The 115,343-nt window shown below is 73.1% G+C and carries 74 protein-coding genes and 3 pseudogenes (2 of these 77 only partly in view); 35 read left to right on the plus strand and 42 right to left on the minus strand.

Features of this window, described 5'->3' with window-relative positions:
* The 3 genes from ACZ4Z1_RS08455 to ACZ4Z1_RS08465 all read left to right on the plus strand — a co-directional run.
* Positions 1–4,339, plus strand: partial view of an SDR family NAD(P)-dependent oxidoreductase gene (locus tag ACZ4Z1_RS08455; RefSeq protein ID WP_468485801.1) — the end only. It extends 15,785 nt beyond the left edge of the window; 4,339 of the gene's 20,124 nt are visible here — the last part of the coding sequence; the start codon falls outside the window, past its left edge; the stop codon is at positions 4,337–4,339.
* Positions 4,340–4,434: 95 nt separating this feature from the next.
* Positions 4,435–5,148, plus strand: coding sequence for a non-oxidative hydroxyarylic acid decarboxylases subunit B (locus ACZ4Z1_RS08460; protein ID WP_468485802.1), 714 nt, complete (start codon positions 4,435–4,437; stop codon positions 5,146–5,148).
* Between the two features lie 96 nt (positions 5,149–5,244).
* Positions 5,245–6,714, plus strand: a complete 1,470-nt coding sequence (locus tag ACZ4Z1_RS08465) for a UbiD family decarboxylase (protein WP_468485803.1) — start codon at positions 5,245–5,247, stop codon at positions 6,712–6,714.
* A 13-nt stretch (positions 6,715–6,727) separates the two neighbouring features.
* Here ACZ4Z1_RS08465 and ACZ4Z1_RS08470 read toward each other — a convergent pair whose 3' ends face one another.
* Entirely contained in the window at positions 6,728–10,009 is a 3,282-nt protein-coding gene (locus tag ACZ4Z1_RS08470) for an amino acid adenylation domain-containing protein (protein ID WP_468485804.1), read from the minus strand.
* 864 nt (positions 10,010–10,873) lie between these two features.
* Positions 10,874–11,182, minus strand: a pseudogene (locus ACZ4Z1_RS08475) (RraA family protein); the annotation flags it as partial.
* A gap of 297 nt (positions 11,183–11,479) precedes the next feature.
* On the opposite strand from ACZ4Z1_RS08475, the pseudogene ACZ4Z1_RS08480 reads away from it, so the two are divergent.
* Positions 11,480–12,016, plus strand: a pseudogene (locus tag ACZ4Z1_RS08480) (NAD(P)-dependent oxidoreductase); the annotation flags it as partial.
* Between the two features lie 180 nt (positions 12,017–12,196).
* On the opposite strand, the gene ACZ4Z1_RS08485 reads toward ACZ4Z1_RS08480, so the two are convergent.
* Both ACZ4Z1_RS08485 and ACZ4Z1_RS08490 read right to left on the minus strand, forming a co-directional pair.
* Positions 12,197–12,655, minus strand: a complete 459-nt coding sequence (locus ACZ4Z1_RS08485; protein WP_468485805.1) for a peptidoglycan-binding domain-containing protein — start codon at positions 12,653–12,655, stop codon at positions 12,197–12,199.
* A gap of 609 nt (positions 12,656–13,264) precedes the next feature.
* Entirely contained in the window at positions 13,265–13,777 is a 513-nt protein-coding gene (locus ACZ4Z1_RS08490) for a MarR family winged helix-turn-helix transcriptional regulator (protein ID WP_468485886.1), read from the minus strand.
* A 110-nt stretch (positions 13,778–13,887) separates the two neighbouring features.
* On the opposite strand from ACZ4Z1_RS08490, the gene ACZ4Z1_RS08495 reads away from it, so the two are divergent.
* Together ACZ4Z1_RS08495 and ACZ4Z1_RS08500 are read left to right on the plus strand one after the other, a co-directional pair.
* A complete protein-coding gene (locus ACZ4Z1_RS08495; protein ID WP_468485806.1) occupies positions 13,888–15,408 on the plus strand; it encodes an MFS transporter in 1,521 nt (506 codons plus the stop codon).
* 328 nt (positions 15,409–15,736) lie between these two features.
* Positions 15,737–16,501 carry an IS5 family transposase gene (locus ACZ4Z1_RS08500; RefSeq protein WP_468485887.1) on the plus strand — a complete coding sequence of 255 codons (765 nt, stop codon included), beginning with the start codon at positions 15,737–15,739 and terminating at the stop codon, positions 16,499–16,501.
* Between the two features lie 27 nt (positions 16,502–16,528).
* Here the strand turns inward: ACZ4Z1_RS08500 and ACZ4Z1_RS08505 are convergent, their stop codons facing one another.
* Positions 16,529–17,614 carry an FAD-dependent oxidoreductase gene (locus tag ACZ4Z1_RS08505; RefSeq protein WP_468485807.1) on the minus strand — a complete coding sequence of 362 codons (1,086 nt, stop codon included), beginning with the start codon at positions 17,612–17,614 and terminating at the stop codon, positions 16,529–16,531.
* Positions 17,615–17,697: 83 nt separating this feature from the next.
* Positions 17,698–18,138, minus strand: coding sequence for a MarR family winged helix-turn-helix transcriptional regulator (locus ACZ4Z1_RS08510; RefSeq protein ID WP_468485808.1), 441 nt, complete (start codon positions 18,136–18,138; stop codon positions 17,698–17,700).
* Positions 18,139–19,058: 920 nt separating this feature from the next.
* Here ACZ4Z1_RS08510 and ACZ4Z1_RS08515 point away from each other — a divergent pair.
* Positions 19,059–19,958: an aminoglycoside phosphotransferase family protein gene (locus ACZ4Z1_RS08515; RefSeq protein ID WP_468485809.1), complete on the plus strand. Its 900-nt coding sequence runs from the start codon at positions 19,059–19,061 to the stop codon at positions 19,956–19,958.
* Between the two features lie 342 nt (positions 19,959–20,300).
* On the opposite strand, the gene ACZ4Z1_RS08520 is transcribed toward ACZ4Z1_RS08515, so the two are convergent.
* A complete protein-coding gene (locus tag ACZ4Z1_RS08520) occupies positions 20,301–21,848 on the minus strand; it encodes an MFS transporter (protein WP_468485810.1) in 1,548 nt (515 codons plus the stop codon).
* A 144-nt stretch (positions 21,849–21,992) separates the two neighbouring features.
* On the opposite strand from ACZ4Z1_RS08520, the gene ACZ4Z1_RS08525 reads away from it, so the two are divergent.
* The gene (locus tag ACZ4Z1_RS08525) at positions 21,993–22,868 is read left to right on the plus strand and encodes a helix-turn-helix transcriptional regulator (RefSeq protein WP_468485811.1); all 876 of its coding nucleotides are present in this window, start codon (positions 21,993–21,995) and stop codon (positions 22,866–22,868) included.
* A 72-nt stretch (positions 22,869–22,940) separates the two neighbouring features.
* Here the strand turns inward: ACZ4Z1_RS08525 and ACZ4Z1_RS08530 are convergent, their stop codons facing one another.
* The 4 genes from ACZ4Z1_RS08530 to ACZ4Z1_RS08545 form a co-directional block, all read right to left on the minus strand.
* Positions 22,941–24,140: a thiopeptide maturation pyridine synthase gene (locus tag ACZ4Z1_RS08530; RefSeq protein WP_468485812.1), complete on the minus strand. Its 1,200-nt coding sequence runs from the start codon at positions 24,138–24,140 to the stop codon at positions 22,941–22,943.
* Entirely contained in the window at positions 24,137–25,177 is a 1,041-nt protein-coding gene (locus ACZ4Z1_RS08535) for a thiopeptide-type bacteriocin biosynthesis protein (RefSeq protein ID WP_468485813.1), read from the minus strand. The genes ACZ4Z1_RS08530 and ACZ4Z1_RS08535 overlap by 4 nt, the downstream gene beginning before the upstream one ends.
* Positions 25,178–25,370: 193 nt before the next feature.
* A complete protein-coding gene (locus ACZ4Z1_RS08540; RefSeq protein ID WP_468485814.1) occupies positions 25,371–26,447 on the minus strand; it encodes a glutamate--cysteine ligase in 1,077 nt (358 codons plus the stop codon).
* A gap of 281 nt (positions 26,448–26,728) precedes the next feature.
* A complete protein-coding gene (locus ACZ4Z1_RS08545) occupies positions 26,729–26,971 on the minus strand; it encodes a class I SAM-dependent methyltransferase (protein WP_468485815.1) in 243 nt (80 codons plus the stop codon).
* Between the two features lie 190 nt (positions 26,972–27,161).
* Between ACZ4Z1_RS08545 and ACZ4Z1_RS08550 the strand changes: the two genes are divergently transcribed.
* Entirely contained in the window at positions 27,162–27,977 is an 816-nt protein-coding gene (locus tag ACZ4Z1_RS08550; RefSeq protein WP_468485816.1) for an alpha/beta fold hydrolase, read from the plus strand.
* A 90-nt stretch (positions 27,978–28,067) separates the two neighbouring features.
* Here the strand turns inward: ACZ4Z1_RS08550 and ACZ4Z1_RS08555 are convergent, their stop codons facing one another.
* Positions 28,068–29,627: an AMP-binding protein gene (locus tag ACZ4Z1_RS08555; protein WP_468485817.1), complete on the minus strand. Its 1,560-nt coding sequence runs from the start codon at positions 29,625–29,627 to the stop codon at positions 28,068–28,070.
* A gap of 156 nt (positions 29,628–29,783) precedes the next feature.
* Positions 29,784–30,395, minus strand: coding sequence for a TetR family transcriptional regulator (locus tag ACZ4Z1_RS08560; protein WP_468485888.1), 612 nt, complete (start codon positions 30,393–30,395; stop codon positions 29,784–29,786).
* Positions 30,396–30,555: 160 nt separating this feature from the next.
* On the opposite strand from ACZ4Z1_RS08560, the gene ACZ4Z1_RS08565 reads away from it, so the two are divergent.
* Positions 30,556–32,811, plus strand: coding sequence for an MMPL family transporter (locus ACZ4Z1_RS08565; RefSeq protein WP_468485818.1), 2,256 nt, complete (start codon positions 30,556–30,558; stop codon positions 32,809–32,811).
* A 102-nt stretch (positions 32,812–32,913) separates the two neighbouring features.
* On the opposite strand, the gene ACZ4Z1_RS08570 is transcribed toward ACZ4Z1_RS08565, so the two are convergent.
* The 7 genes from ACZ4Z1_RS08570 to ACZ4Z1_RS08600 all read right to left on the minus strand — a co-directional run bounded on the left by ACZ4Z1_RS08570 (position 32,914) and on the right by ACZ4Z1_RS08600 (position 40,354).
* Positions 32,914–33,603, minus strand: a complete 690-nt coding sequence (locus tag ACZ4Z1_RS08570) for a DUF305 domain-containing protein (protein ID WP_468485819.1) — start codon at positions 33,601–33,603, stop codon at positions 32,914–32,916.
* A gap of 291 nt (positions 33,604–33,894) precedes the next feature.
* Positions 33,895–34,569, minus strand: coding sequence for a CBS domain-containing protein (locus ACZ4Z1_RS08575; RefSeq protein ID WP_468485820.1), 675 nt, complete (start codon positions 34,567–34,569; stop codon positions 33,895–33,897).
* Positions 34,570–34,750: 181 nt separating this feature from the next.
* On the minus strand, positions 34,751–35,149 hold the full coding sequence (locus ACZ4Z1_RS08580; RefSeq protein WP_468485889.1) for a cyclic nucleotide-binding domain-containing protein: 399 nt from the start codon (positions 35,147–35,149) through the stop codon (positions 34,751–34,753).
* Between the two features lie 234 nt (positions 35,150–35,383).
* Positions 35,384–36,910, minus strand: coding sequence for an ABC transporter ATP-binding protein (locus ACZ4Z1_RS08585; protein WP_468485821.1), 1,527 nt, complete (start codon positions 36,908–36,910; stop codon positions 35,384–35,386).
* Positions 36,911–36,957: 47 nt separating this feature from the next.
* Positions 36,958–37,809, minus strand: a complete 852-nt coding sequence (locus ACZ4Z1_RS08590) for an ABC transporter permease (RefSeq protein WP_468485822.1) — start codon at positions 37,807–37,809, stop codon at positions 36,958–36,960.
* On the minus strand, positions 37,806–38,696 hold the full coding sequence (locus ACZ4Z1_RS08595; RefSeq protein WP_468485890.1) for an ABC transporter permease: 891 nt from the start codon (positions 38,694–38,696) through the stop codon (positions 37,806–37,808). The genes ACZ4Z1_RS08590 and ACZ4Z1_RS08595 overlap by 4 nt, the downstream gene beginning before the upstream one ends.
* 116 nt (positions 38,697–38,812) lie before the next feature.
* A complete protein-coding gene (locus ACZ4Z1_RS08600; protein WP_468485891.1) occupies positions 38,813–40,354 on the minus strand; it encodes an ABC transporter substrate-binding protein in 1,542 nt (513 codons plus the stop codon).
* Positions 40,355–40,688: 334 nt separating this feature from the next.
* On the opposite strand from ACZ4Z1_RS08600, the gene ACZ4Z1_RS08605 reads away from it, so the two are divergent.
* From ACZ4Z1_RS08605 to ACZ4Z1_RS08625, 5 genes are all read left to right on the plus strand, one after another.
* Positions 40,689–41,684 (plus strand): TauD/TfdA family dioxygenase, encoded by a 996-nt coding sequence (locus ACZ4Z1_RS08605; protein WP_468485823.1) that lies wholly within the window; start codon positions 40,689–40,691, stop codon positions 41,682–41,684.
* Positions 41,685–41,710: 26 nt separating this feature from the next.
* The gene (locus ACZ4Z1_RS08610) at positions 41,711–42,736 is read left to right on the plus strand and encodes an ornithine cyclodeaminase family protein (RefSeq protein ID WP_468485824.1); all 1,026 of its coding nucleotides are present in this window, start codon (positions 41,711–41,713) and stop codon (positions 42,734–42,736) included.
* On the plus strand, positions 42,727–44,109 hold the full coding sequence (locus ACZ4Z1_RS08615) for a type III PLP-dependent enzyme domain-containing protein (RefSeq protein WP_468485825.1): 1,383 nt from the start codon (positions 42,727–42,729) through the stop codon (positions 44,107–44,109). Before ACZ4Z1_RS08610 ends, ACZ4Z1_RS08615 begins: the two co-directional genes overlap by 10 nt.
* Positions 44,110–44,174: 65 nt before the next feature.
* A complete protein-coding gene (locus tag ACZ4Z1_RS08620; RefSeq protein WP_468485826.1) occupies positions 44,175–45,203 on the plus strand; it encodes a cysteine synthase family protein in 1,029 nt (342 codons plus the stop codon).
* Between the two features lie 8 nt (positions 45,204–45,211).
* Complete coding sequence (locus ACZ4Z1_RS08625) at positions 45,212–46,657, plus strand: MATE family efflux transporter (RefSeq protein ID WP_468485892.1); 1,446 nt, start codon at positions 45,212–45,214, stop codon at positions 46,655–46,657.
* Between the two features lie 47 nt (positions 46,658–46,704).
* Here ACZ4Z1_RS08625 and ACZ4Z1_RS08630 read toward each other — a convergent pair whose 3' ends face one another.
* The 8 genes from ACZ4Z1_RS08630 to ACZ4Z1_RS08665 form a co-directional block, all read right to left on the minus strand.
* On the minus strand, positions 46,705–48,216 hold the full coding sequence (locus tag ACZ4Z1_RS08630; RefSeq protein ID WP_468485827.1) for an ABC transporter substrate-binding protein: 1,512 nt from the start codon (positions 48,214–48,216) through the stop codon (positions 46,705–46,707).
* A 7-nt stretch (positions 48,217–48,223) separates the two neighbouring features.
* Positions 48,224–50,263, minus strand: coding sequence for an ATP-binding protein (locus tag ACZ4Z1_RS08635; protein WP_468485828.1), 2,040 nt, complete (start codon positions 50,261–50,263; stop codon positions 48,224–48,226).
* A gap of 165 nt (positions 50,264–50,428) precedes the next feature.
* The gene (locus ACZ4Z1_RS08640) at positions 50,429–51,601 is read right to left on the minus strand and encodes an FAD-dependent oxidoreductase (RefSeq protein ID WP_468485829.1); all 1,173 of its coding nucleotides are present in this window, start codon (positions 51,599–51,601) and stop codon (positions 50,429–50,431) included.
* Positions 51,598–52,944 carry a class I adenylate-forming enzyme family protein gene (locus tag ACZ4Z1_RS08645; RefSeq protein WP_468485830.1) on the minus strand — a complete coding sequence of 449 codons (1,347 nt, stop codon included), beginning with the start codon at positions 52,942–52,944 and terminating at the stop codon, positions 51,598–51,600. The genes ACZ4Z1_RS08640 and ACZ4Z1_RS08645 overlap by 4 nt, the downstream gene beginning before the upstream one ends.
* A gap of 60 nt (positions 52,945–53,004) precedes the next feature.
* Complete coding sequence (locus ACZ4Z1_RS08650; RefSeq protein WP_468485831.1) at positions 53,005–54,468, minus strand: 3-deoxy-7-phosphoheptulonate synthase; 1,464 nt, start codon at positions 54,466–54,468, stop codon at positions 53,005–53,007.
* Between the two features lie 2 nt (positions 54,469–54,470).
* Positions 54,471–55,634, minus strand: a complete 1,164-nt coding sequence (locus tag ACZ4Z1_RS08655; RefSeq protein ID WP_468485832.1) for a 3-deoxy-7-phosphoheptulonate synthase — start codon at positions 55,632–55,634, stop codon at positions 54,471–54,473.
* 59 nt (positions 55,635–55,693) lie between these two features.
* Positions 55,694–57,712, minus strand: a complete 2,019-nt coding sequence (locus tag ACZ4Z1_RS08660; RefSeq protein ID WP_468485833.1) for a multicopper oxidase family protein — start codon at positions 57,710–57,712, stop codon at positions 55,694–55,696.
* A 178-nt stretch (positions 57,713–57,890) separates the two neighbouring features.
* Positions 57,891–60,845 carry a helix-turn-helix transcriptional regulator gene (locus ACZ4Z1_RS08665; protein ID WP_468485834.1) on the minus strand — a complete coding sequence of 985 codons (2,955 nt, stop codon included), beginning with the start codon at positions 60,843–60,845 and terminating at the stop codon, positions 57,891–57,893.
* 131 nt (positions 60,846–60,976) lie between these two features.
* Here ACZ4Z1_RS08665 and ACZ4Z1_RS08670 point away from each other — a divergent pair, with 131 nt between their 5' ends.
* On the plus strand, positions 60,977–62,089 hold the full coding sequence (locus ACZ4Z1_RS08670; RefSeq protein ID WP_468485835.1) for an alpha/beta hydrolase: 1,113 nt from the start codon (positions 60,977–60,979) through the stop codon (positions 62,087–62,089).
* A 17-nt stretch (positions 62,090–62,106) separates the two neighbouring features.
* Here the strand turns inward: ACZ4Z1_RS08670 and ACZ4Z1_RS08675 are convergent, their stop codons facing one another.
* On the minus strand, positions 62,107–64,548 hold the full coding sequence (locus ACZ4Z1_RS08675) for a GMC oxidoreductase (RefSeq protein ID WP_468485836.1): 2,442 nt from the start codon (positions 64,546–64,548) through the stop codon (positions 62,107–62,109).
* A 457-nt stretch (positions 64,549–65,005) separates the two neighbouring features.
* Between ACZ4Z1_RS08675 and ACZ4Z1_RS08680 the strand changes: the two genes are divergently transcribed.
* From ACZ4Z1_RS08680 to qcrB, 5 genes are all read left to right on the plus strand, one after another.
* Positions 65,006–65,356: a sigma-70 domain-containing protein gene (locus tag ACZ4Z1_RS08680; protein ID WP_468485837.1), complete on the plus strand. Its 351-nt coding sequence runs from the start codon at positions 65,006–65,008 to the stop codon at positions 65,354–65,356.
* A 166-nt stretch (positions 65,357–65,522) separates the two neighbouring features.
* Entirely contained in the window at positions 65,523–65,939 is a 417-nt protein-coding gene (locus ACZ4Z1_RS08685) for a CBS domain-containing protein (RefSeq protein ID WP_468485838.1), read from the plus strand.
* A 206-nt stretch (positions 65,940–66,145) separates the two neighbouring features.
* Positions 66,146–66,625 carry a VOC family protein gene (locus ACZ4Z1_RS08690; RefSeq protein ID WP_468485839.1) on the plus strand — a complete coding sequence of 160 codons (480 nt, stop codon included), beginning with the start codon at positions 66,146–66,148 and terminating at the stop codon, positions 66,623–66,625.
* A gap of 133 nt (positions 66,626–66,758) precedes the next feature.
* Entirely contained in the window at positions 66,759–67,139 is a 381-nt protein-coding gene (locus ACZ4Z1_RS08695; RefSeq protein WP_468485840.1) for a DUF6479 family protein, read from the plus strand.
* 12 nt (positions 67,140–67,151) lie between these two features.
* Positions 67,152–68,819 (plus strand): cytochrome bc1 complex cytochrome b subunit, encoded by a 1,668-nt coding sequence (gene qcrB / locus ACZ4Z1_RS08700; RefSeq protein WP_468485841.1) that lies wholly within the window; start codon positions 67,152–67,154, stop codon positions 68,817–68,819.
* A 4-nt stretch (positions 68,820–68,823) separates the two neighbouring features.
* Here qcrB and ctaF read toward each other — a convergent pair whose 3' ends face one another.
* The 4 genes from ctaF to ACZ4Z1_RS08720 form a co-directional block, all read right to left on the minus strand.
* On the minus strand, positions 68,824–69,210 hold the full coding sequence (gene ctaF / locus ACZ4Z1_RS08705) for an aa3-type cytochrome oxidase subunit IV (protein ID WP_468485842.1): 387 nt from the start codon (positions 69,208–69,210) through the stop codon (positions 68,824–68,826).
* Positions 69,207–70,919 (minus strand): aa3-type cytochrome oxidase subunit I, encoded by a 1,713-nt coding sequence (gene ctaD, locus ACZ4Z1_RS08710; protein ID WP_468485843.1) that lies wholly within the window; start codon positions 70,917–70,919, stop codon positions 69,207–69,209. Before ctaD ends, ctaF begins: the two co-directional genes overlap by 4 nt.
* Positions 70,920–71,191: 272 nt before the next feature.
* Entirely contained in the window at positions 71,192–71,542 is a 351-nt protein-coding gene (locus ACZ4Z1_RS08715) for a hypothetical protein (protein WP_468485844.1), read from the minus strand.
* Positions 71,543–71,613: 71 nt separating this feature from the next.
* The gene (locus ACZ4Z1_RS08720) at positions 71,614–71,973 is read right to left on the minus strand and encodes a hypothetical protein (protein ID WP_468485845.1); all 360 of its coding nucleotides are present in this window, start codon (positions 71,971–71,973) and stop codon (positions 71,614–71,616) included.
* A 167-nt stretch (positions 71,974–72,140) separates the two neighbouring features.
* Between ACZ4Z1_RS08720 and ACZ4Z1_RS08725 the strand changes: the two genes are divergently transcribed.
* A complete protein-coding gene (locus ACZ4Z1_RS08725) occupies positions 72,141–73,496 on the plus strand; it encodes a cytochrome P450 (protein WP_468485846.1) in 1,356 nt (451 codons plus the stop codon).
* An 85-nt stretch (positions 73,497–73,581) separates the two neighbouring features.
* Here the strand turns inward: ACZ4Z1_RS08725 and ACZ4Z1_RS08730 are convergent, their stop codons facing one another.
* Both ACZ4Z1_RS08730 and ACZ4Z1_RS08735 read right to left on the minus strand, forming a co-directional pair.
* Positions 73,582–73,911: a DUF6233 domain-containing protein gene (locus ACZ4Z1_RS08730; protein ID WP_468485847.1), complete on the minus strand. Its 330-nt coding sequence runs from the start codon at positions 73,909–73,911 to the stop codon at positions 73,582–73,584.
* A gap of 71 nt (positions 73,912–73,982) precedes the next feature.
* Positions 73,983–74,888, minus strand: a complete 906-nt coding sequence (locus ACZ4Z1_RS08735; protein WP_468485848.1) for a hypothetical protein — start codon at positions 74,886–74,888, stop codon at positions 73,983–73,985.
* Positions 74,889–75,305: 417 nt separating this feature from the next.
* Here ACZ4Z1_RS08735 and ACZ4Z1_RS08740 point away from each other — a divergent pair, with 417 nt between their 5' ends.
* A complete protein-coding gene (locus ACZ4Z1_RS08740; protein ID WP_468485849.1) occupies positions 75,306–75,674 on the plus strand; it encodes an ArsR/SmtB family transcription factor in 369 nt (122 codons plus the stop codon).
* Between the two features lie 14 nt (positions 75,675–75,688).
* Here the strand turns inward: ACZ4Z1_RS08740 and ACZ4Z1_RS08745 are convergent, their stop codons facing one another.
* Both ACZ4Z1_RS08745 and ACZ4Z1_RS08750 read right to left on the minus strand, forming a co-directional pair.
* The gene (locus ACZ4Z1_RS08745; RefSeq protein ID WP_468485850.1) at positions 75,689–77,107 is read right to left on the minus strand and encodes an FAD-dependent oxidoreductase; all 1,419 of its coding nucleotides are present in this window, start codon (positions 77,105–77,107) and stop codon (positions 75,689–75,691) included.
* 173 nt (positions 77,108–77,280) lie between these two features.
* Positions 77,281–78,057 carry a TetR/AcrR family transcriptional regulator gene (locus ACZ4Z1_RS08750; RefSeq protein WP_468485851.1) on the minus strand — a complete coding sequence of 259 codons (777 nt, stop codon included), beginning with the start codon at positions 78,055–78,057 and terminating at the stop codon, positions 77,281–77,283.
* Between the two features lie 415 nt (positions 78,058–78,472).
* On the opposite strand from ACZ4Z1_RS08750, the gene ACZ4Z1_RS08755 reads away from it, so the two are divergent.
* From ACZ4Z1_RS08755 to ACZ4Z1_RS08765, 3 genes are all read left to right on the plus strand, one after another.
* Positions 78,473–78,739 carry a hypothetical protein gene (locus ACZ4Z1_RS08755; RefSeq protein ID WP_468485852.1) on the plus strand — a complete coding sequence of 89 codons (267 nt, stop codon included), beginning with the start codon at positions 78,473–78,475 and terminating at the stop codon, positions 78,737–78,739.
* A gap of 867 nt (positions 78,740–79,606) precedes the next feature.
* Positions 79,607–79,798: a hypothetical protein gene (locus ACZ4Z1_RS08760; protein ID WP_468485853.1), complete on the plus strand. Its 192-nt coding sequence runs from the start codon at positions 79,607–79,609 to the stop codon at positions 79,796–79,798.
* A gap of 13 nt (positions 79,799–79,811) precedes the next feature.
* Entirely contained in the window at positions 79,812–80,300 is a 489-nt protein-coding gene (locus ACZ4Z1_RS08765; protein WP_468485854.1) for a hypothetical protein, read from the plus strand.
* A gap of 395 nt (positions 80,301–80,695) precedes the next feature.
* On the opposite strand, the gene ACZ4Z1_RS08770 is transcribed toward ACZ4Z1_RS08765, so the two are convergent.
* The 3 genes and pseudogenes from ACZ4Z1_RS08770 to ACZ4Z1_RS08780 form a co-directional block, all read right to left on the minus strand.
* Positions 80,696–81,298, minus strand: a complete 603-nt coding sequence (locus ACZ4Z1_RS08770; RefSeq protein ID WP_468485855.1) for a hypothetical protein — start codon at positions 81,296–81,298, stop codon at positions 80,696–80,698.
* Positions 81,299–81,791: 493 nt separating this feature from the next.
* Positions 81,792–82,475 carry a hypothetical protein gene (locus ACZ4Z1_RS08775; RefSeq protein ID WP_468485856.1) on the minus strand — a complete coding sequence of 228 codons (684 nt, stop codon included), beginning with the start codon at positions 82,473–82,475 and terminating at the stop codon, positions 81,792–81,794.
* A 235-nt stretch (positions 82,476–82,710) separates the two neighbouring features.
* Positions 82,711–83,784, minus strand: a pseudogene (locus ACZ4Z1_RS08780) (NAD-dependent epimerase/dehydratase family protein).
* 273 nt (positions 83,785–84,057) lie between these two features.
* Between ACZ4Z1_RS08780 and ACZ4Z1_RS08785 the strand changes: the two are divergent.
* Both ACZ4Z1_RS08785 and ACZ4Z1_RS08790 read left to right on the plus strand, forming a co-directional pair.
* Positions 84,058–84,432, plus strand: coding sequence for a hypothetical protein (locus tag ACZ4Z1_RS08785; protein ID WP_468485857.1), 375 nt, complete (start codon positions 84,058–84,060; stop codon positions 84,430–84,432).
* Between the two features lie 93 nt (positions 84,433–84,525).
* Positions 84,526–84,648, plus strand: a complete 123-nt coding sequence (locus ACZ4Z1_RS08790) for a hypothetical protein (protein WP_468485858.1) — start codon at positions 84,526–84,528, stop codon at positions 84,646–84,648.
* Between the two features lie 213 nt (positions 84,649–84,861).
* On the opposite strand, the gene ACZ4Z1_RS08795 is transcribed toward ACZ4Z1_RS08790, so the two are convergent.
* Both ACZ4Z1_RS08795 and ACZ4Z1_RS08800 read right to left on the minus strand, forming a co-directional pair.
* Positions 84,862–86,685: an ABC transporter ATP-binding protein gene (locus ACZ4Z1_RS08795; RefSeq protein ID WP_468485859.1), complete on the minus strand. Its 1,824-nt coding sequence runs from the start codon at positions 86,683–86,685 to the stop codon at positions 84,862–84,864.
* Positions 86,663–88,474 carry an ABC transporter ATP-binding protein gene (locus tag ACZ4Z1_RS08800; protein ID WP_468485860.1) on the minus strand — a complete coding sequence of 604 codons (1,812 nt, stop codon included), beginning with the start codon at positions 88,472–88,474 and terminating at the stop codon, positions 86,663–86,665. Before ACZ4Z1_RS08800 ends, ACZ4Z1_RS08795 begins: the two co-directional genes overlap by 23 nt.
* 389 nt (positions 88,475–88,863) lie before the next feature.
* Here ACZ4Z1_RS08800 and ACZ4Z1_RS08805 point away from each other — a divergent pair, with 389 nt between their 5' ends.
* The 7 genes from ACZ4Z1_RS08805 to ACZ4Z1_RS08835 form a co-directional block, all read left to right on the plus strand.
* Positions 88,864–89,898, plus strand: a complete 1,035-nt coding sequence (locus ACZ4Z1_RS08805) for a GDP-mannose 4,6-dehydratase (protein ID WP_468485861.1) — start codon at positions 88,864–88,866, stop codon at positions 89,896–89,898.
* Positions 89,899–90,111: 213 nt separating this feature from the next.
* Positions 90,112–90,879, plus strand: coding sequence for a thioesterase II family protein (locus tag ACZ4Z1_RS08810; RefSeq protein ID WP_406519008.1), 768 nt, complete (start codon positions 90,112–90,114; stop codon positions 90,877–90,879).
* Positions 90,880–91,012: 133 nt separating this feature from the next.
* A complete protein-coding gene (locus tag ACZ4Z1_RS08815; protein ID WP_468485862.1) occupies positions 91,013–93,895 on the plus strand; it encodes an AAA family ATPase in 2,883 nt (960 codons plus the stop codon).
* A 14-nt stretch (positions 93,896–93,909) separates the two neighbouring features.
* Complete coding sequence (locus tag ACZ4Z1_RS08820) at positions 93,910–96,708, plus strand: AAA family ATPase (protein ID WP_468485863.1); 2,799 nt, start codon at positions 93,910–93,912, stop codon at positions 96,706–96,708.
* A 28-nt stretch (positions 96,709–96,736) separates the two neighbouring features.
* Positions 96,737–99,508: an ATP-binding protein gene (locus ACZ4Z1_RS08825; RefSeq protein ID WP_468485864.1), complete on the plus strand. Its 2,772-nt coding sequence runs from the start codon at positions 96,737–96,739 to the stop codon at positions 99,506–99,508.
* A gap of 431 nt (positions 99,509–99,939) precedes the next feature.
* Positions 99,940–100,569 (plus strand): LuxR C-terminal-related transcriptional regulator, encoded by a 630-nt coding sequence (locus ACZ4Z1_RS08830; RefSeq protein WP_468485893.1) that lies wholly within the window; start codon positions 99,940–99,942, stop codon positions 100,567–100,569.
* A gap of 357 nt (positions 100,570–100,926) precedes the next feature.
* Positions 100,927–115,343 carry part of the coding region annotated (locus ACZ4Z1_RS08835; RefSeq protein WP_468485865.1) for a type I polyketide synthase on the plus strand (this coding region is incomplete at its 3' end). 6,416 nt of the annotated region lie beyond the right edge of the window, so 14,417 of the 20,833 annotated nt are shown.

Below are 115,343 nucleotides of genomic sequence, written 5' to 3' on the forward strand. Positions count from 1 at the left end.
CATCGGGGCGGCGCTGGTGGCGATGGGCATCACCCACGGGCCGTCGCTGCGCGCGGTCCGCGAGGCATACGTGGGCGACGGCGTCGTCCTCGCCGAGCTGCACGTACCCGCCGCCGACCGGACCGCCACGCCGTACGTCCTGCACCCGGCGCTGACGGACTCGGCCGTCCAGGCGTCGATCGCGCTGCAACTGGCCGGGGGAGAGGCGTCCCGCGAGACGGTGGTGCCGTTCGCACTGGAGCAACTCGAACTGTTCGCGCCCTGCGCGGATTCCATGTGGGCCGTCGTCCGTGTCGCCGACGACGGCGCCGCGAGCGCCCTCAGCAAGCTCGACATCGACCTCCTCGACACCGATGGAGCGGTGTGCGTCCGGATGACCGGCTACACCTCGCGCCGGGTGAAGGAGCCGGTACCGTCCCTGTTCGCCCCCGTGTGGGAACCGCTGCCGGGCACGGTGACGGACGGCGGCGAGGAGACGGCCGTCCCGTCCCGCGCCGACCGGGTCCTGGTCGTCGGCGGCACGGCCGCCCAGCGCGCCGCGGTCGCCGTCCGGCACCCGCGCGCCACGGCCTGGCCCCTGGCCCCGACCGCGCCGCTCGACGAGGTCACCTCCTTCCTCGCGGACGCCGGTCCCGTCGACCACCTCCTGTGGCTCGCGCCCGGCACCGCACCCGGAACCACCGACGCGGCCGCCTTCGTGGCCGCGCAGGAGGACGGCGTCGTCGCGGCCTTCCGCATGATCAAGGCCCTGCTCCGTACGGACCACGACGCCCGCCCGCTCGGCATCACCCTCGTCACCCGGCGCAGCCTGGCCACCCACGCGCACGAGGACATCCGCCCGGCCCACGCGGGCCTGCACGGCCTGTTCGGCTCGCTCGGCCGCGAGTACACGAACTGGACGGTCCGGCGCCTCGACCTCGACACGGACGCCGACATCCCGGAGGAGACGGACGCCTGGCTCGCCGGCCTCGCGGCGCTCCCGGCCCACTCCGGAGGCGACACCTGGGCGCGGCGCGCGGGCCAGTGGCTCGTCCGGCGCTGGGCCCCGTGCGACGCCGGACCCACGGCGGACACCCCGTACCGCGAAGGCGGCGTGTACGTCGTGATCGGCGGCGCCGGCGGTGTCGGCACCGCGTGGACCCAGCACCTGGTCGAACGGTACGGCGCGCACGTCATCTGGATCGGACGCAGCCCGCACGACGCGTCGGTGGACGCCAAGCTGCGTGCCGTCCACGGCCGCGGCGACGTGCGGTACATCACCGCCGACGCCGCCGACCCCGCGGCACTGCGCCGTGCCCACGCCGAGATCAAGGCCCGCCACCCGCACATCCACGGCGTCGCGCAGGCGGCCCTCGTCCTGCGCGACCAGAGCTTCGCCAAGATGGACGAGACCGCCCTGCGCACAAGCCTGGCCGCCAAGGTCGGCGTGAGCGCGGCCATGGCCGAGGTATTCGACGGCGAACCCCTGGACTTCGCGGTCTTCTTCTCCTCGGTCCAGTCCTTCACGACCGCCGCGGGGCAGGGCAACTACGCGGCCGGCTGCACCTTCGCCGACGCCTTCGCCCACCAGCTGTCCCGGCACTGGACCTGCCCGGTCAAGGTGATGAACTGGGGCTGGTGGGGAAGCCTGGGCAGCGCCTCGTCCGATGATCACCGGCGGCGGATGACCGGCTGGGGCTTCGCCTCGATCGAACCGCCGGAGGCCATGGCCGCGCTCGGCACCCTCCTCGGCGGCCCGCAGCCGCAGATCAGCTTCACCAAGCTGACCCGGCTCGACGCCCTGGAAGCCGTCGACCCCGCCACCCGCACCACCGTGTACGGGCGTTCCTCGGCGGCCCGCGTGACGGTCGGCGCGGCGGACGACCTGTCGGGTGACGCCGCGAACCTGCGCACGGTCGCCGACTGGCGGCGTGCCGAACGCGACCCGCTGCTCGCCCGGATGCTCCGCGGCCACCTCGAAGCCCTCGGCGCCGTCGGCCCGGACTCCCCGGCCCCCGGCGAGGTCACCCGCGACGACGCCCGCCGGACCGGCCGGCAGGCCGGCATCCTCGACCGTTACACGACCTGGCTCGCACACGCCCTGCGCGTGCTGCCCGGCTCCGTCCCGCCGCTCGACACGCTCCTCCGCGAGTGGGACGACCGCCGCGCCACCTGGTCGGCCGACCCCGACAAGAAGGCCGAACTGGAGCTGGTCGACGCCACCCTGCGGGCCCTGCCCGACATCCTGACCGGCCGGACCCGGCCCACCGACATCCTCTTTCCGCGCGGCTCCGTCGAACTGGTCGAGGGCTGCTACCGCGACAACCGGGTGGCCGACACGTACAACCGTGCGCTGGCCGGCGCCGCCGTCGGCATCGTCGCCCAGCGGCTGCGCCAGGACCCGGACGCGCGCCTGCGCATCCTGGAGATCGGCGCCGGCACCGGCGGTACGAGCGTCGGACTGTTCGCCGCGCTGCGCCCGTACCGGGACCGCATCGAGACGTACACCTACACCGACCTCTCCAAGGCGTTCCTGAACCACGCACGGGCCTCGTACGGGGCCGACGCACCGTACCTGTCCACCAGGCGCTTCGACGCCGAACAGCCGCTCGCCGGGCAGGGCATCGAGGCCGGCAGCTACGACCTGGTCATCGCCGCCAACGTGCTGCACGCCACCCGCGACACCCGCAACACCCTGCGCAACGCCAAGGCCGCCCTGCGCGACGGCGGCTGGCTCCTGCTGAACGAACTGGTGGCGTTCGACATCTTCAGCCACCTCACCTTCGGCCTGCTGGAAGGCTGGTGGCTGTTCGAGGACGCGCCGCTGCGCATCCCCGGCTCACCCGCGCTCTCGCCCGAGAGCTGGCGCGACGTACTGCACAGCGAGGGCTTCCCGGAGGTCGTCTTCGTCCTGCCGCAGGCCCGGGAGCTGGGGCAGCAGATCATCGCGGCGGAGAGCGACGGGATCGTACGGCAACGGGTCGACGGTGCCGTCCGCCGGCCGGTGGCGCCGGTGACGCCGGCGGCGGAGACGGTCCGTACGGCGGACAGGGCCGAGGCCGCACCCGAGCCGGTCCGTACGGAGCCGGAACGCCCGGAACCGGTCCGTACGGAAACCCTCCGCACGGAGCCGGAACGCCCCGCGGCACCGGCGCCCACCACTCTCACCGAAGCCGACCGCACCGAGACCCTGACCGCCTACCTCCGCGACAAGGCCGCCGAAATCCTCGGGGTGCCCGCGGAGCGGATCGATGCCGCCCAGCCCCTCAGCACGTATGGCATGGACTCGATCCTCGTCCTGCAACTGACCAACGCGCTCCGCGAGGACCTCGGCGAGGTCTCCTCCACGCTGCTGTTCGACGCCGAGTCCGTGGACCAGTTGTGCGCCCACTTCCGCACCGCCTCGGCGGGCCGGGTGGACGCGCTGGTCGCCCGGCTGCGGCCGGAAGCGGCGGCCGACGACACCGCCACCGTGCCCGTGTCCGCTCCCGCCGGGCCGCCCGCTCCCGTCCAGGAAGCGGCCCCCGCCGCGCACTCCGTCAGCGCCCTCTTCCAGGCGGCGTCGCGCAACGGCAACCTGAAGCAGGGCAGTGAGCTGCTGACCATGGCGGCCCGGCTCCGGCCGCGGTTCACCGCCGCCGGAGCCGGTCACGAACCGGAGATCCTGCGGCTGGCGGACGGCGCGGAACAGCCCGCACTGGTGTGCCTGCCGTCCCTCATCGCGCCCACGGGCCCGTACCAGTACGTGAAGTTCGCCGCCGCGCTCCGCGGGCGGCGCGAGGTGTGGACCGCCGAGCAGCCCGGCTACGGGACCGGCGATCCGCTGCCGCAGAGCCTGGACGCGGCGGCCACGGCGCAGGCCGACGCGCTGCTCCGGCGGTTCGCGGGACGGCCGTTCGCCCTCGCCGCGTACTCCTCCGGCGCCTGGCCGGCCCACGAGGTCGTACGGCGCCTGGAGGCGGCGGGCGCCCCGCCGGCCGCACTGGTGCTGCTCGACTCGCCCGGCTCGACCGGCGGGGCGGACCTGACCGGCGAGTCCCTGTGCCACCGGATGGCCGGGATCTCGCGCCTGCTCCTCGACCGGTTCCCCCAACTGCCGCTGGACGACGACCAGCTCACCGCGATGGCCTGGTACGCGGAGCTGCTGGACGGCTGGCAGCCGGCACCGGTGACCACACCGACCCTCTTCGTGGCAGCGCGCACCCCCGTGGACCAGCTCCTCGGAGACGGCCGCCGGCCCGCCTGGCAGCTGGAGCACGCCCGCGTGGAGGTGGCGGGTGACCACTTCTCGATGCTCGACGAGCACGCGGAGACGACCGCACTCGCCGTCCACCGGTGGCTCACCGAAAACCTGCGATGACACCGCACGGCACGCCGGGACGGTCCTGTCGGCCACAGGGCCGTCCCCGGCACCCGCACGACACAGCAGTACCCGTACACGGACGAGAGGCGGACATGGCGAACATGATCGGTGGCGGCAGCGCCGCACCGGCGCGACTGGTGGTCGGCATCACGGGGGCGACGGGCGCCGTGCTCGGCGTACGGCTGCTGGAGCAGCTGCGCGCGCACGGCGGTGTGGAGACCCACCTGGTGATCAGCCGGTGGGCGCGCAGCACCATCGAGTGGGAGACCTCGATGAGCGTGCGCGAGGTCAGCGCGCTCGCCGACGTCACCCACAGCCCCGAGGACCAGGGCGCGGCGATCTCCTCCGGCTCGTTCCGCGTGGACGGCATGGTGATCGCCCCGTGCAGCATGAAGACGCTGGCAGCGATCCGCATGGGCTACGCCGACGGACTGATCGCCCGCGCCGCCGACGTCACCCTCAAGGAGCGCCGCAAGCTGGTGCTGGTGCCCAGGGAAGCGCCGCTGAGCGAGATCCACCTGGACAACATGCTCACGCTGGCCCGGATGGGCGCGGTGATGCTGCCGCCGGTGCCCGCCTTCTACCAGCACCCGGCCACGGTCGACGACATCGTGGGGCACACCGTCACCCGCGTGCTCGACCAGTTCGGCATCGACACGCCCAAGGCGTACCGCTGGAACGGGATGCACGCGGCCCGGCAGCACGCCCGCGACGAACGGGCGGGCGACGCCCGGAACCCCGACGCGCAGGCCCACGTCCCGGAAGAGCACCACACGGCCCCGGTGGCCGCCCCCGGCCTCTCCTGACCACTCCCGCCTCCCCGTCCCCCTTCCCCACCGTCCCCGTCCCCTTTCCCCACCGTCCCCGCTTCTCTGCCACCGACAAAGGAAGACCACCCGCCCATGAAGCACCTCACCAGCCTCCGCGACTACCTCGACGCCCTGGCCGAACTCGACGACCTGCGCGTGATCGACGACGAGGTGGACCCCGAACTGGAGATCGGCGCGATCGCCCGGTACGCCACCGAGCACCGGGCCCCGGCCCAGCTCCTCACCCGCATCCGCGGCTGCCGGCCCGGGTTCCGGGTCCTCGCCGCGCCCGCCGCCCTGAGCAGCCGGCCGCAAGCGCCCTACGCGCGGCTCGCGCTGGCTCTGGGCCTGGACCCGGACACACCGCCGCGGGAGCTGATGGACGGCCTGGTCGCCGCGCAGGCGGCACCGCCCGTACCGCCCGTCACACTGGACTCGGGGCCGTGCCAGGACAACGTCCTGCTCGGTGCCGACATCGACCTGACCCGGCTGCCGTTCCCGCTGCTCCACCAGGGCGACGGCGGCCGGTACGCCAACACCGTCGGCACGTTCGTGCTGCGCAGCCCGGACCGGAAGTGGACCAACTGGGGCATCGCGCGCGCCATGCTGCACGACGCGCGCCGCATCGTCGCCTTCACCGGCTCGCCGCAGCACATCGGCGTCATCGACGACATGTGGCGGGCGCGCGGCGAACGCACCCCCTTCGCGCTGGTCCTGGGCGCCGAGCCCGCCGTCCCGCTGGTGTCGACCATGTCGCTGCCCGAGCACGTCGACGAAGCGGCCTACCTGGGCGCCTACTTCGGCGCACCGATCGAGGTCGTACGCTGCAAGACCGTCGACCTCGAAGTGCCCGCCACCGCCGAGATCGTCATCGAGGGCTACATCGACCACGACGACCTGCTGCCGGAGGGGCCGATGGGTGAGTTCGCGGGCTACGTCCCGGAGGGGAGCTGGTCACTGCCCGCCTACCACGTCACCGCGGTCACCCACCGCGACGATCCCGTCATGCCGGTGGTGTGCGCGGGCAAGCCGGTGGACGAGGACCACACCCTGATCGGCCTGACCCACTCGGCCCGCTGGACCCACTACCTGCGCGAGGCCGGCATCCCGGTGGCCGCCGCCTGGATGATCCCGGAGACCGCCGTGCACGTGCTGGCCGTCACCGTCGACCGGGACTGGCGCGAGCGCACGGGGTTCACGTCGTCGCAGGAGCTGTGCCGGGCGGTCGGCGAGGCCGTGGACGCCTTTCCGCACGGTGGCTGGTGGGTCACCCGGATCATGGTCCTGGACAGCGACATCGACCCGACCGACGTCCGCGACGTGCTGTGGGGCTTCGCGACCCGCTCGCACCCCACGGACGGCATCCACGTGCTGCCCGACACCGCGATCATGCACCTGATGGTCTGCTACCACGAGAAGGAACGTGCCACCGGTACCGGGCCGACCGTCGTCTTCGACTGCGTCCGCGAGGACGAGCTGCGCAGCACGGCTTTCGCGGACAACTACCCGGCCGACGTACAGCGCCGTACCTTCGAACTCCTGGCGGGCGCCCGGCCGCTGTGACACCGGGCCCGGCTCAGCCGCCGTCGCCGGGGAGCGGCGGCGGCAGGAAGCCGCTGGAGCGGAAGAAGGCGAGGTAGCGGTCGAGGAGGGCGGCGTCGGTGGGCGGGCAGCGCAGGCCGCTGTCCCGCAGGCCGCGGTCGGTGTTCGCACGTGCGAGTCGCGGGAAGACGCCGTCGAGATACATCTCCTTCACGCTGATGTCGGACTTGTTGCTGCGGTCCACACAGAGCGAGACGAACGGCGTCGTGGGGCTGCTGGGGTGCCGCGCCACGTGTCGTACCAGTTCCTGCACCCAGGCGTCGTAAGGCAGTTCGCGGATGCCGTAGCCCGCCGCCCGCATCCGGGCCAGCATGTCGGCGAGGCGGGCCGGGCGGGGGTTGGTGAGGTGGTAGGTGCGACCGTCGGCCGGCTCGCGGGTCGCCAGGTGCACCACGGCGGCGGCCAGGTGGTCGACCGGCACGAAGTCCAGCGGCAGCGGCACGTCGGGCGCCACGCCCGTCTCCGCGATGACGCGGAACAGCGAACTGATGGCCGTCTCGGTGTTGCAGATGCCGGTCTGCTCTTCGCCGGTGACCTCGTACGGCCGGTGCACCGCCACCGGCAGCCCCGCCTCCGACGCCTCCTTCAGCATCCGCTCCGCCACCCACTTGCTCTCCGCGTACCCCATGGTCAGGTGGTCGGCGTGGCCCAGCGGCGTGTCCTCGGCCACCTGCCGCACCCCGGCCGTGCCGAAACCCGCCAGCACCGCGATGGTGGACAGGAAGTGCAGCGGGACCCGCCGCCCGGCGGCCAGCCGCACCAGTTCCCGGGTGCCGTGGACGTTGGCCGGGCGCAGGGCGGCGTACGGATAGAGGAAGTTGACGTGCGCCCCGGCATGCAGGATCAGATCGGCCGTCTCGCCGAGCCGCCCGAACCGCTCCTCGGTCAGGCCCAGGAGCGGGGCGGTCAGATCGGCCGGGAAGCAGGTCAGGCGCTGCTCGTACGGGGTGGTGTCGAGGCCGTACCGGGCCGCGTTGGAGCACACCCGGCGCCGCGCGTGCGCCGCGTCCCTGGCCCGTACGGGGCACAGCAGCTCGGCGCCGGTGACCCGGGCGAGCCGGTCGAGCAGAAAGGCGCCCACGAAGCCGGTGGCCCCGGTGACCAGGACGCGCTCGGGCGCACGCCATCGGGGGACACGGCCGCGTACCGGCGGCAGCCGCAGCCCGAGGCGGGCCTCGCGCAGGAAGTACGCCTCCGACGCGGGCGCCGAGCCGGTCCGGTGCCCGGCGCGGCCGTCCCGCAGCGCCCGGTCCACCGCCACCGCGTACGCGCCGAGCGTCGGCGTCCGCAGCAGGCTGCGGACGAGGAAGGTGCCGTGTGCCGCGTCCATGCCCAGCGCGGTCATCGTCCTGGTGGTCACCTCGGCGGTGAGCAGCGAGTCACCGCCGAGGTCGAAGAAGTCGTCGTCGGGTGCCGGGCGGACACGCAGGATCTGCTCCCAGACGTCGGCGAGCACGCTCAGCAGACCGCAACCGTCCCCCGCGGTGCCGCCCCCGGCGCCCGGACCCGCCTCGCCCACACGCTGTTCCCCGTTTGCGTTCGCGTCGGCGTTCCCGGTCGCATCCGTTTGCCCGGAGCACTCGGCCGCGTACGGACCGGTGCCGTCCCGCCGCGGCCCGGCGCGTACCGCGTCGTGCGGGCGGGCCCCGTCGCGGGCCGCGGGCAGCGCCGCCCGGGCGAGCAGCGCGCGCCGGTCGATCTTGCCCGCGCCGGTGACCGGGAAGCGGTCCAGGACCTGGATACGCGCCGGTACGGCGGGCGCGGGCAGCCAGGACGCCAGGTACGCGCGCACCTGCTCGACCGGGACCCGTTCGCCGGGGCGGACCGGCGTCACGAAGGCCACCGGCCGGGCACGCGCCTCCTCCCCGTCGACCTCGACGGCGGCCTCGGCGATGGCTTCGTGCGCCCGCAGCCGGGCCTCGATCTCGTCCAGCTCCACGCGAAAGCCCCGCAGTTTGACCTGCCGGTCGTGGCGGCCCCGGTACTCCAGGGTGCCGTCCGGCCGCCATCGGGCGCGGTCGCCCGTACGGTACAGGCGCCCGCCGGTCCGGGGACCGAAAGGGTCGTCGAGGAAGCGCTCGGCGGTCAGGGCCGGGTCGTTGAGGTAGCCGATGGCGAGGCCGTCGCCTCCGACGAGCAGCTCACCCTCCTCGCCGGGACCGGCGGGCGTACCGTCGTCGCGGAGCACGTAGCAGGTCGAGTTGGGAAAGGGCCGCCCGATGGGCACGGTGGCCGCGCCGGCGGGCAGGTCCCGCACGACGAACGCGCTGGAGACGACGCTGTTCTCGGTCGGCCCGTAGAAGTTGACGAGGGTGGTCCCGGGGCAGGCGGACAGCACGCGGCGGCACAGCCGGGGATCGAGCGCCTCGCCGCCCGCCGAGACGAACCGCAGGCTCCGCAGCGCCTCCGGCCGGGTGCGGGCCACGTGGTGCAGCACCCCCGCGGTCAGGAAGGCCACCGCCACCTCCTCCTCGCGCAGCAGCCGCTCCAGCGCGTCCACGGACAGCAGTTGCTCCCGCTCCGCGACGACGAGGCAGGCCCCGGACAGCAGCGCCGTCCAGATCTCGATCGTCGAGGCGTCGGAGGAGCAGCTGTACGCGTGCAGCACCCGCTCGCCGGGCACCGGAGGCGACAGCCAGGCGCCGGAGGCGGCCAGACGCACGACGCCGCGGTGCGGGATCGCCACCGGCTTCGGGCGGCCGGTCGAGCCGGAGGTGAACATGATGTAGGCGCAGTCCTCCGGGGCGACGGCCACGCCCGGGGCTCCGGACGTGGCCGTCGCCCCGGAGCCCTGGGAGAGCGTGGCGAGGTCTCCGTCGACACAGGCACGCAGCCTGCGCACCCGGCACGTACTGCCGGGCAGCGCGACGGCGACCCGCACCTCGGCCTCCTCGGCCATGGCACGCAGCCGCGCGGGCGGGTACGCGTCGTCCAACGGCACGTACACCGCACCGCACTTGAGAACGGCGAGGAACGCCGCCAGCGCCTCGGGACACCGGCCGCCCAGCACCCCTACGGCGCTCCCGGGGCGGACCCCCGCGGTCAGCAGCCGCCGGGCGAGGGCGTCGGAGTGCCGGCTCAGCTCCCCGTAGGTCAGGGTGCGGTCGCCGTGCCGGACGGCGGGCGCCCCGGGCGCGGCCAGCGCCCGCTCCTCGAACAGCTCGTGCAGGCAGCGGTCGCGCGGGTACGGCGTCGCCGTGTCGTTCCACGTCGCGTGCCGGCCCGGCCGGCCGGGCGCCTGGGAGGGTCGCAGCATGGTCAATACCTCGGAAACGGTCGAAGTGCCCGGGAGGCCGGGGCGGAAGAGGGGCCGGGCGGACGGTTCCGGACGGAACCGGGCGGCCCGGGTCGGCTGAACGCGATGACGAAGGAGGCGGAGCCGGCGGCGCGCCACCGCTCGGGCCGCGTCCGGACGGTCACGTCGGCGGGGCGCCCGTCCAGGGAGCGGCCGGCCCGGCTCCGTGCTCCGCGTCCGGACCCGTGTGCCCGGTGCGCGCACAGCACGACGGGACCGGGCCGGACGCCCGTGTCGCGGTGTCCTCCATGGCACCCGGAAAAGCGGGTGCACTAGGCAATTACCCAGCAATCCGGCGTCGGTGTTCACTCGTGCGGATGATGCGGAACGTTTGGGTGAGCAAACGCGAGCCGCATCGTGAGCGGTGTACCACCGCCCGTACCGTTGTGCGCCCCGCAGTACGGGGGACGTGGTACCGACAACGGGTTTGCGGACGGGGTCGAATGCGCGGAAAGCGCGGCGAGCGTGTTCCTGTACGGGAGACGGTCCGGTGGCGCGCCACGCGGGTCCCTGGGAGCTGATCGGTGGTCAGGTGCCGTCGCTCACCCGGCGCGCGCCGGTCGGCCATCGTGTACGGAACGGGAATCGGGCGGGACGCCGGCGCCCGCCTTCCGTGCGTGTGCCGGATGCGTCGGAAGGGCTGGACGGGCTGGATGTGCTGGACGCATCGGACGTGTTGGACGTGCAGGATGTGCTGTAAGGGTCCGATGCGCCGGATGCCGGATGCCGGATGTGCCGGAGCGTGGAATCGGATCCGGGCCGGGCCGGCCCGACGACGGCACGTGAGGACGCCGCGGCCTGCCGGGGGTCCGGCCGGCCGGGCGCTCAGCCCGTGAAGCCCTGGTCGCTCAGGATCTTGTCGATACGCGCGCGGTGGGCCGCTTCCCAGTCGTCGAAGGTTTCGGCAGCCTCTTCGGCCAGCTTCTTCTCGGCGTCGGCGAGCACCTGCTCGCGGCGGTCCGCGGGGGTGACCAGGACGCCCTCCTCGTCGGCCACCACGACGTCGCCGCTGCGCACGGTCACGCCGCCGCACCGCACCGGACCGTTGAGCGGCGCGACGGCCGTCTTGGTCCCCGGAACGGGGATGACGCCGCGCGCGAAGACCGGGAAGCCGGCCTCCCGTACCTCGGCGAGGGTGGTCGTCGGGATGCCGCTGAAAGCTGAGATGTCGTTCATGGACCCCTTCTCCGGGTCCGGAGCCCGGTTCCGTCGGTCACGGCCGGGCCCCGCGACGCACGCCACGCACGGCGGACGGACCGCACCGGGCAGCCGAGGCCATACGGCACTGCTCAGCCGCTCGGCTGCCGTTCACAGGTGCTCCCGCCCACCGTAAGGTGATCATTTTGCCGTGTGCTCCCCGGGGGACGCCACCACGAACCGCACCTACGGAGATGACTGCCATGCACCTGCGCTGTGCCGTGCTCGACGACTTCCGACCTGCACGGCCGGCGTCTCGGCCTGCTCGGGCTCGGCAAGATCGGCAGCCAGGTCGCCCGGATCGGTACGGCCTTCGGCATGGACGTGGTGGCCGGGAGCCGGCACCTCACGAAGGAACGGACCGACGAAATCGGTGTCGGCCTCGCGGCGAACAAGGAGGAACTCCTCGCCACCAGTGACTTCGTCTCGGTCCACCTGGCGCTGGGCGACCGCACGCGGGGCCTGCTCGGCGCGCCCGAACTCGCCCTGCTCAAGCCGACCGCATACCTGGTGAACACCTCCCGGGCGGCCATCGTCGACCAGCAGGCTCTGCTCGATGCGCTGCACGAGGGCCGGTTCGCCGGCGCGGGCGTCGACGTCTTCGACATCGAGCCGCTGCCCGCCGGCCACCCGATGCGCACGGCACCCCGGCTGCTGGCCACACCCCACCTCGGCTATGTGTCCTGGGACAACTACCGCACGTACTACGGCCAGGCGGTCGAGGACATCCAGGCGTACCTGGCGGGCTCACCGGTACGGCTGCTCGGCTGACGGGGCCGACGCGGCTGCCGAGGCTGCGACGGCACCGTAGCGTTGGGACGGAGCCGTAGCGTCGGCACGGAGCCGTCCGGCGCCGGCCCGCCCCCCCACACACACAGCCGATCGAGCGGCGCGCCCGGATGGCGCGCCGCTCGACGGCGTCAGATGCCGGTCACCTCAGGAGGCCGGTCCCTAGAGGGAGTTGGCGAACCGCTTGAACGCGGCCTTGGTCTTCGTCCCGGGGTCTCCGTCGATCTTCCCGGTGTAACCCCAGCTGTCCTTCAGCAGGCGCTGGAGCGCCTTCACCGTCTCGGTGCCGGGCTTTCCGTCGATCTTCCCGGTGTACTTCCAGTACTTCTTCAGGCAGCGCTGGAACGCCTTCCAGCTTTCGGTGCCCAGCGTCCCGTCGATCTTGCCGGTGTACTTCCAGTGCTTCTTCAGCCAGCCCTGGACCTTCTTGGCCTGCGCGGCGCTCAGGCCCATGTTGTTCACCGCGAGCGGCGCGACAGCCTCGGCCGACACGGCCGTCACCGCCGGCTGCGCGGCCGGCGTGGCGGCGAAGCCGGTGCCCGCCCCCGCCAGGCCGCCGGCGGCGATGCCGACGGCAGCGGTGACACTGACGAGCGTCCTCTTCACAGCGTTCGGTCGCATGTCTTCTCCCCCTTCGGGTCATGGGAGCGCCGTCCGACACGGCCGGCGCGTACGTCGTCGGACGCATCGGCGCACCCCCTCATGGCCGTACGGCGCTCAGGCGGCTCTGGCGGTGGTGCTCCCCGTTCGCCTCAGCGCGGTACGGGGAAGAAGCTATCCGTCGGGGCGGCGGCTCTCGTCAGCCCACGAGTTGAGATCGGCGCAACCAGGAGGTGACATCGGCTCTCCACCGACCGCGGTAACGGCGACAGATGTACAACCCCCGCAGTACTGCCCATCCGGCCGCGAAGCGGCCACCGCGACACTGGGCGCGTTCCCTGACGCCATCACCCACTCCACGCGAGACAGATGCCGAGGATGCCGATGCCGCGTTCCGCCTTCTGGGCTGATCGGGGGCCGTGTCCGGCGAGGTGCTCCGGGCATGACGACCGGAAGGAGCCCGGAGTGCGGCAGGGGGTGGGAGCTGGAGGAGTGCCTCTTGGGTCTGCGCGTGTGCGCGGCGACCGGGGGCACGCTGATGGCGCTGGCGGCGGAGGCCGCAGTGAGCCGGGTCCGCCACCGGGCCCGGATGCGCACTGCGGCCTGTCGTCGGGGCCGGCACCGCGCCGGTCAGGGAGTCCGGCCACCAGGGGCGCGGGGGGAGCGCGGTGTCGCCGTGTCCTGTTCCGTGAGGTAGGCGTCCATGGTGGTGTTCAGGTCGGCCATGAACGCTTCGAACTGTTCCAGGAGCTGGGGCGGGTGGTGCGACATCGTGGTGTCGAGGCGGTGGGCGAGCGGGCCGAAGAACTCGTCGGCCCGTTCCTGGATGTGCCCGCCGCTGCGCAGGGTGACGATGCGCCGGTCGGAGTGTTCGCGGGCGCGGGTGATGTGCCCCGCCGCTTCGAGACGGTTCAGGAGTGCGGTGGTGGCTCCCGTCGACAGGGAGATCCTCTCGCTGAGCCGCGCCGGTGACAGGGGGGTGCCGCGCTCCTCGGCGGCGGCGATCTCCAGTACCGCGGTCGCGTCGGTGGAGTGCAGGCCCAGCCAGGCGGCGAAGCGCCGGCCGAATTCGGCGTAGTGGCCGCCGTAGATCCTCAGCGATTCCATCAGCCGCTCACGCTGCTCCGCGATGCCGTCGCGCATGGCTTCCTCCACGCCGGCCCTCCACTCCTGTCTCCTGCCGTGCGATTCACACGGGCAGCCCGCTTTGACAACCTACCGTCACCAATTTACCTTCACGGTGGAATTACTTCATGATGGAGGTACCTGGCGTGCGTGACCCGTTGCCCACCCCTGACGAGACGACCGGGCCCTATCGGTGGCGGTGGCTGATCCTGGCGGTGATGATCGTCGCGGAGATCATGGATCTCCTGGACGCCTCGATCGTCAACGTCGCCGGACCGGACCTGGAGAAGTCCCTCGGTGCCGGTTCCGTCGGACTGCAGTGGGTGATCGGCGGCTATGCCCTCACCCTGGGCGCCGGTCTGGTCCTGGGCGGCCGGCTCGGCGACCGTTACGGGCGGCGCCGGATGTTCCTGACCGGCCTGGCGGCCTTCACCACGAGCTCGCTGCTGTGCGCGATCGCGCCGGACATCGAGTCGCTGATCGCTTTCCGCCTGCTGCAGGGCGCAGCCGGGGCCATGCTGCTGCCCCAGGGTTTGGGCCTGCTGCGGGAGAACTTCTCCGGCCCCGAGCTCACCAAGGCCTTCGCGATCTTCGGACCCGTCCTCGGCCTGGGCGGCATCATCGGCCCGGTCCTGGGCGGCTTCCTCATCGAGGGCGACTCCTTCGGCCTGGGCTGGCGGTCGGTGTTCCTGGTCAACCTGCCCATCGGCGTCGCGGCGCTGATCGTCGCCGCGAAGTGCGTGCCCAAGAAGGCGGGCGACCGCACGGTACGGGTCGACATGGCCGGCGCGGCCCTGGTGGTGGTGTCCTGCGCCCTGCTGGTGCTGCCGCTGAACCAGGGGCAGGAGGACGGCTGGCCGCTGTGGACGTGGCTGTGCATGGCCGCCTCGGTGATCGGTTTCGCTCTGTTCGCCGTACAGCAGCGCCGAACGGCCGCCGCGGGCCGGGAACCGCTGGTGACCCCGGGTCTGCTGCGCAAGCCGGCCTTCACCGTCGGGCTCGGCGGCATCGCCCTGTTCTTCGGCGGGCTGATCGGCACGCAGCTCGTGCTGACCCTGTTCCTCCAGATCGGCCGGCACTTCACCGCCGGTGAGGCAGGACTCGGCAACCTGCCGCTCGCGGTGGGCACCGCGATCGGCGGCGCTGTCAGCGGCGCGTTCCTCGCGGACAAGATCGGCCGCAAGGTGTTGCAGATCGGACCGCTGGTCCAGTTGGCCGGCGCGGCCGTGCTGTGGTTCGAGCTCGACGGCCTCGATGCCGTCTCGTTCTCCATCTGGGACATCGCTCCCGGCGTGGCGGTGGCGGGCGTCGGCGCCGGCATGGTGATCGCCGCCCTGTTCAGCGTCATCCTGGCCGCGGTCGACGACGACGAGATCGGTTCCGCCTCCGGCGTCCTGTCAGCGGTCCAGGCGGTCGGCGGCTCCATCGGCGTCGCGATCTTCGGCTCGGTGTTCTTCGCCCAGGCCGACACCGGTGACTTCAGCGGTGGTTTCCACCGCGCGCTGATCATCCAGACGTGTCTGCTGGTGGCCTTCCTCGCCATCACCTTCCTGCTGCCCAGGAAGGGCCGCCCCGAGGACGAGCAGCACGGCATCATCCCCGAGGCCGCTGCCGGCGACTCCGTCACCGAGCGGCACCTCACCGCGTGAAAGCCCGCCGGTGTGAACGCACCGCGAACCGGGCCGTCACCCGGTGCGAGGAGACTGAGGAACAGAAGGGGAGCGTCATGACACACCGGAACGTGCTGATCGCGGGCGCCGGCGCAGCCGGTCCGGCCCGGCCTACGGGCTCAGGCGCCACGGCATGCCGGCCACGACCGTCGAGCGGTCTGCCCGCCCTGCGCGAGGGCGGGCAGACCGCGGACGTGCGAAGTGCCGGGCGGAACGTCGCCCGCCGAATGGGCCTGGAGCGCACCCTGCGGGCTCACGCCACCCACTGAGAGCTCCTGACAGAAGTTGCTGATCATGTGACGTTCACATCGAGCCGTTGCTGCCCGAGCCGGGTCCGAAGCTGGTGAAGGGCAGGCCGCGGATCCCGGACCGGCAGGCACTGTGCGGAATCCTGTTCGTACTGCACACCGGCATTCAATGGGAATACCTGCCCCAGGAGCCGGACTTCGGCTCGGGCATGACCTGCTGGCGGCGCCTGGCAGCCTGGAACGAGGCCGGTGTGTGGAACGAACCGCACGTGGTGCTGCTGAAGAAGCTGCGGTCGGCGAAGAAGCTGGACCGGTCACGGGCGGTGATCGACTCCTCGTATGTGCGGGCCGCTCGGCGCGGCGGCAAAAGCGGGCCCAGCCCGGTCGACCGCGCACGGCCGGGCAGCAAACACCACGTCATCACCGACGCTCAGGGCGTCCCGCTCCCGGAGTCGCTGACCGGCGGAAACCGCAACGACGTCACACAGTTGCTGCCGCTGTCGGAGAAGATCCCGGCCGTGGCCGGCGTCACCGGCCGCCCCGGACGTCGGCCAGACGTACTCCTCGCCGACCGCGGCTACGACCACGTCAAGTACCGCCGCCTGGGGCGACAGCGCGGGATCCGGCCGGTCATCGCCGAACGAGGTCAGGAACACGGCAGCGGCCTGGGCGTCTTCCGCTACGTGGTCGAGCGCACGATCGCCTGGCTGCACGGCTTCCGTCGACTGCGGATCCGCTGGGAACGACGCGACGACATGCACGAAGCCTTCCTCGGCCTCGCCACCTGCCTGATCACCCACCACCACGTCCAACGCCTGCGGTAAAGCCTCGGACTTATCTGGTTGCTGTGGTCAGGAGGGTGTGAATTCGGGGTAGTAGGCTGCGGCGGCGGTCGCGGTGTCGATGTTCCGTGGGAAAAGCGCGGCTTCGTAGGCGCGGATGGCCGCGTCGATGTCCTTGGGCTGTTCGGCGATGGCGTTGCCGAGCTGGCCTGCGTCGAAGAGCGCCCAGTTCGCTCCTTCGCCGTCCGGCGGTGCCAGGTGCGCGGCGTCTCCGATGAGTGTGACCCCAGGTATATGTTCCCAGCGGTGCCCGATCGGTAGCCCGTACAAGGGGCGGAAAATCGGCGGGATGTCGCTGTCCGCGACCAGGGCGACGAGTTCCGGCGCCCACCCCTCGAACATCGCCGCGACGGTGCGGGCGGCCGCAGGGCCGTCTTTGAAGTTGATACCGTCGAACCAGTCGAGCGGCTGGTCGAACATGGCGTAGGAGTGCAGGGTGTCCGCGCGCTCGCGCTGCACGCCGAGACCGATGCGGGTGGTTTCGTCGTAGGCGGTCATCGACCCGCCGCCGACCAGCGCCAGGGTGGCAGGGTGCCGGGTGTCGCTCTCATACAGGTACGTCTCGACCATCGAGCGTCCGGCATAGGCGGGCGTGGCATCGGAGAGCAGCGGCCGGACCTTCGACCAGGCACCGTCGGCACCGACGAGGATGTCGGTGACAATCGTCGATCCGTTGGCGAAGGTCACTTCGTGACGGCCGTCGGCGAGGGTCCGCACGCTCCGGGTCCTGTGGCCCCAGACGACCCTGCCGGCAGGCAGGGATTCCAGCAGCAACTGTCGCAGCTCGCCACGCTGCACCTCGGGGCGGCCTCCGGCGGGGTCATCGGGCTGGTCCGCCAGGATGGTGCCGTCAGGCGCCACGTCGCGGGATGCCTGGCGGCCTTCGAGGACAAGGGATCGGAAGCCGTCCATCAGACCGGTGGCACGGATCCCGTGCTGTCCGTTGTAGTCGTGGATGTCGAGCATGCCGCCTTGGCCCCGGGCCTGAGCAGACGCCTCCGCCTCGTACACCGTGGACGCGATTCCATGAACCGCCAGGGTTCGTGCCAGTGCCAGTCCCGCGAGACCGGCACCGATGATCGTGATCTGAGTCATACAGGGGTTCCTTGCTGTTGGTGAATGAACCGGCGGTCCTGCCCGCGAGGCTCCCGGCCGCCGTGCGGAGCAGTAGAGCCGGGTCAGGGAGAGCGGGGTGGCTCGATCCGGGAGGCGAGCTGTTCCAGGTATTCATGGAGTCGCGCCTGCTCTGCGGCGCCCAGCGGCGCGAGGATCGACTCCTCGACACGGTCCATGGCCTCTTCGAAACCCTGGATCAGTTCGGAGCCCGCTGGAGTGACATGCACCCGACGGCTGCGCGTGTCATCCTCCTGCATCTGGCGCTCTACGAGTCCGCGCCGCTCGAGTCCGGCCAGGAGCCGCGAGACGCTCGGCGCACTGGTGCGCATGGCCCGCGCGACGTCACGCTGAATGGCATCCGGATTCTTCGACAGGTACGCCAACACGGCACTCTGCTCGTGCGTGAGGCCGCGTTCCCGTATCCAGTCATCAGCGATGCGCCGCTGCCCCCACACAACCCACCGCATCAGCTCCAACGTGCTCTCACGCTTCGATCCACCCATAGTTAACACGCTAACTGTTGCCAGGCTAACAATCAAGCCTCCTTGGGCTGTGCCCCACTGCATGGACACACACGCTGGCGCCGGGCCTCCTCGCGCAGAACCTGTCCGCGGTCGCTCCGGCGATCAAGCGAACGCACAGGTTGTAAGAGGGCATTCACTTCGTCGATGCGGCGAACCGTCAAGGCCGCCTTTCCCGGCAATGCTTTCGGCGGCCAGGGGCCGATCGCCGATCTGGAGATCCTGCGCGCCCACCCTGTCCTGCATCCTGCACGAGGAGACCCGCCCTCACGCCGGGTACCTGTCCGGGGATGAGGTCACGCAGCTGTCCGGCACAGGGGAGAGGGCGGAGGTCACCTTCCGCAACGGGCCGGAGCGTGAGTTCGCCCTCGTCGCCGCCGACGGCGCCCGCCCCCACACCCGCGGCCCCGCCTTCGGCGACACGTCCGACACCCGGCCCGTGGGCCTGTCGACCGCGTGCGCGGGAAATCAAGCGCACCTCCCCGCACTGCCGGGGCATCTTCACCCGTGTACGAGATGAAGCGCCTCGGCCGCCACGTCGCCGAGCCCGTGCCCGCCGACCGCCCCCGGCCCCTGCCTCACTCTCCTGACCGAGCGTCACTCCGGCTACGGAGGGCTGCTTGTGGCTTTGCCGTAGCTCCGGGAGAACGGGGCCGGGACCCCCGTGGGTTCGCGAACACTGAAGGTGGTTCATCGGGAACCTGAGGGTCCGGTGCCGCCAATTTCAGGGATAGCCCCCTGGGCTCACGGGGAACACGCCGGGTCGGCTCGGACAGGCGTGCGTGTGGAACGCGGAGCAGAGGACGGCCAGTCGGGAAAACCGGTCGACAGACGAGTGCACGAGGCACTGTGATGGCTCCGACTGCCCGCCGCATGGAGCGGGCCCACCGCAGGAGTTGCTCTTGGAAGCCGGGAGAGCCGCGGACCCCCGCCCCGCGATCGATGCCGCACTGGCCAGGCGCCTGGTCGATACGCAGTTCCCGCAGTGGGCCGGGCTGCCTCTCAAGCTGCTCGACCCGGCCGGTTCGGACCATGTGATCTACCGGCTGGGCGAGGACCTGTCCGTCCGGCTGCCCCGTCATGCGGGTGCCATCAGACAGGCCGTGAAGGAGTCTGAGTGGCTCCCCAGGCTCGCCCCGCACCTGCCGTTGGCCATCCCGGTACCGGCGGGGGCGGGGGAGCCCGGCTTCGGTTATCCGTGGCCGTGGGCGGTGTCCCGCTGGCTGGACGGTGATGTGGCGACCGCTGAGGCACTGGCTGACTCGTCCCGGGCTGCCGTCCAACTGGCGGAGTTCCTCACCGCCCTTCAGGCATTCACGCCCGAGGGCTTCCCGGTCCAGGACGCTCGCGAGGACCTCACCGGTCGGCCGCTGAGCGACCGGGACCGCGCGACGCGAGCCGCCATCGCGGAGGTCGACGGTGCGTTCGACGCCGCGGCCATGACCGAACTGTGGGATGCGGCGCTGAGCGCCCCCGGACGGGACGGCCCGCCGGTCTGGTTCCACGGTGACTTCCACACCGGCAACCTGCTGACCGTCGCCGGCCGCCTCAGCGCGGTCATCGACTTCGGCGAGCTCGGCATCGGCGACCCGGCCCGCGACCTGACCATCGCCTTCACCCTGATGTCTGCCGGGAGCCGGGCTGTCTTCCGCGCCACGCTCGGCGTCGACGACGCCACCTGGACCCGGGGCCGCGGCTGGGCCCTGGCCACCGGCCTGAACGCCTACACCTCCTACGCCGCCGTCGATCCCCGGGTCGCCGCGCAGACCGCCCGCCAGATCACCGAGGCGCTGATCGGCTGATCAGCCGGTTGCAGGATGTAGAGGTTCATGGAGAACGCCCTGGACCCGTTTCGGGTTCGGATCCGAGGAGCTTGCGGGCGGAGCCCGCGTAGCGGATGGCGGTCTTCTCATCGATGCCGAAGACGAGCGTGAGGTGGAGTGGTCGGCGCCGCGGGTGAGGGCCTCTTCGAGCAGTCTGTCGATGCGGAGCCGTTCGGGAGTGGCGGTGATGTTGCGGGTGGCCCGGGTGGTCCAGAGCTTGCCGGCCGGGCCGAGTTGGACCGGCCTGCGACCTCGATCGGCAAGCTGTGTCATTCCGAGCGGTCGGCCGAATCAGGGGAGAACGCATGGGATGCCGCACAGTCAGGGCCGGCCGGAGCGGGCCGCGACGCGACTGGGCCTGGCTCCGCCCGGGGAGGGGAGGAAGCGCAGCAGGGCCGCGACGGCAGCCGCCAGGGTGAGGCTGAAGACCAGGGCGGCGGCCAGGGCGTGTCCGTATGCGACGGGGTCGTGGCGGGCGGCGTCGCCCAGCGTGCCGTAGAAGATGACACCGATGGCCGCGACGCCGACCGAACCGCCCACCTGCTGCCCGGTCGACAGGACACCGGAGGCCATCCCGGCCTCCGCCGGCCGCACGCGCGCGAGCACCGCGTTGAGCAGCGGGGTGACCAGCACACCGGTGCCCGTACCGATGACCAGCAGCGGTACGACGAGGGTCCCGGCCGTCAGCGCGGCCCCGGCGTGCAGGACGGCAGCGATCGCGGCCGCGTGCCCGAGGCCGAGGACGACGGCCCCGGTCCGCAGCAGCCGCCGTCCGTGGTGGGCCAGCCGCCCGGCGACGACGCTGCCCGCGAAGAAGGCGGCCGCGAAGGGCAGGTAGAACAGGCCGGCGGCCAGGGTGCCCAGGCCGAGCCCGTCCTGCAGGGTGACGGACAGGACCAGGAAGAAGGAGTTGATGCCGAAGTACGTGAGGAGGACCAGCGCCATGCCGACGCTGAAGGCGCGGTCGCGGAACAGCCCCAGCCGTACGAGAGGGGAGCCGCCGCGTGCCTCGACGCGGCGTTCCACGCGGGCGAAGCCGACGAGGGCGAGCGCTCCGGCGGCCGGGCCGGCCCAGGACCACACGGGCCAGCCGGCTTCCCGTCCCTCGACCAGCGGCACGACGAGGAGGAAGAGCGCGGGTGTCAGGACGGCCGTGCCCGCGAGGTCGAGGCGGCGGCTCTCCGGGGCCCGTGACTCGGGGACGAGGACGGCCGCGAGCACCAGCGTGAGCAGGCCGACGGGCACGTTGACCCAGAAGACCGGGCGCCAGGACGTACCGAAGAGGTCGGCGGCGACGAGCACACCGCCGAGCAGCTGCCCGGCGACCCCCGCCGTGCCGATGACCGCGCCGAGCACGCCGAACGCCCGCGCCCGCCGCTCCGGCGGCAGCAGCACCTGGATCGTCGAGAAGACCTGCGGGGTCAGTACGGCGGCGCCGAGCCCCTGGAGCAGCCGGGCGGCGATCAGGGCACCGGCGCCGGGCGCCGCCGCGCAGGCCACCGAAGCGAGCGTGAACAGGGCCATACCGATCAGGAAGCACCGCTTGCGGCCGATCAGGTCACCGAGACGGGCGCCGGTGATCAGAACGACGGCGTAACTGAGCTGGTAACCGGCGAGGACGAGTTGGATGTCCGCGTCCGACGCGTGCAGGTCCCGCTGGATGGCGGGGGTGGCCACGAGCACGATGAAGGTGTCCAGGACGGCCACGAACACGCCGATGAGGACGACGGACAGGGCCCGCCACGGGGACGCAACGGGCGGAACGGGCGGCGCGGGCGGACCGGTCGGCGTTCCGCCGTACGGGCTGGGACGGGGGCCAGGGGTGCGGGCGCTGTCGCCGGAGCCGGCCGGTGGTTCGGTGTGCTTCATGCCTCCGACCCTGGTCCGGGCGCGGAGGACGGTACAGAGGCCATTTATGCTGGTGGTCGCGGTACCCCCTTGCGGGCCGGAGTCCCGGTGCCGAGGGCCGTGCCGACGGACCACGCGGGGCCGAACGGGCGGGAACGGACGGAAATGGGCGGGCGCGACGCGACGCAGGCCGGGCCGGAGGCGGCGGCCGCCCGGGAACGGCGCCGGGTGCTGGCCGCGTTCCTCCGCTCCCGCCGCGCACGAGTCGCGCCCGCCGACGCCGGTCTCCCGGCGGGCCCCCGCCGCCGTACGCCCGGACTGCGCCGCGAGGAGGTCGCGACCCTCTCCGGTGTCAGCGTCACGTGGTACACCTGGCTCGAACAGGCCAGGGACATCACCGTGAGCCGCCAGGTGCTGCACAGCCTGGCCGGGGTGCTGCGCCTGACCCCGGCCGAGACCCGCCACCTGTTCGCGCTGGCGGGGCAGTCGCTGCCCGAACCGGAGCCGGTGCGGCCCGGCGCCGGGCCGTTGCAGCGGCTGGTGGACGTGCTCGACCCGTATCCGGCCTACGCGGTCGCCGCCAACTGGGACCTGCTGGTGTGGAACCGCGCCGAGGCGGGCCTGATCGGCGACCCCGCCCGCTGGAGCGACCCCGCACGCAACCTGCTGCGCCTGGTGTTCACGCAGCCCCGCGTCCGTACGCTGCTGGCCGACTGGCCCGATCAGGCCCGTACGCTCCTGGAGCAGTACCGCGCCAGTGCCGACCGGCACACCGGTGACCCGGCGTTCGCCCGCCTGACCGCCGACCTGCGCGACCGGAGCGAGGAATTCCGCACTTGGTGGGACACTCACGACATCGCGGAGTTCCGCCCCACCCGCCGGATCTTCGACCACCCGCGCCTGGGGCGGCTGACCTTCGACTACACCAAGCTGACGCCGGTCGCCGTACCCGGAGTCACTTTGGTCTCCTGCCTGCCGTCCGACGACGAGACCGCCGGAAAGCTGCCGGAGTTGAGCGCCTGCGCGGAGGGTGGGGCGTAGGCGGTCGCGCCGGGCGGATCGGACCCCGGCGACGTCGGCACGGCGGTGGCTGGGCAGTTGCCGCCCCCCCCGTCACTCCGCCCCGCTCGCCCCCCGGGCCCACTCCTTGCTCAGCCGGGACCACTCGGGAGTGTCCACGGCGGGGGAGAAGACGACGTGGCGCTGGAAGGCGGCTTCCGCGGTGACGCCGTGCACCGCTTCGACCGTGTTCGCCGCGAGGTGGCACAGCAGGCCGCGGTCGACGGGCTTGAGACCGAGGCGGTTGAGGTGGATGTAGAGGTAGTTCACGATCAGCCGGAAGGAAGCGAACCAGGTGTCGTCGCGGAGGAAGTCCGCGTGGCCGTGGTCGGTCTGGAGGAGCCGGTGGAAGTCGCTGAGCTGCCGGGTCGGCAGCCTGGGGGCCCGCCCGGCGCCGCTGAGCGTCAGCTCGCCGGACTCCAGCAGCGGGTACGCGATGCGCTGGTACCGGCGTACGGCCTCGGCCCACTCACGGACGAACGGCACGGCGGCGCCCGGGCCTTCGGGGGCGCCGGGCTCCGCGGACAGGACGGACTCCACCGTACGCAGGCGCGTGGACAGCGCGTCGGCCTGCCGTCGGTAGCGCTCGTCGAAGGAGGCCCGGTAGCCGGCCGGGTCGTGGGTGCGGGACAGGAACGCGTCGGCGTGGGACCGCAGGGACAGGAAGCCGCGCGCGATCGGCGCGCCGTCCGGGTCGAAGGGGACGGCAGCCACCGACGCGGTGGTCCACATCAGGTCCAGCGCCAGTACGGGGAGCGCCCCGCCGCTCTGGAGGTGCTCGTACATCGCGAACGCCAGGTCGTTGGTGTCGCTCAGGAAACCGGCCAGCACCTCGCTGCCCCGCATCGACCCCAGCACCGGCAGCCGGTGGTCATAGGGCTGTTCGAGCACGGTGTTGTCGGGCACCCAGGGGTGCCGCGGCCCGGTCTCCATCTCCAGTTCCGCCAGCCGCTCGTGCACCGGGGCGAGCGCGGTCTCGTCCAGCCGGGCCGTGGAGGGGTGCTCGCGTACGTACGTCTCCAGCGCGGCGACGACCCGCGGGCGTACGTGGGCGGCCCACTCCTTTGCCGTGGTGCGGAAGTTCAGGCGCAGGTGCGGGCCGCGCAGCCAGTGCCGGCCGAACCAGGCGCCGCTGACCGACGTCCGTACGGCCTCGAACGCCGGGCGGACGGCGTCCAGCACGAGCGCGCGCTCGGTGCTCTCGTCGTGGTGGTGCACGTGGACGCTGTGCCACTCGGCGGGTGCCCCGCTCATGAGACGGTCAACGCCTCGGGCAGTTCGGCGAGGACCCGGCCCACGAGGAACCGCACCTGGTTCTCCTGCCACAGGGTGAGACCGATGCGGTTGTTGATCAGGTGACCGCTGCGCAGCAGCACCAGGCTCGTGGCGGGGTGGGCGGTGTCGGCCAGTTCGAGCGGCCCGGCGAGCGGCGAGGCCGCCCACTCGTTGGCGAAGGCACTCGCGTCCTCCAGCTCGTGGAGGGCGTGCCGCAGCCGGCGCAGGGACGCCATCCAGTAGGCGCGGTGGTCCGCGCCGGCACCGGTCAGTGCGTCCTCGGGCGCGGTCGCCAGGCGCCAGATGCGCCGGGCGCGTTCTTCGAGCCGCGCCTGCTGGGCGCGGTGCCGCGGCCCGACGTCGGCGGCCTCGGGGCCGCTGCCGAAGGGCAGAGGCGGGCCGCCGTGCCGTGACCACCGGTCGCGTACCTCGTCGCAGAGCGCGAACACTCCCACGACCAGGTCGAACGCCAGCATCGCGCGCTGCTCGACGGTCGCGCCGGTGCCGACGACGGACAGTGCCAGCTCGCTGGACTCGCGGAAGTGCTGTTCCACGGCGGCGACGGCCGCGCGGTACCCGAAGTCGGAGTGCTCCCGCTCGTACGGCAGGAACTCCACGGTGTTGTTGGGCCGCACTTCCTCCTGCCGCTCCTGGCCGGACCGGCCCTCCAGGCCGGCCAGCCCCTCGGAGACCTGGGCGAAGCGCGCGCGGTCCACGACATCCGGGGACGGGACGGACTCCAGGTACGCGCGGACGTGCCGGCCCGTCACGTCCTCGATCGCGGCGCGGTCGGCGCTACGGGCGGGCAGCAGACGCAGCCGGACGTGCGGGCCGCCTTCCCAGTAGCGCAGGAAGAACCACCGCTGGACGAGACCGTCGGCCGTCAGCCGCGCGACCAGCGGGCGGACACAGTCGGTCAGCAGCGCGTCCTGGCCGGTGTCGTAGAAGATGTGGGCGCCCACCCAGTCGGAGCCCTCCGCGGTACCGGGGTCCAGCCGGTCGCTACCGGTCAGCATCTCGCCTCCGTCGATCTCGATGGTCGCCGGATCCCGCGTCGGCAGGAACCGGCCACCCCGATTCTCGGGCGGGGACGGGCAGCGGTCTTCACGGTACGACCACGGGGTGACCGAAGACCGCACCGAAGGGCACCGCGACGGGACCACAGTCCGCACCGCAGGACGGGGCCGGCGGAGGACCGTACGGCGCAGGTCACAGCATCGTACGCCGTACACACTCCTCGACGACCGCCCGCAGGCTGCCCGTACGGCGCAGCTCCTCCCGCTGGATGTGCGCCCCGGTGCCGCGCCCCATCAGGGTGTCCAGGCCTTCCTTGGCCAGCCCCAGGTCACCGGTGTCCTCCAACGCCTCGCCGACGTGGTCGAGCAGGGCGCGGACCACGGCCTCGGCGGGTGCCGGGGACCAGGTCAGCGGATGGACCAGACGGCCGGACAGCCCGGACCGGCCGGCCCGCCAGGTCGCCAGCCGCAGCAGGCCGATCCCGGCGGGGTCCGGCGGCTCGCCCGCGCGCCAGGCGCGGGCGGCCGTCTCCACCAGCCCCCGGGCCAGGGCGGCGAGCAGCACCGTGTCGTCGGACTGCAGGCAGACGTCGGCCACCCTGATCTCGACGGTGGGGTAGTGCCGCGACAGCCGGGCGTCGAAGTAGATCATGCCCTCGTCCAGCAGGGTCTCGGTCGCGAGCAGCTCCTGCACCCGCCGGTGGTAGTTCTCCGCGCAGCCGAACAGCTCCACCGGACCGGAGGACGGCCAGCGGCCCCACACCCGGCTCCGGTAGCTGCTGTACCGGGTGTCCTTGCCCTGCCAGAAAGGCGAGTTGGCGCTCAGGGCCAGCAGCGTCGGCAACCATGGGCGGATGCGGTCCAGGACGGCCACGCCCTCGTCGTCCGACTCGACGGACACGTGGATGTGGCAGCCGCACGCGAGCTGTTCCTGGGCGGTGCGGCCGAACTCCTCCTCCAGCCGCTGATAGCGCTCGTCGAAGTTGAGGGACGGGACGACGGGCAGCGGAGAGGTGGCGAGGGCCACCAGTTCCGTACCGGCCCGGCGGGCCTGTCGTGCCGCTTCGCCGCGCCAGCGCGCGACCTCGGCGGCCAGGTCCTGCATCAGCAGCCGGGGACGGGTCGCGATCTCCAACTGTTCGCGGTGCAGTTCCTTGTCCAGGGTGGAGTCGTCCGGAGTCGAGGCCAGTACGGTCCCGGAGACAGCTCGCGGCTTTCCTGAGTGCGGGTCCACCAGGAGAAGCTCTTCTTCCACTCCCACGCTCCGCATACGACAGCCTCTCTCGACCGGCGACGGTCAGCAGGACGGCTTTTTCGTGTCTGCTGACATGGGAAACGCTGACGCGGCACGGCACAAGGGGGCGGGCAGCCACGGAGTGGCGCGATGCGGGCGGGACCGAGCGGCAGCGCCGTACGGTGCCACGGATACGCCGCCGGGCCCTCAGCGGGCGGGTTTCTCCCAGGTGAGTGAGTAACGGCGGAGGACGTGCCGCCGGTAGCGCACGCCGGGCAGCAGACGCCGCGCCGTGGTGCGCACCTGGCCGTAGGACATCAACGGGCCAGGCCGACCGCCATCACTGGGCCGCCGGGACGCAGCAGCTCACGCATCCGGAGGAGGGCCGCCTCGAAGTCCACGTGGTGAACCGTGGCGACCGAGCGGGTGAAGTCGTCACCGGGGGAGGGGAGTTCGGTGGTGGGGAAGTCACCCCCGATGGAGGTGGTGCGGCCGTGACCGGAATCCGGCCGGTGCTCGCGGGCGAGGGCGATTGAGGTCCGTCCGGCGCATCGGGGCACCGTAGCGCCCGGTTCCGGTGCGGCTGTCGGGCGGGAGGGCAGCGGGGGCGGGTGAGCCGAGGGAGCCGAGGGGGAAAGATCGTTCCGTCCAAGTGGCGGAGCGGGGCTGGTTGGACAGCTCCGCGCCCGGCGCCGGGCCTGCTCTGATGGAGGAACGCGTCACGAGGCGGGCGGACGGAGGGGCGGGCCCATGCCGGTGGTGAGAACCGACGGAATCACTCTCGCGTACGACGAGTACGGTGCCGGGGAGCCGGTCGTGATGGTCACGGGGACCGGGGCGCCGGGACGGGTGTGGCGCGCGCATCAGGTGCCCGCCCTGACCGCGGCCGGGTACCGGGTGATCACCTTCGACCACCGGGGCATCCCGCCGAACGGCGGCTGCGGCCGGCCCTTCACCCTCGACGACATGGCGGCCGACCTGGCGGCGCTCATCACTCACATCGGCCCGGGGCCCTGTCACGTCGTGGGCTTCTCGCTGGGCTCGGTCGTCGTACAGGAACTGCTCCTGGCCCGGCCGGAACTGGTCCGCAGGGCCGTGCTCATGGCGGCCATCGGCCGGGCGGACCCGCTGATCCGCGCCATGGTGGCGGCCGAGATCGACCTGTACGACAGCGGGGCCGCGCTTCCGCCCCGGTACGCGGCCTACGTGCAGGCGCTTCAGTACCTGTCGGGGGAGACGCTCGGCGATCCGGAGCGGCTCCGTGGCTGGCTGGACGTGTTCGAGATGACGGCGGCGGCAAGCGCAGTGCCCGGAATGCGCGGGCAACTGGGGCTCCAGGTGATCGAGGACCGGCGGCCCGCGTACCGGAACATTTCCCGTCCGTGCCTGGTCATCGGATTCGCGGACGACCGGGTCGCCCGCCCGCACCTGGCCGAGGAAGTGGCCGCGTGCATTCCCGGCGGCCGGTACACCGAGATACCCGGGTGCGGCCATTTCGGGTACCTGGAAAAGCCCGGTCCGGTGAATTCCGCGATCATCGGTTTCCTCGCGGAACCGGAGAGCTGAGGGGGCGTCAAAAAGCCTGGAAATTTCCCGGAACCGGCCCCGGCCTTTGCTTCGCATACGGCCGGGGACGGTGCGGCCCGCACGGCCCGGTCACGCGCCGAGGGTGGCCCGGATACGCTTCTTGTCGGGCTTTCCGACGGGCGTCAGCGGGATTTCGGTGACCAGGTGCAGCCGGGTGGGCGCGTACATTGCCCCCTTGTGGCGGGTGACGAAGTCCCGCAACTGCTCCAGCTCCGGCGGGCGTTCCGGCGCGGGCACGACCGCGACGTGCACCTCCTCGCCGGCGTCCGCGCGGCGCACGCCGAACGCCGCGCAGTGGGCGACGGCCGGGTGGGTGAGCAGCAGGTCCTCCAGCTCGCTGGTGTAGACGTGACCGCCCACCACGATGATCATGTCCTTGAGCCGGTCGACGATGTACAGATAGCCCTCGTGGTCGAGGTAGCCCATGTCCCCGGTGTGCACCCACCCGTCGCGCAGCACCTCGGCGGTCAGTTCGGGCTGCTTCCAGTAGCCGGTCATGGCCTGGCCGGACCGGACCCGGATCTCGCCCACCGCCCCGACGGGGACGGGCTCGCCCCGCTCGTCGTGGATGGCGACCTCGACACCGGGGATCACCCGGCCGACGGTGGCCTGCCCCTCCTGGGGCATGTCCCGGTGCTCGTCCGGGCCGATGACGGTGACGTGGCCCGCCTCGGACTGGCCGTAGCCGCCGAACAGGACCGCGCCGAAGGTCTCGTGCGCCTGCCGCAGTCGCGTCGGCGAGGCGGCGCAGCCGCCGTAGGTGATCCGCTGGATGCTGGACAGGTCGGTGCCGGGCAGGCCGGGGTGGTCGAGCAGCCGGTAGATCAGCGGGGGCAGCAGCCACAGGTGGGTGATGCGCTCGCGCTCGACGGCGGCGAGCACCGCGCCGGGGTCGAAGGAGTGCTGGAGGACCACGGAGCCGCCGGCCAGGAAGGTGGCGTCGGCGATGTTGCCGGCCACGTGGGCGAGGGTGGTGCAGGCCAGGAAGCGGGGCGGCTCACCGGCGCCGATGGAGCCGAAGGCGAGCATGTCCTTGTAGGGGCCGTGCGACATGCGGACGCCCTTGGGGATGCCGGTGGTCCCGCCGGTGTGGCGGATGCACCAGTCGTCCTCGGGGCGTGCCGCGCTCCGTACGGGCAGCGGTTCGTGCCGTGCGGCGCGTGCCAGCAGGTCCTGGCCGTGCGGGCCGGGGCCGAAGGAGAGGACGTACGGGGGGCGCGCGTGGGCCAGCAGGCTCTCGGCGGCGTCCGGCAGGTCCGGGTCGATCAGCAGCAGTGCGGTGTCCACGCTCTCCGCGATGTGGGCGAGCGTCTCGGGAGCCATGCCCTGGTAGAGGAAGACGGCCCGGGCGCCGAGCAGGTTGGCGGCGTACCGCGCGGTGAGGGCCTCCGGCCGGTTCCCGGAGAGCAGGGACACGGTGCTGCCGCGTCCGATGCCCCAGCCGGACAGTTCCCGGGCGATGCGGTACACGCTGTCGCGGAATTCGCCGGCGGTGACCTCTCGGCCGTCCGCCGTGGTGACGACGGGGCGGTCCGGAGTTTCCGCCAGGACGTCGAGGATGGATTCGGCATAGGTGCAGAAGTCGTTCGTGGGGGAATTCACCTCTGCGGCAGTGGTATTGGTGGTCATGAGTATGTCTCCCTACCGATGTAGGCGATTACTACTTATCGGTAAGCTAACAACTGGTTGCCGTATGAAGGTGTCCTGCTGATGAACAGCGTGTGAGGTCTGAAAAGTCGCTTGCGTGGCGCGCTTGCCCATGCGTGACGGGCCGCTCACCAAAGCTCACTGCCGGCTGCCGCTTTCCAGTGCGTCGAAAGCCTCGTGGAAAAGCCGCACGATCGCTTCGTGCGTGCGCTCCTCCTCGGGAAGGGCCGAGTGGGCCAGCAGGGCGCCGCGCAGGGCGGCGACCGCGGCGCGGGCGTGCACCGAGGAACGCAGATCGCGCAGGGGCTCGTCGCCCTCGTCGCTGTCCTCGGCCGCGAGCCGTTCGTGCAGGGCCTGGGCGACGCCGTTCTCGAACTCGAAGAGCACCGGGCGGGCGGGGCGGGGATTGGTGAAGAAGCGGGCGGGGGCGTCGCTGAAGAGGATGCCGAGCGCCGTGACGCGGGCGTCGGCGAAGGCCAGCAGGGCGTTGCGGACCGCGGTGTACGGCGGTTCGTGCGCGGGGCGCTCGGTGATGTGCCGGCGCAGCGGCGGCAGCAGCTCCATGACCTCGCCCAGCACCAGGTCTTCCTTGGAGGGGAAGTAGCGGAAGAACGTGCGCTCGGTCACGCCGGCGGCCGTCGCGATGTCGCGGACGGTCGTGCCGTCGAAGCCGCGCTCCTCGAACATGCGCAGCGCCACGTCCTGGAGCGTCCGCCGGGTCCGTTCCTTGTGCTGCGCTCGGCGCCCCATGGTGCTCACCGCCTCAGTCTGGCACAGCCGCGTAGGGAAAAGTGTCAGGGCTGACACGTCCGCTAGCATGTTGAACCTGTCAGTCCTGACACTTTTTCGGCGTGGGCCGGCCGCGAGCCGGCACACAGCTCTGACCAGCACCGTCACGTCAAGGAGCTCCATGGCCACCTTCCTCCACCGGCTCGGCCGCGGCGCCTTCCGCCGTCGCCGCCTCGTCCTGTCCCTGTGGCTGGCCACCCTCGCCGCCGCAGCCGCCTGCCTCGGCGCCTTCGGCGGCGGGCTCGACGACGAGTTCTCCCTCCCCGGCTCCGAGTCCCAGCAGGCGCTGGACACCATGGCCGACGACTTCCCCGCGGCCGCCGGCACCAGCGCCCAGATCGTCTTCACCGTCCCCGAGGGCAAGAAGGTCACCGACGCCCCGTACGCCGCCGCCGTCCGGCACACACTCGCCGAGGTGCGGCACGCGCCGCAGGTCACGGCCGTCGTCCCGCCCTCCGCGGCGGGCACCGTCTCCGCCGACGGGCGCACCGCGCTGGCCCAGGCCCAGTACACGGCCGACCGCTCGGAACTGCGCTCCGACTCCCTGGACGCCCTGGAGGCGACCGCGCACCGCGCCTCACGGGACGGCCTCGATGTGACCGTGGGCGGCAACGCGTACGGCAGCGGCGGCGTCTCGGTCAGCGCCAAGGAGGCCCTCGGTGCCCTGGTGGCCCTCGTCGTCCTCGTGCTGACCTTCGGATCGCTGCTCGCCGCCGGGATGCCGCTGGTGTCCGCGCTGGTCGGGATCGCGGTCGGACTGTGCGGGCTGCTGGCGGCGACCGGCGTCCTCGGCGTCTCCTCGACGGCGGTCACCCTCGCGCTGATGCTCGGCCTCGCGGTCGGCATCGACTACGCGCTGTTCATCCTGTCGCGGCACCGCGCACAACTGGCCCGCGGCATGGACCCGCAGGAGTCGGCCGCCCGCGCGAACGGCACGTCCGGCAGCGCCGTCGTCTTCGCCGGCTGCACCGTCGTCATCGCCCTGGCCGGACTCGCCGTCGTCCGCATCCCGTTCCTCACGGTGATGGGGCTGAGCGCGGCGGCCACCGTCCTCGTGGCCGTCCTCGTCGCCGTCACCCTGCTGCCCGCCCTCCTCGGCTTCGCCGGGACGCGCCTGGTGCCCCGGCCCGGCTCCCGCGCGGCGCGGCGGGCGGCCGAGGGCGAGCCCGGCGGCGTGGCGGGACAGGGAGGCGTGGAAGGGGCCGGAAGGCCCACCCTCGGCGAGCGCTGGGTCCGTACGGTCACCCGCCGGCCGCTGCTCACCACCCTCGCGGTCGCGGCCGCCCTCGCCGTGGCGGCCGTACCCGCCAAGGACCTGCGCCTGGCCCTGCCGGACAACGGCTCGGCGCCCGCCGGCAGCACCCAGCGGCAGGCGTACGACAAGGTCAGCGACGCCTTCGGGCCCGGCTTCAACGGCCCGCTGGTGGTCCTCGCCAGGACCGGCGACCTGAGCCCGGCCTCCCCGCCGGGCCGGGCCGCGCTCCAGCAGGTCACCGGCGAACTGCGGCACATACCCGGCGTCACCGCCGTCTCCCCGCCCCAGCCGGCCACGACGTCGCACAGCGCCGTCATCCAGGTCGTCCCCGCGAGCGGACCGGACGCGGAAGCCACCAAGGACCTGGTGCACACCCTCCGCGACCGCGCTGCCGGCCTCCACGACCGGACCGGCGTGACACTGTCGGTCACCGGCGGCACCGCCGTCGGCATCGACGTCTCCGACCGGCTCGGCGACTCCCTGCTGCCGTTCGCCGCTGTCGTGGTGGGCCTGTGCCTGCTCCTGCTGCTCGTGGTCTTCCGCAGCCTGGTCGTCCCGGTGAAGGCCACCGTCGGCTTCCTGCTGTCGGTGGCCGCCTCGTTCGGCGCGGTCGCCGCCGTCTTCGAGTGGGGCTGGCTCGCGGACCAGCTCGGCGTCGCCCGTACCGGACCCGTCGTCAGCTTCCTGCCCATCGTCTTGATGGCCGTACTGTTCGGTCTGGCCATGGACTACGAGGTGTTCCTGGTCTCCAGCGTGCGCGAGGAGTTCACCCGTACCGGACGCGCCCACGACGCGGTACGGCGCGGCGCGCGCCACGCGGCCCGGGTGGTCACGGCGGCGGCCCTCATCATGTTCGCGGTCTTCGCCGGCTTCGTGTCCATGGACGACGCGATCGTCAAACCCATCGCCTTCGCCCTGGCCTTCGGCGTCCTCGTGGACGCCTTCCCGGTCCGGATGACCTTCGTACCCGCCGTTCTGGTACTGGTCGGCCGCAGGGCCTGGTGGCTGCCACGGTGGCTGGACCGGCTGCTGCCGCACGTGGACATCGAGGGCGAGAAGCTGGGCACCGCGCCCGGGACGGCGGTGCCACAGCGGAAGGCGGCCGACACGGTGGACGCCTGAGACGGGCCCCACGCGGGCCGGGTCTCCCGCCGGTGCTCCGCGGACCGGGCCTCCCGCCGATGGGACGGCGGGGGAGGCCCGGACCGCATACCGGCACCAAGGTCAGCGGTCCGACACCCGGTCGCGGATCTCCTTGAGCTGTGCCACCTGCGCCGACTGGCTCCGCACGATGGCGTCGGCGAGCCGTTTCGCGCCCTCGTCGCGGCCGAGCCTGCGCTCGGTGCGCGCCATCTGGATCGCGCCCAAGTGGTGCCCGAGCATCAGCTCGGCGAACTTCCGGTCGAAGCCGGTGCCTTCGGCGGCCTTGAGGGCGGCCATGTCCTGGTCGGACACCATCCCGTCCATGTCCGTCTCGTCCCGCCCGACCTGCCCGTGGTCCATGCCGTGCGGGCTGTGCTCGGCGGAGGGCGACCCCGGATCACCGGAGCCGCTCGCGGCCGTCTCCGGCTCGCCCCAGGAGGTCAGCCACCCGCGCATGGTGGCGATCTCGGCGGCCTGGTCCTTCGCGATCGCCGCGGCCAGCTCCTCGACCTCCTGGTCCGAGGCGCGCGCACCGGCCGGCTCCGCCATCTCCACGGCCTGCCGGTGGTGCGGGATCATCCGCTGCACGAACCGCACGTCCGCGTCGTTGTGCGCGGCGTCCGCCGGAGAACCACTACGGGACGCCGTGGCGGAACCGCTCCCCGCCCCTCCGCCGCCGTCGCTCCCGCAGGCCGCGAGGGCCAGCGTCCCGGCGGCCAGAACACCGGCCAGTGCGGTACGGCGACGGAAACGTCGCTCGCCGGCATGCATGATGCGCCCACCTCGATCTCTCAGCACACGGAGAACACCCCGCGTGCGCGTCGGCCTACGTCCGCATTACCGACTCGTGTACGCGATCGAAGCGCACGACAGCGCGGCACGCCGCGAAGGGATGAGCGGTCCGGTCACGCGGTTGACCGGACCGGGGGGCAGCGGGCAGCCGTCCCGCGCTCGCGCCGCGGGCCGTCCACCGCCCCCCACCGCGGAGCCGAACGGCATCACCGACCGGGGACAGCCGGCCATGGCCTCCCGCCCCGGTGTCCCCTGCCTCGACTCCGGACCTCAGCCGCGACCGTCGCCGCCCCTGAGCTGCATGTCGACGTCGACCACCCCCTCGACCGCCCGGGTCAGGCGCGCTGCCACCGGTATGAGGGAGGTGTCGGTGACGGTGCCGGCGAGGGTCACGATGCCCTCGGAGACCTCGACGGTCAGGTGCTGCCTGCGGGAGGCGAAGAGCTGGCCGACGACGGTGCGCCGGACCTCCTCGGCGATGTCCTCGTCCTCGCGGAGGAAGACCTTGAGGAGGTCGCTGCGGCTGACGACGCCTTCGAGCCGGCCGAAGGCGTCCACCACCGGCATCCGTTTGATGCGGTACCAGGCCATGGTGCGCGCGGCCTGCGCGAGGCTGGCGTCCGCGTGCACGGTGACGGCGGGTGCCGTCATCAGCTCGTCGGCCGTGACGCCACCGGACTTGATCAGGGCGTCCAGGACGCGCATCTGCTCGATGCGCGAGGGTGTGTGGTCGCGGAACTCCTCCTTCGGCAAGAGATCGGCCTCGGACACCACACCGACCACCCGTCCCTCCCCTTCCACCACGGGCAGCGCGCTGACCTTCCACTGCTCCATCGTGCGGACGATCTCCTTGAAGGGGGCGGTACGGCCGATACTGATCACGGTGCGGGTCATCACGTCGCCGACGGTGCGGGGGCTGTTCCCTGGCGTCACGGGCTCCTGCATCACGGACTCCTTCAGCGCGGGCTCCTTCCCCCAGGGTTGTGCCTCACGGGCCCGTGCACCACACACCCGTCAGCACGGGCCGGAGCCGGGGCCGGCGGTGTGAGGAGGATCCGCCGGCCCCGGCGGCCGCAAGACCTGTGCCCGGGCACCGGGCGGCCGGCCGGGGCCCGGACACAGGTGGTCAGCGCACGCCGCTCCCGTACGGCCCGTAGAGGTCGAGCAGCCGGGTACGCGCGCACCGCAGCCGGTCGCCGATCACCTCGGCGTACCGGAGCACCAGCGCGTGTCCGAGCGCCGGGTCCGCGTGGCACAGCGCCCGTACGTCCTCCGCGTCGAACTCCCAGGCCCGTACCGGGCTCAGCGTCTCCGCGCCCAGGTGCCAGCTGTACGGCGGGAACAGCCACGACCAGCCCAGCAGGTCGCCGGGGTGCAGGGTCTCGACGACCGCGGCCCGGCGGCCCGGTACCCGGATGTCGAGCTGGACCGCTCCGGTGCGCAGGATCCAGAAGCGGTCGGCCTTCCGGTCCTCCTCGAAGAGCCGTGTGCCGGCCGGGAAGGAGACCTCCCGGGCCCGCGCCATCAGCTGCTCGCGGTGTTCCGCGGGCAGCGCACCGAGCCGTCCGGTCGTCGTCCTCACCGCTCCACCTCCGCTTCCTGCGCGGCACCGGTGCCCGCGGCCGTGCCGGCCGGGCCGTTCGGTGCCGGCGCCTCCCCGGGGCCGGGGTTCCCATGTCCCCAGGATCCAGCGGCCGGCAGCGCTCCGGGACGGGCCGAACAGCCCCTCCACCGGGCCGAACGGTCCCGCCCGGGGCCGTCACGCCGAAGCTGCGCCCTCGCGGCGGGCCGCGGGCCGGACGACGCGTCCGGACCGCAGCAGGTGGACCGTGTCGGTGTAGGCGCTGACCAGGTCCAGTTCGTGGCTGACGAGGACGAGCGTCAGCCGCCGTTCGGCGCGCAGGCGGGTGAGCAGGTCCAGGACCGCGGCGGCGGTCGCCGGGTCGAGGGCGGAGGTGACCTCGTCGCACAGGAGGAGGTCCGGTTCGGTGGCGAGGGCGCGGGCGATGGAGGCGCGTTGGCGCTGTCCGCCGGAGAGTTCGTGCGGGTAGCGGCGGGCGAAGTCGCGGGGCAGGCCGACGGCGTCGAGGAGGCTGCCGATCCGTTCGGGCATCTCCGGCGGGGCGACGACGCGGTGGAGCCGGAGCGGACGGGTGAGCGTGGCGCCTATGGTGCGCGCGGGGTTGAGGGCGCCCAGGGGGTTCTGCGGGACGAACTGGATACGGCGTTGCTGGTCGCGGCTGCGCCTGCGGGCGTTCGCGGGCAGCGGCCGGCCGTTCCAGGTGAGGGTGCCGGACCGGGGGGCTTGAAGGCCGGCGAGCGTCCGCAGCAGGGTCGTCTTGCCGCATCCGGAAGGGCCGGTGATGCCGATGGCGGAGCCGGCGGGTATGTGCAGGCCGGCGCCTTCCAGCGCGTGGTGGGTGTGGCCGCGGTGGGTGAAGGCGACGTGCAGGTTCTCCGCGTGGAGGCCTTCGGGGGCGGCCGTGGGCTCTCCGGCCGCGGGGGGCCGCGGCGGGCGGCCCTGGGCGGGGAGAGCCGTGGCTGCGGGCGTGTACGGGGCCGGGGGCGGCGTGGCGGCAGGTGCGTACGAAGGCGTGGCGGCGGGCGCGTACGGAGAGGTTCCGGCGTCCAGGGTGACGACCGAGTCGGCGCAGGCCTCGACGGCGTGCGGATCGTGGCTGGCCATGACGACGGTGAGGCCGTGTTCGGTGGCGAGCCGGCGCAGGAGCGCGGTGACGTCGTCGCGCAGTTCGGCGTCCAGACCGGCGGTGGGCTCGTCCAGCAGCAGCGCCTTGGGACGCCGGGCGAGCGCGCGGGCCAGCGCGAGCCGTCGCTGCTGCCCGCCGGAGAGGGCGCCGGGGCGGTGATGGGCCAGAGGCTCGGGCAAGTGGCACTCGGCCATGACGCGTTCGACGGCGTCGGGGGAGGGATCGGCGGCCAGTTCGGTGATCAGGTGGCGGGCCGTCATCCGAGGATTGAGGGCGGAGCCCGGGTCCTGGCCCACGTAGGCGACGTGCCGACGGCGCAGGGTGCGCAGCGCCCCGGGAGCGAGGGCGAGCACGTCCTGCCCGAGCACGTCGATGCTGCCGGAGGTGACACAGGCGCCCTGCGGGAGTTCGCCGATCAGGGCGCGTAGCAGTGTCGTCTTGCCGGAGCCGGACGGCCCGGTGAGGGCGGCGATCCGGCCTGCGCGCAGAGCGAGGCTGGTGCGACGCAGGAGTACGGGGCCGGTGGCGAGGCGGATTTCGAGATCGGTGACCGTGATGGGCGCGGGGGAATCGGTCAAGGCGGTGTCCTGGGGGAGCGGGCGCGCGGGCGCGGGGCGGCCGGGAGTCAGCACAGGGCGGCCCTGCGCGCGGTGGCGGGTGCCAGGGCGTTGGCGGCGAGGTTGACGCTGATGGCGAGCAGGCCGATGGCGAGACCGGGCGCGACCACCGCCCATGGGTTGAGGAGGATGCCGGGACCGTTCTCGCGGATCATCAGGGCCCAGTCGGCCTCCGGCGGCCGGGGGCCGAGCTGGAGGAAGCCGGCCATGGAGATGACGTAGACCGCGTCGACGAAGCGCAGGCCGAACACGGCGAGGACGGTGGCGCGCAGGTTGGGCAGGATTTCGCGCAGCGCCAGGTACCCCGGGCGCTCGCCGCTCGCGACGGCGGCTTCGACGAACCCGGTGGCGGCGACCGGCGCCGCCGCGCCCGCGACGATCCGTACCGCGTACGGGACCCCAAGGACGACGGCGGCCACGGTGACCGCGAGGCGGCCGCCGCCCGGCCAGGCCAGCGCGAGCAGCATGATGCCCAGCACCGGCGGGAGGAGGATCGCGGTGTCCGCCGCGCGTTCCACCAGCCGTCCCAGCCGCGGGCTGAGGACGGCGAAGCAGCCGAGCAGGGTCGCCAGGAAGGTGACCACGACGGCGACCACGAGCGCGCTGCCGATCAGCGCGCTCCCGCCGTGCAGCAGACGGCTGAGCACGTCCCGGCCGAGCTGGTCCCCGCCCAGTGCCGCGCCGCCCGCGCCCGCCTCGCCGTACGGAGCGGTGACCGGTTGGTCGACCGGGTGCGCGGCGAGCAGCGGGCCCGCCAGGGCCAGCAGGACGAGCAGCGCGGCGGGGACGACGGGCGCCAGGACGCGCGGTTGAAGGCGGCGGAGGCGGGGCCGGGCGGCGGATACCGCGGCGGTGCTCATGAGCGGGCTCCCAGGGTGCGGGCGCGTACCAGGTCGGCCAGCAGGAGGACGGCGGTGATCAGGGCGGCCGAGCAGGCGACGACGGCGGCGATGACCGGGGTGTCGCGGTCGGCGACGGCCCCGGCCAGTACCGTGCCGATGCCGGGGTAGTTGAAGAGCGTCTCGACGACGACGGTGCCGCCGAGCAGCATGCCGGTGGACGTGGCGACGCCGGTGGCGATGGCGGGCCAGGCGCCCGGCAGCGCGTGCCGGAGCAGCACCTGCCGGGTGGGCAGGCCGTCCAGGCGGGCCGCTTCGACGTGCGGGGTCGCGGCCTGGTCGGCGAGGGCGCCGCGGACGATACGGGTGTTCCAGCCGGTCTGCGGAACGGTCAGCGCCAGCACCGGCATCACCAGCATGGTCCAGGTGGCGGGCGCCCCGTCGGCGCCGGTGACGGTGGCGGCGGGCAGCCAGCCCGTCCACAGCGACAGCACGAGCAGCAGGCCGACGGCGACCACGAATTCGGGCAGGGCGAAGGCGGCGGTGGAGGTGAGGTCCACGACCCGGTCCGCGAGGCCCTTCGGGCGCGCGGCGGCCCACAGGCCCAGGGCCAGTGCGCCGAGGACGGTCAGGACGAAGGCGGTACTGCCCAGCAGGACGGTGTTGGGCAGTGGCGCCGCGAGCAGATCGCCGACGCGTTCACCGCGGGCCGAGGTGCCGAGGTCGCCGGTGGGCAGCGCGGTGATCCAGTCCCGGAAACGCTCCCACACCGGCCGGTCCAGGCCGAGCAGGTGGCGGCGGGCGGCGACGTCCGCGGCGCTTTCGCCGCGCTCCGACGTGGCGGTGGCCGCGTCGCCCGGCAGCAGCTCGATCGCGGTGAAGACGAGTGCGAGCAGCACCACCAGCATCAGGACGCGCTTGGCCAGTACGGCCGCCACTCGCGCGGCCAGGGCTCCGGCGCGCCGCCCGGCGGGTTTCGGCACCGGCCGGGCGGTGGTCTCGGCGGGCCGGATGCCGGTCTCCGTCACGGGGCGAGCCAGACGTTTTCGAGCTGGACGCGCCCGTAGCCGGGCAGTTTCGGCAGGCCGTGCACTTTCGGCGCGGCCAGGTCGATGCCGTCCGCCATGCCCCACAGCAGGTAGCCGGACCTCTCGTGCTCGATGCGCTGGAGGTCGCGCAGGGCGGCGGTGCGGGCCGCGCGGTCGGCGGTGGCCATGACTTTGCGGTACGCGGCGTCGAACGCCTTGTCGGACCAGTTGGCCTCGTTCTGCCCGGCGCCGGTGGTCAGGGTCTTGGAGGCGAAGAACACCACCGAGTCGTTGGTGCCCCAGTAGTTGGTGTAGAAGTCGCCCTTGAGCCAGGTCTTCTGGTAGAAGGCGCCGGACTCCTGCTTGACCACCTCGATCTTGACGCCGGCCTCGCGGGCCTGGGAGGCGAAGAGGGTGGCGGACTCGGCGAGTCCGGCGACGTCCTCGGTGGTGACGAGCTGGTAGGTACGGGAGAAGTCGAATCCGGCGTCGGTCAGCAGCTGTTCGGCCCGGGCCGGGTCGCGCTTGCGCTGCGGGATGTCCTTGGCGTACGCGGGGTCGCCGGTGCCGAGGATGTCGTTGGCGACCGTCCCGTACCCGGACAGTACCTGCCGGACCATCGCCTCGCGGTCCACCAGCAGCTTCATCGCCTCGCGGACCTTCGGGTCGGCGAACGGGCCACCGGAGGTCCGCATCACGATGGGCATGGCCATGTCGTCGGGGCGCCGGACGATGCGGATGTCCTGACGCGCCTTGGCCGTACGGGCGGCGACCGCGCCGACGTTGGACGCCACGTCGATCTGGCCGGACAGCATCGCGTTGGCCATCGCCTGCGGACTCTGGAACATGGTGACCTCGATGGCGTCGAGGTGGACCGCGCCGCCGTGCCAGTGGGTGTTGCGCAGCAGCCGGGCGTTGCCGCCGCGGTACCAGTCCAGTTTGAAGGGGCCCGTGCCCGGAGCCTTGGGTATCGCCTTGTCGGGGGTGTCCTTCTTGAGGACGAAGGTCGACAGGCGGGTGAGCAGGGGGAGTTCGGCGTTGGCGTAGTCCGAGACGAGGACGACGGTGCGCTTTCCGTCGGCGGTGATGTGGTCCGCCGTGACGCCGGGCAGCCGGGCCGCCCCGGACGGGGTGCCGCGCAGGCGGCGCAGCGACCAGACCACGTCGTCGGCGGTGACCGGGGTCCCGTCGTGGAAGGCGGCGTCCTCGGCGACGGTGAAGCGCCAGGTCTTCAGGTCTTTCGAGGGGGTGAAGGCGGAGGCGAGGCGGCCGACGGTGTTCTCCTTGTCGCCGGGCGCCGTCAGCGTGTCGTACACGAGGGCGATGACGAGGTAGTCGCTCTCGTTGCCCTGGGTGCCGTGCGGGTCGCGGGTGATCGCCGAGGGTCGGCCCAGGGCGCCGATGCGCAGGGTGCCGCCCTGCCGCGGGGAGCCGCCGGCGGTGGGTGCCGTGCCGTTGCCGCCGCCGCACGCGGCGAGCAGCGCGGCCGCGCCCAAGCCTCCGCCGGCTGACAGCAGTTGCCGCCTGTTGAAGTCCACGCTGCCTCGCTCTGTTCGGTTGGTCACTTAGGGTTGCCTACCCTAATGAGAGCCGTTCCCGCAAGGGCGCTCGCCGTCGAGTGCGCCTATGGGCCGTCGTCAACTGGGCATTAACGGGCGGGAGTTACATGAAGACGGGCAGGCATGACAAAAGAAGTGAGGTTTGCCTTGCCTAAGTTGGATGGGTAGCGTCGTTACTGTCCGCTGGACCCCGGACACGGAACGGCAGCCATGGCCGCCCCCTGCCCGGGCTGTCGAGCGCGCTGCGCCCTGCCCGCGCGGCGTCGCACCCCGGACCCGATTCCCACCCTCAACGGAAACGGACTGTCTCGACATGACCACGGGAGCCGCACCCGTCCGCCAGCTCGACCCCGCCGACGCCACGGAACTGCGCCGTACCGCCGAGAAGATCCTCGGCGCGACCGGTACCTCCGCCGCCTCGCCGCACCTCCTCACCCGCGTCGCGGAATCCGCCGCCGTACTGCCCGGCACGCTCCGCCGCCGGCTCCGCCCGGTCGACACCGACGACGGCCTGTTCGTGCTGCGCGGCCTGCACATCGACGACGCCGAGCTCGGCCCCACCCCCGCCGGCTGGGCCACCGCCGGCGACAGCGGCGCCGTGCACGACGTCGTCCTGCTGCTGCTCGCCACCGTCATGGGCAACCCCATCGCCTGGGAAGGCCAGCAGGACGGCCGCTTCGTGCACAACATCGTGCCGGCCCCCGGCCACGAGTCCGAACAGACCGGCGCCAGCAGCACCGTGCTGCTCAGCCCGCACACCGAGGACGCCTTCCACCCGGGCCGCGCCCACCTGCTCATGCTCAGCTGCATGCGCAACCACGACCGCATCGCCACCACGGCGGCGAGCATCCGCAACGTACGGCTCGACGAGGACGACATCGAGCTGCTCAGCCGGCCGCTGCTGCCGATCCTGCCCGACGACGCCTACGCCGAGGCCCAGCACTTCGACGGCGGCCGCCCGCCCGCCGCCCCCACCCTCCACCGGTCGGACGACGGCCTCACACTGCGCTTCGACCCCGCCTACACCCCCCTGGACGACGCGACCCCCGCCCACCGGGCCGCCTACGGACGCCTGGCGGACGAACTCGCCCGCGTCTCCGTCGCCGTGTGCCTCGAACCGGGCGAGGTGCTCGTCGTCGACAACGACCTGGTGGTACACGGCCGCGTGCCCTTCCAGGCCCGTTACGACGGCACCGACCGCTGGCTCAAGCGTGCTTCGGTCCGTGTCCCCGCGCGCCGTACACGCCCCCTGGCCGAGCAATCGGAGCACGGTTACGGTCAGGCCGCCGTCGAAGCCCACACCGGATGACACCCCGCATCTCCCCGAGGACGGACATGACCGACAGCAGCCTGGCCGGCGACCCCCGCTCCATACCCGCCGACGACCGCACCCTGCGCATCCTGACCACCAGCGACCTGGCCGGCCTCGGCATCACCCACGCCGACGTCGTGGCCACCGTCGAAGGCGCCTACCGCACCCTCGCCGCGGGCGGCTCCGACAACCCGCGCAAACTCACCGTCAAACCCGCCGACGGGCACTCCGTCGCCTACGCGATGCTCGGCCGGGACGGCTCCCGCGACGCCGTCGCCGTCAAGACCTCGTACAAGCACGGCCTGGACAAGGACCGCGGAAGCCAGCACTACTACACGACGCTGACGCTCTACGACGACGTCACCGGCCTGCCCGTCGCGATGATGGACTGCGGCCGCATCGGCTCGCTGCGCACCCCGGCCGTCTCCGCCCTGCTCGCCCGCGAATGCGCCCCGCCCGGCGCCCGCGCCGCCCTGGTCATCGGCACCGGTACCCAGGGCCGCCTGGCCCTCCCGTTCCTGCTGACGACGCTGCCGGACCTGGAACGCCTGATGCTGTACGGCAGCCACCCCGACGGCATCGCGGCGGTACGCGAAGAACTGCGCGCCCACTTCCCGGACCGGGACGTGGAACTGGTCACCGACCTGCGGGCCGCGGCGGGCGACGCCGACGTGCTGGTGGCGACCGCGGGCGGCCACACCGCGGCCGCCGTCGAGGCCGACTGGCTGCGGCCCGGCGCGCTGTCCGTCCTCGTCGGGCACGGTCTGGCGCCGTCCACCCTGCACCGCGCCGACCGGGTCGTGGCCACCAGCGAGGCGCAGATGAAGGTCACCGGCACCGACATGGCCGACGAGGCGGGCGGGTTCCCCACCGTGGACGCCGAGTTCCCGGCCGTCCTGGCCGGTACCGCCACCGGCCGCGGCGCGGCAGGGGAACGCGTCTTCGCCTACAACAGCGGCCTGGTCGTCACCGACATCGCCCTCGGCCACCGCTTCGCCCAACTCGCCCTCGACCAGGGGCTGGGAACGCGGGTGGCGCTGTGGCGGTGACCGGACTGCGCTCCACGGACGTACCGACACTGCCCGCCCACCCCGACCCCGAGACCGACCGGGTCCTGGACAGCGGCCTGCTGCACGAACTGTCCTACGCCTTCGACGGCCCCTTCCACTTCCTGCTCCCGCACCGCTTCGACGCCAACCTCATCGCCTTCCGCACCGCCCTCGCCGATGCCGGGGTGGCCGGGCGCGTGTACTACGCGAAGAAGGCGAACAAGGCCGCCGTCTGGGCGGAACGCTGCGCCGCACACGGCGCGGGCGTGGACGTGGCGAGCGTCCCCGAGCTGCGCGAAGCTCTCGGGCACGGCGTACGCGGCGAGCACCTCGTCGTCACCGGGCCGGCCAAGAGCGACGCGCTGCTGCGGCTGGCCGCCCTCCAGGGCTGTCTGGTCGCCGTCGACTCCCTCGACGAACTCGACCTGCTCATCACGCTCGCCCTGACCGGCGCCGTACGCCCGGCCCGCCTGCTGCTGCGCCGCCTGCCGCCCGCACAGCCGCACAGCCGCTTCGGGATGACGGCCGCCGAGCTGGACACCGCGCTGGACCGGTGCGTACGTGCCGGGGGTGCCGTACGGATGGAGGGCTTCAGCTTCCACCTGTCCGGATACGCCACCCGGCCACGCGCCGACCTCGCCGGGGAGCTCGTCGACCACTGCCTGCGCGCCCGGGCACTGGGCCTGCGGGCCGACCGGATCAGCATCGGCGGCGGCTTCGCCGTGGACTACAGCAGCGCGCACCACTGGCAGACCTTCCTCGCCGCGCAGCGCCCCGAGCACTACCACGCGCACAAGACGTTCGAGGCCGACGGCTTCTACCCGTACCACTCGCCCGTCGCCGGGGCCGGTGCCCTGCGCGCCATCCTGGAGACCGTCCCCGCGGGCGGCCGCGCCAGCCTGGCCGAACGGCTCAAGCGGACCGGAACGCTGCTGATGGCGGAGCCCGGCCGGGCCCTGCTCGACGGCGCCGGCGCGTCCGTCTTCTGCGTCCAGGGCGTCAAGGAACGCGACGGCTACCGGATCCTCACGGTCGACGGCACCAGCCTCAGCCTCTCCGAGCAGTGGTTCAACAGCGAGTACCTGCCCGACCCGTACCTGGTCACCCCGGACGGACGGGCCCGGGGCGACGCGGTGCACCCCGCGTGCGTCGGCGGCGCGACCTGCCTGGAAACGGACCTGCTCACCTGGCGCAAGGTCCCGTTCCCCGCCCTGCCCCGCGTCGGCGACCTGCTGGTCTACCCGAACACCGCCGGATACCAGATGGATTCGAACGAGTCCCCGTTCCATGACCTGCCGCTGCCGCCCAAGGTCGTCGTGGACCGGCCGGGCCCCCGGCCGCGCTGGCGCCTCGACCGGCACCCAGCCCGCTGAGCAGACCGGCCGTCGGCCTCCGCACGACACATGTGACCAGCCCTTTCCTGTCCAGGAGCCGCCCTGTGAACCAGGCCCTCGCGCACCCCGCCGTGGTCTCCCGCATATCCGACCTCATCGGCCGCACCCCTCTGTTCGAACTGTGCCGCACCGAGACGGGCAGCCGCCTGCTCCTGAAGCTGGAGATGTTCAACCCGACCGGCACCGCCAAGATCCGGATGGCCCGCCAGATGGTCCTGGACGCCGAGGCACGGGGCGCCCTGCGGCCCGGCGGACGCATCGTCGAGTCCACCTCCGGCAACACCGGCCTGGGCCTGGCGGTCATCGCCGCCGAACGCGGCTACACCTTCACCGCCGTCGTCGACCACCACGCCTGCACCGACAAACTGCGCGCCATGAAGGCCCTGGGCGCCGAACTCGTCTACGCCGCCGACGACGGCACCGAGGAACTGGCCACCGCCGCCCGCGAGGAACTGGCCGAGGGGATGGCCCGCGGCCGCGACAACACCGTCTTCACCGAACAGCACAACAACCCCAGCAACGGCGCCGGTTACTTCCCCGTCGCGCACGAACTCCACCAGGCCCTCGGCGGGCGGATCGACATCCTGGTCGGCGCGGTGGGCACCGGCGGCGCCCTCTGCGGCACCACCCGCGAACTGCGCACCCTCGTCCCAGGCTGCCGGACGGTCGGCGTCGAACCCAAAGGCTCCATCGCCTTCGGCGGCCCGGCCCACGCGTACTACCAGTCCGGCACCGGCACCCCCGAAGGCGCCGAGATCGGCGCCCTCGTCGACTTCGACCTGATCGACGAGGGCGTGAAGGTCGGCGACGCCGAAGCCTTCGCCACCGCCCGCGCCGTCGCCCGCGTCACCGGACTGCTCATCGGCGGCTCCGCCGGCGGCGTCGTCCACGAGGCCCTGGCCCGGCTCCCCACGGCCCCGCCCGGCACCACTATGGTCGCTCTGGTCAACGACGGCGGCGAGAAGTACCTGGACACCGTCTTCAACGACGACTGGATGCGCGCCCGCGCTCTCCTCGACCGCCGCCTGGAACGCGAAGTCGACGAAACGCTGACCAAACTCCGCCGGATGTGAGCCCGTTCATGCAGGTCACCACACTTCTCCGGGACAGCCGCGCGCTGGCGGTCCTGGCCGTCCCCCTCGTCCTGACCCAGCTCGCGCAGGTCGCCCTGACGACCACCGACACCGTCATGATGGGCATGCTCGGCACGACCGACCTCGCGGCGGGCGGCCTGGCCATCGTCATCTTCAACCAACTGCGCACCATGGGCGTCGGCCTCGTCACCTCCGTCGGCAACGGGATCGCCGCCGCTTCGGCGCGGGCCGAGACGGTGCGGGCCGAGATGGTGCGGGCCGAGACGGCGGGGGAACGGGCGGACGCGGACCCGGACCAGGGGGACGAGGAGGTCCGTACGATCGTCCGCGCCGGCCTGGCCGTGGCGACCCTCGCCGGGCTGGCGGGCGCCGTCCTCATGCTGCTCATCGGCCAGGCACTCACCTGGCTCGGCCAGGAGGCGGACGTCGTCGGCCGCGCGCGGACCATGCTGCTCGCCCTCGCGCCCGGACTGCTGCCGTGCCTGTGGTTCCAGGCCGTCCGCCAGTTCACCGTGGGGATGCGGCGGCCGCAGGCGCTGCTGCGCATCACCGTCGTCTCCGTCGCCGTCAACGCCGCCCTAGACTGGGGCCTGATCCATGGCACCTGGGGGCTGCCGGAACTGGGCCTGCCCGGCGTCGGCGTGGCCACCTCACTCGTGTACTTCCTCTCGTTCCTGGCGCTGTACGCCGCCGCCAAGCGCGACCGCGTGCTCGGCCCCCACCTCAGCCTGAACATCGCCGGGGCCGACCGCGCCGCGGCCGCCCGCATCGTCCGGCTCGGCGTGCCCATCGCCGCGACTTACGGGTCCGAGGCCGGATTCTTCTCCGTCACGGCCCTGATGGCCGGCTCGTTCGGCAGCGCGGCGCTGGCCGCGCACACCGCCGTCAACCAGCTCGTCTACATCGTCTTCCAGGTCGCCGTCGGCCTCTCGCACGCCGCGTCCATCAACGTCAGCCGCGAACTGGCCCTCGGCCGTACCGACACCGCGCTGCGCATCAAGAACACCGCACTGGCCTGCGCGGGCGCCGTGATGGCCGTCGTCGCGGTCGTCTACGTCACCCTGCCCGGACTCGTCCTCCTCCCCTTCTTCGACACCGGCGGGACGCGCGACGCCGAAGCCGTCTCCATCGCCACCCACCTGCTGCTCGTCGTCATGGTCCTGCAGTTCTTCGACTGCGCCCAGAACATCGGCGTCGGTCTCCTGCGGGGGCTGGACGACACCAGGAGCGGCTTCCGCATCACCCTCATCGGCTACTGGGCCGTGGGCCTGCCCGCCGCCTGGCTCCTGGGCTACGCCGCAGGCCTGCACACCCTCGGCATCTGGCTCGGCCTCCTCACCGGGCTCGCCACCACCGCCGTCCTCCTCCTGCGCCGCTACGGCGCGAGTCTGCGCGCCAGGACGCCCGCCGCGCAGACCGTACGGACGGCATGAACGGCACGGCGGGCCGGCCGTCGCGGGCCGGGCTTCGCGGACACGCCTTACGGCCACACCACCTTCCGGAAGGCGTACGACCCGTCCGGCTTCAGCTCCACCAGCGCCAGCGGCTTGCCCTCCGGGTCGCCGTGATCGTCGAAGCGGATCGGCCCGCTCACGCCGTACACCGGCTTGCTGCCGCTGATCTGGAGCAGCATCTGGCGGGTGCTGCCGGTGGTGACCGGGCTGCTGCCCTGCCGGCCGGCGCCGTCGCGGACGGCCACGCCGAGGGTGAGCAGCGCGTCGTGGCCCATCATGGCCTGCCCGTCGGCCAGTTCGCCGTCCGTACGGCGGATGTCCTGCCGGTACGCGTCGCGGAACTGCGGCAGCGGATTGTCGGCGCCGGGGTAGGGGCCGGTCCACTGGTCGGGGTGGGCCAGCACGGTGTGGTGCACGGTCAGGCGGCTGCGCTCCCACACCTTTTGGAACGCCTGGCGCGACTCGTAGCTCTCCGGCACGTCGAAGACGCCCACCACGTCGTCCCCGGTGACCACCGTGGTCGGGCAGCGTCGGCCGGCGGCGGCCATCGCCTCGATGAAGACGCGCAGCGCCCGGCCCCGGCCCACGAAGTACACGGCGTCCGGCGGGTCGCCGCACACCCGGTCGGCGAGCGAGGAGAAGGCGTTGGCGGTGGCCGGGTCGGCCGAACTGTAGGCCAGCCCCAGATCGGTGACCTTCAGGCCGTGGCGCGCGGCGGCCGCGGTGAAACTCCGGTACAAGGACGTGCTGTAGGTGTCCTGTTCGCTGCGGTCCCTGATGGTCGTCACACGGTACGGGCGCTGCCGCCCAGGGCGGTTCTGCAGGGACCGCAGATGACGCACCGCGGCCGACGCCTGGTCGGAGTTGGTAGCCGCCACCCGCCAGAACCCGGTCTGCCCCGGCCGGTTCATGGCGTCGGCGGTCACGGTCGAGCCCATCATGGGAATCCCGGCCTCCCGCAGGGCGTCGACCGCCTGCTGGGTGGTGCTGCGGCTCTGACCGAGGCCCGCCACCGCGACCAGGTGCTGGTCCCCGTCCTTCATCTCCTTGAGCTGGTCCACCAGCGGCTCCCACTGCGCCGATCCGGCGCCGCTGTTCGCCAGCAGCAGTCTGATCTGCGGCGAGTCGCCGCGTCCGCCGCGCCGCGGGTCGTTCAGCTCGCGCTGGGCCAGGTAGGCGCCCTCCAGCTCCCGGCGTATGCTGTCGCGCCCCCGGTCGCCGGTGCCCGTCGTCATCGGCTGGAGATAGGCCACCGACACCCAGGGTTTGCCGGACTTCGCCACCCGCCGGTTCTCGGCGAGGATCTGCCGGGAGATGTCCCGCAGCGAGGCGTCGAACACGTACGAGCCGTCGGTGACGCCCACGCACTCGTTCCGCGGCCCCTGCTCGCGCACCCCGTCGGCACACCGCTCGAACACCCTGTCGTACAGCCAGTACCCGCCCACGCCCAGGGCGCCCGCGACGGCCACGGCGACGGCGGCCCGCAGCCACCTGCGGGGCTGCGGCCGCGGGGCCGGGAGCTGGTCCTCGTCACTCATCCGACGGTCACCAGGGTTTCCTCTCGTAGGCGGCCGCCCGCTGCCACAGCACGTCGTGGTCCGTCTCGTCGCTCAGCCGGCCGCTCAGGGTCTGCAGTGCATCGACAATCTTCGGGTACAGCTCGGCCGCCGGATCGCCCAATGGGTCGGACCACAGCGACGCGTAGGGGTCGGAGGACGGGTGGGTGGTGATCCACCCGGCGACCAGCAGGCGGGTGACCATCAGCTGGTCGGGCGGGCTCTGCGCCCGCGCGAGCCGGTGCTGGAACTCCGCGCCCGCTGAGCGGTCCAGCGCGTCCGCCTCCCAGCGGCGCGGCGCGCGCTGGATCCAGGACAGTTCCTCGCACCACGCCTGTGCCGGACCGCCGCCTCCGCACACGTCGAGGAAGCGCCCGTGCAGGTAGGCCGCGGCGCCCTGGACGTCACCGCCCGCCAGCCGGTGGTAGGCGCCGGTCCGCCCCGAATCCGCCGCGTACCGCAGGATCTCGTGCGTACGGTTCCACGGCGTCGCGGAGGCATCGGCGGCGGGCGCCGGGGCCAGCGACAGCCGGCCCAGCAGCAGGGTGCGGACCAGGTACGGGAGCGCGCTGTGCGGCTGTCCGTCGAAGGTGATCCGTTCGGCGTGCCGGTCGTCGTGGGCCAGCTCGCGCAGGAGCCGCGGCGGGGCGTCGGCCTGCCGCCACAGGTCGGTGGCGCCGGCGGCCTGCCCGAGGGTGACGGCGGCGGCCGCGCGGGGCAGGGCCCCGTCGGCCAGCTCCCGCGGCAGGTCCTGGAGCAGCAGTTCCAGCAGCTCGTTCGTGACGGAGTGCGGCCCTTCGGGCGCCATCACCAGGCGCAGCCGCCGCCCGCACGGCACCTCGGGCGCGAAGTCTTCCAGCGCGTCCAGCACCGCACGGGTCGCGGCCGGGTGGCCGCGCGTCAACTCGTGGACCGTACGGCCCAGCCAGGCCACCGGATGGGTGATGCCCGCCAGCGCCTCGCGCGGCATCCGCTTCACGTACGGCCCTGCCTGCTCCTGCACCTCGGCCCGGTCCAGCAGGCGCAACTGCGCCACCTCCAGGCGGGCACCGCCGCCGGGCCGGGCCACGACCCGCGGCACGAACAGCTCCGGCCCGTCCGCCTGCTCCGGTGGCTGCCAGCACGACAGGTAGCTGCCTAGCTGCCGGGGTCCTTGTTCCAACTGCCGCAGCACGTCCGGCGCGCGGCGCGCGCTCGCCACGACGACCAGCGGGTCCGGATGCTCCGGCCCGGCGGCCCGCGCCTCGACCAGGGCCCGGAGGAACGCGTCGCCCAGCTCGCTGTCGGCGTTGTCCAGCAGCACCAGGCAGCGCAGGGTGCGGGTCCGGTCGCCGCCGTGCCGGGTGTACGCGCCCTGGAGGTCGGCGAGGAATGCCTGGAGCAGCACCGACTCGGCGCGCTCCCGCTGGGCCGCCGTCCCGTGCCGGAAGTGCTGGTTCAGCTCGACGAGGGCGTCCGCCGGGACCTGGGGCCGGGAGCCGCCGCGCGGTACCCGCCCCAGCCGCCGGTGCACGCCCCACCACACCCGGGCCCGCTGCCACCCCTGGATCAGCGGCACGACCGCCGCCGACCAGCCGGGCAGCCCCATCGGCACGCCGACCGAGGCCACCAGCTCCCGCAGCACCGCCAGCGAATGGTCCTCCGCGCGGCCCGTCCGCAGCGCCTCGCGCATCTGGGCCAGCGCGGCGTCCCGGCTCTCCGGATCGGCCTCGGCGGACAGGGCCATCAGCAGGACGGCGAAGGACGGCAGGGCCACCGGCGGGAAGTCCGGCCGCCGGGCGTTGAGCTGGAAGGCGATACGGGCCAGGACGTCGACGGGGTGGTGCACCCCGTCGTCGAGCGCCGCGAGGTCCAGGGCGGCCAGCGGTGCCCGGCTGCCCCAGGTCTCCAGCCGGTCCGTCAGCGCGGATTTTCCGCTGCCGCGGGGTCCGAGGAGCAGCAGGACCGGATGCCGGGTGTGCTCACCGCGTGCCCGGATGAGCCGCTGGCCGACGAACTCCCGGATCATCAGATCACGTCGGGACTGCACCGTGCCCCCTCGTGGTCACCGTCGTGAGTGACCAGGATGCAGTAATCGGGGGCGTGCGCAAGGCGGTTCGGGATCAGAGGTGCCGCTGTGCCGTATGAGTTCGGTGAGGTGCGGTGGAACGGTACCGTCCGTGTCGCACGCGGGAGGAACGTGCGACACCGGTCTTCAATAGCGGCTCCCGGGAATGCCGGCGTCACGCGGTCCGTACGGGGCGGAGTCCAGCCAGCGTCCGGCACGGCGCGAGCGCGGCGCCGCGGCGGCCGCCAGCCGCTGGGCGGTGCGCCGCCAGGGCGCGGGAGCGGTGAGATGGGCCAGGGCGCACCCGGCCGCCTGCCGGTTGAGCAGGGCGGCCCGGTGACGGGCGGCCGCGAAGCCGGCCACGTCGCCGGTGGCCAGCGCGGCCGCGGCCGCCGCTGCGTCGGCGATCCCCGAGTTCAGGCCCCGCGCCCCGAAGGGGGCGAAGAGGTGTCCCGCCTCCCCGGCGAGCAGCACGCGGCCGTGCAGGTCGGTGAGGCCGTCGGCGACCACCTGCTGGAAGCGGTAGTGCGAGGACCAGGTGACGGCGCAGGCGTGCCCGTCCGGCAGCAGGCCGGGCAGCCAGTCCGCCGCGGCCCCGGCCAGCGCCTCAGGGTCGTCGTCCGGGCGGCACTGCACGTCCACGCGCAGTCCGCCGCGGAACGGCACGGTCAGCACGTTGCGGCCGGCCATGCGCGGGTCGCGGTAGTGGAACGCCCGCTCGTACGGCAGCGGATGACCGGGGTCGTCGGCGACGTCGAGCACGAGGAACGCGTGCGGGGAGCGGGGCCCGCGCAGCCGTACGCCGATGGCCCGGCGCACGGCCGACCTGGCCCCGTCGCAGCCGATGGCGTACGAGGCACGGTGCCCGGTCCCCGGAGTGCGCACCAGCACGCCGTCGGGCGAGGAGGCGAGACCGGCGACCGGGGTGTTCCAGTGGATCTCCGCTCCGGCGCGGCGGCAGGCCGCGCGCAGCAGGTCCTCCATGACCGGCTGCGGGAGGCTGGAGAACGGCGCGCGGTCCGCCGGGGGCGGGGTGTACGTACGGCGGTGGATCTCCCGGCCTTCGAAGGACGTGGATCTCGCGCCCCAGACCAGCCCGTTGCCGACCAGTTCGGTGCCGAGCGTCGGATCGGCGGCGGCGAGCGTGGCCAGCGACTGCCGGTGCAGGAAGATCGCCCGGCTGCCGGGGCGCGGGGCGTCTTCCGACGCCGCCTCCAGGACGGTGACGGCCAGGCCGCGGGCCCGCAGCAGCAGGGCCGTGGCCAGCCCGACCGGGCCCGCGCCCACGACGAGGACGTGCGGTGTCGCAGTGGTGTTCATGACGGCTCCTGACGGGGCAGCCGGCCGCGCGCGACCTTGCCGCCCGCGGTGGTGGGAAGTTCGGGCAGGAATGTCGTACGGCGGGGGATCTTGTACGGGGCCAGGTGCGCCCGGCAGTGGGCGAGGATCGCGGCCTCGTCGGCGGCCCCGTCGGCGACGGCCGCGATCCAGGCCTGCGGGGACTCGCCGCGTACCGCGTCCGGCATGGCGGTGACGGCGACCGCGGCCACGGACGGGTGGGTGGCGATCACCCGCTCCACCTCGGCCGGGTAGACCGTGTAACCGCCGCACAGGATCACGTCCTTGAGCCGGTCCAGGACGGTCACGTCACCGTCGTCCGTCACGCGGCCGACGTCCCCGGTGCGCAGTTCACCGCTGGGCATCAGAACCTGTGCGGTGGCCTCGGGGGCGCCGAGGTAGCCGGGGGTGACGAAGGGGCCGCGTACCAGCAGCTCGCCGTCCGCGCCCGTACGGACCCGGGCGTCCGGTACGGGCGGGCCGGACGTGCCCGGGTGGCCGGGGTCGTCGGCGGGGGTGAGCGCGGCCAGACCCGCCAGTTCGGTCATGCCCCAGCCCTCGGCGAAGACGGCGCCGGACCGTTCCTGCCAGGCGCGGGCGAGCTGGGCTCCGGCGGGCTGGCCCGCGGAGAGCGAACAGCGCACCGACTCCAGCGGCAGCCCCGCACGGGCCAGCAGCCTGCGGTACATCGTCGGCACCCCGGCCAGCACGGTGGGGCGGTGGCGGCGCAGCGCCGCGTCGACCGCCTCCTCGGTGAAGCGGGTGAGGAGGACCAGGGCGGCACCGGCGGACAGCGCGGCGTTCAGCACGTTGGTGCCGTACGTGTGCGCCAGTGGCAGCGGACTGAGCACCGTGTCGCCGGGTTCCAGTGCGAGACGCCGGGCGATGTTCTCCCCGCCGAGCCGCACCGCGTGCCGGGTCTGGAGCGCTCCTTTGGGGCGGCCGGTGGTGCCGGAGGTGTAGGCGATGGTCGCGATGCAGGAGAGGTCGGCGGCGGGGGAGCGGGGCGGGCCCGGTGGCGGGCGGCCGGGCTCCGTGGAGGTGAGGACGAGGGCGGCGCCGCTGTCGGCGGCCGCGTGACGGATCTCGTCCGGCGCGGACGCGGCGTTCATCGGAACGCCCACCGCGCCCAGCTCCGCCAGTGCGAGGTGATCGACGACCCACTGGCGGCCGTTGGGGCGGCAGAGCACCGCCCGGTCACCGGGGCGCAGGCCCGCCCCGGCGAGTTCGGCGGCCCGGCAGGTGACCGCGGCACGCAGCGCGCGGCGGGTGAGGGAGCCCTGTTCGTCGATGAGAGCGATGTCCGGGTGGTGTCGGTACGACATGAGAGGCTCGCTTTCGTGATGGGTACGGGGGTGCGTACGGGGGGAACGGGGGAGGACGGATCAGGCCGCCGGCCGCCAGGCGGCCGCGGCGGCGTGGACCGTCCGCAGTACCTCGGCCGGGCTGCGGCCGCTCTCGTCGAGCAGTAGCCCGCCCGGACGGCTGCCCACCGAGTCGTGGGTGTCGAAGAACAGGTCGACCTCGGCCGCCGCCGTGGCCCCGCCGGGCCGGGGCGCGCAGACCCACGTCACCGGAGTGCCGGTGGAGGCCACGGCCTCGATCAGCGCGGGCAGTTCGGCCACGATCCGGTCCGGAGCGAGCCGTACGGCCAGCAGGAGCCGCCCGGGCACGCGCCCCGGATTGAGCGCCGCGCACCGCGCGGCGACCTCGCGGGGGTGGCAGCCCGGCCGGGGGCACAGCCCGGCCACCGCACCGGGCGGCGGCACGCGGTCACCGCCGGCCGTCCAGCGGACCTGGCCGGCGACGGCCGGCGGGCAGGCGTCGAGGAACGTCATCAGCTGCGGGAAGTCGTCCAGCCAGGCGGCGGAGCCGGCCGCCGCGCGGTACTCCTCGGCAACCCACCGCGCCTCCCGGGGCAGCACGCCCGGCGCGGGGTGCCCGCCGGTGACGACGGTGACGGGCACACCGGCCACGTAGTGGACCAGCCCGGAGGCCGCCGTCGTCAGCGCCCCGGTCGCATGGCGCCCGAGGTGCAGCAGGAACGCCTCGCCGCCCACCGTCGGGGCCAGCGCCGGATGCGGGTCCGGTACGGCGGGCCCGGCACGCCCGATCTCCTCGGTGAGCGGACGCGGGCGGCCCGCCAGGCGCTGCCGTACGGGCGGCGACGGGACGACGACCGGCTGCGGCCGGACCGGCACCGGATCGGCACCCGGTGCCGGGCCGTCGCGCCCGTCCTCCTCCAGACCGGCGGGCACCAGCCGCGGGTTGAACAGTTCGCGGATGAACAGCCAGGGCCGGTCACCGTCGAGCACGACGTACGACTTGAACACGGCGGGCCGGACCCGGCCGTCGTGTTCCCACCCGGCCACGCCGACCTCCACCAGCCGCCGGCCGCGCATCGCGCCGACGGCCCGCAGGCCGTAACCGATCGGCGTACGGCCGCTGGTGAGGCACGCGGCCAGCGCCGGGTCGTCGGGCACCAGCCCGATGACGGTGTTCAGCGAGACGGGCGTCAGCGCGGCGTCGGCCAGCGCGGAGCGGCGTACCAGGACCTGTTCGTCCCGGCCCAGGCTCAGGCAGCGGCGGGCCAGCGCGTCCTGCGCGGCGGCGGGCGCGGTGCCCTGGTGCAGGACGCGCAGCCGCAGGGGCGTGGCGAGCGCGGACTCCAGCAGGGTGGTGGTCAGCCCGTCGCTGGCGAGCAGCATCCGGGTCAGCGGGCTGGAGAACCGGGCGACGTCACCGAGGTCGAAGGGGCGGGGGGCCGCCCGGCCGGGGGACCGGTCGCCGGCGGCGCAGCCGTCCGGCATGTGGCGGTCGGTACTGGGGTAGCGGAGCGGGGTGAACACGGTCAGGTCCTTTCCGGAGCAGGGGCGGAACCGGGGCCGGCCGCCGCCCGGCGGGGGTGGGGGCAGGAGGAGCGGCGGCGGGCACGTGCCGCGCCGGCCAGCTCCCGCAGCAGCTGGGCGGTGCCGCTCCAGCCGATGCACGCGTCGGTGACGCTCTGTCCGAAGACCAGCGGGCGGCCGGCGCCGGCGTCCTGGCGGCCGGGCACCAGGAAGCTCTCCAGGAGCACGCCGCGCACGGTGGTGTCGCCGTCGGCGACGCGTACCGCGAGGTCTTCGGCGACCGCGTGCTGCCGCTCGTGCTGCTTGCCGCTGTTGCCGTGGCTGGCGTCCACGACGACGCGGGCCGGCAGTCCGGCGCCGGTGAGCAGCTCCGCTGCCCGGCGGACGTGTGCGGCACCGTAGTTGGGGCCGTCCGCGCCGCCGCGCAGGACGACGTGGCAGTCCGGGTTGCCGCTGGTGCGCAGCAGGGACACCGGCCCGGCGCCGGACGCGCCGAGGAAGGTGTGCGGTGCGGCAGCGGCTCGTACGGCGTCGACCGCGGTCTGCACCGAGCCGTCCGTGCCGTTCTTGACGCCGACGGGCATCGGCAGGCCGCTGGCCAGGTCCCGGTGCACCTGGCTCGCCGCCGTACGGGCCCCGATGGAGCCCCAGGCGACGACGTCGGACAGGTACGCAGGGGTGGCCGGGTTGACCCATTCGCAGCCCACCGGCAGCCCGGACTCGGCGATGTCGAGCATCAGGGACCGGGCTTCGGCCAGGCCGCGGCCGAGGTCGGCGCCGCCGTCCAGGCCGGGGTCGCCGACCAGGCCGGGCCAGCCGAGGCAGGTGCGCGGCTTCTCGACGTAGACCCGCATCACGACGAGCAGGTCGTCCGCCAGCGCGGCCGCCGCGTCCCGCAGCCGGGACGCGTAGTCGAGGGCGGCCGCCCGGTCGTGCACGGAGCACGGCCCGACGATGACGAGCAGCCGGTCGTCCCGGCCGTCGAGGACCCGCACGATGTCGTGCCGGGCGGTCATGACGGTGTGCGCCGCGTGGTAGGTGAGCGGCAGCCGTTCGCACAGCTGCGCCGGGCTCTCCACCGGCAGGACGCGGGTCTGGCCGCCTGTGGGGCGGACGCGGCGTCCGTCGGGGTGGCGCAGGCGTGGGGTGTCTGTCGGGGTGGTCATGGTGGTTCGCTCCTTCGGGGCGGTGCGGGCGGTGTCCTGTGGGGTGGAAGAGGGGGACGTCATGACGAGTGACCTCCGTGGCCCCCTGAGCCCCCGTGGATGCCGCCACCGTGCATTCCGGGGTGCATGTCCATCACCGGCCCCGGCATGACCGTGAACGGCCGCATCATCGACTCGTCCTCGTGTTCGAGGATGTGGCAGTGGTACATGTAACGGCCCGAGCCGCCGTCGAACCGGCCCAGTACGGAGACCAGTTGGCCGGACCCGGCGGGCGCCGGCCTGGTGTCGCCGACCCGTACGGTGTCCTTCCAGCCGAGGTCGGCGCCCTCGACGGGCAGGTCCCCGGTGAAGGTGACGGGCGTGACGGTGCCGTGGCCGCGGACCGTGCCGTCGCCGTGGTACAGCCGCTGGAAACCGCGCGCGTCGTAGTTCTGCCGCCGGGTCTCCTGGAAGCGGATCAGGTGGATGTGGAAGGGGTGCACGGGGCCGCCCAGGCTCAGCACGTTCCACTGCTCCCAGCCGCCTTCGCGCGCCATGATCGTGGTGGTGTCGTTGAACATTTCGGCGACCCGGCGCAGCGTCAGCAGGGGCTGTCCGGGCCGCTGCACCTGCACGATGCCGTCGCTGGGGATCTCCACCGACGAGGCGTCCTCGACGGTCTCCATCTCCCACATCATCGGCATCCCGGTCGCGGCGGGCGGGGTCAGCACGATCCACCGGTGCTCGTGGTCGGGGGCCGTGGCGTGGCTCAGCCGTACGTAGGACGGACTGATCCGGCCCGGCAGCGTGAACGGGTCGTCCGCCGCCTCGTCCGCGACCCGGAACTGCAGCACTTCGGGGGTGGGCGCCGGGCCGGGCGGGTTGGTGGCGGTGTCCGCCCAGTGGACGCGCATGCCCCGCAGTACGGAGAAGTCGGCCAGCACGTCGGCGCGTTCGGCGGGGGCCAGGGTCAGTCCCTGTTCCGGCAGCGGTTCCGGCTCGGGCAGCAGCCCGCTGTCCGTACCGATCTGGTGGAAGGCGCGGGCGACCAGTTCCGGGTCGACCGGTGTACCGTCCTCGTGGCACAGGCGCAGGGTGAAGAACCGCGCGTTGGAGCCGTTGACGATCCGGAAGCGGTACCAGCGGGCGGCCACCTCCAGGTGCGGCTGGACGACGCCGTTGACGACGTTGTACGGGCCGAAGAACGGCCGGGGCACGTCCTGGGCGTCCCGCAGGACCTTGTGCATCAGCACACCGGTCGGGCGGCCCTTCCAGTCGGTGTCCACGTTGCGGTCGCACAGGACGAGCGGAATCTCGCGGGCGCCGTCCGGCAGGCCGAGCGCCGTCTCCTCCTCGTCGCGTATCCAGTACATGCCGGCCAGGCCCGTCATCACGTTCAGCGCGGTGATGTTCATGGCGTGGTCGTGGTACCAGAGGGTGCAGGCCGCCTGGTCGTTGAGGTATTCGGAGAGCTGGGTCTCGCCCGGCGGCACCGCGTTGTCGGTCCAGCCGTCGTTGACACCGCTGGTCCGCGCGCCGTGCAGGTGCACCACCGTCCACGGCGGCAGCGCGGCCACCTTGCGGTCGAAGGTGTCGGCCGCCGGGTCGTAACCGGGGCGCATGATGTTCGCCGGCACCCGCGTCTCGACCTTGATCAAGGGGTACGGGCCGCTCAGCCCGTTCTCCCAGGACACCCGCAGCCGGGTGCCGCGCCGTACCTCGATCGTCGGTCCGGGGACCTGGCCCTCGTAGGCCCACATCAGCGACGGGGGAAGTTGCGAGTGCAATGAAACGTGGACGGGCCGGGTCCGTACGGTCAGCTCCGCGCGGCCGGTCTCCGGGGCGGGCTCCGGCCGCAGGACCGGTGGGATCCGCAGCGGGTCCAGGAACGGTTCCAGGGGCGGCGGCGCGGGTACGGCCGGGACCTGCGGGACCACCGGGGTCTCCGATGCCGGCGGGGCCGGTGAGGTTTTCGGGGCCGGCGGGGCGGTCGAGGCCGCCTGGGCCGCCGGGGAGGGGGCCGGGGGTGCCGGTTCGGTGAGGACGGCCGGCTCGGTGGCGGCGGCCGCCGGGGCGGGGGTTTCGGTGAGCTCAGGCATGTCGGGGGCTCGTTTCCGGGCGGTGGGAAGGTTGACTCCCCCACCGTGCGCCCCGGCACCCCCTCGCCACATCGGGGAAAACACGGGCCCCACTACTGAACCGGTACGGACACGGAGGGCCGCGCTACTGAGTGCCAGGCCCTGGCGCCCCCAGGCCCCCCGTAGGACACCCGCCCCCTCAGCCCTCCGGCCCCCGCACCCCCGCCAGCTTCCCCGCCACCGCCGCCCGCGACGACACCCCGAGCTTCGCGAAGACGTGCGCCACGTGCGTCTCGACCGTCCGCGGGCTCAGAAACAGCCGCTCGGCGATCCGCTGGTTGCTGAACCCCTGCCGGACCAGCTCGGCCACCTCCGCCTCCCGCCGCGAGAGCCGCCCGTCCGGCTGCGCCGCCGCCCGCCTGGCCCGGACGCCCAGCCGCCGCTGCTCGCGTACGGTCCGGGCGTGCAACCCGAGCGCTCCGCACGCGGCGAACACCTCCGCCGCCCGGGCCAGCTCCGTACGTGCCGCGGACTTCTGCCCGCCGCGGGCGTGCGCGGTCCCGGCCCGCAGCCAGGCCCGCGCCGCGAACAGCCGCTCACCCGTCGCCTCGAACAGCTCCGCCGCCCGGGCCGCGCCGCGGGCCGCGGCGGCCGGGTCGCCCTCCTGCTCCGCGTGGGCCCGCGCCAGCACCGCGTGCCCCGACCCCGTAGCACCCCCGGGAACGGCCGCGACCCGGTCCGCCCAGCCCGCCGCCGCTTCGGGCCGGCCGCGCTCGGCCTCCGCGTCGGCCATCGCCTCGCAGCACACCAGCAGGCAACTGCGCTCCAGCAGCGGGTCGACGAACTCGTCGCACGCGGCCAGCACCTGCGCCGCGCCCGCGTCCACCTCCTGGAGGCCCACCAGGGCCAGGCCGCGGCCGACGGCGCCGAGCCGCGCCCACCACTCCCGGCGGCCGTCCGCGTGCCGGATCGCCTCGTCGGCGAGGGCCAGCGCGGCGGCGGCATCGCCCGTCCAGCGGACCATGAGCGACTTGACGGCCAGCGCCAGGGCCACGCACTCGTCGGAGCCGAGCAGCCGCGCCGCGTCCACCGCGTCCTCGGCCCGGTCGACGGCCTCCGCGAGCCGCCCCGTACGGCCGTACGTGAACGCCTGGGCGGTCAGCATCCAGGGCGACAGGTAGCTCTGCCCGGTGGCGTTGGCGATGGCCAGGCTCCGCTCGACCGTGCGGGCGGCCTGCGGCAGCCGGCCCATCATGGCGTCGATCCAGCACAGGAAGGACAGCGACTCCAGCCACGGGGCCAGGTCGGCGTCGGTGGCGTCCGCCGTCAGCCGCTCGGCCCGGGCGGCGAGGTCCTGCGCGGCGTCCAGGTCGCCCGCGCCGTAGGCGCAGCCGAGCCGCAGCACCACGAGCGGCACCCAGTCGTCGGACGCGCCGCCGGCCGCCTCGGCGCCATCGCCGGACCGGGACAGTACGGCGGTCAGCCGGTCCAACTGCTCGGCGGCGCCCGGGAAGTCGGCGCGGATGAGGCTGTCGCCGATCAGCTGGAGGTGCAGCGGGACCGCGTCCGCCGCGTGCTCCGGCGGCACCCGGCTGAGCTCCGAGCGGAGCAGGGCGCGGCCTTCCGCCTGCCGGTTGAGCAGCCGTTCCAGGATGGCGCAGAACCGGGCGGCGCGGGCCCGCTGCGCCCAGGCGTCCGGGGGCAGCAGCCGCAGCACCTCCAGCGCGGTGTCGCGGCCCTGGACGAGCCGTCCGCCGACGCCCTGGAGCCGGGCCAGCTCGACGAGCAGGGCGAGCCGGTCGGGCGCGGGCCCGTCCGCCGTGCCGCCGGGATTCTCGGGGAGCAGGTCCAGAGCGGTGCGCAGCCACTGCGCGGCGGTCGCGGGGGACTGGTACGCGGTCGCGCGGGCCGCCTCGACCAGCACACCGACGGACAGCAGGTCGCCGAAGCGCGCCGAGCGGGCGATGTGGCGGGCACGGGTGACGGTGGGCGCGTCGCGCTCGTCCAGGGCGGCGGCCACGCGGGCGTGCGCGGCGACCCGCCAGCCCGCGCCGGAGGAGGCGTACGCGAGGTGCCGGACGACGGGGTGGCGGAAGCGGAAGCGGCCCGGGGCGGGCGCGCAGCGCACCACGTCCCGTACCGCCAGCTCGTCCAGGGCCGTCAGGGCCTCCGCCTCGGTGGTGAGCGCGGCGACGGCCACCATGCCCGGCTCGAACTCGTCCCCGAGCGTGGCGGCGGCCTGGGCGGCCAGCCGCGCGTCGTCGGGGAGCGCGGCCAGTTCGGCGGCCAGCGCTTCGCGTACCGCGTTCGGCAGCAGTCCGTCGTCGTCGGGCGGGGCGGCGCTCTCGACGGGGCTGCCGGTGGGCGTGGCGGCGGAGCGGGCCAGCGCCTCCAAGTACAGCGGATTACCGCCGCTGGCCTCGTACAGCGCGCGGCGGCGCCGGGCTCCCACGGAGGGACCGAGGAATTCACCGGCCTCCCGGAGGGTGAACGGCGCGACTTCGATACGGGTACGCAGCCCCGGCGCGGCGTCGGCGAGGGCCGCCGTCAGCCGGGGGCCCGCCTGGCGGGTGCGGTAGGTGACGGCGAGCAGGAGGGGGCCGCGCGGCGGGTGCCGGGCGAGGTGCGACAGCAGCTCCACCGAGCCTTCGTCGGCCCAGTGCACGTCGTCCAGCAGGACCGCGAGGCCGCCGGGCGCCGCGAGGGCTTCCAGCAGGAGGCGTACGGCGCGGTGCACGCGGTAGCGGTTGAGGCCGGTGCTCGGGGCCGCCGCGGCGTCCGGCCCCGGCCGGTCCGCCGGCAGGGCGGGGAAGACATCGGCGAGCAGCCGCGCGCTCTCCGGGTCCAGGGCCGCGCGCACGTGCTCGGCCCGGCTCTCCACCTCGTCGTCCAGGGCGTCGACGGCCAGCGACAGGGGCACGTCGTTCTCGTACTCGGTGCCGCGGCCGCGCACCACGGTCAGCCCGTTCCGGAGCGCGGCCCCGGCGGCCTCGCCGAGCAGTCTGGTCTTGCCCGCCCCGGGGTCCCCGGTCAGTTCCACGAGCCGGAACTCGCCCGCGGCGGCCCGCTCCGCTTCCGTGCCGAGGAGCCGTACGACCTCCGCACGGCCGACCAGTGCGCGGTTGCCGTGGGGCGGTGCGGAGCTGTCGGGCATCGGGCGGGCCGGTTTCGTTCGGGTGGGTGGACGGGTGAACGGCGGAGGTCGCCCCAATGGCATATTTTGGTCTATGGGGATTGTTCGGGCAATTTCTCGGGGTGGCGGGGGCTGAGGAGGGCCAGTGCCGTATGCAGCGCCGCATCCCCCTGTTCACCAGCGAAGGCGTTCGTGACGCCGAGGTCACCGTGCACCCGTTCGCGGCCGGCGACGGACTGGGCCTGACCCTGACCCGCTACCGCCGCCCGCCGGCCGCCGGTCCCGCACCGGCCGACGCGGTGCTGCTCGTCCACGGCCTGACCACGTCGAGCGACATGTTCGTCATGCCCGAGCACGAGGACCTCACCACCTACCTGCTCGACCACGGCTACCCCGACGTCTGGGCCCTCGACCACCGGATGAGCAACCGCTTCCCGTACGACCTGGCCGCGCACCGCTTCACCCTCGACGACGTCGCCCTGCACGACTTCCCCGCCGCGTTCGCCGAGATCCGGGCGCACATCGGCCCGGCGGCCCGGCTGCACGTGATCGCGCACTGCCTGGGCGGGGTCACCTTCGCCATGAGCCTGGCCGCGGGCCTCGTCACCGGCGTGACCTGCGCGGTCATCAACAGCTCCGCCCTCGTTCTGCGGCCGCCCCGGTGGTCCCGCTGCAAGCTCTACGTCGTCCCCGGCCTGACCGAGTACGTGCTCGGCCTGCCTTACCTCAACCCCGCCTGGCCACAGGACGCCCCGTTCACCCGCGGCCGCATGATCGCCCGCCTGGTGTCGCTCTTCCACCCCGAATGCCGGGTGCGCTCCTGCCACATGGTGAGCGCGATGTGGGGCTCGGGGCGGCCCGCCCTGTACGACCACGACCTGATGTCACCGGTCACCCACGAGCGCGTGGCGGACCTGTTCGGAGCCACCGGCCTGAACTACTACCGGCACATCCGGGCGATCGTACGGGCCGGCCGGGCCGTCAAGTACCGGCCCGGTGACCCGGCGTACCGCGAACTGCCCGACGACTACCTGGAGGCGGCGGCCGGCCTGACCACCCCGCTCCTGCTGACCACCGGCGACCGCAACCACGTCATGGCCGGCTCCAACCCCGCCTGCCAGCGTGAGCTCGCAGCCCGCGCACCCGGCGTGTCCCGGCTGCAGGTCTTCCCGGGCTACGGTCACCAGGACGTCTTCATGGGCAAGGACTGCGCACGCGACGTCTTCCCGCACCTGACCGCCTTCCTGGACACGCACGCGCGCTGAGCTTCCCGAAGGCGGCCCTACCGCCCCGGCCCGTACACCTTCCACAGCTCCCCGGCGAAGAACTCCCCGAACCGGGCGAGCGCGGCGAGCGGAGCGGCGCCCGTCGCACGCATGGAGGCCAGCTGCCGGACGAAACCCAGGCGGCCCACCCGCACCACCCCGGAACAGAGCGGCGCCTCCGCCGGCTCCTCATCCGGCGCGTACCGGCCCTGGTGGACCTCGACCGTCAGGGTGGTGGTGTCCGCCCACAGGTCGGGCCCAGGATCGTCACCCACCTCCTTGCGGCCGGTGAGGGTCAGCGGGCGGTCCTGCGGCCCGTCCAGGTGGAGGTGGTAGAGCATCCGCCGGCGCCCCGGCAGCCCGCTGGGTACGAACAGGTTGAACCAGCCCTCCCGTACGGCCAGCCGGCCGCCCAGCGGATCGCAGTCGACCGCGCCGCGTACGGCGGCCCGGTGGTCCGGCGAGTCGATGAAGGCGTCCACGTCGTCGACGGTGACGGTCAGGTGCAGGACGAGCCCCGGCCCGTCGGTCAGCGCGCCGCGCATGACCTCGGCGAACGTCAGGGCCGTGGCGGGCGCCGGAGCCGGGCGGTGCGCCCGCCCGGGCGGCCGGTTCTCCAGCAGCCGGGTGCTCATCCGGTCCGCCAGTGCCGCGATCGTCAGCGACGGGTTCACCCCGACCGGCCCGGGCAGCGCGGCCGCGTCCGCCACGTACAGGCGCGGATGCCCGAACACCTCGCCGTACGGGTCGCAGACGGCCTCCTCCGGGCGGTCACCCATGGGTGCGCCGCCCACCGGATGCACGGTGACGACCCGCCGCCACCACCAGACCGGATTGTCCAGGTACCCCGTCCCCATCGCGTCGGCGAGCTGCCGCATCGTGGTGCGGACGCCTTCGTAGTACGCCCGGCTCGTGGCAGTGGTCCACCGGACGTCCAGCCGGCCGTCCCGCAGCCCCATCACCCCGTCGGGCACGTCCCGGCCCACGCCCAGCAGCGGCAGCACCCCGGGGAAGCCCTTGCCCGGACCGAGCAGGGCGGCGATCTCGCCGGAGAGGTTGCTGTCCGGGGAACCGAGGACGTGGTCCCGCGCCAGGCCGGCGGCGAACGCGGCCAGCCGTCCGGCGCCCCCGGCGAGCCGCACGCCCTCCGCGAGCCAGTTCAGGAAGCCGGGATAGCCGCCGTCCTGGACGATGTGCCCGCGCCCCGGGCCTCCGTCCGCCTCGCCCACCACACCGGTGATCACCGGCCCCCGGTCCGGGCGCGGCACCGGCGTACCCCGCCGGCCGTACAGGAAGGTCAGCAGGTCACCGTTGCCGCAGAACCGGGTGCCCAGTGCCGGGCCCAGACCGGGCAGCCGCGCCCGGTTGGCCAGCAGCAGGTGGACGGTGCCGTACGTGCCCGCCGCCAGCACCAGGCGGTCGCAGTCGATGTACCGCCGCGGCAGGTCGGCGGTGCGCGCCGGCTGCCCCGCGCCGCCCCCGCCGTCTGCGTCATGCACGACGTAACCGACGCGGTAACCGCTGTCCAGCGGCTCCACCGTGACGGCCTGGTGCCCGGTCCGCAGGTCGGCGCCGTGGTGGCGCGCGGCGGACAGGTACGTGTGGTCCAGGGTGTTCTTCGCGCCGTTGTTGCAGCCCAGGTCGCACTCCCCGGTGAGCGCGCAGGTACCGCGCGGCACGCCGTGGAGGTTGCCGTACGGCTCGTCCGCGAGCGGCAGGCCGGGACCCGGCGGCGCGCCCGGACGAGGGGCGAAGCTGACCGCGAGCGGCGCCGGTGACCACGGCAGCCCCGCCCGCCCGGCCGCCTCCCGCAGCGCCCGTGTCTTCGGCGTACGGGCGTACGGCTCGGCGTCCACCGGGTACGGGACCGGGCGCAGCACCGACTCGACGGCGTCGTAGTGCGGGTCGAGGTCCGCCCGTGTCAGCGGCCAGGACTCGTGGCCGCCGCCGGGCAACTCCTCCCGCCGCACGAACCAGTGCGGCTCCTTGCGGAGCAGCACGTTGGCGTAGATGAGCGAACCGCCGCCCAGCCCGCTGGAGACGAGGGAGTCGCAGCCCCGGAACCGCCAGACGTCGAACAGGCCGTACAGCCCCTCGCTCGGGTCCCACAGGGCGCGCCCCAGCTCCGTCGGCGTCCGGGGAAAACTTCCCGGCGGGTACGCCCGGCCGCGCTCCAGGACGACGACGGACAGGCCCGCCTCCGCCAGCCGGTACGCCGCCACCGAACCGCCGAAACCGGACCCGACGACCAGCGCGCCGACCCGCTCGGGACGCCCCGCCCCGCTCCCCGGCGACACGTCGGCCACGGTCCGTTCCTCCCGCTCGGCGGCGGCCGTGCGGTCCGCGGCGGCCGGCCCTCCCAGTAGAGCAACGGTCCGCCGCGCGCACATCCGCAGCGCCGCGGCCGCCGGAACGGCGAAGGCCCCGGAAACCGTGCGCCGCAAGATGTGGAACACCACCGGGCGGACAGGAGACCGCCAGAAGCGTTGCGAAAGCGCAGGCATCCGCGAGGGGCGACGGCCGGCCGCTTCCGTCGTGTGCCCTCGTGAACCGTACGAACGCACCACAGCGTCTGGAGGGCCCGCCACGGCCACCACCGCACCCGCACGCCGCACACACCGCCACACCCGTTCCGGACACCGCGGCGGACTTCCACCTGCTGTCCGAACTCCCCGCCGGGGCGCGCCGCACCGACCTGCGCCGCCGCCTGATCCCCGCCTGGCTCCCGATGGCCCACCGCCTGGCCCTCCGCCTGCGCGACCGCGGTGAGAACCTCGACGCCTGCGGCAGGTCGCCGCCCTCGGCCTGGTCAAGGACGTCGACCGCTTCGGCCCCCGGCGCGCCGACGCCTTCGAGACCTTCGCCGTCCCCACCACCGGCGAGCTCAAGAAGCACTTCCGCGACTGCGCCTGGGACGTGCACGTACCGCGCCGCGCCCAGGAGGCGCTCAACAAGGTCCGTACGGCCGTACGGGAGCTGAGCACCACCCTCGACGGCCGCTCACCGACCGTCGCGCAGCTCGCCGCGCACACCTGGCTCGGCGAGGACGACGTCCTGCTCGGGCTGGACGCCCTGGAGACCTACCGCTCCCTGTCGCTGGACGCGGCGTTCACCCCGGACGGCGGCAGCGGCGAGCCCACCCTCAAGGACACGGCCGAGACCGGCCTGTCCCAGATGCACGTCTCCCGGCTGCCCGGCCGGCCCCTCGCCCGGGGCCGCGCCGAGGTCTCCCCGGCCGTGCCCGACGGCGTCCGCGCCGTGGCCTGAACCGGCGCGGGACGGCATCCGGCGCAATCCCCGGAATTCGACGTTAGCGATCCGAACAGAGGGGAACGCGTGTGCTGGCGGCCGGAACAGCGCTTCCATCCCGCCCCACGAGCGGTTTTCCGGCCGCGTTCACGCACCGGCACATCTCACGAAGAAAGGCGGAACCATGCCTGCTGCACGCGACATCATGACCCCCGGAGCCGAGTGTGTCGGCGCCGAGGAGAGCGTCCTCGACGCGGCCCGCAAGCTCACCGACCTCGGCGTCGGCGCGGTCCCGATCTGCGGTACGGACGACCGGCTCAAGGGCGTCCTGACGGACCGGGACATCGTCGTCAAGGTGCTGGGCCAGGGCAAGGACCCCGCGCAGACCAAGGCCGGTGAACTGGCCCAGGGCGAGGCGGTGACGATCGGCGCCGACGACGGCGCCGAGGAGATCCTCGCGACCATGACCCAGCACAAGGTCCGGCGCCTGCCGGTGATCGACGGCCACCGCCTCGTCGGCATGGTCGCGCTGGCCGACGTCGCCCGCGCGCTGCCCGACTCGAAGGCCGGCGACCTTCTCGAAGCCCTCTCCACCGACTGAGAGTGCCGCTCCGCCCGCCCGCCGGACCGCAGGTCCCACCGGGCGGACGGGGGAGCTGCGGCGCAGCCGGACCGTAGGCACGATGGTGTACGAGGCGTGGGCGCACGGCCGTAGAACCCTGTGAAGTCGGCATCGAACACGGGTGCGGTTATGGCGTGGTCCCGGCCGTACGGGTATACACGAGCCCACACGACGGGAGGCACCCGATGACCATCGACGGTTTCACGACATGCCTGTGGTTCGACGGACAGGCCGAGGAAGCGGCCCACCACTACCTGTCCATCTTCAAGAACTCCCAGCTCGGTGACGTCGTCCGCTACAACGAGGCGGGACCGGGCACGCCCGGCGAGGTGATGGCGGTCGAATTCGTCCTCAACGGCCAGAAGTTCATGGGACTCAACGGCGGCCCGGAGTTCACGTTCAGCGAAGCCGTGTCGTTCCAGGTCCGCTGCGCGGACCAGGAAGAGGTGGACTACTACTGGTCACAGCTCGCCGACGGTGGCGAAGAGGGCCCCTGCGGCTGGCTGAAGGACAAGTACGGCGTGTCCTGGCAGGTCTTCCCCGCGGAACTCCTGGAGCTGGTCAGCGACTCCGACCCGCAGAAGGCGAAGCGGGCCACCGAGGCGATGCTCCGCATGCACAAGATCGACCTCGCCGCCATCCGCGCGGCACATGCGGGGGAGTAGTCAGGCACAGATGGCGGGGTACGGGCGGCCCGTCCGTACCCCGCCCCCTCGGCACACGGACGGGCCGCCGCCCTCTCCACTCGTTCGGCGGCGCCTTTGGTGGCAAACCGGGGCCAACGGGTAATCAGCCCCCATGTCTCTCGATGCTCCCCTGACGGCCGCGCCCCTGCCGGTCGAAGCGCCGACGGCCGCCTCCCACCTGGTCATCGGCATCGGCCCCCTCATCGCGGGCATCGTCGTCGTACTCCTGCTGATCGGAGCCGTGGTGTACGGCTACCGGCGCCGCGCCCGCAAGGACCGCCCGCCGCGCGCCCACGCACGCCCCCGTACCCGCAGGAAAGCGGCCAGGAACGGCACCTCGGCGCGGGCGGCCGACGGCGTGTCCCGGGAGAGCCACGACGAGCAGCCGTCGTCCGGCGTCGACGACCTGGGCCGGTACGGGACGCGCCCCGGGAACTCCGACGAACCGCCGCCGTGGAACGAGGGGAAGAGCGGCTCGTTCGGCAACGGCTGAGGGCCGCGGCCCATGGTGTTCCGCCGCCGGAAAGCCCCCGCGCCGGCGCGCCCCCGTACCCGTACCGGACGCCTGGCACACACCGGTTTCGAGGCGCTCGACCGCCGCCTGCCGCTGGCCGAAGGCGCCAGGTCCCTGCTGCGCAAGGCCTTCCCCGACCACTGGTCGTTCCTGCTCGGCGAACTCGCGCTCTACGGCTTCCTCGTCCTCGTCCTCACCGGCACGTACCTGACCCTGTTCTTCGACCCGGTGACCGCGCAGACCGTCTACCACGGCCGGCACACCCCGCTGTCCGGACTGCCCATGTCGCACGCGTACTCCTCCACGCTGCGCATCAGCTTCGACGTCCGGGGCGGGCTGCTGATCCGGCAGATCCACCACTGGTCCGCGCTGGTCTTCATCGCCGCCATCGGCGTCCACCTGCTGCGCGTCTTCTTCACCGGCGCCTTCCGCAGGCCCAGGGAGGTCAACTGGATCATCGGCGTGACGCTGTTCGTACTGGCGCTGCTGGAGGGGTTCGCGGGCTACTCGCTGCCCGACGACTCGCTGTCCGGCACCGGCCTGCGCACCGCGCACACCATCGTGATGTCCGTCCCGCTCGTCGGCACGTACCTGAGCTTCTTCCTGTGGGGCGGCCCGTTCCCGGGCACGGATCTCATCAACCGTCTGTACGGGCTGCACATCCTGCTCGTCCCGGGCATCCTGCTCGCCCTGATCACGGCGCACCTGATCCTGGTCGTCCATCTCAAACACACCCAGTGGAGCCGGCGCGGCCGCACCAACCGCAACGTCGTCGGCCGCCCGACGTACCCGCACTTCGCCGCGAAGTCCGCCGGCCTGTTCTTCATGACCGCGGGCGTCCTGACACTCCTCGGCGCACTGGCCCAGATCAATCCCGTGTGGGAGTACGGGCCGTACCGGGCGGACCAGGTCGCCACCGACGCACAGCCCGACTGGTACGTCGGCTTCCTGGAAGGCGCGCTGCGGCTCATGCCGCCCTGGGAGAGCGACCTCTGGGGCCACACGGTCCTGTGGAGCGTCCTGATCCCGGCGGTGATCCTGCCCGGCCTGTTCTTCCTCGCCCTCTACCTCTGTCCGTTCTGCGAGGCCTGGCTGACCCGGAACGGCCAGGAGCACCATCTGTGCGACCGGCCGCGGAACCGGCCCACCCGCACGGGCCTCGGGGTCGCCGGCATCGTCTTCTACGCCGTGCTCCTCGCCGCCGGCGGCAACGACGTGACCGCCTTCGGCTTCCGCGTCTCGGTGAACGCCCTGACCTGGTTCTTCCGCGTCACCCTCGTGCTGGCCCCGGTCCTCGCGTTCCTGCTCACCAAGCGGCTCTGCCTCGCTCTCCAGAGCGAGGACCGCGACGCGCTGGCGGAAGGGGAGGAGACGGGCGAGGTGACACAGGACGTGTGCGGCGGACTCGGCGAGGGACGCCGCGGCCTGTCCGCCGACCGCCGCTACCGGCTGCTCGTACGCGACGTCCCCGAACCGCTCACGCCACCCGCCGACCCGGCCCGCCTCGCCCGGCGGCAGCGCGTACGCCTGGCACTGAGCACCTGGTACCACCGCGACCGGGTCGAACTGCCCGCCACCCCGGAGCAGCAGGCGCGCATCGCCGAGCGGACAGCCGCGCCGGGGCACGGACCGGGCGGTCGGGACAGCGGCCGTACCTGACGCTTCACGGGCGTCCGGCGAACTCCAGCACCATGCCGACCACCGCCGCCACCAGCAGCCCGGCCCCGATCACGAACAGCCACAGGCCGAAGACGACCCCCAGCGCGGTCAGCGCCACCGCCAGAGCGGTCAGCGGCGGCCAGCCGCTGCGCGGCGGGAAGAAGCCGAGCCCGCCCGACCGCTCGCGCACCGCCGCCTCCTTGCGGTCCTCCGGCCGCGCCCCGCGCTTGCGGTGGTTGACCGTGCAGAAGCCGCACACGAGGAGCGCCATCAGACAGGAGACGGCCAGCGCCGCCGTACCGGCCGGCTCCCGCGACCACAGCGCGTAGCCGAGACCGGTCACGAAGAAGAACCCCGCCACACCGGCGAAGAGGAACGCCTCGGCCTTCACGGGTGACGCTCCCGGTGCGGGTCGGGCGTCGGCTCGGCGCCGCCGCGCTGTGGAGCGGGCAGCCGCAGCGCCTCGGGATGGTGCAGGTCGAAGGCGGGGGAGTCGGACCGCACCCGGGGCAGCGCGTGGAAGTTGTGCCGGGGCGGCGGGCAGGACGTCGTCCACTCCAGCGACCTGCCGTACCCCCACGGATCGTCGACGGCCACCTTCGGCGCCCAGCGTGCCGTACGCCACACGTTGTACAGGAACGGCAGCGTGGAGAGCCCCAGCAGGAAAGCGCCGACCGAGGACACCGTGTTCAGTACGGTGAATCCGTCGGCGGCCAGATAATCGGCGTACCGCCGGGGCATTCCGCTCGATCCCAGCCAGTGCTGCACCAGGAACGTCACCTGGAAACCGGTGAACAGCGTCCAGAAGTGAATTTTCCCCAGCCGCTCGTCGAGCATCCGGCCCGTCAGCTTCGGCCACCAGAAGTAGAAGCCGCCGAACATCGCGAAGACCACCGTCCCGAACAGCACGTAATGCAGGTGCGCGACGATGAAGTACGAGTCGGTGACGTGGAAGTCCAGCGGTGGCGACGCGATCAGCACCCCGCTCAGCCCGCCGAGCAGAAAGGTGACCAGGAATCCGCCCGCCCACAGCATCGGTGTCTCGAACGACACGCTGCCCCGCCACATGGTGCCGATCCAGTTGAAGAACTTCACCCCCGTCGGCGCCGCGATCAGAAAGGACATCAGGGAGAAGAACGGCAGCAGCACCGCCCCCGTGGCGAACATGTGGTGCGCCCACACGGTCGCCGAGAGCATGGTGATGGCGATCGTCGCGCCCACCATGCCGATGTACCCGAACACCGGCTTACGGCTGAACACCGGGACGATCTCCGTGATCACCCCGAAGAACGGCAGCGCGACGATGTACACCTCCGGATGCCCGAAGAACCAGAACAGGTGCTGCCACAGCACCGCTCCGCCGTAGGCGGGGTCGTAGACATGCGCCCCGAACTTGCGGTCCGCCTCCAGGGCGAGCAGCGCGGCGGTCAGCACGGGGAACGCCAGCAGCGCCAGGATCGAGGTGAACAGCACGTTCCAGGTGAAGATCGGCATCCGGAACATGGTCATGCCCGGGGCGCGCAGGCACATGATGGTGGCGATGAAGTTCACCGCGCCCAGCGTGGTGCTGAGCCCCGACACCACCAGCCCCATGGTCCACAGGTCACCGCCCGCGCCCGGGGTGCGTACGGCACCGTTGAGCGGCGCGTAGGCGAACCAGCCGAACGACGCGGCGCCCTGCGGGGTGAGGAACCCGGAGACCACCGTCAGGCCACCGAAGAGGAACAGCCAGTACGTCAGGGCATTCAGCCGCGGGAAGGCCACGTCGGGGGCGCCGATCTGTAGCGGCATCACCGCGTTCGCGAAGCCGGCGAACATCGGCGTCGCGAACAGCAGCATCATGACCGTGCCGTGGATGGTGAAGAGCTGGTTGTACTGCTCGTTGCTGACGATCTGCAGGCCGGGCCGGGCCAGTTCGGCACGCATCACCATCGCCAGCACGCCCGCCAGCAGGAAGAACCCGAAGGCGGTGACGAGATAGAGGTTCCCGATCACCTTGTGGTCGGTGGTGGTCAGCCAGCGGCGCACCGCGCGGCCCACCGTGTTGCGGGGCGCCGCTGCGGCCTCCGTACGCGTGCCCTGCCGAACCCCGATGACCATGAACCTCCGCCCGGCCCGCCGGAGACGGCACGGGCACGCCGACACGTACCGCGAGGCACGCACAGACCGCCTCCCGGCGCGCGGCCGCCGAGCGGCACCGACAGCCTGACACCAGCGGCGGCCGGATCGGCAGCGCCCACGGCGCGGGGCGGTCCGCCGCCACCCGGAAGGGTGCACCAGGGCCCTCGCGCCGGGGCCCCGGCGCGAGGGGAGCCTGGCGCGGGGCCAGTCCTGCAGTGCGCTGCGAGGGGCGGACCGGGCCGCGTCCCGGCTCAGGCCCGGCGCGTCTCCTCGGCGGTCGCCGGCCCGCGGCGCAGGGCCAGCGACCGCAACCGCCACAGGAGCCCGGGCCCGCTCGCGACGGCGGAGACGGGCTCGGGGGCGGGGACGGAGGCGGAGGCCTGATGAGGGGCGGGGGCATGGTGGGCGGACCCGTGTTCCGGGCCGGACCTGCACTCCGGGCCGGGCTCGCGTTGCGGGCCGGGACCGGGGTCGAAGCCGGTCCCAGGCTTCGGTTCGGGCCCTCGCTCGGGGCCGGACCCCGTCGTCGGCCCGGCCTCGTACGGGGCATAGCTCAGGGCGCGCAGATAGCCTTCCAGCGCGCGTTGGGGATCGATGGACATGACGCACCTCTCCTGCTGATCGCTGCTGCGTGGTGCGGAAGCGCCCCGCGGGGGCGGGAGCGCGGTCCCGGTCAGCAGCGCAGGACGGTGTGGCGCGCGCGGTCACCTGCGGCGTCGGGTACGCCCGGCCGCAGATCGGTCCAGTGGGAGAAGAGCCGGTGGCGCCCGGCACGGCACGGCAGCGACGGTGTGAGGGCCTGCGCCGTGGGGGAGCGGCCGGTACGCCCGGTCCTGGGCGCCCGGGGTGCGGCGGTCTGGGGGAGGCTGTCGTCGGTCACCGGCTCGGCCGACATGGCGGCGGCCTCGGAAGGCCCGGCACCCGGTTCGAGGGCCGCGGGCGCGGAACCGCACAGGGCGATCAGCACGGCGATCAGCACCAGGACACCGGTCCGTGCCACGGACCGGCAGACCTGGCAACCCCCTCGATTCATGCGCAAAGGGTAGTCGTTCGACTACTGTGCGCGCATGTCATCGAACGGGTGAGATTGATGCCGTGCAAGCCGGCCTACACACATGAAGGGACGGGAAGCTGCCGCCCCGGCCGCACGGACGCAGTCAGAGCCCGCCGTCCGCCACCACGTCCGGAGGAGCCGTACCTGTGCCGACCGTCCCCCTGCGTCCCGTCCCCGGTCCGCGCGGCCTGCCGTGGCTCGGAAACCTGCCCGCCTTCGGCAAGGACCCCCTCGCCTTCATGGCCCGGCTGCGGGACGAGTACGGGGACGCGGTGACATGGTCCCTCGGCCCGCGGCGCAGCCTGTTCCTCTCCCACCCGCAGCACATCGCCGAGTTCCTCGCGTCCCGGGAGTACGCCTACGACCTCCTGGAGGTCGGCTGGGCCTTCCAGCAGATCACCGGCCGCAGCGTCGTCCGCAGTACGGGTGCCGACTGGCGCCGCAAGCGCGGCCTGGTCCAGCCGGCCGTCCGCCCGCGCCAGGTGCGCCGCTACACCCGGACCATGGTCGACAGCGCCCTCGCGGCCGCCGACCGCTGGCGCGAGGGTGAGCGCGTCGACGTACGCCGGGAGATGGTGCTGCTCACCCAGCGTGTCGTGCTCCGTACGCTGTTCGGCAACGACCTCGGCGACCGGACCCGGGCGCTCGGCGCGGCGATGGCGGTGGCCGAGCATGTGATGGCCGCCGAGCTGCGCGGCATCGGCCTCTTCCTGCCGGACTGGGTGCGTACGCCCTCCAGGCGGCGCCTGCTCCGCGCCGTGGCCGTCATCGACGCCGAGGTGCACCGGCTGATCAGCGCCCGGCGCAGCGGGATGGGTGACGGCGAGGGCGACGACCTGCTGGCCCGGCTCCTCCGGGCCGCCGACGAGGACGGGCGTCCACTGTCCGCCAAAGAGGTCCGCGACGAGGCGGTGACCCTCTGGACGGCCGGCCACGAGACGACTTCCACCGCGCTGACGTGGATCTGGTACCTGCTGTCACGGTCTCCTGAAGCTCGGGCGCGGCTGGACGGCGAACTCGACCGTGTCCTGGCCGGCCGGCCGCCCACCGTCGACGACTACGAACAGCTCACCTGGACCCGGCAGATCGTCAAGGAGGCCCTGCGGATCTACCCGCCGGCCTGGGTGATCCCCGCCGTGGCCCGGGAGGGTGCCGTCCTGGGCGGCCGCGCGGTCCCGGCCGGTACGACGGTGTGGTGCAGCCAGTGGACGACCCACCGGGACCCGCGCTGGTTCCCCGACCCGACGGCGTTCCGCCCCGAACGCTGGGACGCCGATGCCCCGGACGTCGTCCCCGACCACGCCTGGTTCCCGTTCGGCGGCGGCCCGCGCGGCTGTATCGGCGCGCGGTTCGCGCAGGTGGAGACAGTGCTGCTGCTGGCCACCCTGGCGCAGCGCTTCCACCTGGACGTCACGCCGGCGCAAGTGCCCCACCAGATCGGCATACTCATCCAGCCGGCCGTACCGCTGGTCGCCACCCTGCGGGCCCGTCCCACTCGGTGACGTAACCGACGTACGGACGTACGGACGCGGGGCGGACGGAGGGACGGAACGGCGCGCCGCAGATGCCGTCCAGCGGCTCCGCCGCTCAGCCGAGAAGCCCCAGCTCGGTGTCCGGGCGGCAGCCGTAACACGCCTCCACGCCCCGGCTCAGGGCGTCCACCGCCTGCTCGCGGCTGATGGCCCGGCCGCGGGCCTGGCCGCACCCGCCGGCATGGACGCGGACGGGGCGCCCCTTGCGGCCCCCGAGCCGTTCGGTCTCCAGCAGCCAGTCGGGCCGCGGTGGCCGGACCGGTGCGGGACCGTCGCGCTCCTGCTGTTCGAGGTGCTGGATACGGGCCCGTACGGCGGCGAGCTGCAGGCGCAGCCACGTCTCCAGGGTGCGGAGGCGCGGCAGGTCAGGCGGCAGTTCGCTCACATGTTCGAGTCTATCCTTCTGGGCCGCCCCGGTCCGTACGGGCCTGTCGTGGGGCCCCTGACTTGTCCAGCTCAGCCCGTCGCGTCCCGGCCGGTGACGGCGGGCGCGGGGGACAGGGGAGCGGCGCGGACCGGGGCCCGGCAGGCCACCACCGCGCACAGCAGCGCGGCCGCGATGCCGCCCAGATGGGCCCGGCTGGAGAGCGTGGAGGTCAGCACGCATTCCAGCGAGAAGGTCAGCACCGTACCCACGACCACCACGGAAGCCCGGCAGGCCCACCCGGTGCAGATCAGCAGTCCCACCACGGCCGCGGACGGTCCGGTGTCGGCCAGCGCCGCCTCGGCCGGGGAGACCGCCAGCGGGTGGTCCGCTCCGAGGGTGAGCAGGAAGCGCGCGAAGAACGTCGCCGCCGCCGTGACGAGCAGGGACACGGTCGCCGTGCGCAGCGTCCCGAGGACGCACTCGGCCACCCCGAAGATCACGATGACCTGGGCGAGCGCGCCCCACCACGGAAGCCCCGGCGCCGGCGCGAACAGCGACAGCGGCAGCCGCAGCAGCACCAGCCAGACCGGGACGTCGGCCCGTACCCCGCCGAGCGACCAGACCAGCCGCTCACCGGCGTCCGTCAGCACGAGGGCGTGGAAGGTGATCACGAGGACCGCGGAAGCCGCCGTCAGCGGTACGGCGGCCAGGCGGCGACCGCACAGCGCCGCCCATGTCGGCCCGGCGACGCGGTGCCACTGCCCCAGAAGGGCGCGGCCGGCGCGTGTCCGCAGGCCGGGCGCGCACTCCCGCGCCCCGTCGCCGCCCGCCCCGATGCCGCCCGCGCGGCCGGAATCCGGCGGACGGCGGGCCGGGGCCGCGTGGCGCCGGGGCCTCTTCGGCAGAGGCCCCCGCCGCTCGCTGGGGGAGAGACGCCGTTTCGGCCCCGGCGCATCCCCCTCCCGGCGCGGAAGGGGCCACCATGCGCCGGTCACCGGCCGGTCCTGTTCTTCATCGCGCCTCCGACACGAACCGGGCGACCGGGCCGCGGTCCGGTAATCGTGGTCAGTCGTCACTCCACGCGTACATCGCTCCTGCGTCACGCGTGCCACATGCATACGTCACTCGCGCCACGCGTACCTCACAGGTACCTCACTGGCCCCCGGCGCGGCTCCCGCGGCCCGCCGGTCCCGGCCGGTTCACTCTTTCGCCACGGGTGCCCCGCCGGGCTGAGTACATGTCAGCCACGAGGCGACCGGGGACGCCTCGCCCGCCGGCTCCGGCCGGGGCGGTCCCTGCGGCCCGGCCGCTCGCCCGCCCCGTCTGCGAGGATGTCAAATTACGATGTCCCTCGTACAATAATGATCCCCGGCTGGAACCGACCGCCCGAAGCCGACTCCAGGAGCCGCGCCATGACGACCACCACGACGACATCAGCCGACCGGCCCGGTGCCCGCGTCCTGGACCACCCGGACCGTTCGGCGATCCGCCTCGAAGACGTCCTGCACGCCCTCGCCGACCCGATGCGGCTTCGGATCGTACGCCGCCTGGCAGCCGCCCAGGGCGAACTCTCCTGTACGGTCATCGAGCTGCCCGTCAGCAAGTCCACCTGTACGCACCACTACCGCGTACTGCGCGAGCACGGCGTCATCAGCCAGATCTACCGCGGCACCGCCAAGATGAACGTGCTGCGCCGCGCCGACCTGGACGAACTGTTCCCCGGCCTGATCGAACGGGTCCTGGAAGCGGCGGAACTCCAGGACGAACGCCTCGGCGAGTAACGGCACCCGGCGGCTCAGCGGCCCCCGCCTCCCTCCGCGACTCCGTCCCCGCCCCCGGCTGCCGCCAGCAGCCCCGGCCACTCCGCGATCTTCACGGTCGCCCGTCCCAGCCCCCGGCCGAGCGCCGCCTCCGCCGCCTCGATGCCCAGCCAGCCCCGCCAGGGAACCGGCGTCTGCCCGGCCCGCCGCAGCGCGGTCGCCGGATCGTCCGGCAACGGCTCGCGCGCCAACACGTCCGCGTCTGCCAGCAGCGCGGCCGCGGTCTGCTTAGCGCACGGGCGGTTCGTGCCGATCACCCCGGTCGGCCCCCGCTTGATCCACCCCGCCACGTACTCGCCGGGACAGGGCACCCCCTCCCGCAGCACCCGCCCCTCCACATGCGGCACCGTCCCGGTTGCCGCGTCGAACGGCAGGCCCGCCTGCGGCGTCCCCTTGTACCCGACCGAGCGCAGCACCAGCTGCGCCGCGATCTCCTCGTACTGCCCGGTCCCCGTGACCCCGCCCAGCTCGTCCGGAACCGTCCGCTCGAACCGCACCCCCCGCACCCCCGACTCCTCGTCACCGACCACCTCGACCGGCCGCAGGAAAAACCGCACCCGAATCCGGCGCCGCCCTCCCGGCCCCCCACTCTCCCCCTCCCCTTCCCCCTCTCCCATTCCCCTTCCCTTGTCCTCGGCCCAGCCGCGCAGTACCTCCACATTGCGCCGGTTCACCGCGGGCAGCCCCGAGGGATCGCTGTACGCGGGATCCAGCGCCAGCTCCTCCGGCTGTACGACCACGTCGGCGCCCGGCAGCGCACCCAGCTCGCGCAGTTCCTTGGTGGTGAACTTCGCCTGCGACGGCCCCCGCCGGCCCACCATCCACACATCCTCCACCCGGCTCTTCGCGAGCGCGCCGAGCGCCGCTTGCGGCACGTCCGTACGCGCCAGCTCGTCGGCCCCGCGGGCGAGGATCCGCGCCACGTCCACCGCGACGTTGCCGACGCCGATCACCACCGCCGACCGCGCGGTCAGCGGGAAGCGGCCGTCAGCCGCGTCCGGGTGCGCGCTGTACCAGGAGACGAAGTCGGTGGCGGAATGGCTGCCGGGCAGCTCCTCACCGGGGATGCCCAAGTGGCGGTCGGTGGCGGCGCCCACGCAGTACACCACCGCGTGGAACATGCGCCGCAGCTCCCGGGGGCCGAGACCGCCGGCCCCCACGTCGACGTTGCCGAGAAAGTGCACGCGCGGATGCTCCAGCACCGTACGGAGGTTGTGCTGCAACGACTTGATCTTCTCGTGGTCGGGCGCGACCCCGTAGCGGACCAGCCCGTACGGACACGGCAGCCGGTCGAGCACATAGACCTCGACGTCCGGTACGGCCTCTTGCCCGACCAGCGCCTGAGCGGTGTAGACGCCACTGGGTCCCGAACCGATCACTGCGACACGAAGCACGGAAGGCCCCTTCCCGCGGAGTACTTCCAGAATCGCACTGGTGTGGGGTGCGCGGGAGGTGTGCTGCCCGGGTTGCCCGGAAACGGCGACGACAGGCCGGCGAGAGTGAACCTCACGCGGGAATCAGCCTTCACCCGCCCGGGCGATTTCCGCTTCCCCCCCGCCTCATGGCCCTACCCCTCCGCCACAGCACCTTCCCGCCCCAGCAAGGGCGGGGGACCCTGCAACGGCGGACCTTCCAACGGTGCCGAAGTCTCCAAGGGCGGCGGACCCTCCAGTGGTGCCGGATCCTCCAACGGTGGCGGATCCTGCAACGGCGGCGGACCCTCCAGCGGTGGCTCCGGCCCCTCGCTGGGCGGGGTGCCCAGATCCCAGTCCAGCCCGTACCGCTGAAACAATTCGGCCCGCAGCCGCGCGGCCGGCATCGGCGCCCCCGGCAACAGCACCGCCACCACCGACCCCATCAGCAACGCCCGCAACAGCCGGTAATCCGTGTCGGCGTCCTCGGTGCCGTACCGCTCCACCGTGTCACGCAGCAGGAACGCCAGCCGCTGCTGCTCGGGGCACTGGATGAAACCTTCCGCCGTCAGGATCCCGGCCATATGCGTACGCATCAGCAGCGGACGTTCCTGCGCCAGCCCCAGAATCGCGTCGATCGCCCGCGCCAGCCGCTCCCGGCCCGCGTCCACACCCGCCGGTACGGGCTCCCGCTCCAGCGCCGCCTGCAAGGAGTGGTGCATCAGCCGGTGCACGGCCGACTGCAACAACTGCCGCTTCCCGGGGAAGTAGTACGAGATCAGCCCACGCGCCGACCCGGCACGGGAGGCGATGTCCCCGAGCGTCGTCGCCTCGTACCCGCGCTCGTCCACCAGCTCGACGGTCGCCTGCAACAAGCGCTCCCGGGAACGCCGCCGCAACTCTTCATTGACCGAGGGGCTGCGGGGGGACATGCTGTTAACTCCTGCGTTGACTGGCTGAGAGCCAATATACTCAGCAGGTCTCCGGATGTCCGCCCCGACGCGGCAGGACTCCGGGCGAACTGCCTGAGTCGGGCGACGCGGGGGATCGCCCGACCCAGGCAGGGGTGATGTCGGTCATACCCTCTGTGGCCTGCAAATGCGCAGGTCACAGAGGGTGTGGCGGGCCGGGATAGGTGAGCAGGTTCGATCACCTCTGACCATTTCTGGTCGTATTGATGCCGACTCAATGCTGACTCAATGCTGACTTTCCTGATGGAGTGTCAGGCCCAAGGTGATTACGCTCCGTGTCGACCGAGAGCAGGTCCTGTGGGCAGGAGAGGGAGCGACGTGACCCGTCGCGATCCGATGGAAGCAACAGGAACGGATCGGGTGGGTCAACCGGGCCGTGCCGAGCGCCGAACTCGACCACGTCGTCGATGCCCTCGCCGCCCGCATAGCCGCTCTGCCGCACGGCGTTGCTCGCGCCGCGGTCGAAGCGGTCGACGCCGCTGCGGAATCCACCACTCATGGCCTGCAAAAGGCGAACAAGCTTTTCGGACGCCTCTTCGCCGAACCCGTCACAGGCCGCCTCACCAGGGCCGCACTGGACGCCGGCGCACATACCCGCGACGGAGAACGCCGCCTCGAAGCCATCGTCGACAAGATCAGCTAGCGTCCCTCGCCTCACATGGCGAGTTCAAGTATGCAGAAGGTTTGCTTCTTGCTTTCCGGTCAGCTGTCGATGGCAAGTCCCAGCTCGTTGTGCTTTCAGGAACTCAAGCACCACTGAGAGGTCGATGTCCGGTCAGCCGCGGCTCCTCCCCCCGCCGCCGGCAGGCAGCGACTGCTCCACCTGCGCCGCCAGCGCGTCGGGCTCGGCTCCTGCCTGCGCCAGCAGATGTGCCGCGCGATCACGGTGAGAACTACCGCCGGGGCACGGCGATCTGGAGGGCGATGGGGCGGCTGACGGGGCTGGGGATCACGGGCGAGGGGCTTCAGTGGCGGGCGAGCCGTGATGTGTGGTGCCACGGCCTGACGGCCGGTGCGCACGTTTGCGCCGACGGCACGGCCGCCTCGGTCGCCGGGGCGGTGGCGGACCTGGAGGCGAGCTGCCATGTCCGCCCTCCTCGGAAGTTCTCGAGGGCTGCTCGCCACCGCATGGAATGGACCGTGTCGCGACTCACTGGGCACCCAGTTCTCGTTTGCGCCCGCATCGGATGTACCGCGTCCTGGAGCACCTCGACGACGCGGCAGACGGTCGCTTCTGAACAGGTGGCCAGGACTCGGAAAACAATCGGTTCATCCCCGGCCGTACAGTGTTGGGCTCCTCCATCAGTCGCCCGATCGGCATCCACGCCGGTTCGTCCCCGGCCGTGCGTGGTGCCGCATAGCTCATAGCTACGTCGGACTGTTGGATCGGGTCATTCCCGGACGCACGGGGTGGCCGGCGGCGGCAACTTCGGAAAGGTGTCCTGCACCGGTTCATCCCCGGCCACGCGCGGCGGAACTCAGCAACCACGAGGCCGCCGGTCTCGCCGAGGTGCACTTCCTCGTCGGCGACCTCACCCAAGCGGTGCACCAAACTTACCGGGCGCTGGACGCCGCTTCGCACACCCGCTCGCACCGGGTGTGCGCCCGGCTGCGCCGCCTGTACCCCTACACCGTGGGGCGCGACACGTCCCGGCCGGTGCGCGAGATCCGCAGTAGGATCCGCGAACTGCTGCCGAGCTGAAAGGGCCTGCTGTATGACGACCCTCGCGGTCACCGGCCACATGGACATCACCCCGGCCACCGCTGACCGCCTGCGCCGGGCACTGCGCGAGCTGCTAACCCCCTACGCCGGCACCGGCCTCGTCGGCGTCTCGTGCCTTGCGCGGGGAGCCGACACGGTCTTCGCCGACGCGGTACTGGAAGCCGGCGGCAGCTTGTGCGCCGTCCTGCCCTGCCGGGACTACCGGCAGACCAAGGTCAAGCCCGACCACGTGCCGGCCTTCGACCGCCTGCTCGATGCCGCAGAGGAAGTTGTGGTCATGCCGCACACCACGGCGGACCGCGACGCGTACGCAGCCGCCAACCGCGCGCTCTTGGAACGGGCGGACCGGCTGGTCGCCGTCTGGGACGGCACCCCGCCTTCGGGAAAAGGAGGTGGTACTGCGGACACCGTGGGAGAAGCACGCCGGGCCGGCCTGCCGCTGGACATCGTGTGGCCAGACGGCGCCGAGCGCGGCCAGTGAAGCGGTATCGAATCAGGGCTCGCGGGAGGGACTGCACGGCCAAGTGCCGACTCGCGCGAAAGTGTCCTGCGCCTTTGCGGTTCGTATTCCGGGTACCTCGCACCCGCTGCGACACACAGCCTGGCGTAAGCCCACGTCAGAGACCCTGATATCAGGACACCGGCGTGAGAGGCCCACGAACGCTGAGCTGCGAGTCGGCACCGGGGCCTCTGGCCGCACGGGCCAGTGTGCGTGCAGATCGCATACGACGAAAGCGCCCGGCTGAGAGATCTCAGCCGGGCGCTTGCCGGGGCCCGCACTCCGCTGGCTACCCGTCAGTGCGCAGTAGTCACCGGGTACGTTGCTCCGGGCCGGTGCTTCTGTCCTCCTGCGGCGAATCGCTCACCGCCAGGTGTTCAGCAGGGCAGTGTGGTCTTGCCAGCAGCGCCGGTGGAGCCGGTGGTGCCGTCCGCGAACGCCGTGGCGTCGGTGCCGTTGCCTCCGGGCTTACCGGGGCACACCGGGCTGGCCGCGCCCCCGGCACCGCCCTTGCCGCCCGTGTGGCCGCCGTCGACGACGGCGGCACCGCCGTTGCCACCCTTGCCGCCGGCGATACCGGCGCCGGCATCGCCGACACCGCCCACGCCGCCCTTGCCACCGGTGCCGCCGAGCTTGGCCTCACCGCCATAGCCGCCGTTGCCGCCATTGCCGTTGGCCCCGCCGGCGCCGCCCGTGCCGCCGGCCCCGCCGACGGTTGCGATACCGGTGGCGTTGCCTCCGGCACCTCCGGTGCCTCCGTTGCCGTTGGCACCCGCGGCGCCACCGGTGCCGCCCAGGCCGCCGATGCCCCCGAGGGTTCCGACCCCATTGGAGCCGTTGGCGCCGGGGGCCCCCGCAGCGGTGCGGGTCTGTGCGTCGCCCGTACCGGGCTGGGCGGAGGCGAGGGCGGGAGTGAGGGCGAGGCCGGCCACGGCGATCGCCGCGACCAGGAAGGTCCGTGCAGTGTCCGTGGCGCGCATGGTGCACTTCCTTCGGTTCTCAGGTGGAGGGATTCTCCGCCTGACACCCCTCAACGTAGGGAAGTGCGACGCACCGGCGCAATCCAGAGAATGAACAAAAGCATCTAAATAGGCTGAATCATGCGAACTTTGGCTGAGAAGTCCAAATTTTATATCCATGATCGACAGTGCTTTGCCCTCTGTCACCTCGGTTCCCAGGTAGCGGGGAGTGAGTCGGCCACCGGAGCGCCAGGGCGAGCAGCGAAGTGCCGACTCGCGCGAAAGTGTCCTGCGCCTTTGCGGTTCGTGTTCCGGGTACCTCGCACCCGCTGCGAAACACAGCCTGGCGTAAGCCCACGTCAGAGACCCTGCCTCGGGGCGGGGGTGTGCGCCACCCAATTTTCAAGGGGAGGTTGTTGTGTCCGTGCAGTCCGATGAAGCGGTGGCTACGGTGCCATCGGCGGTAGAGGAAGGTGAAGGGGTGCGCCTCACTGAGCATGTCCGTTGTCGAGGGTCAGGCCGTGTCGCTGAGGGCGGGGCTTGAGCGGTGGATGAAGTCGCGGACGGCGGGCTCATGGAGCCAGGGTGCGAGGGCGGTGGTGAGCTGGCGGACGTAGTCCTTGGCGCGGCTGGACTGGACGTGGGCAAGGATGTCCAGGGACTGGTGACCCAGTTCGAGGACGCGGTCGAGGTCGCGGGCCTGTAGATGCGTGGTGGCGACGATCGCCAGGCGCATTCCGATGGAGCGGGTGAAGACTCCCGGTGGCATCGCGGCGGCCTGACGGTTCCAGGCGAGTGAGGCTTTCGGGTTCTGCAGGTCTCTGAAGATCTCGGCGGCATCGGCGGACAGCCGGCCGTGGTGGTAGAAGTCGATGTACGACGGGTCGTCCCCCCGCCGGGCATCGGCCTGTCGCAGGAGGCTTTCCGACGCGGCCAGGGCCCGGCACACTGCGCGTGGGGCGTTGTCCCGGGCGTGGGCGCGAGCTTCGATGAGCTTGGTGAACGCCAGGACCCGCGGGGTGGCGAGGCTTTTGGCGCGTTCGTAGGCGCCCTGTGTCATGTCGATGGCCTCGGAGGGGAAGCCGCGCAGGAGTGCCTGCATGGCCATAGTGGTCAGGACGTAGCAGCCGAGGGGAACGTTGCCGCCGGCGCGGGCCAGGCGCAGGGCCTGGAGGAACGAGAACCCGCGACCCTTCACCTGGACCAAAACTGCCGACGAGCTCCTTCACTCTCTCGCCGACTACCTCACCAAGATCACCCCACCCGCCACCGGAAACTAGGGACGGACTCCAGCCCGTGATTTCCGGCGCATCACACTAGATTCTCCCCGGTCATCGCTTGCCGCTTGCCGCTTGCCGCTTGCCGCTTGCCGACTCCGACGAGCGGCAAGCGGAACGCACCAAAAGGGTGCGGGAGTTCGGCGTCGAGTCGCTTCAGGGCCGGGTTCCCACGCCGGTGGCCAGTTCCCACGCGCGGCCCGCAGGCTGCACCCGCCTCGCGAGCGGTGGTGTGGGCCCGCCGCCGGCCGCTCGCAGACCCTGCACGAATTCGCTGACAGGGTCCACTGCCGTGACCTTCAGGCGTCAGCCCAGTTCGCGCTCGGCCTTGCCGCAGTCCATCAGCGGCAGGCGCAGCACCGCGTCGAACAGCTGGGGTGACGCGGGGACGGCATGCAGGCACCCGGCGGCGGCCAGCAGTGAGCGCAACGGCCGCATCGGCACCCGGCACACCCGCGCGTTCCACATCTTCGCGAGGACGGCCGCGTCGATCGGCGGGCCGGCCGCGAAGTTGAACGCTCCGCGGACCTCGCGCGCCACCGCCAGCCGGTACGCCTCGGTGGCGTCGCTGGTGTGTTGCGCCTGGAAGCGCAGGCCGGGCACGTCCGGGACGAAGGGCAGGGATCCGGGCCTGACCAGGGCGTTGGGCAGGAAGGGGCCGGCGAACAGCCGGCGCTGCTCGGCGGCCGACTCCCGCTGGAAGATGAAGCCCGGCCGCATCCGGACCACGCGCGTGGCCGGGTGGCGCTGCTCGAAGGCGTCCAGGACGCGTTCCAGGTACGCCTTCTCCCGGGTGTAGGCGGCCTCGGGTCAGCCGTGCGTCGGCCATTCCTCGTCCACCGGCCGGTCCTTGGGGCCGGGCGAGTAGGCGCCCACCGAAGAGGCGTGGACCAGCGTCGGGACGCCCGCGGCGGCCACCGCGTCGAAGACCCGCAGGCTGCCCAGGACGCTCGTGCGCCAGGTGGTGTGCGGTGTGTGCGTGGGCTGGAACAGCCAGGCCAGGTGGATCACCGCGTCCGCGCCTCGGAAGCATGCGGTGAGGTCGGTGTTCCCGTCGGCGAGGTCGGCACCGGCCCATGTGGTCTTCGGCGGTGACCACTCGGGCACATGCCGGGCGATCCCGACCACCGATGCGATGTCCGGGTCCTGCCCCAGCGCCCGGACCACGCCCGTTCCGACGTTTCCGGTGGCCCCGGTGACCACCACCCATTTGCCCGCTGTCTCCCCCAGGGGTTTCCCTCCGTACGGCCGGACCCGCGACGTTCCGCTGCGGGTAACCCGCTGACCGGCGCTCACACCCCGCAGCGGGTGCCGGGTGCACGCCGCACGCGGCCGTACGGACACCGCCGGCCACCGGTCCGTACAGAAGGTCCCGACCGTCGCCCGTGTGCCCGTGGGACCGTTGGGATGACGCGCCCGTCACCGGTCTCCGCGGGCATGCTCGCTCTCGGCGTCCTGCTCGGCCGGCGTCCGACCGTCACCAGGTGACCAGGAGTACCCGGCATGGCCCTTTCGAGCGCGGGACAGACGGTCCGGCAGCTCGGTGGCGAGGCCGGCGTGCTGGCACGGCGACGGCGCGACCACATCGAGCTGGACCGGCTGATGAACCACTACACGTCCGGTGGCGCACCGGAGGCGGAGCGGCAGCGGACGCTCAAGGACATCATCCAGCTGACCTTCAGCCACGCTTTCGCCGGGGAAGTCGTCCTGTGGCCCGTGCTGCGGCACCTCGCCCACGCATCCCCATCCGAAGGTGTCGCGCCGGCTTCCCGGCAATGCCGTGGTGGGTGTCCCGATGAGACAGCGCGCCGTCTCGACCACGCCGCCGGAGCCCGCAGAGGGGTCCAAGGGCTCTCGGCCGGTTCACCGGCGGCCTGACCAGCACCATCCATCTGGCCTGCGACGTCCTCGGCCGACCGCGAAACAGACCGGACCGCAGCCTGCGACAAGCAGGTCTGCGAAGAGCGCAACGTGACGGAACGGTGCTTCGACCAGCTCAACCAGCTCAACCAGCGGCACGGCATCGCCATCCGCTGCGGGAAGTCCGCCGGGACCCAGCAGCGGACGCTGGACGTGGGTACGGGTGCGGGGTGACCGCCGCCGTGGGCTGCCAGGCGTGTGCCGCCCGCCCTGATCGGACAGCTCGCTCCCGGGGGTGTTGCTGGTGCACGGCATTCCGGTGCCCCATCGCCCACGAGACAGGCTCGCGGGCGCGGCGCAGCACCCTGGCCATGCCCGCGGGCACCACACCGACCGGCGTCGTGGGGCGTCGCCGGGGAGGCGTGGCGGGTCAGGGGTGGGGGCCGGTCAGTGGAGTGTGGCGGCGTCCTGTAGGTCGGTGTCTGCTCCTCCGGTGGCGGCTGCGGACGCGTGGAGTCGTGCGTAGGCGCCCTCGGCGGCCAGGAGTTGGGGGTGCGTTCCGCGTTCGATGATGTGGCCGTTCTCCATCACGAGGATGAGGTCCGCTTCGCGGACGGTGGAGAGGCGGTGGGCGATGACGAAGCTGGTGCGGCCCGCGCGCAGGGAGTTCATCGCGCGTTGGATGAGGGCTTCGGTGCGGGTGTCGACGGAGCTGGTCGCCTCGTCCAGGAGCAGGATCGAGGGGCGGGCGAGGAAAGCGCGGGCGATGGTGATGAGTTGCTTCTCGCCCGCGCTGACGCCTGCCGACTCTTCGTCCAGGACCGTGTCGTAGCCGTCGGGCAGGGTGCGGATGAAGCGGTCGGCACACGTGGCGCGGGCGGCGGCCTCGATGTCCTCGCGTGTGGCGTCGGGGCGGCCGTAGGCGATGTTCTCGGCGATGGTGCCGGAGAAGAGCCAGGGGTCCTGGGGCACCAGGCCGATGTGGGAGCGCAGCTCTTCGCGGGTCAGGGTGGTGATGTCGGTGCCGTCCAGGAGGATGCGGCCCTCGTCGATCTCGTAGAACCGCATGAGGAGGTTGCCCAGGGTGGTTTTGCCCGCGCCGGTCGGGCCGACGATCGCCACGGTGCGGCCGGGCTCGACGGTGAGGGAGAGGTCTTCGATCAGGGGGGTGCCGGGGGTGTAGCGGAAGTGGGTCTTCTCGAACTGCACGTGTCCGCGCGCCCTGCGCAGGCGTGCGGGGGGATCGGGGTCGGGGCGTTGTTCGCCGGCGTCCAGGAGTTCGTGGACCCGTGCGGCGGAGGCGAGGGCGGACAGCAGGCGGGCGGCGATGCCGGCGGTCTCGACGATCGGCTGGCTGAACTGCCGGGAGTAGAGGATGAACGCCTGGACGTCGCCGATGGTCAGGGCCCCGGCGACGACGCGCAGGGCGCCGACGACCGCCACGACGACGTAGCCGAGGTTGGAGATGAACATCATCGACGGCTCGGTGGCTCCGGAGACGAACTGGGCCCGTGCGCCGGCGCGGTACAGGGCCTGGTTGTGCTCGTCGAAGGCGCGCTCTGCCTGCTCGCGCCGGCCGAAGCCCTTGACCAGCGCGTGTCCGGTGTAGACCTCCTCGACATGGGCGTTCAGCGCTCCGGTGGCGGCCCACTGCTGGGTGAACCGCGGGCGTGCGTGCTTGCTGATCCGGGCGGCGAGCACGGCCGACAGCGGGACGCAGGCCAGCATGATCAATGCCAGCAGCGGGGAGATGACGAACATCAGCACCAGCATGGTCAGCACGGAGAACACCGCCGTGATCAGCTGGCTGAGGGTCTGCTGGAGGGTCTGCTGGACGTTGTCCACGTCGTTGGTCACCCGGCTGAGCAGCTCTCCCGCCGGGTGGCGGTCGAAGTACCGCATCGGCAGACGGGCGAGCTTGGCCTCCACGGACCGGCGCAGCGCGAAGACCACCCGCTGGACGACGGCCGCGACCAGTCTGCCCTGGAGGAGGGTGAGGAAGGAGGCGGAGCCGAAGAGCGCGAGCGCGGTCAGCAGCACCCGGGCGATCCCGGCGAAGTCGATGCCGCCGGATGTATGTGGGTGCTGGATGCCGTCGAAGACGAGATCCGTGGCCTTGCCGAGGAGCATCGGACCGGAGGCGTTGAGCGCGACGCCGCCGATGCCGAGGACGACCGCGACGGTCACCTGGGCACGGTGCGGGCGCAGCAGTCCCAGGGTGCGGCGGGCGGGGCCGAGCCGCCCGTGGTCAACGCTGTCCGGCGGGACCATGGGCCGTCTCCTGAAGTGTCGTGGCGGCTCCGGCGTCCGGGGCGGAGCCGCTGTGGGGGTGGTCGGTGTGCGTGGTGAGCTGGGACCGGGCGATCTCTTGGTAGGTCGTACTGGTACGCAGCAGTTCCTCGTGCGTTCCGGTGGCGACCACCCGCCCCGCGTCCAGGACCACGATGCGCTGTGCGTGCTGGACGGTGCTGACGCGCTGGGCGACGATGAGCACCGTCGCCCGGGCCAGCTCCGGCTCCAGAGCGGCCCGTAACGCGGCGTCCGTGGCGTGGTCCAGCGCGGAGAAGCAGTCGTCGAAGAGGTAGATGTCCGGCTTGCGCAGCAGGGTGCGGGCGATCGCCAGGCGCTGCCGCTGCCCGCCGGACACGTTGGTGCCGCCCTGGGTGATCGGTGAGTTCAGCCCCTCGGGCAGGCGCTGTACGAAATCGCGGGCCTGAGCGATCTCCAGTACGCGCCAGAGTTCTTCGTCGGGGGCGTCCGGGACACCGAAGCGCAGATTGCCGGCGATGGTGCCGGAGAAGAGGTACGGCCGTTGCGGCACGAAGCCGACGGTGCGGCGCAGCACCTCCGCGTCCAGTGCGCGGACATCGACGCCGCCCACGTGGACGGAGCCGCAGGTGGCGTCGAAGTACCGCAGCACGAGATTGAGCAGGGTGGTCTTGCCGCTGCCGGTGCTGCCGAGGATCGCCACCGTCTCGCCGGGGCCGGCGCTCAGGTCGATCCCGCTCAGCACGGGATCCTTCGCTCCCGGATAGCGGAGCCCGGCACCGCGCAAGGACAGGACACCGGCCGCGGGCAGGGCACGTACGGGTTCGGGTGGTGCCGCCACGCTCGGTTCGGTGGCCAGTACCTGCTGGATGCGCTCGGCCGAGACCCTCGCCCGCGGCATCGCCAGACACACGAAGGTCACCATCACCACCGACATCAGGACCAGAGACAGATAGCTCAGGAACGCGCTGAGCGCACCGAACGGCATCGCCCCGGCCTCGACACGGTGGGCCCCGAACCACAGCACGGCCACCATGAAGGCATTGAGGGCCAGCAGGACGACGGGAATGACGGTCGCCAGCAGCCGGCCGACGCGCAACGAGATGTCCTGCAATTCGGAATTGGTGCGGTCGAATCTCGCGCCTTCATGGGCATCGCGCACAAAAGCCCGTACGACACGGACTCCGGTAATGCGTTCGCGTAGCAGTCCGTTGATGCGGTCCAGGTGTTTCTGCATACGGGCGTAGAACGGATCGGTGCGGCCGAGAATGAGTCCGAAGACCGTTCCGAGGACCACCACCAAAGTGATGAGGAGCAGGGACAGCTGAATATCCTGCCGGAGTGCGAGCGCCACGCTGCCCAGACACATCAGGGGCGCCGACACGGCGACGCCGAACGCGGAGAGCGCCAGCGTCTGCACCTGCTGCACATCGTTGACGGTCCGCGTCATCAGCGACGGTGTGCCGAACTGCCCGACCTCCCGGGCCGAGAAGTCCAGCACCCGGCGGAAGACCGCCGAGCGCATGTCGCGGCCCATCGCCATGGCCGTACGGGCGCCCAGCGACACCGCACCGACGGACGCGGCGATCTGGACGAGGGCCACGGCCAGCATGACCAGGCCGATCCGGGTGATGTAGCCGCTGTCGGCCTTGACCACACCGTTGTCGATGACCGCGGCGCCCAGCGTCGGCAGGGCCAGGGTGGCCAGGATCTGCACCAGCTGCAGCAGCCCCAGCAGCGCGACGGAGCGCCGGTGGGGCCGCAGGTGGATTCGCAGGAGTCTGAGCAGCACCGGGAGACGCTCCAGGAGAAGGCAGGCCCGGCCGGCAGCGGGGATGAGAGCGCCGGCCGGGCCTGGAGGGGGCACACCCGGACAGTGCAGCGCACCGCACACCGGAAAATCCCTAGTGTCCCGCCGGGGTGCCGCGGGCCGTACGGCATCCGGCGGCGCCGTTCCCCGCAGGCCGAAGACACGCGGTGGACGGTACTCGGGAAATCCCTAGTGTGCCGGTGATTTCTTGACACCGCGACCGGCTGCTTGGAAGCGTACGATCACCCAGCGTCCGGGCTTCGGAATTCGATGCAATCCGATGCCGTTAGAGGCCGAGTAGCCAAGAGGCCCAGCAGCCGACTCGGCTCTGCGTTTGGGCGGTCTGTTCTTTGGCGGAGAAGAGGAATGAGATGTCCAAGCGTGCGCTGATAACCGGAATCACCGGGCAGGACGGCTCCTATCTGGCCGAGCACCTGCTCGCGCAGGGCTACCAGGTGTGGGGCCTGATGCGGGGGCAGGCCAACCCCCGCAAGTCGCGGGTCAGCAGGCTCGTCTCCGAACTGAACTTCGTCGACGGCGACCTGATGGACCAGGCCAGCCTGGTCTCCGCGGTCGACAAGGTGCAGCCCGACGAGATCTACAACCTCGGTGCGATCTCCTTCGTCCCGATGTCCTGGCAGCAGGCCGAACTCGTCACCGAGATCAACGGCATGGGCGTCCTGCGCATGCTCGAAGCGATCCGTATGGTCAGCGGCCTGAACGGCTCGCGCGGCGGTGGCGGTGGCAGCCAGATCCGCTTCTACCAGGCGTCCTCGTCGGAGATGTTCGGCAAGGTCGCCGAGACCCCACAGTGCGAGACCACCATCTTCCGGCCGCGCAGCCCCTACGGCGTGGCGAAGACCTATGGGCACTTCATCACCCGTAACTACCGCGAGTCCTTCGGCATGTACGCGGTCTCCGGCATGCTGTTCAACCATGAGTCGCCGCGCCGTGGCGCGGAGTTCGTGACGCGAAAGATCTCCCTCGCGGTGGCCCGCATCAAGCTCGGCTACCAGGACAAGCTGTCCCTGGGCAATCTGGACGCCGTCCGTGACTGGGGCTTCGCCGGGGACTACGTCCGTGCCATGCACCTGATGCTCCAGCAGGACGAGCCGGGCGACTACGTGATCGGCACCGGCCAGATGCACTCGGTCCGTGACGCCGTCCGCATCGCCTTCGAGCATGTGGGCCTGAACTGGGAGGACTACGTCAGCATCGACCCCTCCCTGGTGCGCCCCGCCGAGGTGGAGATCCTCTGCGCCGATGCCGAGCGCGCCCGCACCCAGCTGGGCTGGGAGCCCAGTGTCGACTTCCCCGAGCTGATGCGCATGATGGTCGACGCCGACTTGCGCCAGGCGTCCCGCGAGCGGGAGTACGGGGACATGCTGCTGGCCGCCAGCTGGTAGCCGGGTCCAGGGGACACCCCGGCGCGCGGCGCCGGCCGCGGGCGTGTCCCGTACGGCTCCGTGACGGTGGGCCCGCCGTCACGCGGAGCGCGAACACTAGGTGATTTTCCGTCGTCCGCCCTGTGGGATGGACGTGTGGACCACAGGCGCCGCCGATCGCCTGCCGTATCCCGGCGGGCCGGTCCGGTGCCCCCGCGAGGAGGAGCCAGCACCATGACGACGACCACGGCGGAAGGGCTCTGGGCCCGGTGTTACCACCCGGCGCCGGACCGCCCGCGCCAGCTCGTGTGCTTTCCGCACGCGGGTGGTTCGGCCACCTTCTACTTCCCCGTCTCGGCGGAGCTGTCGCCCGTGGCGGAGGTGCTGTCGGTGCAGTACCCCGGCCGTCAGGACCGGCGTAACGAGACCAGCCCCGGCACCGTCACGGCCATGGCCGATCGGGTGTACGCAGCCCTGAGGGACCGGATCGGGTCACGGCCGACGGCGTTCTTCGGGCACAGCATGGGCGCGATGGTCGCCTTCGAGGTGGCCCGGCGGCTGGAGGCCGACGGCGGCGAACTGACGCATCTCTTCGCCTCGGGGCGGCGGGCACCCTCGCGCTACCGCGCGGAGAGCGTGCACCGGCGGGACGACGACGGGATCGTCGCAGAGTTGAAGCGGCTCTCCGGTACGGACACCTCGGTGCTGGGTGACGAGGAACTGCTGCGGATGGTCCTCCCGGCGGTCCGCAGCGACTACACCGCGGTGGAGACCTACCGCTGCGACCCCGGGGCGGCGATCAAGGCGCCGATCACCGCGCTGACCGGTGACAACGACCCCCTGACCACGGTGGAGGAGGCCGAGGACTGGCGTGCGCACACCACGGGCGCGTTCGACCTCCGGGTGTATCCGGGCGGTCACTTCTTCCTCAGCTCCCAGGCTCCGGCCGTGCTGGCGGTGCTGCGTGAACACCTCAGCGGTGCGGGGGAGTTCGTGCGCTGAGGCGCGTCCTGGTCACGGAGTCTGCTGATCATGTACTCTGACGCAGGTCGGCCATCACTCTTTAGGGTGATTTGCAACACGATGTGATGACGCCCCCTCGCATCTGTCGTGTCTCTGAGGTGCGAGGAGCTCTATGGTGCAGGAGCGGAGCGTCAGTTCCCGCTTAGGCAGCACCTTGGTCGGCCGAGACGATGATGTAGGGCAGCTCAACCACCTCGCCCGCGAGGCACGTCGGGGGCGCGCAAGCTCGGTGGTGGTGACCGGCCCGGCGGGAATCGGCAAGTCCGCCCTCCTGCGCGCTTTCCTCGACGGGGACTCCTGCCGCCACGCGACGGTTCTGCACGGCCGCTGCGAGGAGAGCGCCTCGGGCGACTCCTTGGGCGGCGTACGCGCCTTGCTCGCCCCGACCGTGCAGCGCACCCCCCCTGGTGATACCGCCCGCCACGCCCTCACTCCCGACGCGCCGGCTGATGGGCCGCCGCACGCCCCCGCCGTCCAGCGCGTGTTCCACGACCTGTACCGCCTCGCGGCCGGCGAGCTGAGCCGCCGCCCGCTCGTCCTGGCGCTGGACGACGTCCATCACTGCGACGAACTCTCCCTGCACTGGCTGGACTTCCTGCTGCGGCGGGCTGATGGCCTTCCCTTGCTCGTCGTCCTCACTCAGCGGGCCGAAGCCGCCATTCTCGGGCGTGGCGCCCCGGTCCGACGTGCGCTGGCGGACGTCACCGCCCGCCGCACCACGATGCTGCGCCTGCGGCCGCTGACCGAGGCCGACGTCGCCGAGGTCGTACGGCAGTTCTTCCCGGCGCCCGCCGCCCCCGCCTTCGTCGCCCGCGCCCGGGCCGTGACCGGCGGAAACCCCCGCCTCCTGGAGCGCCTGCTGTGTGAACTGCGGGCCGAGGGCGTCGGTTCCGGCGTGGGCGGCGCCGACCGGATCGCCGAGGCCGGCCCGCGCGTCCTGGCCCACTGGGCACGCGAGCTCCTGGACCGCTGGCCGCCCTGGGTCGGCGAGGTCGCGCGGGCGGTGGCGGTCCTCGGCGAACGGGACGCCGACCAGATCGCGCCCCTGGCCACCGTCCCCGTCGATGTCGTCGAGGACGCCCTGACGGTGCTGCGCGAGGCCGGACTGCTGACGCCCGGCAGACGCCTGGCGGACGTGGTGCACGCGGCGGTGCTGGCACCCCTGGACGCCCAGGCGCTGACGGAGCTGCGTACGCGGGCGGCCCTGCTCCTGAGCGACGCGGGCCGGCCCGCCGAAGACGTCGCCGCCCACCTCCTGTCGCTGCCCTCGGTGTCCGAACCCTGGATGCCGGGCGTCCTCATGGAGGCCGCCGCCCGGGCCGAGGCGCGCGGCGCCCCGGAGGCCGCGGCCCGCTACCTGTACCGGGTGCTGGAAGCGGACCCCGGCAGTGTGGAGGTGCGCGTCCGGCTGGCCAGGGCACTGGCCGAGACCGACCCGTCCGAAGCCGTCGCCCTGCTCCGCGGAGCACTGGCACCCAGCGTCGGCATCCGTACCCGGGCGAGGATCGCCGCGCAGTTCGGCACCACCTACCTGGCCGCCCGCGAAGGCCCCGCCGCCCTGAGCATGCTCGAAGACGTCCTGGCCGCCCTCGACACCGAACTCGGTCCCGACCCCCTGCCCGCCGACCGTGACCTGCGCACGCTCGTCGAGTCCGTGCTGCTGATCGTCGGCTCACACGACCGCGGCACGATCGCCGCGACACGGAAACGGGCCGCGGCGATGACCGCACCCGAGGGCGACACGCGCGCCCAACGGCAGAAACTGGCGGCGATGGCCGTACTGACGGCGCTCGACGGCCAGGCCCCCGAACCGGCGGTGACGTACGCCCTGCGCGCTGTCTGCTGCCCCCAACCCCCACCGAAGAGCTGGTCCCTGATCAACTCCGCCATCGTCCTGGGCCTCGCCGACCGCACCGACGACGCGCTGCACGCGCTGGACCGCCTGCTGAGCCACGGCCGGGAGAACTCCGCCATCTGGACCTACTCCGCGGCCCTGTCCGTCAGGGCCCTGCTCCTGCACGGCCTGGGCGCACTCCCGGAAGCGCTGGCGGACGCCAGGGCCGCGGTACAGGTCAGCGGTGCGGAACGGTGGGGCGAGATGATGGTCCTGCCGCGCGTGGCCCTGGCGGGCGTACTGGTGGACCGGGGCGAGGCCACGCATGCCGAGAAACTGCTGGCCGGCACCGGACCCGCCTGGCGCGAACAGTACGTATGGACCCACCACCGTTACCTCATGGCCTACGGCCGCGCCCGCCACGCCTTGGGGGACGCGGAGGGCGCGCTGGCGCTGTTCCGCGAGTGCGGCAGATCACTGGAGGAGGCCGAGGTGCGCCACGCGGCCTACCTGCCCTGGTGGGCGGAGGCGGCCTGCGTGCTCGCGGAGCTGGGCCGTGCCGAGGAAGCCGAAGAGCCCGCGGCGCACGGCACGCGGCTCGCACGGCGCTGGGGGACCCCACGTGTCCTCGGCCTGGCAGCCATGGCCCGCGGCGTGGCAACCCCCGGCGAGGAGGGCGTGGAACTGCTGGGCGAGGCGGTGCGGGAACTGTCCGCCTCACCGGCCCGCATCGACCACGCCCGCGCTGAACTCCTCTTGGGACAAGCCCTGTTGGCGGCCGGTGAGTTGCGCGCCGCGCGTGAGCACCTGCGCGCCTCGGCCGACCTCGGCCAGCGCTGCGGCGCCCTCGCCCTGGGCCAGAAAGCCCGGGGCGCCCTGCTGGCAGCGGGCGGCCGCATGCGGAAGATGACCGGCTCGCCCCTGGACCTGCTCACCAGTATGGAACGCAAGGTCGCCGGCCTCGCCGCCGGCGGCGCCAGGAACCGTTCGATCGCCCAGTCGCTGCACGTCACCGTCCGCACGGTCGAAACGCATCTGACCAACGCGTACCGCAAGCTGGGAGTCTCCGAGCGTGCCCAGCTCGCCGCGGTCCTCCGCTCACCGGGCGTCCGCGGGGCACGGGTGCCGCAGCAGGCGTCGCGGCCGCGCGGGCAGCGCTGAAGGCGGCCGGGAACATGCCGGGAACAGGGCGGCAGGGAGAGCCGCTGTACGCGGGACTCATCCGGGCGGGGCTCCGGCGCACCGACCCGCCGTTGCTCGAACGCGAGGAGGAACAGGAGGAGTTGCGGCGTGTGCTCGTCGCGCTCGACGACGGCCGCCCCGCCGTCGTCTCCGTGACCGGCCGCCCCGGCTTCGGCCACAACGCCCTGCTGCGCTGGACCGCCCGCCTCGCCGAGGAGCGCTCGGTACGCGTCCTGCGGGTCAGCGGTTCGCCGGCCGAACGCGACCTGCGCCACGGAGCCGTGATCCAGCTGCTCGGCCAGCTGGGCGAGGTGGCCGAACGCTCCCTGCGTACCCTGCGCGGGCAGCGCGAGCCGGACGGCCTGCCGGGCCTGCCCGAACTCCTGCACACCGCCCGCCGCACCCCCACTCTCGTGACGGTGGAGGACGCACAGTGGCTGGACGCGGCCTCCTCGCACTGGCTGCAAGCCCTGGTACGCCGCCTGTCCACGGGCCTTCCCCTCGCCCTGCTCATCGGCCGCACCGGCCTGGAACCGCACGGCCCCGACCGGCTGGCCGACGCCGCTCCCTGCGCGCGGCTGACCCGCCATCTCGGCGTCGGGCCCCTGAGCCGGGGCGCGGTCATCACCCTCGCCGAGCAGATCTGCGGCGGCCCCTGCGACGAGGCGTTCGCCACCGCGGCGGCCCAGGCGTCCCACGGCAGCCCCGCCGTACTGCACGCGGCCCTGCACTGTTTCGCGGAGGCGGGCCACCGGCCGACCGCCGACCGTGTCCCGCAGCTGCGCACCCTGATCACCGGCATCATCGGTGACCGCGCGGGGCGCGCCCTGCGGGGTCTGTCCGACGAGGCCACCGCCGTGCTGCGCGCGCTGGCCGTCGCCGGCGACCTGCTGGACTTCCCGCTGATCTGTTCCCTGGCCGGGTTGCGCACCGTCCCCGAAACCCGGCTGCGCGCGGTGCTGGAGGCGGCCGGCTTCACCCTTCCCGACGGCTCCTACGAACGCGTCCGTCTGCCCGTCGTCCGGGCCCGCATCCTGGAGGACACGCCAGCCGCCGAACGCGCCGCCCTGCACGCCCGCGCCGCCCACCTCGCCCACCAGGTCGTGGCCGACGACGAAGACATCGCCGGCCTCCTCCTCCAGGCACCTCCCATCGGCGAGCCCTGGGCCGTACACGTCCTGCGTGGCAGCTTCGGCGCCGCGGTGCGCCGCGGCGACTTCCCCCGCGCCGCCGCCTACCTCGAACGCGCCCTGGACGAACCCCTGGAACCCCTGGAACATGCGCACATCAGCCTGGACCTGGCCGGCGTCGAGGCCGTCACCGCCCCCGAAGCCGGCGACCGCAGGCTCACCGCCCTCGTCCACACTCCGGGCGAGGGCGAAGCGTGGGACCAACTCCGCGTACGCGCACTGGACACGGGACTGGCCCGCGGCGACGACGCCTGGGGCCGCCGGAACGCCGCCCAGGCCCTCGCCACCGCCCACGGCAGGGAACGCGACAACCTGATCGCGCTGTACTGGTACGCCGCCGAGGCAGGGCCCGGAGTGGCCGACGTGTCCGTCCTCGACACCCCCGCTCTCGACGTCCCCGACCTGCCCGAACACCCTCTCGCCCCCGCCCAGGCCGGCATCCGCGCGGGGCAGCTCGCCGCGCAGGGCCGACACCGTGCGAGAGTCGTGGAACTGGCCCGCCGCGCCCTGGACGCGGGCCCCGCCGCTCCCGCGGTGCCCCGCCTGGTCGCCGCCAGGGCACTGTGGCTCACCGATGCCGCCACCGAAGCAGAGGACCGGCTCGCCGCCATCATCGCCGAACTGCGCCGCCGACACTGCCGGCCCCTGCTCGCCCGCGCCCTGGCCTTCTGCGCCGAACTGCATCTGCGCAGCGGCCGCCTGGACACCGCCGACCGTGTCGCGGACGCAGCCGAACGGGCCCTGCCCATCGCTGCCTGGCACCCCTTGGCCGTCTCGCACCTCATAGCCGTACGCGCCGTCATCGCCCTGGAGACCCGCCGCCATGACGAAGCGCGCGCCCTGGCCGAAGCCCCCCTGCCGCCCGGTGCCGAATACGGCATCCACTGGCCCGATCTGCTGTTCGCCCGCGCCCGCGTGGCCGTCGACGAAGAACGCTGGTCCGAGGCCGTCGAACTGTACAAGGAGAGCGGACGCTGGCTGCTGCGCAGAGGGTGGGCCAACCCCATCGTGCTGCCCTGGCGTTCCTCGGCCGCCCGGGCCTGTCTCATCCTCGGCGATCAGGACCAGGCCCAGCGTCTGCTCCGGGAGGAACTCACCCTCGCCTGCCAGTGGGGCGCACCGAGCGCGCTGGGGCTGGCGGAGCTGTGTGCCAGAAGCTTCGCTGTCCAGGAACCGGCCGCCGGCGTCCGCGAAGCCGCCCGCGTCGAGCGCGAGCTGCCCATCCGGCTCACCTACGCCTGGGTCCTGGCCGAACTCGCCACCGCCGAGGTCACCAAGGGTGATCGAGCCACCGCTGCCGGCCTGCTGGCCGAACTGTCCCGCCTCACCGTCACCCACACCTCCAGCCGCCTGGCCGAACGCGTACGGTGGCTGACCGCCCGGCTGGAAGAGCCCACCGGCACCTGCGACGAAGGGGCGCTGCCCAGGGGATGGGCGGCCCTGTCGTCCGCCGAGCGGCAGACCGCCGAACTCGCCATCCGTGGCCTGGGCAACCGAGAGATCGCGGAACAGCTCGTGGTGAGCCGGCGTACCGTCGAACACCGGCTGAGCAGTACGTACAAGAAGCTGCAGATCACCTCACGCAAGGAACTTCGCGCGTGAGGCCGGCCGACGGAAGAGGACATGACGGATGCTGTATGAACGGGAAACCGAACTGGCCCGCATCGAGACCGCAGTACGCCGGGCACAGGCGGGCCGTTCTTCCGCAGTGCTCCTGACCGGCCCCTTGGGCATCGGCCGCTCCACGCTCCTCCAGGAGGCCGGTGCCCGTTCCGCCGCCACCTCACGGGTCCTGCGGGCCAACGCCGCACCCATGGAGCAGGACTTCGCCCTGGGCATCGTCCACCAGCTCATGGGGCCCCTCCTGGCCGGTGACCTCACCCTGTCCGGCGACCAGGAAACGGGCGGCACCACCCGGCCGGACCACCCCGGCGGCCTCCCGGTTCCCGGGGACCAGGGCGCGCCCGTCTCCGAAGCCACCCTGCACGGCCTGCGGTCCGTGCTGGCCGAAGCCTGCGCCACCACCCCCGTACTCATCCTCGTCGACGACCTCCAGTGGGCCGACATCCCCTCCCTGCGCTGGCTCGCCTACCTGACCAGGCGCCCACACGGACTGCGCGTCGCGGTCGTGTGCACCCTGCGCGACGGCGACCCCCACGCCCAGCACCCGCTCATCCGCGACATCGCGGACGCCGCCGACGTCCTGCGCCCCGCTCCACTCTCACCGGCCGCCGCCCGGGCCCTGATCCACCACCACTTCGGCGAACCCGCCGACGACAGCTACGCCCACGCATGTCACGAGACCTGCGCCGGCAACCCCCTCTTCCTCCAGTCCGTCCTGCGCGACCTGGCACTGAGCGGGCACCGCCCCACCGCCGGACACGCCGCCCAAGTCCGCGTGCAGCGCCCCGCTCAGCTCCGCGACCGCCTGGCGGGCTGCCTGCACGCCCAGCCCGCTCCCGTACGCGACCTGGCAGCCGCCATCGCCGCCTTCGGTGACCACGGCGAGCCCGACCTCGTCCGGCGCCACGCGCGACTGGACGCCGTCGGATTCCAGCAGGCCCTGCGCACGCTGCACCACCTGGGACTGCTCGCCTCGCACGACACCCCGCGCTTCATCCACCGCGTCGTCCGCGACGCCGTCGACTCCGCCCTCACCGTCGCCGAACGCGAACGTTCCCGGGATGCCGCCGCGGACCTCCTCCACCAGGCCGGGCGCCCTGCCGAACACGTCGCCGAGTTGCTGATGACCGTCACCGCCACCCACCGTCCCTGGGCCGTACGGGTACTGCGGACCGCCGCGCAGGCCGCGCTGCGCCGCGGCGTGCCGGTCACCGCCGCGCGCTACCTCCAGCGCGCCCTGCTCGGCAGCACGGGCGTCTTCGAGCGCGCACGCCTGCTGATCGAACTGGCCGTCGCCGAACGCGATATCGACCCCGCCGCCTGCGAACGGCACATCGGCCAGGCCATCCGCCTGCTGCCGACGGCCACCGAACGGGCCGCCGCCACCTTGCTCATGCCACCGAGCCTCCTGGGCGAGGCGCCCCCTTCGGCGGTGGATCTGCTGCGCCGCGTGGCCGAAGACCTCGACCCCGCGGCGCCACGCCACGGATACGCCAGGGAGATCGCCCTGCGGATGGAAGCCCGCCTGTGGCACGCCGGGCACGAGAACCCGACGGAGCTCGCCGGTGCGGTGGAACGCCTGCGCACACTCGGTACCCCACCACCCTTGGACATCGGCGGCGCCCGCGAACTGGCGGCCGTTCTGAACAACGCGGCCGTCCTCTCGAGCGCCGTGCCGGCACCGGAGGTCGCGGCCCTGGCCGAACAGGTCGTGGAACGCGAGCCAGTGACCTCCGCGCGGGTCGGCATCGCGCTTCCCCTGGTCGCGGTGGCCCTGTACGCCGCCGATGCGGCGGGGGGCATCGACACGCGCCTGTCCTGCGAGCAGCCCGCTGCCCGTCCGCAAGCGGTGGTGCACGTCGAGAACGCCCTGCTCCAGCTCGCCCGGGGCCGCCTGACCCAGGCCCGCGAACAGGCCGACCTGGCCGCTGAACTGAACGACGCGGACTGGCGCGAGCCCACCGCCGCCGTGCGAGCCGCGGTGGCCATGGAAACCGGTGACATCCAGCTGATCGAACGGCTCCTGGAAGACGCCGGTCAGCGCTGGCCGGACAGCCTCGGCCTGAGGGTCATACTGCAACTTCTCAAAGCGTCGCTCGACGCCCGCCGCGGCCGTGGTGTCCACGCCCTGGATTCCCTCCTGGCCTGCGGTCGCCAACTGGAAGCCGCCGGCTGGCGCAACTCCGCCCTCTACCCCTGGCGGCCCCGCGCCATAGTCCTCCATCACCGCCTGCGCGAGCCCCGGCCCGCCCTGGCCCTGGCGGAAGAAGAACTGGCCTGGGCGCGGCAATGGGCCGCCCCCGCACCCCTGGGCCGCGCCCTGCGTCTGAAGGCCCTGCTGCCCGGCGGTGGGGGAGTATCCGTCCTGCGCGAGTCCGCCGAGGTCCTCCGCGGGTCCGCCAACACGCTCGAACGGGCCCGTACGCTCCTCCAGCTGGGCCGGACCGTGGAGAGCGGCAAGGAGGCGAAGGCGATGCTGCGCGAGGCCGCCGATCTCGCCACGGCCTGTGGCGCACCCTGGCTGACCGAACGCGCCTACGCGGCCCTGGGAACCACCACCACCGCCCCGAGCGCCGAGGCAGCGCTCACCCACAGCGAGCGCAAGGTCGTCTCTCTGGCGGGCCGGGGGCTGACCAACCAGGAAATCGCCGACGAACTCGGTGTGAGTACCCGTGCGGTGGAAAAGCACCTGACCTCGTGTTACCGCAAGTTGGGTGTGGCGGGCCGGCGGGAGCTGCTGGCGGGCCGGAGTGCGGCCGGGGCGTTCGCGGCACGCTGAGCGCGCCGCGGCGGAGAATGCGGCTTACCGGCGGTAAGCGGTGCGGAGTGTTCGGGGGGACCGAAAGGGCGGTGCGGGACCGTACCCCGCGGGAGGGCGACCACAGGTTTAGCGGTGGCGCGCCGGGTGCACGTTGACGCTTGTCTGGACCTCTCCCTAGTGTCGATCGTGCCGGGGAGATCGGAATTCTCCTCCGGACCACTGCTGGGCCGCCCAGGTTTCCGGCATGTTAAATCCCTCGGGTTTCTCCTTCTCGCTCGATCTCACTTGTACTTTGGTTTGCTGACGGGGGTTGAAAGGATGTCGGTCCCTTGAAGTTTTCTGCTCTGGTGGATTCCCCGCAGTTTTCGGCAGGCCGGGGTGCGGCCGGTGTGCCCGGTGCTACGGAACGGCGGGAAGAGCGGCCGCCGGCCGACCGGCCGGGCGTGTGCATGGCCGTACTGGACCCGTCCTTGACGGTCCGTCAGGCATCTCAGGACTTCTACCGCAACTTCGCGACCCCCGACGCGGCTTCCGCCGACGTACTCGCCTCTTCCCCCTCCGAGTCCTCGACCACAGCCCCGGACGTCTGCGGGCGTGACTTCCGCGACCTGGTGCACCCCAGCGTGCGGCAGCCCCTCATGCGGCAGTTCGAACGGCTGCTGACCGGCCGCTGCGACCGGTTCGCCGCGCACGTGGTGGCGCTGCGGGCGACCGGCGACACATTCACCGGAAACCTCACGGCCACCGCCGTGAGCGGCTACGCCCCCGGCCCGGCCGCGGTGCTCGTCACGATGCCGTCGGGGCAGGCCGCGGAGGGCGACGCGGTGGTGGCGCCGCGGAAGAAATTACTCAGCGAGATCGACGCGCGCATTCTGGAAGGAATCGCGGCCGGCCTGTCCACGATTCCGCTGGCCTCCCGGCTCTATCTCAGCCGGCAGGGAGTGGAGTACCACGTCACCGGGCTGCTGCGGAAACTGAAGGTCCCCAACCGGGCGGCCCTGGTCTCCCGCGCGTACGCGATGGGAGTGCTGACGGTGGGGACCTGGCCGCCCCGCGTCGTGGACGGCTTCATCAAGTAGCACACCGGGTTCCCGGGGCCGCCGCGTGCGGACCCGCGGGACGGGGCCCGCCCTTGCGGCACGGCCCGGCCCGAAAGGGAACCGAAGGGACACAAGGCGCCGGGGGCGCCGCGGAGCAACCGCGGTGCCCCCGGCGCCTTGGTGTGCGGCCGGTCCTGACGCCCGGCCGACTCTAGGGAATTCCATGGCCGTTCCTGTCGAGACTGGGCTGGTGGCGTGCGGGAAGTCGAGCTGCCTCGTGCAGGGCACGCAGATAACTCAGTCGCTGTGGAACAACCGTCCCCAGTGCCGGATGCCCACAACGAAATCCTCTGCTGTCCGCCGGTCTTGAGATGGGTTGGGTTGAACGTGGCGAACATGGACCAGGAACAGAAACTCCGCGACTACCTCAAGCGGGCCAGTGCCGATCTGCGGCGCTCCCGCCAGCGGGTGGGCGAGCTGGAGGCGGCGGCCCGCGAGCCGATCGCGATTGTGGGCATGAGCTGCCGCTTCCCGGGAGGCGTGCGCAGCCCCGAGGAGCTCTGGTCCTTGCTCGCCGCCGACGGGGACGGCATCACGGCGGCACCCGGCGACCGCGGCTGGGAACTGTCGGCCGAGGACGCGGGGGAGTTCTCCGGCGGCTTCCTGCACGACGCGGCCGAGTTCGACGCCTCCTTCTTCGGGATATCCCCCCGTGAGGCCCTTGCCATGGACCCGCAGCAGCGACTGCTGCTGGAGTCCTCCTGGGAGGCCTTCGAACGGGCCGGCATCGACCCGGCGGCGGTCCGTGGTTCCCGGACGGGCATGTTCGTCGGGGCGATGCCCCAGGAGTACCGGGTGGGGCCGGACGACGACGTCCAGGGCTTCGCCCTGACCGGCACCACCACCAGCGTCATCTCGGGCCGCCTCGCGTACTTCTTCGGGGCCGTGGGCCCGGCGGTCACCGTCGACACCGCCTGCTCGTCCTCCCTGGTGGCCCTGCACCTGGCCGCCCACTCCCTGCGCCAGGGCGAGTGCTCCCTGGCGCTGGCCGCCGGCGTCACCGTGATGTCCAGCCCCACCACCTTCGTGGAGTTCAGCCGCCAGGGCGGGCTCGCCGCCGACGGGCGCTGCCGCTCCTTCGCCGACTCCGCCAACGGCACCGGCTGGGCCGAAGGCGTCGGCGTCCTGGTCCTGGAACGCCTCTCGGAGGCCCGCCGCAACGGGCACGAGATCCTGGCCGTCGTCCGGGGCTCCGCCGTCAACCAGGACGGCGCCTCCAACGGGCTCACCGCGCCCAACGGCCCCTCGCAGCAACGGGTCATCGAGCAGGCACTGGTCAGCGCGCGGCTCTCCGCCGACGAGATCGACGCCGTCGAGGCGCACGGCACCGGCACCACCCTGGGCGACCCGGTCGAGGCCCAGGCACTGCTGGCGGCCTACGGCCAGGGCCGCGAGGCCGACCGCCCGCTGCTGCTGGGCTCCGTGAAATCGAACCTCGGTCACACCCAGGCGGCGGCCGGCATGGCCGGCGTCATCAAGATGGTGCTGGCCATGCGGCACGGCCTGCTCCCGCGCACGCTCCACGTGGACGCGCCGTCCTCGCACGTCGACTGGACGCAGGGGGCCGTGCGCCTGCTCACCGAGCAGGCTCCCTGGCCCCGGGGCGAACGGCCGCGCCGGGCCGGTGTCTCCTCGTTCGGGCTCAGCGGCACCAACGCGCACACGATCCTGGAGGAAGCCCCGGCCGAGCCTCAGGAGGACGCAGAGCCTGCCGCGGCCGCGCCCGTGGCGGCCGGTGCCGTCCCGTGGCTCGTCTCCGGCCGCACCCGCGAGGCGCTGCGCGCCCAGGCGGCACAACTGCTGGAACACCTCACGTCCCGCCCCGGCCTCGCGCCCGTGAAGCCCGTGGACGTCGCCTACTCCCTGGCCACGGCCCGCTCCGGCATGGAGCACCGTGCCGCGTTCACCGCGGCCGACCTGGACGGGGCCCGCGCCGCCCTCACCGCGCTCGCCGACGGCGCACCCGCACCCGGCCTGGTGCAGGACACCGCCCGGACGCGGTCCAAGCTCGCCTTCCTCTTCACGGGGCAGGGTTCCCAGCGGCCGGGGATGGGGCGCGACCTGGCCGCCCGCTTCCCCGTCTTCGCCACCGCCCTCGACGAGGTCCTCATCCACTTCGACCAGGGCCTCGAACGGCCCCTGAAGGATGTGCTGTTCGCCGCCGAGGGCACGCCCGAGGCCGCCCTGCTCGACGAGACCGGTTACGCCCAGCCCGCGCTGTTCGCGATCGAGGTGGCGCTGTACCGGCTCGCCGAGTCCTTCGGCGCCAAGCCGGACTTCCTCGCCGGGCACTCCGTCGGCGAGATCGCCGCGGCACACGTGGCCGGGGTCTTCGCCCTGGCCGACGCCGCGGCTCTGGTGCTCGCCCGCGGCCGCCTCATGCAGGCGCTCCCCGAGGGCGGCGCCATGATCTCCCTCGAAGCCACCGAGGAGGAGGTCCTGCCCCTCTTGGAGGACCGGCAGGACCACATCTCCGTCGCCGCGGTCAACGGGCCCACCGCCGTCGTCATCGCCGGCCGGGCCGACGGAGCCGCCGCCGTGGCCGAGCACTTCGCCGGACTGGGACGGAAGACCAAGCGGCTGCGCGTCTCGCACGCGTTCCACTCCCCGCTGATGGAACCCATGCTGGAGGAGTTCCGTACGGTCGTCTCCCGGCTCGCACCGCAGGCGCCCGCGCTCCCGGTCGTCTCCGGCCTGACCGGCACCCTCGCCACGGTGGAACAGCTGACGTCCGCCGACTACTGGGTGGACCACGCCCGCCACACCGTACGGTTCGCCGACACCCTCGCCTGGCTCGACGGCCACGGCGTCACCACCTACCTGGAACTGGGCCCGGACGGCGTCCTGTCCGCCATGGCCCAGACCTGCCTGGCCGCGACCGCCACGGCCGACGGCACCCCCGGCCCGGCCGCCCCCGGCTCCGCCGACGGCATTCCCGCGACGCTCGCCGTGCTGCGGCCGGGCCGCCCCGAGGCCGATACGCTCACCGCCGCGCTGGCCGGCCTGCACACCCGTGGCGTGGCCGTCCAGTGGGAGCGCTACTTCGAAGGCACCGGCGCCCGGCGCACGGACCTGCCCACCTACGCCTTCCAGCGCCGCCGCTACTGGCCCAGGAGCGTGCCCGGGTCGGGCGGTGACGTGCGCGCCGCCGGCCTGGGCGCGGCGCACCACCCGCTGCTGGCGGCGGCCGTGTCGGTCGCCAACTCCGACGGCCTGCTCCTCACCGGCCGCCTGTCGCGGCGCACCCACCCCTGGCTCGCCGGTCACGCCGTGCGCGGCACGGTGCTGCTGCCGGGCACCGCCTTCCTGGAGCTGGCCGTGCGCGCCGGGGACGAGGCCGGCTGCGGCCGCGTGGAAGAACTCACGCTGGCCGCCCCGTTGGTGCTGCCCGAGGAGGGCGGCGTCCAGGTGCAGGTGTGGGTGGGCAGCCCGGACGAGACCGGCCGCCGCGCCGTGAGCGTTCACTCCCGCCCGGACGGCCCGGAGGAACTGCCCTGGACCCAGCACGCCGTCGGCACCCTCGCCGCCGGCGAGCACCGGGCCGGCTTCGACGCCACCGTCTGGCCCCCCGCCGACGCGCGTCCGCTGGACCTCGACGGCTTCTACGACCGCATGGCCGACACCGGCTTCGGATACGGCCCCCTGTTCCAGGGCCTGCGCGCCGCCTGGCGCAGCGGCGACGCCGTCTACGCCGAGGTGACCCTGCCCGAGACCGACGGGGCCGACGCCACGTCGTTCGGCATCCACCCGGCCCTGCTGGACGCCGCACTGCACGCCGCGGCCTTCGTCGACCTGGGCGAGCAGGCCCGCGGCGGCCTGCCCTTCGCGTGGCAGGACGTGACCCTGCACGCGAGCGGGGCGAGCACGGTCCGCGTGAAACTGTCCCTGGCCGACGAGGACGCGGTGGCGATCTCCGTCGCCGACACCACGGGTGCCCCCGTCGCCTCCATCGGCTCGCTCATCCTGCGTACCCTGCCCGACGAGCGGCTCGGCGCCGCCGACTCGCTCGTCCGCGATGCCCTCTTCGAGCTGCGCTGGACCGAACCGCGCCAGGCCGTCCAGGCGACGCCCGCGACGGTCACCGTCCTCGGCCCGGACCTCTTCGGCCTGGAGCAGGCCCTTGTGGCGCCGGACCGTACCGTCACGGCGCTGCCCGGCCCGGACGCCGTCACGGACGCCCCGGACGTGGTCCTCGTCCCCGTCGCGGGCGCGGCCGGTGACGAGACCGCCACCGCCGCGCACGCCCGCACCGCCCACGCCCTGGAGCTGCTGCACACCTGGCTGGAGGACGAGCGGTACGCCGCGTCCCGGCTGGTCTTCGTCACCCGTGGCGCGGTCGCCACCGACGCACGGCAGGCACCGGACCCGGCGGCCGCCGCGGTCTGGGGTCTGGTGCGGGCCGCGCAGAGCGAACACCCCGGCCGCTTCGGTCTGCTGGACCTCGACCCCGACACCACCGAGCCCGCCGCCGAGCCGCTGTCGCGGGCCCTGGCCCTGGACGAGCCGCAGACCGCCGTCCGCGGCGCCGCCGTCCTCGTCGCGCGGCTCGCCCGCGTCCGGGTGGCACAGGGCAGCACGGAGTGGGACCCCGAGGGCACCGTGATCCTCACCGGAGCCACCGGCGGCCTGGGCCGCGTACTGGCCCGGCACCTGGTCGCCGAGCGCGGCGTACGGCACCTGCTGCTCGCCAGCCGTCGCGGGGCCGACGCCGACGGCGCCGCCGACCTCGTGGCCGAACTGACCGGTCTCGGCGCGCAGGTGGCCCTCACGGCATGTGACCTGGCCGACCGCGCCGCCGTTCAGCGGCTGCTGGCCGGTGTGCCCGCCGAGCATCCCGTCACCGCCGTCGTGCACAGCGCCGGCATCCTCGACGACGGCGTGATCGAGTCGCTCACCCCCGAGCGGATCAGCGCGGTCCTGCGGCCCAAGGCCGACGCCGTCTGGCACCTCCACGAGGCCACCCGGGACCTGGACCTGGCCGCCTTCGTCGTCTTCTCCTCCCTCTCCGGCACCGTGGGCGCGGCGGGCCAGGGCAACTACGCCGCCGCCAACGCCTTCCTCGACGCGCTCGCTCAACTGCGTCGCGCCCAGGGCCTGCCGGGGCTCTCCCTGGCCTGGGGCCCGTGGCAGCCCACCGGCGGAATGACCGGCGGCCTGACGGACGAGGACCTGGACCGCCTGGCCCGTATGGGCACGCCCGCGCTCACCGAGGAACAGGGCATCGCCCTCTTCGACGCGGCCACCGCCACGGACGCCGCCGTCCTGCTGCCGACCCGGCTCGACCTGTCCGTGCTGCGCGTCCAAGGCTCCGAGGGCGGGGTGCCGCCGCTGTGGCGCGGCCTGATCCGCACCCCGGCCCGCCGCGCGGTGGTCTCGGGTTCGGAGGCCGCCGTCACCCTCGTACAGAAGCTGTCCCGGCTGGCGGAGACCGACCGCCGCGAGGTCGTGCTCGACCTCGTGGCCGGCCAGGTGGCCGCCGTGCTCGGGCACTCCACCACCGCCGACATCGATGCGCGGCGCCCGCTGCGCGAGCTGGGCTTCGACTCGCTGACCGCCGTGGAACTGCGCAACCGGCTCAGCGCGGCCACCGGCCTGCGCACCGCCGCGACGGTCGTCTTCGACCATCCGACCGTCGACGCCCTCGGCGCGCACCTCCTCGCCGAACTCATGGGTTCCCAAGCGGCCGCGGCGCCCGGTGCCCCCCGTGCCGCCACCGACGAGGACCCCGTCGTCATCGTCGGCATGAGCTGCCGCTACCCGGGCGGCGTCGCCTCTCCCGAGGACCTGTGGCGGCTGGTGAGCGAAGGCACCGACGCCATCTCGGGCCTGCCCGCCGACCGGGGCTGGGACCTGGACGCGCTCTACGACCCTGACCCGGACCGCACCGGCACCTCCTACTCCCGCTTCGGCGGATTCCTGCACACCGCCGCCGACTTCGACCCCGCCTTCTTCGGCATGAGCCCCCGCGAGGCGGTGGCCACCGACTCCCAGCAGCGGCTGCTCCTCGAAGCCTCCTGGGAGGCCGTCGAGCGCGCCGGCATCGACCCGGTGTCCCTGCGCGGCAGCCAGACCGGCGTGTTCGCGGGCGTGATGTACAACGACTACGCCACCGTGCTTTCCGGCGGGCAGTTCGAGGGCCACCAGGGCAGCGGCACCGCCGCGAGCGTCGCCTCCGGACGCGTCTCCTACACCCTCGGCCTCGAAGGCCCCGCCGTCACCGTCGACACCGCGTGCTCGTCCTCGCTGGTCGCCATGCACTGGGCGATGCAGGCCCTGCGCGCGGGGGAGTGCTCCCTCGCGCTGGCCGGCGGTGTCACGGTCATGTCGACGCCGGGCGCCCTCATCGAGTTCTCCCGGCAGCGCGGCCTGTCCCCGGACGGCCGCTGCAAGGCGTTCTCCGACAGCGCCGACGGCGTCGGCTGGTCCGAGGGCGTCGGCGTCCTCGTCCTGGAACGCCTTTCGGACGCGCAGCGCAACGGGCACGAGATCCTGGCCGTCGTGCGCGGCTCGGCCGTCAACCAGGACGGCGCCTCCAACGGTCTGACCGCCCCCAACGGCCCCTCCCAGCAGCGGGTGATCCGGCAGGCGCTGGCCGCCGCCGGGCTGACCGCCACGGACGTCGACGCCGTGGAGGGCCACGGCACGGGCACCACCCTCGGCGACCCCATCGAGGCCCAGGCGCTGCTCGCCGCCTACGGCCAGGAGCGCGACCCGCAGGGCCCGCTGCTGCTGGGCTCCGTCAAGTCCAACATCGGCCACACCCAGGCCGCGGCCGGCGTGGCCGGTGTCATCAAGATGGTCATGGCCATGCGCCACGGCGTGCTGCCCCGTACGCTGCACGCCGACGTGCCGTCCTCGCACGTGGAGTGGGACTCCGGAGCGGTGCGCCTGCTCACCGAGGAGACGCCCTGGCCGCAGGCCGGCCGGCCGCGCCGCGCCGGCATCTCCTCCTTCGGCTTCAGCGGTACCAACGCGCACCTCATCGTCGAGGAGCCGCCGGCCGCCCCCGAACAGCGCGAACAGCCGGCGCTCACCCCGGCCGTCGTGCCGTGGACGCTGTCGGGCAAGAGCCGGGCGGCGCTGCGGGACCAGGCCGCCCGCCTGCGGTCCTTCCTCGACGAGCGCCCTGGCCTCGACCCGGCCGACGTCGGCCTCTCTCTCGCCACCACCCGCTCGGCCTTCGACCAGCGCGCCGTCGCGACCGGCGACCGTGACGAACTGCTGCGTGCTCTGTCCAGCCTGGCCGCCGACCGCCCCGACCCCGCGCTCACCGAGGGCGAGACCGGCGGCGCCGGCAAGCTCGCCGTGCTGTTCGCCGGACAGGGCAGCCAGCGCCCCGGGGCGGGCCGTGAACTCGCCGCCCGTTTCCCCGCGTTCGCCGAGGCCCTGGACGAGGTGACCGCCGCCCTCGACCCGTATCTGGACCGTCCGCTCAAGGACGTCCTGTTCGCCCCGGAGGGCAGCCCCGAGGCGGCGCTGCTGGACCGCACCGAGTGGACCCAGCCGGCCGTGTTCGCCATCGAGGTCGCGCTGTACCGGCTGCTGCGCACCTGGGGGATACGCCCTGCCGTCCTGCTGGGCCACTCCGTCGGCGAGATCGCCGCCGCGCACGTCGCGGGCGTCCTCACGCTCCCCGACGCGGCCCGCCTGGTCACCGCGCGGGCACGGCTGATGCAGGAACTGCCCGCCGATGGCGCGATGTTCTCCCTGGAGGCCGCCGAGGACGAGACCGCCCCGCTGCTCGCCGGGCGCGAGCACCAGGTCTCCCTCGCCGCCGTCAACGGCCCCCGCGCCGTCGTCATCGCCGGCGAACTGGCCGCCGCCGAGGAGATCGCCGCCCACTTCGCCGCGCAGGGCCGCAAGACCAAGCGCCTGAAAGTCAGCCACGCCTTCCACTCGCCGCTCATGGAGCCCGCGCTCGACGGCCTGCACGAGGTCGCCGCCCAGCTCACCTACGGCGTGCCGGAGGTGACCGTCGTCTCCGGCCTCACCGGGCGGCCCGCCACCGACGACGAACTGCGCTCCCCGGACTACTGGGTCGCGCACGCGCGCGGCACCGTCCGCTTCGCCGACACCGTGCGCGCCGCGCACTCCTGCGGCGCCGGCACCTTCCTCGAAATCGGCCCCGACAGCGCGCTGTCGGCCCCCGCCCAGGACACCCTGGGCGACGAGACGGACGCGGACTTCGTCGCACTGCTGCGCGCCGGGCGCGGCGAGGAACGCAGTGCGGCCACCGCCCTGGCCCGGCTGCACGTACGCGGCACGGCCGTCGACTGGGCCGCGTACTACGACGGCACCGGCGCGCGTACGGTCGGCCTGCCCACCTACGCCTTCCAGCACGAGCGCTACTGGCCCGAACCGGCCCCGGTACGCCTGGCGCAGGGCGCGGCCGACCCCGCGGACGCCGAACTGTGGAACTCCGTCGAACGCGGCGACGCCGCGCAACTGGCCACTCTCCTGGGGCTGCGCGACGAACAGCACGCCTCCCTGTACGCGCTGCTGCCCGCACTGTCGTCCTGGCGCCAGCAGCGGCAGGAGAAGGCATTGCTGGACTCCACCCGCTACCGCGTCACCTGGCAGCCCGTCCGGGCGGCCGCCGCGCCCGTACTCGACGGCACCTGGCTGCTCGTCACCGCCGACGGCATCGACACCGACGAGACTCTGGACGCGCTGCGCGGCCACGGCGCCCAGTTCGAGACGCTCGTCCTGGACGCCGCCTGCCGCGACCGCTCCGAACTCGCCGCCCGGCTCGACGCCGTACGCACGGAGGAGCGCGTCTTCTCCGGCATCCTGTCCCTGCTCCCGCTCGCCGACCGGCCCGGCCACCGGCCCGGCGCCGAACCGCCGGCCGGACTCGCGCTCAGCATCGTGCTGACCCAGGCGCTCACCGACACCCCGCTCGACGCCCCCCTGTGGACCCTGACCCGCGGCGCGGTCACCACCGGCCCGGACGACGCGCTCACCAACCCCCTCCAGGCAGCGGTCTGGGGACTGGGCCGCGTCGCCGCCCTGGAGCACCCGCAGCTGTGGAGCGGCCTGATCGACCTGCCGGCCGTTCTCGACGCCCCCGCCACCCAGCACCTCGTCAGTGCGCTGGCCGCCCAGGGTGGCGAGGACCAGCTCGCGATCCGCGCCACCGGAACGCTCGGCCGGCGCCTGGTGCGTCACCCGCAGGCCGAACTGCCCCCGGCCGACGCGTTCACCGCGCGCGGGACCGTCCTCGTCACCGGCGGCACCGGAGCGCTCGGTGCCGAGACCGCGCGCTGGCTCGCCCGCAGCGGCGCCGACCACCTGATCCTCACCAGCCGCCGCGGTCCCGACGCCCCCGGCGCCGCCGAACTGGCCGCGGAGATCGAGGAACTGGGCGCCGAGGTCACCATCGCGGCCTGCGACACCGCCGACCGCGACGCGCTCGCCGCACTCCTGGCCTCCGTACCCCCGGAGCACCCGCTGACCGGCGTCGTGCACGCGGCCGGCGTCGGCCAGAACGCCGCCTTCGCCGGGACCCCCTTGGACGACGCCGCGGCGGTGATGGCCGCCAAACTGCTCGGCGCGGCTCACCTCGACAGCCTCCTCGACGGCCACGACCTGGACTTCTTCGTCCTCGTCTCGTCGATCGCCGGAGTATGGGGCAGCGCCGGGCAGAGCGCCTACGGCGCCGCCAATGCCTACCTCGACGCCCTCGCCGAACACCGCGCCGCCCGCGGCCTGCCCGCCACCTCCATCGCCTGGGGCCCCTGGGCCGAGGCCGGAATGGCCACCCACGAGGCCGTCACCGACGAACTGCACAAGCGCGGGCTGCGCTTCCTCGCGCCCACGACCGCCCTCACCGAACTGCGGCGCGCCGTCGTCCACCAGGACGTCACCGTCACGGTCGCCGACATCGACTGGGAGCGCTACCACCCCGTCTTCACCTCCACCCGCCGCAGCGCCCTCTTCGACGAACTGGCCGAGGTCCGGGCCCTGGTACGCGCCGAGAGCGACACCCGCAACGCCGCGCCGGAGTTCGCCGCCCGCCTCAGCGGCCTGGACCAGGACGGGCAGGAGCGGCTGCTGGCCGACCTGGTGCGAGCCGAGGCGGCCGTCGCCCTCGGCCACGACTCCGCGGACGCCATCGCGGAGCGGCGGGCCTTCCGCGACGCCGGCTTCGACTCGCTGACCGCCGTCGAACTGCGCAAGCGGCTGGCCACCCTCACCGGCCTGAAGCTGCCCGCCACCCTCGTCTTCGACTACCCGACCCCCGCCGTCCTCGCCCGCCACCTGCGCGAGGAGATCCTGGGCACCGGCGGTGGCCAGGACGCCCACGCCGCGGTCGCCGTACCGGGCCGCTTCGACGAGCCCGTCGCCATCGTCGGCATGAGCTGCCGCTTCCCCGGCGGCGTCCGCTCCCCGCGGCAGTTCTGGGAGCTGATCTCCGAAGGCGTCGACGCGATCACCGACTTCCCCGTCAACCGCGGCTGGGACACCGGGCTGCACCACCCCGACCCGGACCACCCCGGCACGACGTACTCCAGCCAGGGCGGCTTCCTGCACGACGCGGGCGAATTCGACGCCTCCTTCTTCGGCATCTCGCCGCGTGAGGCGCTGTCGATGGACCCCCAGCAGCGGCTGCTGCTGGAGACCACCTGGGAGGCGTTCGAGCACGCCGGGATCGACCCCACCACCGTCCACGGCAGTGCGACCGGTACGTTCATCGGCTCCACCTACCAGGAGTACGGACTCGGCGTCGAGGACGGCTCCGCGGGTCACCTGGTGACCGGCACCAGCCCCAGCGTCCTCTCCGGACGCCTGGCCTACCTCTTCGGCCTCGAAGGACCGGCGGTCACCGTCGACACCGCCTGCTCCTCGTCCCTGGTCGCCCTGCACCTGGCCTGCCAGTCGCTGCGCAACGGCGAGAGCTCCCTGGCGCTGGCCGGCGGCGCGACCGTGATGACCAACCCCAACCCGTTCGTCGCCTTCAGCCGGCAGCGGGCCCTGGCCGGCGACGGCCGCTGCAAGGCGTTCTCCGAGGGCGCCGACGGCATGACCCTCGCCGAAGGCGTCGGCGTCCTCGTCCTGGAACGTCTTTCGGACGCGCAGCGCAACGGGCACGAGATCCTGGCCGTCGTCCGCGGCTCGGCCATCAACCAGGACGGCGCCTCCAACGGCCTGTCCGCCCCCAACGGCCCCGCCCAGCAGCGCGTCATCCGCCAGGCCCTGGCCAACTCCGGGCTGGCCCCGGCGGACATCGACGCCGTCGAGGCCCACGGGACCGGCACCGCCCTCGGCGACCCCATCGAGGCGCAGGCCCTGCTCGCCACCTACGGCCAGGACCGCGACCCGCGCAATCCGCTGCTGCTCGGCTCCGTCAAGACCAACATCGGCCACACCCAGTCGGCGGCCGGCGTCGCGGGCGTCATCAAGATGGTGCTGGCCCTGCGCCGGGGAGAGCTGCCGCGCACCCTGCACGCCGGCACCCCCTCCAGCCACATCGACTGGACACCCGGCACCCTCGCCCTGCTGAACGAACCCGCCGAATGGTCCGAGGGCGAACGCCCGCGCCGCTGCGCGGTCTCCTCCTTCGGCATCAGCGGGACCAACGCCCACACGATCCTCGAAGAGGCCCCCCGACCACGCGAGACGGCCACCGACCGGCCGGTGCCCCCGGCCGGTGACGCCATCCCCTGGGTGCTGTCCGCCCATACCCCGGGCGCGCTGCGCTCCCAGGCCGCCCGCCTCGCCGCCCACCTCGACGGCGACCAGGCACCCGGCGCGCTGGACGTCGCCCACAGCCTGGTGGCCACACGCACGCTCTTCGACCACCGCGCCGTCGTCGTCGGCACCGACGACCGGGCCCGGCGCGCGGCCCTCGACGCCCTCGCCACCGGCGGTTCCGCCCCCGGCGTCGTCCAGGGCACGGCCGACACCGACGGCAAGACCGTCTTCGTCTTCCCCGGTCAGGGCTCCCAGTGGGCCGGCATGGGAGCGCGTCTCCTGGAAGAGTCCCCGGTCTTCGCCGAGCGCCTGACCGAATGCGCCACCGCCCTGGCGGAGTTCACCGACTGGTCGCTGCTCGACGTGCTGCGCCAGACCGAAGGCGCGCCGACCCTGGACCGCGTCGACGTCGTCCAGCCCGCCTCCTTCGCCGTCATGGTCTCCCTGGCCGCGCTGTGGGCCGCGCACGGCATCACCCCCGACGCCGTGGTCGGCCACTCGCAGGGCGAGATCGCCGCGGCCGCCGTCGCCGGGGCACTCTCCCTGGAGGACGCGGCCCGCGTCGTCGCCCTGCGCAGCCAGGCCATCGCCCGCGGGCTGGCCGGATCCGGCGGCATGCTGTCGGTCCCGCTGCCCGCCGCCGACGTCGAACAGCGACTCGCCGGGGCCATCGGGTACAACGCCCTGTCGATCGCCGCCGTCAACGGCCCCGGGTCCACCGTCGTCTCCGGCGCCACCGCGCCGCTGGACGCCCTGCAGGCCGAACTGATCGGCCAGGACATCCGCGCCAAGCGCATCGCCGTGGACTACGCCTCGCACTCCGCGCAGGTCGAGATGGTGCGGGACGAACTGCACACCGTCCTCGCGCCGGTACGTCCGCGCCCGGCGCAGGTGCCCTTCTTCTCCACCGTCACCGGTGACTGGCTGGACACCACCGGCATGGACGCCGGCTACTGGTACACCAACCTGCGGCAGACCGTCCGCTTCCAGCCCGCCATCGGCGAACTCCTCGGCCAGGGCCACCGCTTCTTCATCGAGGTCAGCTCCCACCCCGTCCTGTCCATGGGCATCCAGGCGACCGCCGAGGAAGCCGGCGGCGCGGCCGCGGTGCTCGGCACGCTCCGGCGGGACGCGGGCGGCACCGACCGCTTCCTGACCTCCCTCGCCGAAGCCTTCGTACGAGGCGCGGACGCCGACTGGGCCGGTGTCCTCGCCGGCACCGGCGCCCGCCGCGTGCCGCTGCCCACGTACGCATTCCAGCGCGAGCACCTGTGGGCGATCCCCGACCGGCCCGGGAACCGGGCCGAAGCGGACCCCGCGGACGCCGAGTTCTGGACGGCGGTCGAGGAGGAGGACGTCGACGCCCTCGCCTCCAGCCTGCGCCTGGACCGCGACTCGCTGGCCCCGGTCCTCCCGGCCCTCTCGGACTGGCGCAAGCGCCGCCGCGACCTGTCCACCGTGGACTCCTGGCGTTACCGCGCCACCTGGAAGCCGCTGACCAGCCTGCCCACGGCGGCCCTGACGGGCACCTGGCTCGTCGTCGCCCCGGAAGGGGCCGACACCGACACCCTCACCGGAATCCTCGCCGCTCACGGAGCCGAGGCGCACGCCATCGCCCTGGACGACGCCTGCGCCGACCGCGCGACCCTGACCGGGCGCCTGTCCGAACTCGGCGACGCGCCTGACCTCACGGGCGTGGTGTCCCTGCTGGCCGGGGCCGAGGGGCACAGCACCGCGCACCCGGCGCTCACCCGCGGGCTCGCCCTGACCCTCGCGCTCGTCCAGGCACTCGGCGACGCCGGAGTCGACGCACCCCTGTGGTGCCTGACCCAGGGAGCCGTCTCCACCGGCCGCGCGGACCGGCTGACCCACCCCGACCAGGCCCAGATCCTGGGCCTCGGCTGGACCGCCGCCCTCGAACACCCGCAGCGCTGGGGCGGCCTGGTCGACCTGCCCGAACAGCTCGACCAGCGGGCCGGTGAGCGCCTGGCCGCCGTCCTGACCGGCCGTACCGGCGAGGACCACCTCGCGCTGCGCCCCTCGGGCGTCCTCGCCCGCCGCGTCGTACGCGCCGCTCCCGCGGACCCCGCGCCCGCCCAGCCGTGGACGCCGCGGGGCACCACCCTCGTCACCGGCGGCACCGGCACGCTCGCCCCGCACCTGGCCCGCTGGCTCGCCCGGCAGGGCGCCGAACACGTCGTACTCACCAGCCGCCGCGGCCCGGAGGCGCCCGGCGCCGACGCCATCGTCCGGGAACTGGCCGAGATGGGCTGCGAGGCCGGTGTCGTCGCCTGCGACCTGACCGACCGCGACGCGGTCGCCCGGATGCTCGCCACGCTGGAGGCCGAGGGCCGCACCGTACGCACCGTCGTGCACACCGCCGTCACCATCGAACTGGAGACGCTGGAGGAGACGACCCCCGACTCCTTCGCGAGGGTCCTGGACGCCAAGGTCACCGGCGCCCGGCACCTGGACGAACTCCTCGGCGACGACCTCGACGCCTTCGTCCTGTACTCCTCCACCGCCGGAATGTGGGGGAGCGGCGCGCACGCCGCCTACGTCGCCGGCAACGCCTACCTCAACGCCCTGGCCGAACAGCGCCGCGCCCGCGGCGCCCGCGCCACCGCCGTCTCCTGGGGCATCTGGGCCGACGACCTCAAGCTCGGCCGCGTCGACCCCGGCCAGATCCGCCGCAGCGGGCTGGTCTTCATGGACCCCCAGCTGGCCCTCACCGGCCTGCGGCAGGCCCTCGACGACGACGAGACGGTGCTGGCCGTCGCGGACGTGGACTGGGAGCGCTACCACCCCGTCTTCACCGCTGCGCGACCCACCCGGCTCTTCGAGGACCTGCCCGAGGTCCAGCGGCTCGAAGAGGACACCAGCCACGCCGCGGACTCCGGCAGCGAGTTCGCCGCCCGGCTCCGCGGGCTGGCCCCCGTCGAGCAGGACCGGCTCCTGCTGGACCTCGTCCGCACCGAGGCGGCCACCGCGCTCGGCCACGCCTCACCCGACGTGCTCTCCGGGCAACGCGCCTTCCGCGACGTCGGCTTCGACTCGCT

It is taken from the genome of Streptomyces sp. NPDC030165 (assembly GCF_055573595.1).

Bases quoted from the DNA above. Each gene is read 5' to 3' on its own strand.
- ACZ4Z1_RS08555 (WP_468485817.1), bottom strand. From the start codon at position 29,627: ATGACCACCAATACCACTGCCGCAGAGGTGAATTCCCCCACGAACGAC.
- ACZ4Z1_RS08605 (WP_468485823.1), top strand. From the start codon at position 40,689: ATGACCACGGGAGCCGCACCCGTCCGCCAGCTCGACCCCGCCGACGCC.
- ACZ4Z1_RS08625 (WP_468485892.1), top strand. From the start codon at position 45,212: ATGCAGGTCACCACACTTCTCCGGGACAGCCGCGCGCTGGCGGTCCTG.
- ACZ4Z1_RS08580 (WP_468485889.1), bottom strand. From the start codon at position 35,149: ATGGCGCGGGCCCGGGAGGTCTCCTTCCCGGCCGGCACACGGCTCTTC.
- ACZ4Z1_RS08690 (WP_468485839.1), top strand. From the start codon at position 66,146: ATGACCATCGACGGTTTCACGACATGCCTGTGGTTCGACGGACAGGCC.
- ACZ4Z1_RS08485 (WP_468485805.1), bottom strand. From the start codon at position 12,655: ATGCGACCGAACGCTGTGAAGAGGACGCTCGTCAGTGTCACCGCTGCC.
- ACZ4Z1_RS08825 (WP_468485864.1), top strand. From the start codon at position 96,737: ATGCTGTATGAACGGGAAACCGAACTGGCCCGCATCGAGACCGCAGTA.
- ACZ4Z1_RS08810 (WP_406519008.1), top strand. From the start codon at position 90,112: ATGACGACGACCACGGCGGAAGGGCTCTGGGCCCGGTGTTACCACCCG.
- ACZ4Z1_RS08510 (WP_468485808.1), bottom strand. From the start codon at position 18,138: ATGGGTGGATCGAAGCGTGAGAGCACGTTGGAGCTGATGCGGTGGGTT.
- ACZ4Z1_RS08560 (WP_468485888.1), bottom strand. From the start codon at position 30,395: ATGGGGCGCCGAGCGCAGCACAAGGAACGGACCCGGCGGACGCTCCAG.
- ctaD (WP_468485843.1), bottom strand. From the start codon at position 70,919: ATGGTCATCGGGGTTCGGCAGGGCACGCGTACGGAGGCCGCAGCGGCG.
- ACZ4Z1_RS08535 (WP_468485813.1), bottom strand. From the start codon at position 25,177: ATGCTGACCGGTAGCGACCGGCTGGACCCCGGTACCGCGGAGGGCTCC.
- ACZ4Z1_RS08770 (WP_468485855.1), bottom strand. From the start codon at position 81,298: ATGCGCGCCACGGACACTGCACGGACCTTCCTGGTCGCGGCGATCGCC.
- ACZ4Z1_RS08750 (WP_468485851.1), bottom strand. From the start codon at position 78,057: ATGTCCCCCCGCAGCCCCTCGGTCAATGAAGAGTTGCGGCGGCGTTCC.
- ACZ4Z1_RS08685 (WP_468485838.1), top strand. From the start codon at position 65,523: ATGCCTGCTGCACGCGACATCATGACCCCCGGAGCCGAGTGTGTCGGC.
- ACZ4Z1_RS08565 (WP_468485818.1), top strand. From the start codon at position 30,556: ATGGCCACCTTCCTCCACCGGCTCGGCCGCGGCGCCTTCCGCCGTCGC.
- ACZ4Z1_RS08830 (WP_468485893.1), top strand. From the start codon at position 99,940: ATGGCCGTACTGGACCCGTCCTTGACGGTCCGTCAGGCATCTCAGGAC.
- ACZ4Z1_RS08765 (WP_468485854.1), top strand. From the start codon at position 79,812: ATGACGACCCTCGCGGTCACCGGCCACATGGACATCACCCCGGCCACC.
- ACZ4Z1_RS08655 (WP_468485832.1), bottom strand. From the start codon at position 55,634: ATGACCACCCCGACAGACACCCCACGCCTGCGCCACCCCGACGGACGC.
- ACZ4Z1_RS08670 (WP_468485835.1), top strand. From the start codon at position 60,977: ATGCAGCGCCGCATCCCCCTGTTCACCAGCGAAGGCGTTCGTGACGCC.
- ACZ4Z1_RS08595 (WP_468485890.1), bottom strand. From the start codon at position 38,696: ATGCTGGTGGTGCTGCTCGCACTCGTCTTCACCGCGATCGAGCTGCTG.
- ACZ4Z1_RS08785 (WP_468485857.1), top strand. From the start codon at position 84,058: ATGGCCCTTTCGAGCGCGGGACAGACGGTCCGGCAGCTCGGTGGCGAG.
- ACZ4Z1_RS08490 (WP_468485886.1), bottom strand. From the start codon at position 13,777: ATGCGCGACGGCATCGCGGAGCAGCGTGAGCGGCTGATGGAATCGCTG.
- ACZ4Z1_RS08740 (WP_468485849.1), top strand. From the start codon at position 75,306: ATGACGACCACCACGACGACATCAGCCGACCGGCCCGGTGCCCGCGTC.
- ACZ4Z1_RS08645 (WP_468485830.1), bottom strand. From the start codon at position 52,944: ATGTCGTACCGACACCACCCGGACATCGCTCTCATCGACGAACAGGGC.
- ACZ4Z1_RS08815 (WP_468485862.1), top strand. From the start codon at position 91,013: ATGGTGCAGGAGCGGAGCGTCAGTTCCCGCTTAGGCAGCACCTTGGTC.
- ACZ4Z1_RS08640 (WP_468485829.1), bottom strand. From the start codon at position 51,601: ATGAACACCACTGCGACACCGCACGTCCTCGTCGTGGGCGCGGGCCCG.
- ACZ4Z1_RS08495 (WP_468485806.1), top strand. From the start codon at position 13,888: ATGATGGAGGTACCTGGCGTGCGTGACCCGTTGCCCACCCCTGACGAG.
- ACZ4Z1_RS08505 (WP_468485807.1), bottom strand. From the start codon at position 17,614: ATGACTCAGATCACGATCATCGGTGCCGGTCTCGCGGGACTGGCACTG.
- ACZ4Z1_RS08715 (WP_468485844.1), bottom strand. From the start codon at position 71,542: ATGTCCATCGATCCCCAACGCGCGCTGGAAGGCTATCTGCGCGCCCTG.
- ACZ4Z1_RS08530 (WP_468485812.1), bottom strand. From the start codon at position 24,140: ATGAGCGGGGCACCCGCCGAGTGGCACAGCGTCCACGTGCACCACCAC.
- ACZ4Z1_RS08550 (WP_468485816.1), top strand. From the start codon at position 27,162: ATGCCGGTGGTGAGAACCGACGGAATCACTCTCGCGTACGACGAGTAC.
- ACZ4Z1_RS08470 (WP_468485804.1), bottom strand. From the start codon at position 10,009: ATGCTGCGACCCTCCCAGGCGCCCGGCCGGCCGGGCCGGCACGCGACG.
- ACZ4Z1_RS08525 (WP_468485811.1), top strand. From the start codon at position 21,993: ATGGGCGGGCGCGACGCGACGCAGGCCGGGCCGGAGGCGGCGGCCGCC.
- ACZ4Z1_RS08460 (WP_468485802.1), top strand. From the start codon at position 4,435: ATGGCGAACATGATCGGTGGCGGCAGCGCCGCACCGGCGCGACTGGTG.
- ACZ4Z1_RS08795 (WP_468485859.1), bottom strand. From the start codon at position 86,685: ATGGTCCCGCCGGACAGCGTTGACCACGGGCGGCTCGGCCCCGCCCGC.
- ACZ4Z1_RS08520 (WP_468485810.1), bottom strand. From the start codon at position 21,848: ATGAAGCACACCGAACCACCGGCCGGCTCCGGCGACAGCGCCCGCACC.
- ACZ4Z1_RS08660 (WP_468485833.1), bottom strand. From the start codon at position 57,712: ATGCCTGAGCTCACCGAAACCCCCGCCCCGGCGGCCGCCGCCACCGAG.
- ACZ4Z1_RS08820 (WP_468485863.1), top strand. From the start codon at position 93,910: ATGCCGGGAACAGGGCGGCAGGGAGAGCCGCTGTACGCGGGACTCATC.
- ACZ4Z1_RS08540 (WP_468485814.1), bottom strand. From the start codon at position 26,447: ATGCGGAGCGTGGGAGTGGAAGAAGAGCTTCTCCTGGTGGACCCGCAC.
- ACZ4Z1_RS08665 (WP_468485834.1), bottom strand. From the start codon at position 60,845: ATGCCCGACAGCTCCGCACCGCCCCACGGCAACCGCGCACTGGTCGGC.
- ACZ4Z1_RS08590 (WP_468485822.1), bottom strand. From the start codon at position 37,809: ATGAGCACCGCCGCGGTATCCGCCGCCCGGCCCCGCCTCCGCCGCCTT.
- ACZ4Z1_RS08695 (WP_468485840.1), top strand. From the start codon at position 66,759: ATGTCTCTCGATGCTCCCCTGACGGCCGCGCCCCTGCCGGTCGAAGCG.
- ACZ4Z1_RS08720 (WP_468485845.1), bottom strand. From the start codon at position 71,973: ATGAATCGAGGGGGTTGCCAGGTCTGCCGGTCCGTGGCACGGACCGGT.
- ACZ4Z1_RS08465 (WP_468485803.1), top strand. From the start codon at position 5,245: ATGAAGCACCTCACCAGCCTCCGCGACTACCTCGACGCCCTGGCCGAA.
- ACZ4Z1_RS08610 (WP_468485824.1), top strand. From the start codon at position 41,711: ATGACCGACAGCAGCCTGGCCGGCGACCCCCGCTCCATACCCGCCGAC.
- ACZ4Z1_RS08805 (WP_468485861.1), top strand. From the start codon at position 88,864: ATGTCCAAGCGTGCGCTGATAACCGGAATCACCGGGCAGGACGGCTCC.
- ACZ4Z1_RS08570 (WP_468485819.1), bottom strand. From the start codon at position 33,603: ATGCATGCCGGCGAGCGACGTTTCCGTCGCCGTACCGCACTGGCCGGT.
- ACZ4Z1_RS08630 (WP_468485827.1), bottom strand. From the start codon at position 48,216: ATGAGTGACGAGGACCAGCTCCCGGCCCCGCGGCCGCAGCCCCGCAGG.
- qcrB (WP_468485841.1), top strand. From the start codon at position 67,152: ATGGTGTTCCGCCGCCGGAAAGCCCCCGCGCCGGCGCGCCCCCGTACC.
- ACZ4Z1_RS08575 (WP_468485820.1), bottom strand. From the start codon at position 34,569: ATGCAGGAGCCCGTGACGCCAGGGAACAGCCCCCGCACCGTCGGCGAC.